Origin of the sequence: Apilactobacillus zhangqiuensis (genome assembly GCF_019656215.1) — a bacterium.
Lineage (GTDB): Bacteria > Bacillota > Bacilli > Lactobacillales > Lactobacillaceae > Apilactobacillus > Apilactobacillus zhangqiuensis.
Map to the genome: position 1 here is coordinate 1 of NZ_BPLK01000004.1, position 115,343 is coordinate 115,343.

Annotated in this window: 52 protein-coding genes (1 of these 52 running past the window's edge); 17 read left to right on the top strand and 35 right to left on the bottom strand. The window is 39.9% G+C overall.

Translation table 11 applies throughout. The annotated features are described in order from the left end of the window. Positions 1 to 388 precede the first annotated feature (388 nt). From tyrS to K5Q07_RS04535, 3 genes are all read right to left on the bottom strand, one after another. On the bottom strand, positions 389 to 1,645 hold the full coding sequence (tyrS, locus tag K5Q07_RS04525) for a tyrosine--tRNA ligase (protein WP_220729907.1): 1,257 nt from the start codon (positions 1,643 to 1,645) through the stop codon (positions 389 to 391). A 300-nt stretch (positions 1,646 to 1,945) separates the two neighbouring features. Beyond that, positions 1,946 to 2,707 carry a DUF4811 domain-containing protein gene (locus K5Q07_RS04530; RefSeq protein WP_220729910.1) on the bottom strand — a complete coding sequence of 254 codons (762 nt, stop codon included), beginning with the start codon at positions 2,705 to 2,707 and terminating at the stop codon, positions 1,946 to 1,948. Beyond that, a complete protein-coding gene (locus K5Q07_RS04535; protein ID WP_220729912.1) occupies positions 2,707 to 4,152 on the bottom strand; it encodes an MDR family MFS transporter in 1,446 nt (481 codons plus the stop codon). The genes K5Q07_RS04530 and K5Q07_RS04535 overlap by 1 nt, the downstream gene beginning before the upstream one ends. Positions 4,153 to 4,326: 174 nt before the next feature. On the opposite strand from K5Q07_RS04535, the gene K5Q07_RS04540 reads away from it, so the two are divergent. The 4 genes from K5Q07_RS04540 to K5Q07_RS04555 all read left to right on the top strand — a co-directional run bounded on the left by K5Q07_RS04540 (position 4,327) and on the right by K5Q07_RS04555 (position 7,456). Then, complete coding sequence (locus K5Q07_RS04540) at positions 4,327 to 4,791, top strand: MerR family transcriptional regulator (RefSeq protein ID WP_220729914.1); 465 nt, start codon at positions 4,327 to 4,329, stop codon at positions 4,789 to 4,791. Between the two features lie 211 nt (positions 4,792 to 5,002). Then, on the top strand, positions 5,003 to 6,220 hold the full coding sequence (locus K5Q07_RS04545; RefSeq protein ID WP_220729916.1) for a glycosyltransferase: 1,218 nt from the start codon (positions 5,003 to 5,005) through the stop codon (positions 6,218 to 6,220). A 2-nt stretch (positions 6,221 to 6,222) separates the two neighbouring features. Beyond that, a complete protein-coding gene (locus tag K5Q07_RS04550) occupies positions 6,223 to 6,534 on the top strand; it encodes a hypothetical protein (protein WP_220729917.1) in 312 nt (103 codons plus the stop codon). Next, a complete protein-coding gene (locus tag K5Q07_RS04555) occupies positions 6,524 to 7,456 on the top strand; it encodes a polysaccharide deacetylase family protein (protein WP_251067636.1) in 933 nt (310 codons plus the stop codon). The genes K5Q07_RS04550 and K5Q07_RS04555 overlap by 11 nt, the downstream gene beginning before the upstream one ends. Before the next feature lie 97 nt (positions 7,457 to 7,553). Here the strand turns inward: K5Q07_RS04555 and K5Q07_RS04560 are convergent, their stop codons facing one another. Together K5Q07_RS04560 and K5Q07_RS04565 are read right to left on the bottom strand one after the other, a co-directional pair. Next, entirely contained in the window at positions 7,554 to 8,246 is a 693-nt protein-coding gene (locus K5Q07_RS04560; RefSeq protein ID WP_034532690.1) for a 2,3-diphosphoglycerate-dependent phosphoglycerate mutase, read from the bottom strand. 70 nt (positions 8,247 to 8,316) lie between these two features. Next, entirely contained in the window at positions 8,317 to 9,363 is a 1,047-nt protein-coding gene (locus tag K5Q07_RS04565; RefSeq protein WP_220729918.1) for an AI-2E family transporter, read from the bottom strand. Positions 9,364 to 9,511: 148 nt separating this feature from the next. Between K5Q07_RS04565 and K5Q07_RS04570 the strand changes: the two genes are divergently transcribed. The 3 genes from K5Q07_RS04570 to K5Q07_RS06835 all read left to right on the top strand — a co-directional run bounded on the left by K5Q07_RS04570 (position 9,512) and on the right by K5Q07_RS06835 (position 11,723). After that, on the top strand, positions 9,512 to 10,690 hold the full coding sequence (locus K5Q07_RS04570) for a class I SAM-dependent methyltransferase (protein ID WP_220729919.1): 1,179 nt from the start codon (positions 9,512 to 9,514) through the stop codon (positions 10,688 to 10,690). Positions 10,691 to 11,037: 347 nt separating this feature from the next. Continuing rightward, complete coding sequence (locus tag K5Q07_RS06830) at positions 11,038 to 11,220, top strand: PTS sugar transporter subunit IIC (protein ID WP_251067637.1); 183 nt, start codon at positions 11,038 to 11,040, stop codon at positions 11,218 to 11,220. A gap of 83 nt (positions 11,221 to 11,303) precedes the next feature. After that, positions 11,304 to 11,723: a PTS sugar transporter subunit IIC gene (locus K5Q07_RS06835; RefSeq protein WP_251067643.1), complete on the top strand. Its 420-nt coding sequence runs from the start codon at positions 11,304 to 11,306 to the stop codon at positions 11,721 to 11,723. Positions 11,724 to 11,773: 50 nt separating this feature from the next. Here K5Q07_RS06835 and K5Q07_RS04580 read toward each other — a convergent pair whose 3' ends face one another. The 15 genes from K5Q07_RS04580 to K5Q07_RS04650 all read right to left on the bottom strand — a co-directional run bounded on the left by K5Q07_RS04580 (position 11,774) and on the right by K5Q07_RS04650 (position 25,916). Further along, complete coding sequence (locus K5Q07_RS04580) at positions 11,774 to 12,106, bottom strand: AzlD domain-containing protein (RefSeq protein ID WP_054606200.1); 333 nt, start codon at positions 12,104 to 12,106, stop codon at positions 11,774 to 11,776. Between the two features lie 27 nt (positions 12,107 to 12,133). After that, positions 12,134 to 12,874: an AzlC family ABC transporter permease gene (locus K5Q07_RS04585; RefSeq protein ID WP_220730058.1), complete on the bottom strand. Its 741-nt coding sequence runs from the start codon at positions 12,872 to 12,874 to the stop codon at positions 12,134 to 12,136. Between the two features lie 288 nt (positions 12,875 to 13,162). Next, a complete protein-coding gene (locus tag K5Q07_RS04590) occupies positions 13,163 to 14,533 on the bottom strand; it encodes a D-alanyl-D-alanine carboxypeptidase family protein (protein ID WP_220729920.1) in 1,371 nt (456 codons plus the stop codon). Then, positions 14,523 to 15,731 carry a sensor histidine kinase gene (locus K5Q07_RS04595; protein ID WP_220729921.1) on the bottom strand — a complete coding sequence of 403 codons (1,209 nt, stop codon included), beginning with the start codon at positions 15,729 to 15,731 and terminating at the stop codon, positions 14,523 to 14,525. Before K5Q07_RS04595 ends, K5Q07_RS04590 begins: the two co-directional genes overlap by 11 nt. After that, positions 15,721 to 16,410, bottom strand: a complete 690-nt coding sequence (locus K5Q07_RS04600) for a response regulator transcription factor (protein WP_034532684.1) — start codon at positions 16,408 to 16,410, stop codon at positions 15,721 to 15,723. The genes K5Q07_RS04595 and K5Q07_RS04600 overlap by 11 nt, the downstream gene beginning before the upstream one ends. A gap of 119 nt (positions 16,411 to 16,529) precedes the next feature. Then, positions 16,530 to 17,666: an IMP dehydrogenase gene (guaB, locus tag K5Q07_RS04605; RefSeq protein ID WP_220729922.1), complete on the bottom strand. Its 1,137-nt coding sequence runs from the start codon at positions 17,664 to 17,666 to the stop codon at positions 16,530 to 16,532. Positions 17,667 to 17,757: 91 nt separating this feature from the next. Further along, positions 17,758 to 18,486 carry a DUF1129 family protein gene (locus K5Q07_RS04610; RefSeq protein WP_220729923.1) on the bottom strand — a complete coding sequence of 243 codons (729 nt, stop codon included), beginning with the start codon at positions 18,484 to 18,486 and terminating at the stop codon, positions 17,758 to 17,760. A gap of 18 nt (positions 18,487 to 18,504) precedes the next feature. After that, on the bottom strand, positions 18,505 to 19,605 hold the full coding sequence (gene ychF / locus K5Q07_RS04615) for a redox-regulated ATPase YchF (RefSeq protein WP_220729924.1): 1,101 nt from the start codon (positions 19,603 to 19,605) through the stop codon (positions 18,505 to 18,507). A gap of 27 nt (positions 19,606 to 19,632) precedes the next feature. Next, a complete protein-coding gene (locus K5Q07_RS04620) occupies positions 19,633 to 19,821 on the bottom strand; it encodes a DUF951 domain-containing protein (RefSeq protein WP_034532678.1) in 189 nt (62 codons plus the stop codon). A gap of 14 nt (positions 19,822 to 19,835) precedes the next feature. Next, positions 19,836 to 20,717 (bottom strand): ParB/RepB/Spo0J family partition protein, encoded by an 882-nt coding sequence (locus K5Q07_RS04625; protein ID WP_054606192.1) that lies wholly within the window; start codon positions 20,715 to 20,717, stop codon positions 19,836 to 19,838. Beyond that, on the bottom strand, positions 20,707 to 21,474 hold the full coding sequence (locus tag K5Q07_RS04630; protein ID WP_220729925.1) for a ParA family protein: 768 nt from the start codon (positions 21,472 to 21,474) through the stop codon (positions 20,707 to 20,709). Before K5Q07_RS04630 ends, K5Q07_RS04625 begins: the two co-directional genes overlap by 11 nt. A gap of 19 nt (positions 21,475 to 21,493) precedes the next feature. Beyond that, the gene (gene rsmG, locus K5Q07_RS04635; protein WP_220729926.1) at positions 21,494 to 22,231 is read right to left on the bottom strand and encodes a 16S rRNA (guanine(527)-N(7))-methyltransferase RsmG; all 738 of its coding nucleotides are present in this window, start codon (positions 22,229 to 22,231) and stop codon (positions 21,494 to 21,496) included. Positions 22,232 to 22,406: 175 nt separating this feature from the next. Continuing rightward, a complete protein-coding gene (locus K5Q07_RS04640; RefSeq protein WP_220729927.1) occupies positions 22,407 to 23,726 on the bottom strand; it encodes an NCS2 family permease in 1,320 nt (439 codons plus the stop codon). Positions 23,727 to 23,765: 39 nt separating this feature from the next. Continuing rightward, entirely contained in the window at positions 23,766 to 25,013 is a 1,248-nt protein-coding gene (locus K5Q07_RS04645) for a NupC/NupG family nucleoside CNT transporter (RefSeq protein ID WP_220729928.1), read from the bottom strand. An 87-nt stretch (positions 25,014 to 25,100) separates the two neighbouring features. Continuing rightward, positions 25,101 to 25,916: an alkaline phosphatase family protein gene (locus K5Q07_RS04650; RefSeq protein ID WP_220729929.1), complete on the bottom strand. Its 816-nt coding sequence runs from the start codon at positions 25,914 to 25,916 to the stop codon at positions 25,101 to 25,103. Between the two features lie 221 nt (positions 25,917 to 26,137). On the opposite strand from K5Q07_RS04650, the gene K5Q07_RS04655 reads away from it, so the two are divergent. Both K5Q07_RS04655 and K5Q07_RS04660 read left to right on the top strand, forming a co-directional pair. Beyond that, positions 26,138 to 26,737: an SGNH/GDSL hydrolase family protein gene (locus K5Q07_RS04655; RefSeq protein WP_220729930.1), complete on the top strand. Its 600-nt coding sequence runs from the start codon at positions 26,138 to 26,140 to the stop codon at positions 26,735 to 26,737. A gap of 86 nt (positions 26,738 to 26,823) precedes the next feature. Next, the gene (locus K5Q07_RS04660; protein ID WP_220729931.1) at positions 26,824 to 27,546 is read left to right on the top strand and encodes a hypothetical protein; all 723 of its coding nucleotides are present in this window, start codon (positions 26,824 to 26,826) and stop codon (positions 27,544 to 27,546) included. A 3-nt stretch (positions 27,547 to 27,549) separates the two neighbouring features. Here the strand turns inward: K5Q07_RS04660 and K5Q07_RS04665 are convergent, their stop codons facing one another. The 4 genes from K5Q07_RS04665 to K5Q07_RS04680 all read right to left on the bottom strand — a co-directional run bounded on the left by K5Q07_RS04665 (position 27,550) and on the right by K5Q07_RS04680 (position 33,537). Then, positions 27,550 to 29,352, bottom strand: coding sequence for a putative glycosyltransferase family protein (locus tag K5Q07_RS04665; RefSeq protein WP_220729932.1), 1,803 nt, complete (start codon positions 29,350 to 29,352; stop codon positions 27,550 to 27,552). Positions 29,353 to 29,416: 64 nt separating this feature from the next. Next, entirely contained in the window at positions 29,417 to 31,186 is a 1,770-nt protein-coding gene (locus tag K5Q07_RS04670) for a putative glycosyltransferase family protein (RefSeq protein ID WP_220729933.1), read from the bottom strand. Positions 31,187 to 31,198: 12 nt separating this feature from the next. Then, positions 31,199 to 32,065, bottom strand: coding sequence for a DNA/RNA non-specific endonuclease (locus K5Q07_RS04675; protein WP_251067638.1), 867 nt, complete (start codon positions 32,063 to 32,065; stop codon positions 31,199 to 31,201). A gap of 113 nt (positions 32,066 to 32,178) precedes the next feature. Next, positions 32,179 to 33,537, bottom strand: a complete 1,359-nt coding sequence (locus tag K5Q07_RS04680) for a hypothetical protein (RefSeq protein WP_220729934.1) — start codon at positions 33,535 to 33,537, stop codon at positions 32,179 to 32,181. Between the two features lie 173 nt (positions 33,538 to 33,710). Here K5Q07_RS04680 and K5Q07_RS04685 point away from each other — a divergent pair, with 173 nt between their 5' ends. The 3 genes from K5Q07_RS04685 to K5Q07_RS04695 all read left to right on the top strand — a co-directional run bounded on the left by K5Q07_RS04685 (position 33,711) and on the right by K5Q07_RS04695 (position 35,400). Beyond that, complete coding sequence (locus K5Q07_RS04685) at positions 33,711 to 33,968, top strand: hypothetical protein (protein WP_220729935.1); 258 nt, start codon at positions 33,711 to 33,713, stop codon at positions 33,966 to 33,968. 73 nt (positions 33,969 to 34,041) lie between these two features. Then, the gene (locus K5Q07_RS04690; RefSeq protein WP_220729936.1) at positions 34,042 to 34,347 is read left to right on the top strand and encodes a hypothetical protein; all 306 of its coding nucleotides are present in this window, start codon (positions 34,042 to 34,044) and stop codon (positions 34,345 to 34,347) included. 159 nt (positions 34,348 to 34,506) lie between these two features. Further along, a complete protein-coding gene (locus tag K5Q07_RS04695) occupies positions 34,507 to 35,400 on the top strand; it encodes a LysR family transcriptional regulator (protein ID WP_220729937.1) in 894 nt (297 codons plus the stop codon). A gap of 35 nt (positions 35,401 to 35,435) precedes the next feature. Here the strand turns inward: K5Q07_RS04695 and K5Q07_RS04700 are convergent, their stop codons facing one another. From K5Q07_RS04700 to K5Q07_RS04710, 3 genes are all read right to left on the bottom strand, one after another. Then, positions 35,436 to 35,684: a DUF2922 domain-containing protein gene (locus K5Q07_RS04700; protein WP_220729938.1), complete on the bottom strand. Its 249-nt coding sequence runs from the start codon at positions 35,682 to 35,684 to the stop codon at positions 35,436 to 35,438. Positions 35,685 to 35,705: 21 nt separating this feature from the next. Beyond that, the gene (locus tag K5Q07_RS04705; protein ID WP_220729939.1) at positions 35,706 to 35,906 is read right to left on the bottom strand and encodes a DUF1659 domain-containing protein; all 201 of its coding nucleotides are present in this window, start codon (positions 35,904 to 35,906) and stop codon (positions 35,706 to 35,708) included. Between the two features lie 82 nt (positions 35,907 to 35,988). After that, entirely contained in the window at positions 35,989 to 36,456 is a 468-nt protein-coding gene (locus tag K5Q07_RS04710; RefSeq protein ID WP_220729940.1) for a sigma-70 family RNA polymerase sigma factor, read from the bottom strand. A gap of 199 nt (positions 36,457 to 36,655) precedes the next feature. On the opposite strand from K5Q07_RS04710, the gene K5Q07_RS04715 reads away from it, so the two are divergent. After that, complete coding sequence (locus K5Q07_RS04715) at positions 36,656 to 37,090, top strand: GNAT family N-acetyltransferase (RefSeq protein WP_220729941.1); 435 nt, start codon at positions 36,656 to 36,658, stop codon at positions 37,088 to 37,090. Between the two features lie 38 nt (positions 37,091 to 37,128). On the opposite strand, the gene K5Q07_RS04720 is transcribed toward K5Q07_RS04715, so the two are convergent. Continuing rightward, positions 37,129 to 37,692, bottom strand: a complete 564-nt coding sequence (locus K5Q07_RS04720; protein ID WP_220729942.1) for a hypothetical protein — start codon at positions 37,690 to 37,692, stop codon at positions 37,129 to 37,131. Between the two features lie 56 nt (positions 37,693 to 37,748). Beyond that, positions 37,749 to 39,521, bottom strand: coding sequence for a hypothetical protein (locus K5Q07_RS04725; protein ID WP_220729943.1), 1,773 nt, complete (start codon positions 39,519 to 39,521; stop codon positions 37,749 to 37,751). A gap of 153 nt (positions 39,522 to 39,674) precedes the next feature. Between K5Q07_RS04725 and rlmD the strand changes: the two genes are divergently transcribed. Next, entirely contained in the window at positions 39,675 to 41,078 is a 1,404-nt protein-coding gene (gene rlmD / locus K5Q07_RS04730; RefSeq protein WP_373310038.1) for a 23S rRNA (uracil(1939)-C(5))-methyltransferase RlmD, read from the top strand. 22 nt (positions 41,079 to 41,100) lie between these two features. Continuing rightward, positions 41,101 to 41,538 (top strand): hypothetical protein, encoded by a 438-nt coding sequence (locus tag K5Q07_RS04735; protein WP_220729945.1) that lies wholly within the window; start codon positions 41,101 to 41,103, stop codon positions 41,536 to 41,538. Positions 41,539 to 41,595: 57 nt separating this feature from the next. On the opposite strand, the gene K5Q07_RS04740 is transcribed toward K5Q07_RS04735, so the two are convergent. Beyond that, positions 41,596 to 41,826, bottom strand: a complete 231-nt coding sequence (locus K5Q07_RS04740) for a hypothetical protein (RefSeq protein ID WP_054606172.1) — start codon at positions 41,824 to 41,826, stop codon at positions 41,596 to 41,598. Positions 41,827 to 41,981: 155 nt separating this feature from the next. Here K5Q07_RS04740 and K5Q07_RS04745 point away from each other — a divergent pair, with 155 nt between their 5' ends. Next, a complete protein-coding gene (locus K5Q07_RS04745; RefSeq protein WP_220729946.1) occupies positions 41,982 to 43,616 on the top strand; it encodes a glycosyltransferase in 1,635 nt (544 codons plus the stop codon). A 2-nt stretch (positions 43,617 to 43,618) separates the two neighbouring features. Continuing rightward, positions 43,619 to 45,133 carry a glycosyltransferase gene (locus tag K5Q07_RS04750; protein ID WP_220729947.1) on the top strand — a complete coding sequence of 505 codons (1,515 nt, stop codon included), beginning with the start codon at positions 43,619 to 43,621 and terminating at the stop codon, positions 45,131 to 45,133. Positions 45,134 to 45,175: 42 nt separating this feature from the next. Here the strand turns inward: K5Q07_RS04750 and K5Q07_RS04755 are convergent, their stop codons facing one another. The 5 genes from K5Q07_RS04755 to K5Q07_RS04775 form a co-directional block, all read right to left on the bottom strand. Beyond that, positions 45,176 to 54,001: a DUF5776 domain-containing protein gene (locus K5Q07_RS04755; RefSeq protein ID WP_220729948.1), complete on the bottom strand. Its 8,826-nt coding sequence runs from the start codon at positions 53,999 to 54,001 to the stop codon at positions 45,176 to 45,178. Between the two features lie 261 nt (positions 54,002 to 54,262). Next, positions 54,263 to 71,212 (bottom strand): DUF5776 domain-containing protein, encoded by a 16,950-nt coding sequence (locus K5Q07_RS04760; protein ID WP_220729949.1) that lies wholly within the window; start codon positions 71,210 to 71,212, stop codon positions 54,263 to 54,265. Positions 71,213 to 71,538: 326 nt separating this feature from the next. Then, complete coding sequence (locus tag K5Q07_RS04765; protein WP_220729950.1) at positions 71,539 to 96,588, bottom strand: DUF5776 domain-containing protein; 25,050 nt, start codon at positions 96,586 to 96,588, stop codon at positions 71,539 to 71,541. A gap of 208 nt (positions 96,589 to 96,796) precedes the next feature. Continuing rightward, positions 96,797 to 110,602, bottom strand: a complete 13,806-nt coding sequence (locus K5Q07_RS04770) for a DUF5776 domain-containing protein (protein WP_220729951.1) — start codon at positions 110,600 to 110,602, stop codon at positions 96,797 to 96,799. 213 nt (positions 110,603 to 110,815) lie between these two features. Next, positions 110,816 to 115,343, bottom strand: partial view of a DUF5776 domain-containing protein gene (locus K5Q07_RS04775; RefSeq protein WP_220729952.1) — the end only. It continues 18,056 nt past the right edge of the window; only the last 4,528 of its 22,584 coding nucleotides appear in the window; its start codon lies off the right edge, out of view — the gene reads right to left on this strand; it ends in the stop codon at positions 110,816 to 110,818.

Consider the following 115,343-nt stretch of genomic DNA (forward strand, 5'->3'; position numbering starts at 1 on the left):
TTTAATTCTTACAACCAAGTTGTAAGTTCCTTACACATCATCGATTATCAATCTTGTTCAGTTTTCAAAGATCTACCTTTTTATTAACTTGTTGCCTCAATTGACAACTTATTAATAATATCATTTTATCAAAGCCGTGTCAACAACTTTTTTTTAATGACCTTTGCGTCATATCAACAACGCAACTCATTTATAATATCAAATCAATGACATTGTGTCAACATGTTTTGAAAATTTAATTGTTGCTGATTTGTAATCATTTTTTTGATTACCTCTCTCAACAACAAATAATATTATGCCAGGTAAACCTTATAAAGTCAACACTTCTATGCAAATAAAATAAAAAAAGTAGATTGAATTGCTCAACCTACTTTTAAATGATCATTTTTTATTTAATTCTAGCTAAGAAGTACTTCTTCTTACCCCTTCTAACAACGACAAACTTACCGTCAAATGAAGTACTTGGGTCGATTTCAAAGTTAACATCGTCAACCTTTTCTCCATTAATACGGATAGCACCGTTACTTACATCTTCTCTAGCTTGTCTTCTTGATGGTTCGATTGCAGTGTCGTCTGCTAACCATTCAACAATATTCTTCTTGTCTGAGCTAACTTCAACTGAAGGCATGTTCTTAAATCCTGTTTCTACTTCATCAGTAGTTAGGTCTTGCACGTTTCCAGAGAATAATGCTTCAGTAATGTTTTGAGCTTCTACAACAGCATCCTTACCATGAACGAATTCAGTTACTTCCTCAGCTAAACGACGTTGAGCAACTCTCTTCCATGGTTCGTTCTTAACTTGTTCTTCAAGTTCTTCGATTTCTTCCTTATTAAGGAAAGTAAAATACTTCAAGTATTTGATTACATCCCTATCATCTGTATTAATCCAGAATTGGTAGAATTCGTAAGGTGTAGTCTTTTCAGGATCTAACCATACAGCTCCACCTTCTGTCTTACCAAACTTAGTTCCATCTGCCTTAAGCATCAATGGAATAGTTAAACCAAATGCCTTAGCATCTGCTCCTTGAGTCTTATGGATTAGTTCGATACCACCAGTGATGTTACCCCATTGATCAGCACCACCAATTTGTAGTTCAACACCATTGTTCTTGTATAGGTGTTCGAAATCCATTGCTTGTAGGATTTGGTAAGTAAATTCAGTGTATGAGATCCCTGTTTCTAGTCGGCTTGAAACGATTTCCTTATTTAACATGGTGTTAACGTTGAAACGTTTACCATAAATACGAAGGAAGTCTAATAATGAAAGTTTTGATGTCCAGTCGTAGTTGTTAACAATTTGGAACTTACCATCTTCACCAAACAAACTCTTCATTTGCTTAGTTAGACATTCTTCGTTGTGCTTAACTTGTTCCATACTTTGTAGCTTTCTTTCGGCCTTCTTACCTGATGGGTCACCGATTGAACCAGTAGCTCCACCAATTAGAATAACTGGCTTGTATCCAGCTAATTGAAATCTCTTCAAAATCATAAATGGAATTAAGTGACCAACGTGCATACTGTCACCGGTTGGATCAATTCCTGCGTATAGACCAATCTTCTTTTCGTTAACTTCTTTCTTTAGACCTTCAGCATCAGTTTGTTGATTAATGGCACCACGCCATTGTAAATCATCGATAATGTCCATGTTTCTTCCTCCTAATAAAAAAGTCCCTGACAAATAAATTGTCAGGGACGAAATGTTTTTGTTAATCCGCGTTACCACCCAAGTTATCGTATAAAATACAATCTCTTTCAATCATTTATAACGAAATGACTCGTCCAACAATGGAAAGCTCTGTAGGTGTAATTCTTCAACGCGTTTGCCTAGTTCGCATTCCCACTAGGTTTCTGAATACACAAATCGCATTAAATACTGGTAACTACTTCTTAGCTTTATATTTAATAGATACTATCATAATAATCAGCAAAGAAATAAAAGTCAACACTATTTAACTTGGCTTAGTTTTTGCTTGATTTCAGGCATCATCTTTTGAATAGCTTCAGACTGAGCTTTTTGAGTAAATTCAGCAGTTGCCTTCTTAACTAGTGCTTTTTGTTGTGAACTTGTCATCTTAGGATTCTTCATCATTGCTGCATTAACTTGTGTTTGAACGTATCGTTGAGCAGCCATCTTCATTTGAGATTGTTGTTCGTTGTTTGGCTTTAATGATGATTGCATCTTCTTCAATTCGTTTACCTGGTTTTTATTTAAAACCATCCAACTCTTTGGCACATAGAAGTAATTAACTGTCTTTACTCTAGTTGGTTTTTGAGCAAGTCTAAACCATAAGCGGTTAGCACTGGAGTTGTATTCATACTTAACAGTCTTGGTAACTAACTGAGCTTTACTACTATTAATAGTAACAATCTTGTTTTCTACTTTATCAGTACTAGTTTGTGTTGTCTTTTTTGCATTTTCATCAGTACGGTAAACCACAACCTTGTCCTTGCCAGACGTTCCTGGAGCTTGCGCAATAATGAAAGGTAAATCATTTCCGCTAGCGGGAGCTAACTTAGAAGTTTTTTCATGACTTACCTTGTGCATGCCATAGTGATCATGGAAGTTAATAGTAATGAAGAAAGTTGAAAGAATAAATAGTACCGCGAACACGATTGAAGTAACTGCGTGTAATACCTTGTTGCTAGTTAATAGGTTAAAACAAATAAAGAATAGAAATGCAGAAATGCATAGTACGAATAAAATCATTATTTATTTACCCCCTTTTTATTGTCATGTAGCCAGAAGCTAGCGATAAATCCAACTACGATAAAGAATGCAGCTACCCAGAATGCGGCATGGTAACCACTTAATGTAGCAGACACTGCTTTTTCTCCGTAAGCAACCTTATCTTGTGAAAGCAGTGACTTAGCTGGCATGCTACTCTTAGTTACGTTAGTTAAAATTGAAACCAATACGGCTGTGGCAATGGCAGCACCAACTTGTCTAACGGTATTGTTAACTGCAGTACCATGATTAATCTTGTCATCAGGTAATGCGTTCATACCATAAGTAGTTGAAGGCATCATTACAAGTGCCATACCGAATGTTCTTACAGCGTATAGGATAATAATGTAGGCAATTCCAGTGTCTTCAGTAATGTATGCGAATGGCAAAGTACCGAAGAATAATAGAATTAACCCAGTTGTAATTAGTTTCTTAGCACCGTGCTTATCAAAAATTCGACCAGCAAATGGAGAAACAACCCCCATCATTAAAGCACCAAGTAATAGACTTAGTCCTGAATGGAAGGCGTTCATACCACGAACAATTTGTAGGTATAGTGGCAATACCATTTCAAAACCAACTAAAGCCATCATTGTAATAGAAGATAGGATAGTTGCGATTGAGAACTTAGCTGACTTGAATACCTTAACGTCTAGGAATGGTTTTTCCATCACTAATTGACGCCATACAAATAATACGATGAAGATTGCACCGATAATTAATGTAGAGATAACTGTTGTGCTACCCCATCCATCAGTACCAACTTCTGAGAATCCGTATAGTGCACTACCAAAACCAATAGTTGAAAGAACTAATGATAAGACGTCAATTCCTTCCTTTTTAGTAGGTAGAATTGGGCGCATGTAGTATAGACCTAATAAGATCACGATTGCGACGATTGGAATAATGATTCCGAATAAATCACGCCAAGTGTAGTTAATTAAAATCCAACCTGATAGAGTTGGTCCAATCGCTGGAGCTAATCCAATAACGATACCAGATAGTCCCATGGCAGCCCCACGTTTTTCAGGTGGGAAAATTCTTAACATGATAGTTTGTAGCAATGGCATTGTAACACCAACACCTAGCGCTTGAATTAAACGAGCTGCTAACAAAGTACCAAAGTTAGGAGCGAAGAAAGCGAGTACGGTACCTGCTTCAAAAATAGTCATTGCTCCTAAGTATAACCATTTAGTATTAACACGGTTTGATAACCATGCACTAACTGGGATTGCAATCCCGTTAACCATCATAAATCCGGAAGTTAACCATTGAACAGTTGAAGTGCTAATATTAAAATCCTTCATTAATGTAGGAAATGCGGTTGCTAAAATTGTTTGATTTAAAATAGTACAGAAAGTACCAACCAATAAAATCACAACAAGCATGATCTTGTTGTATGATTTACCGTTTGCATCTACATTCATAATCTAACCCCTTTTCGTTAATATTTTTGTTTTCTCTATAAATTTCGACAATAACCAATATACAACTCACATTTCCCTTTGTCAACAAATTTGACAATGATATTAAAAAATATATAATTATTATTGATTATGTAACATCACTTAAAAAATTTAAGAAGAAAAGGATGTGACACATTGGAAGAAAAATACAGTAAGGAAGACATTCATGACTACTCCACTCGTATTCATAAGTTAATGCAAGATCTCGACTTATCAATCGGAATTGGTGGATTGTCTAGAACTTGTAACGTGCCACAAAGCAAGATTAGGTATTGGGAACAAAAAGGATATATTCATTGCCAAAAAGTTGATAAAAATCAGAATCATCGTTATCCTTATTCATCAATTATTAAGGTGGAACTAATTAAGTCGTTTTTGAACTCAGGATACACTCTTGCTAAGGCAGCAGAAAAAGCAGAAGTCTTCGATAAAACTGGAAGCTTACTTCATAGAATTGCGAAACAGCGATTTAACTGCATTGACGTGATTGATGAACGTCCCGCTATCGACATGGGGCCACTAAAAGACAATCCTGAAAAACATATCTACTTTGTCGACTACGACGGGGATTTAGAAGCGCAAATTATTAAGAAAAAATAAAAATGAATTCCAAGTATGGAATTCATTTTTAATTTGTAATAATATTGAAACAATTGGGGCGCATAGCTTTGATATATTAGGGATTTTAATTTATAATTAAAGTATGATAAATATATGGTTTTTACAGTCATACATATGAACAAAACGCTAAAATATCTTATTATATTCTAATATCTTATTTAGTGGTCCTTAAAGGAGGAATTCATTTATAATGTGGTTTTTAGATATAATTAACGATTTCATTATCGGATATCCAATTGTTGTGTCAGCAATTTGGATTGTCGGGGCTTTGTATTGTAACATCTACCACCGCTCTGAAAGATTCGCCAATGTGGATGGATCTGAGCTTGTTTCAATTCTAGTTCCCGCTCATAACGAAAGTGAAACGTTAAATGAAGCGATTTCTGCAATTTCCAACATTGATTACAAGAACTTCGAAGTAATCTTGATTGATGACAAAAGTGATGACGATACATTAGATATTATGTACAAGTTACAAAAGCAATATGCTAGTCAATTCAAAATAAAGATTGTTCCAATCGATGTTAACCAAGGTAAGGCTAACGCCATGAACCAAGGTTTCAAAGTCGCTGAAGGTCAATACGTTGTAGGTATTGATTCAGATTCCCTACTAGCTAAGAAGTCAGTAACTGAATTAGTTAAGACACTTAAGACTAATCCAAAACTTGGTGCCGTTGCTGGTAAGCCAGTCGTTAGAAATAGAACTACCGTATTGGGTCGTTTACAACTTCTTGAATACATCGGTGTTATCGATATCATCAAGAAGGCACAATCATACCTATACGGACGTATCAATACTGTTTCTGGTGTTATCGTTGGTTTCAGACGTGAAGCACTAGAAGATGTTGGCGGATGGCACACAGATGTTATTACCGAAGATATTGATATTACCTGGAGAATGTACCGTAAGGGCTGGAGCGTTAGCTACCAACCTACTGCTATTTGTTGGATTTTAGTTCCAGAAAATACCAGAAACTTAATTAAACAACGTCGTCGTTGGGCTCGTGGTGGTATGGAAGTTATCGCTAAAAACAAGGATCTTCTACTACACGGTTCAATCACTCAAAAAGCTTTAATGTATGAAACAATTATCAGTAGTACATGGGCTGTCCTAACTGCATTGAGTACTATCTCTTATTTCTTCAACCTAATATTAATCCATGAAGTTCAATTGGATGGTGACGTCTTATTAGTACTTATTATTGTCAGTATCCTTCAGTTCTTCATAGGTTTTTATGGTTCACATGATACTGCCCTACTAAGCTTTGTGGATTTACTACTAATTCCTGCTTACATCGTTTACTACTGGATGGTTAACTTAATTTCATGTATCTTGGCTTTAGTTTCATTCTTCCTAGATCCTGAAAATGTAGGTACCTGGAGTAGTCCAGACCGGGGGGTAAAATAATTATGAAGAAAGAATTGAGAAAAGATTACGAAACTTTTGTAATTAGAAAGAAAATTAGTCCATTAAGAACTTTTATTCACTTTGTGTTATTTGCTGCTTTATGGATTTATGTTGCCTTTGTTTTAATTGTAAACTTTGCTTTTCTATTTGGTTTCTACAGTGATGATTTCGTTAGTTTCTACCTATTGTTAAACCTAAACTACGATCTATACATCAAACTATTAATTGCAATTGCTGGATTAATTGTTATCACTGCAATATACTCAACATTTAGATTAGTTTACTTACGGAGGTTAAACAAAGATGTCAAATAAGAAACAAAAAATGACCAGAAAACAACGTAAGATTATTGTTATTATTTTAGCAATCGTCCTATTCGTCCTTATGTCATTTACTATTCATAAATCTGTTGAATACGATAAAGGTAGTAGTGAATACTACGGATTAACTAAGCAAGAACAAAAAGCTAAAAATGGTATCTTGGTATTTTGTTACCACCGTATCTTAAAGAACAACTTCGGTGTTAACGTTTCAAGAACCCTATCAACCAACTCACAACTTCATGATTTTGATGTTCCTGCTAACAAATTCAAAGATCAAATGGAATTCCTACACAAGCACAACATCAAAGTTATCTCTGGTGCTGAAATGGTCAAGATGACTAATTCAAACAAACCAATCAAGGGTAAATATGCTGTATTAACCTTCGATGATATCGATAGAACTACTATTGATAACGCAATTCCAATCATGAAGAAATACAACTACCCATTCACTACTTTCATTATCACTGGTAACACCGGTAGATATCGTGAAGGTACTCAACTAGCAACATGGTCACAAATCCACGAAGCTAGAAAAGAAGCTGGTAACTTAATGACAATTGGTGTTCACACCAACAACATGCATTACCTTACTTCAAACTTAATTCCAGTGTTTAACCTACCTAAGAACTACAACCGCTTTACAAAAGACTTCGTTAAGTCACGACAAGTGCTAAAAGCACACACTGGTATTTACGCTGATTCATTTGCCTACCCTTACGGCGGTGGAACTCCTAGAATTTCACAATTCTTGGCAAGACAACCTCACTTAGGATGGGTTGGTACACTTGATTCTGGTACTGTTTACAACAACGGTAACGGAAATCACACTGATCCAATCTACACACCTAGAATGATTATCAATACAAACAGTTGGCCAAGTATTCGAGACTGGTTCTTAAAGAAAAGTTAATAACTAAAATAAAAGTCATACGATTTCATCGTATGGCTTTTTTAGTACCTTTTTTAGACAAATAAAAAAGCCCTCTAACGAGGACTTCTTTTGATTATTACTTGTCTAATTTAGTCTTGTTTTGAACTTCTAGTTTATCGTTGAATTCGTAAACTACAGGTTCACCAGTCTTCATTTCAAGATCCATGATGTCATCATCAGAGATTCTTTCAATGTACTTGCTTAATGCACGTAGTGAGTTACCGTGTGCAGCGATAATAACGTTCTTGCCGTCTAATAACTTAGGAGCAATTTCGTCAGCCCATAGAGGCATAACACGTTCTAGAGTAACCTTTAGGTTTTCACCACCAGGGATTAAGTTAGGATCTAGGTCCTTGTAACGACGGTCATTTACAGCTGAACCTTCGTCATCTGCACTCAATAGTGGAGGTAGAGTGTCGTATGAACGACGCCAAATGTGAACTTGTTCGTCTCCGTACTTTTCAGCAGTTTCTTTCTTGTTTAGACCTTGTAGACGACCGTAATGACGTTCGTTTAGTCTCCAAGTCTTAGTTTCAGGTACCCATAGTTGGTCTGATTCTTCTAAGGCGTAGTGTAAAGTCTTGATAGCACGAGTTAGAACTGAAGTATATGCGTAATCAAATTCTAGTCCTGCCTTCTTAACTAATTTACCAGCTTCTTTAGCTTCTTCTACACCCTTGTCGCTTAAATCAACATCTTCCCAACCAGTAAATTGGTTTGAAAGGTTCCATTGACTTTGTCCGTGACGGATTAATACAAGTTTTGACATAGGTCGAAAACCCCTTTCTATTTCTTAAATCAACAATACAATTCTACACCAAAATGAAAAAATTTACATCCTATTTAACAATTCTCTTTATATTTATTGCCTTTTTATTTTCACCCTTCACTCCTAAAATTTCTAGGAAGAATGCTAGGATTGGAACAGAGACGATTAGACCCCATGTACCAAATATTTCTTCACCAATTAGTAAGGCGCAGAATGTATAGAAAATTGGTAATTCTGTTCTGGAAGACATTAATTTTGGATTCAAAATATAAGCTTCTAGGAAGTGGACTACAGCAATCATAATCATTAAATAAATAATGTACTTAAATCCTCCTACAGAATACCCCACAATTGATAAAGGTACCAATGAAATGATTACACCTGCAACAGGCACTAGACTTAGGAAGAAAATCATAATTGATAGGATTACCAATTGTGGAATTCCCATAAATGCCATGATTAAGGTAGTAAAGATGGTATTAAATAAAGCAATTAAGAATTGAGCTTCTAATACGACACCAAATGTCTTGGTAAATGTCTTAGCAAAGTAGTAGACATCTTGGAAGAACCATGAAAATTCGGCATTTAAGAAGCGTTTGCTAAACTCACCCATTGATTTTTCTTCTAATGTAAAGAAGAAACTCAAGATTAATGATAAGAAGAATGTAACCCCCATTTGACCAATACTTGATACGTATTGAAGAATAATTGTAAAGCTCCCCTTCACTTCACTTAAGAAGTTAGAACGGTGGATGAACTGAACAATCATGTCTCTAATTTGGGTAGTTCCATGAAGGTTATTTGGATCTTCGTAGAAATCAATAATGTGCTTTGATGCTGTAACTGCTTGATCGTAAATTACTGGTGAGTAAATTGCGACTGCACTTACGACTCCAGCTATAAATAGTAGATAAGTCAAGATGACTAAAATGGGAGCTGGAATCTTGATATATCTTCTGACGAAGCCAACCCATTTGGTGACTAGCAATGAGAAGATAAATGTTAGTAGTAACATACTCATCATTGAGCGCATTAGATATAAAACAAAGATTATAAAAATTAATACACACCAACGTCTTAATTTAACGTTGGCTAAAAATTTATCCCACAGTTTCATAATTCACCCCGCTATTTAGTTATGTTCTAATTATAACATTTTAAACAATAAAAAATAATCAAATTAGTCGGTGTCTTTACTTACATAAAGTACCTTCTTAAGAGTATAATGGGTTCGTGGTTTTATTAACAAAGAAAGGACTGTTCTCATGTTTGAAAAAACTTTTTTTAAAACATTTTTTAAACACGGATTTAATGAACCAATCCAAGTAAATTATTGGGACGGCAAATCTGAAAAATATGGTGAAGGTGAAACTAAGGCCACCATCACTATGAAAGAACCAATTCCAATCAAGGATATTAGAAAGAATGCTTCTATCGCATTGGGAGAAGCTTACATGGACGGAAAAATCGATGTTGACGGAAGCATTGAAGACTTAATAGTTTCAGCTTACCAAAAATCAACTAGTTTTATTCGTGACCATAAATACATTAATTTCCTACCTAAGCAAAATCATAATGAGTCCACAAGTAAAAAGGACATTCAAAGTCACTACGACATTGGTAATGACTTCTACAAGATTTGGTTAGATAAGACAATGACCTATTCATGTGCTTACTTTGAAAATCCTGACGATGACTTGTACGATGCTCAAATGCAAAAAGTACACCACATTATCAAGAAATTAAATCCTAAGCCAGGTCGTACCCTACTAGATATCGGTTGTGGTTGGGGTACATTAATGCTAACTGCTGCTAAAGAATACGGACTAAACGTGGTCGGTGTTACTTTAAGTCAAGAACAATGCGATTACGTAAACGCACAAATTGAAAAATTTGGTTTACAAGATCAAGCTGAAGTTCGCTTACAAGATTACCGTCAACTAGGTGATGAACATTTCGATTACATCACCTCAGTTGGTATGTTTGAACACGTTGGTAAAGAAAACTTAAACGAATACTTCTCATGCGTCAACAAATACCTAAAGGATCACGGTGTTGCTTTGATTCACGGAATCACAAGACAACAAGGTGGTGCCTACAATGGTTGGATTAACAAGTACATCTTCCCTGGTGGATATGTTCCAGGTATGACTGAAAACCTAGATCACATCATCAACAATGGTCTTCAAATTTATGATCTAGAATCATTAAGAAGACACTACCAATACACATTGGAACACTGGGACAAGAACTTTAACGATCATATTGATGAAGTTAAAGAAGTTATGGGCGATGACGAACGCTTCTTAAGAATGTGGGACTTATACCTAAAGACATGTGCCGGTTCATTCAAGGCTGGTAACATTGATGTTATGCAATACTTAATCTCAAAGGGTCCTTCCGGACAAGAACTACCAATTACTAGAGATTACATGTACAAATAAATATAAAAACCATCAAAAAAGCATCGGTGAAAAAATTCACCGATGCTTTTTTCTTTTATTTATCTTGACATTTATTTCAAACTTATGGTTTAACTTAAAATTTTTAAAATAAAACACTTTTTAAGTAAGGGGGTTGATTCAATATGATAAATGCAACAAAAGATGATTCACCTCAGATGAATGTTGCGAATCTAGCACACGTTAAAGTAAAATCTGGGTTTAAGGATAATGTATACTTAGTGTTCAATGGGGTTCTAATGCGATTTTAGTCACACTAGGTGTTGGTTTATTATTAGGTGCTATTGCTAACTGCTCTAGCCTAAATTTGATTAATTTGCCAATACTTAATGGCCCCAGCCATCGGTGCTGCCGTAGCATCACAATTAAAGACTAATACTTTGGTATTATTTAGTTCAATGATTGCTGCTACGGTTGGTGCCAACAACGTCTTCTTCACAAAAAAAACATCAACGCGGTCACAGCGACAAGTCATTTGCTATCCCAGCCTACCAGGTCATCAGTATTTATAATTGGACAACCAATTAGTGCTTAAGGTGGTGCCATTATCGCTACATTTATTGGCAAGTACATATCGGGGAAAACACCATTGGATATGTTCTTAGTACCATTTGCAGCTACATTTGTGGGAGATGTTGCCACATTAGGCTTCGCAACAGTAACTACCCCTGCTCTTGTATGGTTATCAGGCGTAATTGCTAAGACATTAGTTATCAACCCATTTATTGGTGGATTAGTAATCTCAGTCGTATGGGCAATTTTCCTTATGCCCCCTGCATCATCAGCCGCTTTAGCAATTGCTGTTATGCTTGATCCATTATCTTCAGGAGCTGCAGGATTAGGAACTAATTCACTAATTGCTCCCCTCACCTTCGCTAGCCAAAGTCTATCCCAACTAACAATTTATGTTGTTCTAGGCATTGTGATGCCTTCAATTATCTCTGTAACGATCATGAAGATATTAAAGGCGTGTCACAAGGTAAAAGACGATGATATGAAGATGCATATCGTATAAAACAAATTAAAAAAGCACTGGTCATACGACCAGTGCTTTTTTCTCTAAATTTAAATAAATACTGCTAATACTAATACAGCAGCTAATCCCAAAATTACAGATATTGCCATTGATCTTGTCCAATAAGCAATAATAAACACGATTAAGGCAGCTACTAGTTCGGGTGCTTTTCCTGATACAGATAAGGTATATGTTGATGTAATACATAAGTCCTTAACAACCAATGATGTAAATAAAGCAATAGGTATGTAACCCATCCATTCGTTAAACCACTTAGGAATCTTTCTTGTTCTAAAGAAAGCTAGTGGAACGAATCTAGGGATAAAAGCAACCACAAAACATAATATAATCAACCAAAAATGTTGAGTTGAATTCCATTCCATAGAATATCTCCTAATCCGTTTTTTAAGTTATTCAGTCTCTTCTTCTTCATCAAACTTATCTTCAGGGGTACCCGCAGGGTTCTTAAATAAGCGAAGCAAGCAATTCTTCTTGTACTTTTCGTAATGGCTTCTAATCCAAGATTCAATGAAGAATCCAACGAATGAAGCTAACAGAGTTGAAACGACTAATCCTAAAGTGGATTTCATCAATAACATGAATGCAATTGCCAATACAATTGTTAATAGAATAATTAACACCTTTAGTAGTGACTTCATTTGCATAACGATCATATAAATAAATAATGCAGTTAGAGCAAAATGAACAACTGTTAGGTTAATTGAAAGTGATGAACCAACTAAACTACCAATAATAGTACTAATTGTCCATACAACCAAAGCATAGTGTTCAATTTGTAGAGCATCTTGAGCAGTAAACTTCTTATCAGTTGATAGTTTCAAATAATTTACAGCGTATGTTTCATCATTTAATGAAACTGCAAATAACACAGTAAACCAAAATGACTTACCTTGTAAATATTTAGAAATACTGGATCCTAATAATGCATATCTTAACTCTAGGAAAAACATCATAATCACAATTGATAATAATGGTGAATTAATGGTCAACATGGAGGCAATCAAGAATTGCGCACCACCAGAGAAAACCATTAATGATACTAAAGCTGTCAATAAAGTATTAAATCCAGCTGCATGAAGTAAAATACCACATGCAATTCCAATGGGAACGTAGCTAATATTCAAGGGCATTGCCGTCTTCAAGTTGGTTAGCCAAAGCGGTTCATTTGGATTTGGTACTTGCTTTGTCAAATAATATTCCCCCGTTTAAAAACAATAGGTCTTAATTTTCAACGATTTATAAACAGTCAGATAAAAATCAAACTTTACTTACTATTATAACGCAAAATAGTTTATTTTATCTAACTTATTTACATAATTTTAATAAAACATCATCATTTTATTAGTATAAACACAGTGAATATACTGTTTATCCAATATTTGTAATAAAAAAAGAGTTATCATTTTAATAACTCTTTTTTAGAATAAATTGGCAATCCATCTCCAGGCTCTAACCAAAATATTAGGTTTGTCACCATCATGATTTGCAATTAAATTAATTCTGTTAGATACACCTTTCATGTACTTAACGTTTGCAACCTTGGCTGTGGCAATCTTATCACCTTTATCGAATCCAGCATCGACACTTGATCCGTCAGCGTATTCGCCTGATGATTGGATGTCTTTAATATTTAATTTTTGTTTCCTAGTTAACCAAACACCTTGCGTATTTGAAACGGCTAAGTCGACAGAGTCTTTCTTACCGTTTTCAACATCAATCTTTCCTTTGTTTCTACCATCAGTGGCATCAGAAATGGTTTGACCTTTTGATAGTTTAACGTAGTGGTATTTAGCATACACGTACTTCATAAGTTTTCTGGTTTGAATGAATCTAGCCGGATCGTATTGACCGCCATTAGGCACTCCCATCACAACGGTAATAATACGGTGACCATTCTTGACCGCTGTTCCAGTAAAGCAGGCCTTCGCAGTATCGGATGTACCTGTCTTTAGACCGTCAACCTTAATGTCTGGTAGTTCTTGGCTACGTCCCTTAATCATCCAGTTCCAATTTAGCATTGTTTGACCATCAAACTTAGTGGTATTAGCTGAAGTGGTCTTTAAAATATCAGGATAATATTTCAAAATCTTCATCGCTAATAAAGCCATGTCTCGTGCGGATAGCTTATTTTCAGCATTAGCTGAAACAGCTTTAAAACCAAGTGATCCAACTTCACCGTTGGTTAAACCACAAGCGGTATAAATCTTGGCATCGGTAATTCCAATTTTCTTAGCCTCTTTACGCATTAATAAAGCAAACTTTTGTGTGCTACCCGCAACACCGTATCCTAATGCCATGGTAGCAGCATTTTCAGAATAGATAGCAGTTTGGTATAGCTGTCTGATTGTATACGAATGACCCAGTCGTAATTTTACGTTGGCGTAATTATGATTAACACTCAACTTATGTAGCGCTTTGTTAATCTTTACTTTGTCATCCCAATGAAGCTTACCTTCTTTGATGTACTTCAAGGTAACATATAAGGTTAATAGTTTACTCATTGAAGCTGTTGGTAGTGATTCATTAATATTCTTTGCGTATAACACCTGGCCAGTTTGATAATCAATCGCAATCGCCGACTTGGCAGTTAGTGTTAATGGTTGGCTTGTACTTATTAACTTGTCGACTTGTTGTTCCAATTCCTTACTGCGCTGTTTTGCTACAGCCTTAGAAGTGTTGGAATTAGTTGTAGTCGTGGTAGTTTGAGCAGTTGCTGTTAAAGGCATTGTAACGAATATAACTAATGCAATTAAAGCAATACTAAGCTTGGAAACAAGCTTACTTTGCATTCTCAATAACCTCCTGTTGCCCTTCTTCACTTTTAGTTGGTGTTAACTTATCACCATGTTTGATTGGTAGATGGAGTGTAAACGTTGTTAATTCATCATTAGATGCAACGGAACAGTAACCACCGTGGATGTTAACAACTTCGTATACGATTGCTAGTCCAAGACCGGTTCCTCCAGTTGATTTATTACGCGATGTTTCAACACGGTAGAAACGATCAAAAACGTGTTTAATGGATTCTTCAGGAATTTTTTCACCATCATTAGAAACCTTGATTTCTAATTCCTTTTCATTAACACGGAAACCCTCCACATAAATGTTGTGGCCATCGTGACCATACTTCAATGCGTTATTGATTAGATTATTAACCGCTCGAGCTAAATCGGATGGGCTACCATCAATCACTAACTTATCGAAGTTGGTCTTGGTATGCATTTGCATACCCTTTTCGGCCATTTCTAAATCAAATCCAGCAGAAATTTGGTCAATCATTGCCTTCATTTCAATTTTTCTAGTATTTAACTTACTGTAATCTTTATCAGTAATTTTTGTGTATTCAAATAAATCATCGGCCAAAGTCTTCATTTGTCTAGCTTTTGAGTAGGCAATATGAACATACTTAGCCAAATCTTCTTCACTTGTGTATTGCTTATTTTCAATCAATCCTAAATAACCAATAATTGAAGTCAACGGTGTTCTAATATCGTGTGAGACATTAGAAATCAATTCATCTTTTGATTTTTCAGTCTTTAATTCTTCAGACATTGAATGAATAACATTATTAACTAATACATTAATACTTTCAACGATTCGTTGATCATCACCGATTAGCTTATATGGAATTGTGTAATCGAAATTACCATCAGCAATATAATGCAAATCGTTAATGATATGTTGCTCTTGAATACGTTTATAATGCATGAACAAACGAATATACAACACAAACATATCCAATGCGGCAATCATAACTACAAATCCATTGCTCCAACTCCAAAGTTGCATATGATTTCCTGCAATTAGAGAATTTCCAAAACGAATCAGCTGATTACGCCAATCCGGATGAGTTGTGTAATACACTTCTGTCGCAAAGAAAACCAAGAAATTAACTAACAATATAAATAAACTAGTTAGAATAGCATCAGTCACTAATCCAATTCGTTCTTTATGTGTTAACTTGATTGATTTACTATTATTCTTCATTGATTCTGTATCCTACTCCCCAAACGGTTTCGATAATCTTCTTACCGTCTGTAGCTTCTTCCAACTTATCACGTAAATGACTAACGTGGACCATAACAGTCTTAGCAGAAATAATACTTTCTTGGCGCCATACTCGTTCAAAGATTTCGTTGGCAGAGTAAACACGACCAGGATGACTTGCTAATAGATATAAAATGCCAAATTCAATTGCTGTTAATTGGATGGACTTGCCATCACTAGTCTTAACTTCGTGAGATTCACGATTGATGGTTAAGGTGGCAACGTTTAGTACTTCTGGTTCTCCTACGACAACCTTGTCAGTATATCTTCTTAGAATTGAGTGCATTCGAGCCATTACTTCAAGTGGATTAAATGGTTTTGTTATGTAGTCATCAGCACCACCAACAAGTCCTTCAATCTTATCAATATCTTCTGTCTTGGCAGATAGAATCATGATTGGTAAACTAATTTCTCTTCTTACACGTTTCAATACTTCGAAACCAGACATTTTTGGCATCATAATGTCTAGAATCATAAGTCCAATATCACTATTTTTTCTTAATTCTGTTAAAGCGGCTTCCCCATCATTTACAATGACAGTTTCGTATCCTTCGTTTCGTATGTAAATCTTTAATAATTCAGCAATTTCTTGATCATCGTCTACTACTAAAACTTTCATTGAGACGCCTTCTTTCTTTTCGTTTATATAATTTTATATTAACACAATATAAGGATTTGTTATATAAATGTAAATAAAAAAGACGCTAAAAATTAGCATCTTTTAATATTATTAACATTTTATTTATAATTTGGCGCATCCTTGGTGATTTGAACATCATGAGGATGTGATTCAATTAGCCCTGCACTAGTGATTTGAATGAATTGAGCATCGTCATTCATTGCTTGAATATCCTTTGATCCAGTGTAACCCATGGCTGCTCTTAAACCACCAACCATTTGGAATACTACATCCTTAGCTGAACCTTTGTATTCAACACGAGCTTCGATACCTTCTGGAACTAGTTTGTTTGCTTCATTAACTTCACCTTGGAAGTAACGGTCAGCTGAACCATGTTGCATGGCTCCAACACTTCCCATTCCACGGTATGCTTTGTACTTAATTCCATTTTCTTCGAAGATTTCACCAGGTGCTTCGTCAGTACCAGATAACATACTACCTAGCATTACAGCGTTACCACCGGCTGCAATTGCCTTAGCAGCATCACCTGAGTATTTGATACCACCATCAGCGATGATTGGCTTGCCCCATTTTCTAGCAACTTCCGCTGCGTCGTAAACGGCAGTTAATTGAGGAACACCAACACCAGCGATAATTCTAGTGGTACAAATTGAACCAGGGCCAATTCCAACCTTTACTACGTCAACACCGGCTTCGAATAAATCGTTAGTTGCTTCACCTGTAGCAACGTTACCAGCGATGATAGTCTTGTCAGCGTACTTAGCTTTGATTTCTTTTACTTTTCTGATAACTCCGGCAGAGTGACCGTGAGCAGTATCAATAATGATAGCGTCAGCACCAGCGGCAAACAAAGATTCCACACGCTTGAATGTATCTGATGTAACGCCAACAGCAGCGGCACATAATAAGTGGTTATTAGCATCAACTGCTGCGTTAGGGGTTTTGTCGGTCTTTTCTACTGCTTTGACCTTCTTAACTTCTTCGGCTTGATCATCGATAATCATGTTCTTGTGAATTACACCTAATCCACCAACTTCAGCCATGGCAATCGCCATATCTGAGGTTGTAACTGTATCCATACTTGCACTTAAAAATGGTACATTTAGCTTAACATCATCTGATAAACGAACTGAAGTATCCACATCATTAGGTAAGACATGACTTTCTGCTGGAATAAGCAATACGTCATCAAATGTTAATCCCTTTTTGGCAAACTTTGTGTTCCAATTATCCATAATCATAAAACCCCTATCTATTTATTTTTTAATGTCTAATATACAAAAAATGCCAGAGAAAATCAAATTTAATTTTCACTGACATTTATTTTTATCTTCTATTTGGTGTTCTAGGTGTCATCACATTAACTGTAATTTCGTAGTTCTTGTGAATCCAGAACGCTGCAAATGCTGAGATTGCAGCTAAAATAAAGTTAACAATTGGTGATACCGCCATGTTAATTCCCGCTTGTGGAATTTGAACAATTACCATGAACGCACCAATCCACACGATTACTGATAGGATCAATAAACCAAAACGCACTAATCCACTGTACTTGTGTTTAACGTTTCCATCCAATAATCTTGTCATAATTGGCATAAAGATACCAAATACTAGAGAAATCAATACTAGAGATAAAATCCCTACTGATTGCTTATCCTTAGCGTTGCTTTGAATCATCAAAGTGATTCCGTATAGCAAGTTGAAGATTACGAAGAAGAACAATGCGTTGAAGATGGCATTAGGCGCAAAGCTATCCATCATTGAAATCTTTTTCTTTGGTGGGTTCATGATGAAGTTGATACGTTCTTCAACAGTACCGTACAAATTACGCGCAGTTGCACCGTGTTTTTGTTCAACTAGTAATTCATCCTTCATTTGGTTAACGATTTCAACCTTACGTTCATCTGATAACTTGGTCTTCTTTAACTCTTTGTTAAATCTGAACATGTAATCTGAATTACGTTTAGTCAAACCAATCCCATCAAATTGTTGACGAGTCTTTTTTTCAGCTTCATGTCTATTTTGTTGTACATGAGCATTTCTCTTTTCAGTCATTGATGTCGTCCTTTCCGATTAAACGTTGAATCTAAAGTTTACAATGTCACCATCTTGCATAACATAATCTTTACCTTCAACACGTAGCTTACCAGCTTCCTTAACGGCTTGTTCGCTACCTAGCTTATCTAGGTCGTCAAATGCCATTACTTCAGCTCTGATGAAACCACGTTCGAAGTCTGAGTGAATAATTCCGGCAGCTTGAGGAGCCTTAGTACCCTTTAGGTAAGTCCAAGCCTTGGTTTCCTTACCACCAGCGGTGAAGAATGTTTCTAGACCTAATAGGTTGTAAGAAGCACGAATTAACTTGTTTAGACCTGGTTCACTAACACCTTCGGCTTCTAGGAAAGTAGCCTTGTCTTCGTCATCTAATTCAGCAATTTCTTCTTCTGTTTCAGCAGCAATACCGATTGCTTGAGCGTTTTCCTTAGCAGCGTATTCCTTAACTTGTTGGAAGTACTTTGAGCCTTCAGGATCAGCCATGTCATCTTCTGAGATGTTAGCTACGTATAGCACTGGTTTTGAAGTTAATAGGAATAATCCCTTAACAATCTTTTGTTCATCTTCATCAAAGTCAATTGAACGCACTGGTTTACCGGCTTCTAGAACTGGCTTAATCTTTTCTAGGACAGCTAATTCGGCAAGTGCATCTTCATCCTTACCCTTAGCAGCCTTTTGAACACGACCTAAACGCTTAGTAACTGCATCTAAATCAGAGATACCTAATTCTAAGTTGATTGTTTCAATATCAGCGATTGGATCAACATTACCAGTAACGTGGGTAATGTTGTCATCGTCAAAAGAACGAACAACGTGCACAATGGCGTCCACTTGTCTGATGTTTTCTAGGAACTTGTTACCTAAACCTTCACCCTTACTTGCACCCTTAACGATACCGGCAATATCGGTAAATTCGAATGTAGTAGGCACAATCTTCTTAGCTGGAATTAGTTCTTGAATTCGATCAAGTCTGTCATCTGGTACTTCCACCATCCCTACGTTTGGGTCGATAGTGGCAAATGGGTAGTTAGCCATTTCCGCACCAGCTTTAGTAATCGCATTAAATAGTGTAGATTTACCGACGTTTGGTAAACCAACAATTCCTGCTGTTAATGACATATTAATAATTCACTCTTTTCTTTAGATTTAGTCTTCTTGTGTACTTTGAATTACTTTTTTCATTTTCTTTTCAAATTCACGACGTGGAAGCATAACCACATGGCCGCACTTTTGACATTCAATCTTAATGTCTGCACCCATTCGAATAATCTTCCAACTATTCTCTCCACATGGGTGGGCTTTCTTCATCATGACAACATCATTTAATGAATACATATTGAGAACTCCTTTTAGTCTAAATTAATATCTAAAATTTGCAAAATGCGGTTTAAATCATCATCTGATGCGTAACTGATTTCAATCTTACCGGTTCCCTTCTTAGAACGGTTATTTGAGATTGAAACGGATGTTTGGAATTTGTCTTGTAGTTCATTCTCAGAAGCACGTAAGAATGGTGACTTCTTGGTTGAACGACGTGGCTTCTTTTTCTTCTTAGGTGATGAACTTAGGTTTTCAATTTCCTTTTCAAGTTGACGAACAGTCATTGTTTGTTCGTAAGCCTTCTTGGCTAGCTTAATTAGTTCATCCTTTTTCTTAACTGATAGCAAAGTTCTTGCTTGGCCCATTGAAAGTTGATTCTTGGTCAACATGTCCTTTACTTCGGTTGGTAAACCTAATAGACGTAAGTAGTTAGCGATGTATGGACGTGATTTACCTAAACGTTTTGATACTTCAGCTTGAGTAATGTCTAGCTTGGTCATCAAAGTGTTGTAAGCTTCAGCTTCTTCGATTGGATTTAAGTCCTCTCTTTGAAGGTTTTCCATCACGGCGATTTCCATCATTTGTTCATCAGAAGCATCACGAACAATTGCTGGAATCTTTTCTTTACCTGCCATGCGTGAAGCTCTGAAACGTCTTTCACCAGCAAGAATTTCGTATTCGTCCTTGCTGCCGCTGGTCTTTCTTACAATGATTGGTTGAAATACCCCAGACTTTTCGATTGAACGGGTTAAATCTTTAAGTGCATTTGTATCGAAATGCGTTCTTGGTTGGAAAGGATTTGGAGATAACTTGGTTAGCTCTAATTCCAATACGTCTTCTGAGTTGGCGTCGATATCATTATCAGCAAACAATGCTTGAATGCCTCGACCTAGTCCTTTGTTATTCACCATGAGCAGCTAACACTTCCTTTGCAAATTGCATGTATAATTCTGAACCCTTTGAATTTGGATCATAATCAATGATTGGTAATCCGTAACTTGGGGCTTCTGATAAACGCACATTTCTAGTAATGATAGTATCGTAAACCTTATCACCGAAGTACTTACGAACTTCATCGTTAACTTGTTGAGCTAACTTGGTACGTGAGTCATACATTGTTAGTAGAACTCCTTCGACGTCTAAGTCAGGATTAAAGTGTTTCTTTACTAATTGAACAGTATTTAGCAATTGACTTAAACCTTCTAGTGCATAGTATTCGGTTTGCACTGGAATTAGGATTGAATCACTGGCAGTAAATGCATTAATGGTGATTAATCCTAATGAAGGTGGACAGTCAACTAGTACGTAATCATATTGATCTGAGACAGATTTTAGGGCATTTAATAAACGTGTTTCTCTCGCCATTTGGGGAGTTAATTCAATGTCGGCCCCTGATAGTTGAATTGTTGCTGGTACAATGTCTAATCCTTCATGTTTTGAAGGAATAATGGCTTCTGAGATTGGTTCTTCATTAACCAAGATATCGTAAATATCCTTTTGGATGTCGGATTTTTGAATACCTACTCCTGAAGTTGCATTTCCTTGGGCATCAGCATCAATTAGTAATACCTTTTTGCCCATTGTTGCAAGGTCTGCACCAAGGTTTACAGAAGTGGTAGTCTTACCAACTCCACCCTTTTGATTAGCTAATGATATAACGTGTCCCATTAAAAACCCCTCCTCTAGTCTACTTATTACTTGAACCAATTGGTTTCTTGTTCGGTGTACCCGCTTTTCTTGGGTATTGTTTTGGTGTGTTCTTCACTTTTTCTAACACAACCATATTACGTGGATCATTTGAGACTGGAAGATTAAACTCATCATCTGAAATCATCTTACCACCTAGAGTAGTAATCGCGTTTTTTCCATCTGATAGTTCATCCTTGGCCTTTGATGCTTTTAGTGCAATCATCTTGCCTCCCACTTTAACTAGTGGCAAACAGAATTCAGCAAGCACGCTCATTCGAGCAACTGCCCGTGCAGTTGCGATATCAAATGATTCACGGTATTTAGATTTTTTACCACCAAATTCTTCTGCACGAGCATGATGTAATTCAACATTAGTTAAACCTAACTTGTTAACTAGTTCGTCCAAGAAGTTGATTCGTTTGTTCAATGAATCAATGATGGTGACCTTTAAGTTAGGAAAAACAATTTTTAACGGAATTGATGGAAAACCAGCACCGGCTCCCACATCACATAGGGTTAATTCTTCGGTTCTCAATTCATCTGCAAAGAATGCAGGAGTAATTGAATCAAAGAAATGTTTTAAATATACTTCATCTCTATCAACAATGGTTGTTAGATTAACATGTTCGTTAGTGGTAACTAACAAATCATAGTAATCGGCAAATTGTTGCATTTGGTGGTCAGTCAATTCGATATTGCGTTTTGCTAATTGACTCTTGAATTCTTCTGGATTCATGCAAATCCTCCTATTGTGAAACATGATTGTTTCACATCTATCTATACTTTAACTGATATTAATCTTTTTTACAATCATGAAACATATACTTCTCCATTATAACCAAAATTAGGCTAATTCGTCACTAGATTATCAAAAAAATACATATAAAAAGACGATCGTTTGATCGCCTCTTTTATAGCATTGCTGTCATTATCAAATTGATTAAAAACAACGCACTTAAAATATAGTTAATTATACTGATGGTTTTGATTTGGCCGTTAAAGATTTTCACGATTGGATAGGCAACAAACCCGAATGCTAATCCGATTGAAATGCTTCCAGTCAATGGAATCAAGACCACGATTAGAAAGGCTGGGAACCATTCGGCAAAGTCATCCATGTTAATCGTCTTTAAGTTAGATAACATTAATGCACCCGTAATGATAATTACTGGAGCAATCGCCGCTTGTGGTACCAAGTCCAAGAAACTGATGAAAAAGGTTGAAATTAAAAACATAATTCCAGCGGTAATCGACATGATTCCGGTTCTCGCCCCTAGTTGAAAACCAGCTACACTTTCCGCGGCTGAAACCGTTGGACTAGTTCCTAAAATGCTAGAAATAATTCCGGTAATCGAAACACTTCTAAATGTCTTTTTGAACTTTGCCATGTCCGGTAAAATTCCGGCGTTTAATCCCATCGATTCAAACACCAAAATCATTGTCATTGAAAATGACGCCATGATAAATGGTGTCGTCCACACGTTTGAGAAACTAAAATCAAAGAGTGATTTATGGTACTGCAAGATATCAATCAAGTGAGTGGTCTTAACCCCACTATCGTGAATGTGGAAAACAATGCCGACAATCGTGGTAATTACGATTCCAATAAAGAAGTTTCCCTTCACGTTCTTAAGGTATAGGACAATCGTTAAAACCAAACCAAAAATGGCCAATAAAAGCGATGGATTTCTAAACGATCCAATCGTTAATAATGAATTCTTCCCTTGTTGAATCAATCCGGCTTTTTGCAGACCAATCTCAACTAAAAATAAACCAATGCCGGCGGTAATCGCTGATTTCAATGAATTAGGAATACCACCCTGTAAGATATCAGTAAAACGGCTAAATGCGATTAAAGCAAACGCAATTGTCGAGACCAAAGAAACGGTCAACGCTTCTTTGTATGATAGTCCCATGTTTAACACCATCGTATAGGTGAAGAATGCATTAACACCCATCCCCGGCGTAATCACGACCGGTGAGTTCGCATAGAATCCCATAATGAAACATCCGATTACAGAACTAATAATTGTCGCAAAGACGGTCTGGTGAACATCCATCCCCGCATCCGCCAATATCATGGGGTTAACCACTAAAATATAAGAGATTGCGAAGAATCCGGTGATACCACCTAAGACCTCTGTCTTAAAAATTTCTTTATCCCTTAAAACGTCTAAAAGAGACAGCGAGGCTGTCTCTTTTTTCGACGTTTTGTTCAACTTATTACTCATTAAACAAAATCCTTAATCTATATATATTATGTTTCTATTTTACCATACAAATAGACCAACGATTCCTGCAGATAGTAGAGAAACTAAGATCCCTGATATAACCATGTACCCTACACTCTTTGAAATAGCGTTGTTCACTTCACGATTAACAATACCCTTGAATGCACCAATAATCATTCCCACTGTAGAAAGGTTAGCAAATGAAGTTAGGAAGACAGTTAATTGTGCTTGATAATGTGGTGCATATGAGTGAATGTGTGATGATACTCTACCCATAACAACGAATTCGTTAGTTACAAGCTTAGTACCCATGTTTTGTGCAAATTCAAATGCGGTGTGCACGTCTGAACCCATTAGCCAAGCAAATGGGAACATGATGATTCCTAGGATGTGTTCTAGAGATAAATTATGGTTAATTGAACCTAAAATTTTATCAATTAATGCAGCTAAAGCAACGAATGCGATAACGTTTGCAGTAATGATTAAGATTAATTTACCGGCACCCAGGATTGAATCACCCAAGAATGAGAAGAATGGTTCTTTTTTAGCTTCTTCTTCGTTTTCAGGATGTTCACCAACGGCCACTTCAGCAGTTTGTGAAGAGCTACCTAACTTAGCGATAGTGTCTTCTTCTGGAGTAACTGAAGTTGGCATTAAAATACTAGTTACAATAACAGCATTTAAGATGTTCAATGGAACGGCAGTCATTACGTATTGACCTGGAACCATTTGAGTGTATGCGCCTAAAATTGAGGCAGTCACACATGACATTGACATCATGGCAATGACAACATTTCTTGCGGCTGAAATTTGTTTTAATTGTAGAGTTGAAACAGCAAGTGCTTCAGTGTTACCTAAAAACATCATTTCAACTGCGAAGAATGATTCAAACTTAGGTTGGCCAGTTATGTATGCCAAACCTTTACCTACCCACTTGATGATCCAAGGTAGGACTCCAATGTAAGTTAAGATATCAAACACTGGAACGATTAATAAAATTGGTAGAAGTGCTGAAGTTACAAAGTCCATTTGTTTCATGTGAACCCAACTTGGTAGTGCAAATTCAATTCCTTGATATGCTACTTCAACTAAAGCCTTGAAACCGTTAGCAGCACCTTCAACAGCAGCACGCCCCCATGAAAATTGTGTTAAACAGTAAGCGATTACTAGGTTTAACACTAAAACAGTAATTACTGAACGCCATTTAATTTGTTTCTTGTTCTTTGAAAAAACAAATGCAATCCCTAGGAAAACAAAAATTCCCAAAATATTAACTAAATGATACATAAAAATTCTAATCCTTTCTCTGCGACAAAAAATATAGTGACAAATAGCTTATTTTAGTTGCGCAACACCCCTTTCAGTGTAAATTAATTACTTAACTTCGTTGATAAAGTTCGGTTTAGTATTTTCCCCATCATCTAAATCAAAGAACGCCACGATTGCGTTTGCAACCGCACCTAGTGAACGCTTAATACCTAATGACTTTCCTTCATTCTTATTTGGATTGAAGACAATTAGTGGTAAGTATTCACGCGTAATTCGATTGTCCATGGTTGGATCAATTGCATATGAGGATGTGATTAGTAGTAAATCGTTATCCCTTAGTCGTTCTAAGACCTTACCAATTGTTTCGTCCAACACATTTAGTTGTTCAGCGTACCCAACACTATCATCCATTCTGGCGAAGTGTCTTAGTTCCGGTAACTGACAGTAAATTAACCCGCTCTTTTGGGTCCTCATTTTTGATGACAATTCAATAAAAGCCTTGCTATCATCGGGGACTTGGACCATTGAAATATCGTCTTGTTTTTCCCAATAATAAGCAAAGCTTGAAATAATTGAAACACTATGTTGTTTTTCTGCCAACAAGTCCATTACTGAAGCGGTACGGACACCGGCAGTGTAGTCAAACATCTCACGAAATGAGGCACTACCCCTGTTGCTGTCAACAGTGGTAACCATCTTCCCAAAGAAGCCACGAGGTGCATCAACTTGTGGAATTGATTTAATCTCGTTGTCCCAGCGAATATTGCCAAGACCTAGGTTAATTAAATTAGAAACACTTAGCCCTTTATCAGCAATGTGGCCTAATGTGTCGGCACCAATAGAATCAAAGCGATTGGCATCGGGAGCTTCGCCTAAACCAAGTGAAGCAATATCCAAAACAATCATTCTTTTGTGTGTCATTGTGTGCCCTCCTAATTTTATTTATTAACAAATGAGTATATCATAAATGGCTTTTGTGTCAATAAAAAAAGACGCGAATAACCGCGTCTTTTTTGGCTTATGCGCCCCTGCCAAGGACCTCCATTATACCAAAAAGATTTATAAGTATATAAAATTAAATTTTTACTAATTTTTTGATATTATTATAGGTGTTATATACATATTAATCGGAGTTGATTAAATTGGATCTTACAAATAAAACAGTCGTCACCTTAGGAGATTCAGTCACTAGGGGCTTTGATGGTACTGTCAATCTACGCTACAACTACCCACGATATTTAGCCAAATACTACAATTGCCGTGTCTGCAATAACGGTATCAATGGTGCCACGATTTATGAAACACTTGAAAAGGAAGTCGAAAAGATTAAAGACAACCAATACGATGCAATCATATTAATGATTGGTACTAACGACTATGGTCACCTAGACGTTCCATTGGTTCGTGTCATATCGAAACTAACCAGATTAGTGCGCCAAATTATCAGTCAACATCACGAAGCCAAAATCTATGCGGTTCTACCATTGACTCGTTTTGACGACGATCAAAACGCTGCCAGCGTGATGAGATACTCTGACTACACGTTTAACCAACTACTAGATGGCCTAGCGGAAGTCTACTCGGCATTTCAAATCCCATTTATCGATTGGCGTGAATACCACTCTGAATTTATCACTAACTTCAATTACAAGGACATGTACCAAGATCAACATGTTCACCCTAACGCATATACTTATCGCAAACTTGCCTTTTACATCGGTGATTTCATCAAAAATAATTAAGATTTTCTTAAATTGGCCAAAATAATTCGCCTTAAGAATCCTCTCGTGCTAGCTTAAAAACGCAAAACACACGAGAGGATTTTTTTATGAATGAAACAAATTTGAAAAACGAAGCGATTGAAAGCAAAGATGGCACCACGTTTGTCGACATTAATAAGCTTCCAATCAGTCTAGTCAACCACCGGTTTAACTTCAAACAGATTAATTGGCACGACTTATTAATGTTGGTAGACATCGCCGATAGAAGTAAACGGTATGCAACCATGGTAATCGAAAATGGTTTTAACTTTTATCTATTAAAGTCATCGACCACCGCTTTAATTAATAAGAAGCTACAAATGGAATGCATGTTGCATAAACACTTTAATCGAAGTATCTGCGAAGAGTTGCACATCAAAAATAAGTTTCCCATCCTAACGACCGAAACATCCCTCATCCCACTGCCCGCTTCTCATCGTAGTCGGACCTACTCATGGTTCAACGCTAACCTACTGAGCTATTGTATCCCCTATTCCAACGACAAATTTTCGTATCTGTACATGCACGACAAGGAAACTCATCTCAAGGTCAATGCAAGTGGTTATTACCTGCAAAACAAATTTAAGGACCTGATGATGATTCATAACTTTATCATCTATTACACTCAAAGAAGCATTAACTGTATCAACTTTGTCAAACAAAGTCGTTTTAATAACCCTAATCTATCCAGTGCCAACTCGGTTATATTCGATGATCAAATATATCATGACATCTATTTAAAGACCGCCAAGTACATGTACGAGGATTATTTAGAAAATAAAAAAGAGTAACCTTTATTGGTTACTCTTTTTGTTTTTAAATCTTCTTACAATTACATAGCCAAAGACACCAACCCAGCTAAGTGTGGTAACTAGGAAAATCATATCCATTCCTAATCCGGTACGGTAGGATACCGTTAGCACATTCTTGCCTGGTTTAGCCTTAACGGTCACGGCACCAACTTGACTGATACGCGCTGGCTTAATTCTCTTACCGTTTAGGACTAGCTTAGTTGCCGCATACTTAACGACAGTTACACGATAGCGAGTCGTCTTAGCATGATGGTTATGCCAAATGACAGTTAGTGAGCCATCCTTGTTAACCTTCTTGATGTAACCACCCTTAATCTTATAGTTGTGTTTGATTAACTGACGGTGATTATTTAGGTATGGATGAACGCTGGCATAATTATCTTCGTTCACCGCCTGAGTGCTTGGTAGATAATCAGGCGTTGTCTTTAGGATATCATTAATCAAATACGACTTATTAGGACTTTCTAGATCCTGAATATAAGTACGATTGTTCCTCTTATTATAACTAAATGCATGGTTAACCGGAACCACTGTGTCGCTGTTTTGCTTCATCGCAACAGTTTGTGATACGCCCAGGTTAACTGCTTGGAAGTTTGATTCCATATTCAAAGCAAAGACAAAAAATAGGATTGCAAACGTGAATAATCGACTTGGATAGTGCAATGGCTTGAGCGTCAAAGCATACTTATCGTTTGTCAAAATCATTCCTAGTAATAAGAAGAATAGGATAAACGGAATCACTGCGAAACGTTTTGGAAATTGGACTAATGTGGTTAATTTAGGAAATTCCACTTGTAAACGAGTCCATGGAACGATATTGGTTGATAGGACTAAGAATCCAAAACCAACACAACCCAATGTTTTCACAACGTAGTTTAGCTTCTTCCATCTAGTAATCACATAGTAGATAACATATAGGAAAATCAATAATTCCATTGGTTTAACAACACTTTGAATGGATTCACCATGAAGTGAAACCGTAAATAGTTGCATGCTGGTTTCTGGGAACGTTGGAATCAAGAAATTATTCTTAAAGATTGAAATCATGACCCCCCAGACGTTGAAGGTCAACGCTAGCGTTATCGCAATCGCAATCAAGCCATCCTTAATCATCTTCCATTTTTCCTTGGTCAATACCAAAGAAACGATAATGATTGGAACAGACGCTCCAAAGGCAATCAAGCTTGAAACCACGTGGGTTTGAATTAAGACTGCCATTCCGACTGCAACACCTAATACCGGAATTCTTAATCTTTGTAGCATTAAGGTAATCCCAATGAAGAATACCGGCATGACAGCGGCACCCACCCCGGTAAATTGTTGAGTGATTACCCAGGTAAATGTAGATGAACCAATCATGTAAAGTGATCCCATTAATACGGAATATCCGCGGCTGACGCCATTGACCTTACATAACCAATACATTGAAAAAGCTGCAATCAACATCACTAGTAACGAGATGATGATTTCAAAGACAATCCAGTTGTAACTTAGTAATAAAATAAATCCTGCGATATAAGCAACTACAGGTCCATACAAAGCGTTAACAATTCTTCCCGTTTGCAAGAAACCATAGTTCATTTGGAAGTAATTATAACTTCCATTTCTGATTTGCTCAGCAGTGTCATAAAAACGATTAAAGTGAAAAATCGTATCGTAACTCAAGATTAACGTATTGTTTAAAATCAAACCGCTAAGCGCGATTAACCCCAATAATCCAAATACGAGCAGTGGGAAAAAGCGACTTTCATATACTTTTTTAGCCGCATTTCTCAGTTGTTCCAAAACTATCCCTCCAGTAATCGGAAACAATTAGTTTCCTTACAAAACGCCAAAAGGCCCTTAAGGCCTACTTGTTACGTCTAATTTTTGTTAATGCAAAAATACCAAACAAAATCCAACTAATCCATGTGATTACCATCATCAAGCGAATAGTAAATGACGTTACATACTTGATGTTGATACGGTTGTTACCCTTCTTAGCTGAGACGATAACTGCGCCAAGTTTAGTTGTCTTTACATTCTTAACGGCTCCATTAACCGTTACTTGTGTTTGGGCATACTTAACCAATGGAACTTGAATTTCTTGTGCTTTCTTGAGTTTGAACCTAACAGTTAATGATCCATCTTTTCTCACAACATGTTTGAAATGAAGTTTCTTGTTATGGTTCTTTTCAATATATTCCTTGTAATACAATTCGTATGGATTTAACTTATCGTATTCACTATGGCTCTTAATTTGTTTGTATGAAGGCACATAATCAGGAGTCGCCTTAATAATATCTTCTAACAAGTTAGATAGTTTGTGGCTTTGTGTATCCTTTTGAATAGTTCTATGGTGTTTTTTCATGTAGTAATAAATTGAATTGTCATTCTTGTTATTCTTATGACGCTTGGTGTTCAAGCTGACATAGTTAACACTACGTTGGTGAATGGCATAAAAGTCCAATCCGGCACTACCAACGATTAACAACAAGACAGTTACTACAACAGCATAGTTACTCTTATGAGTGTTGTTTCTAATTTCATAGGTTAAAATTTGTCCGAAAGTGACCAACAAACATACAAACGCAATTACCAAGAAACGTTTTGGAAATTGGAGTGTGTATGATAATTGTGGAATAAAGTATTGGAAAACTCCCCATGGGAAGTGACTCCAAGAAATTACTAGGAAGAAGAATCCAGTTAGTGCGGTTGTCTTAGTTAAGATATCAACTTGTTTGAATCTTCTAATAACAAAGTATAATACAAAAATGAATAAAATAAACTCGGTCGGTTTCATAATGTTCACTAATGATTGAACATTGAAGTTGTATCCATAGGTACGAACTTCTGGAACTGGGTAGACCGGAAGTAAATGATTGGTAGCAGAAATGTAGATTAAGTTGTACCAAACATTAATGGTTAATACCATTGTAATTAAGGCTGCGTAGATAGTATGTAGTAGCATACGAACGCGTTGCTTTTTATCGACTGCCTTAATCATCCCAACAACAAAGAAAGGAATAATTCCGATGGCAGTAATCATGGCACTCATCAAATGGGTTTGAACCAACAAACTCATGACAAACGCGAATCCGATAAATGAGACATCATTTTTTCTTACCATTTGGGTAGCATAAATCATGACGAATGGCACAATCATTGCCCCTACCCCGGTAAATTGTTGAGCGGTAACCCATTGCATTACCAATGATGAATACATGTAGATGAATCCCATGAAGATAGCTGGATACTTGTCGACGTTGTTAACACGACATAATTTGTACATTCCAAGTGCGGAAACAATCAACACGATTAAATCGGTTAGAATTTCAAATTTAAACCAGGTCCCTGCTAGTAGTAAAAGAAAGCCACCAACATAGGCTGCCACTGGGCCATACAATGTACTCAACATTCTTCCTGTGCCTAAGAAACCATAGTTAGTTTGGAAATAACTAATCTTGTGGGTCTTTAATTGCATTGCGGCATCGTAGAAACGGTTAAAATGAAATAGCGAATCTGATCCCAAGAATGTTTGTTTCTTAATTAGTGGAATCGCAACGACTATTAACGCTAGAACTAAAAAGATAATAAATGGCGTTAACCATTTTACAAATTGCTTTACTTTTTCCATCATTAATTCTCCTCATTATTCAGCTACACTGGTTCCATCAGCGTAGTTAAGCTTGAATCCTTCTTGAATATTCTTAATGTAAATATTAAATGAAATGGCATTGCTACCAACTGATTTAGCTCGCATAATCACACCCGATGCTAACAAGTTACTCTTCTTAAACACCGGTTTAACTTGATATCTTACATAATGGTGGTGATTACTGCGGAGGTAGTATGCAACCTTGTTTTCAAACGTACTCATTGCAGGATCATTTAATGAACGCGTTCCTGTCATCAGGTTACGAAGATTATTATTTTGACCCGTAAACTGATAGCCGATTAAATGGCTACGGTTATACAACCATGTGCCATCGTCTTTTTTATTATGCCAACCCGTTGGATCAACATATAAAGGTTCTCTTTTAACCTTTGGCATCAATGAATAGTTTAACATTGCATTCGCAGTGGTTGAACGATTGAGCTTATCCAAGCTACCATACCTTGCCCATGCGCCATGCTTTAATGACATTTGAGACTTACTAAAGGCTGGATTGTTTCCATTTAGAATCACAATTTGATTCTTGCTAATCTTAGTCTTACCACTATGATTAACTGCTTGCTTATGTATCTTTCTGGCTTTTTTGGCGGTTACTTTAGTAACGACGGTTCTACGGCTACTTTCGTCCTTGGCCAAAGTAAGACCACGTGACTGCGCCTGGCTTAAGGTCACGCGATAAACTTGGCGTGCCCGCTTTAACCCCCAATCGTTTCGATTGTAGTAATATCTCTTACCAGTTCTTGTAACATATACGTAGGTTTGTGCATTGACTACTTGTCCAGAATTTGAAAAACACATTAAAAGTACAGTTATCAATGACAAGAAAACTAAGAACTTTTTCAAATTTTATCACTCCGTTTTAATCTTATACATTAATAATAATACATATTTATATAATATTCACTGAAAATTAAAGAAAAGTAAAAAAGCCTCCCCCATTGGAAAGACTTTTTGATTTATTTGTAGTAAAGAGTAACTGTTGGGTTACTTGGATCAATAGCAGTTGTGTCAACTCCAACGAATTGTAGTGAACCTGCACCGCTAGTTGATAGTTTTGACTGGTCAATGCTTAATAAGTTACGGTTAGTTAAAATTTTCTTAACAGCATCGGCACTAACGCTTTGACCGTTTAGAACTAATTTTTGGTTCAATAAATCTTGACCAGCTTCATTTAGTGTAGTTACTAAATCAGATGAAGGAGTCAAAAGTGAGCCAGTATCTTTTTGCTTAATAGCAATTGTTAAACGAGTTGCTGGAACAGCATTTAAGTTGATAATTGCAGTTCCCCCGTTTACGATTGGTCCGTCAGTATTGATGGCATTTGCATCTGTAGTAATTTGGTAGTTGCTTGGAATAAACTTAGCGATTGAATCAGGAGTTACAGCGGGAGTACCGTTTACTGATAAATCTGATAAGTTAACAATCTTAGTACTTACAAAGTTGCCATTGTACTTGAATACTAGGTTGTAAGTACTTGGTTTTGGTGTAGTTGAGTTAGTTTGGTTTTGCTTGTTGTCAGAAGGAGTCTTCGCAGGTGTCTTCTTCTTTGTGTCCTTCTTAGTGGACTTCTTAGCGTTGATAGCAGTAGTGCTACCGTGATAGATCCAACCGTTAACACTCTTCTTCTTAGTATCTTGAACGTAGTAGTATAACCAACCACGAGTATTGTATACGGCTGATTCAACAACGAAATCATCGTTGATGTATGAAGCCTTCTTATGACTTACGACACGGGCGTTATAACGACTGAACTTAGGGTAAGTCCATAGTTTGTCTAAGATCTTAACGTTAACGTTATTTGGCTTAGCACCGTATCTTAGGGTTCTGGTAGCTGAAATACCAGTATTCTTAGTAATGTTATCCAAGCTGTATTGGAAATCGTTCTTACCTACGTAGATCCAACCTCTATACTTGCCACCTAAGGTAACGACGTGAGCATAGTATAGACCAGTGTTGGTCTTAGCCATTCCATAAACATGGAATACGTTTTCAGGTAACTTAGATTTTGCTAAGCGACGCATTGTGGCCTTGTTGGCAACGACCTTAGCATTACCTAATTTACCAGGTTTGTTCATAATGCTAACTACCCCGTTAGATTTAGCATATGCAGCGTTTTCTGCAAAATGAACTTTGTAGTATTTGACAGTTACTTTTGTTTGTTTTTTAGTGTGCTTCCCTGTTTTTGCCTTTTTAACAACACGTTTAGTGGTAACGTGTTTCTTGGCATTAGCTGTGGTTGAGTTAACCGCAGCTAATGAACCTAATGCAAAAAGAGTTAGTCCAGCATAGACTGTCTTCTTTAAAAATGATTGCATTTTGATTCCTCCAATAATTTTATAATCTAGATTATAACACATTTTAATTTTTTAACTATTCTATTACAAAAATGCTGTGTTGTATTAATTTTTTTTAAAGATGGTGCCATATTTTAGACATTTAATATAAAAAATATTACAGTAGTGTAAACAGATTAGTGGAGGTATTGCCGATGACAGATACGTTTAGTTCGAATAATCCAAGTATGCATCTATTGGCACAACTTAGATTACGTAACTATTTTGCCGGTTATTTAAAACAGATCATCGCCAAGAGATTCGGTGATGATACAAAGTATCCTCAATTCGAACAACTATTAAGTGAACAGAATAACTTTGAAGTTGTTAACTACCTACTAGTCTTAACTGATAAATACCGCAATCGAGAAAATTTATTAAATGTATTGATTGATATCATGCAAAGAGACTGATTTCGTCTCCTTCGCTATTTAAGCTACGAACTCTTCTACTATTTTAGATAGATATTTGAAGGGAGGGATTTCTTTGCGTAAGTTATATAGAGGACTTAAATTGGATGCCAAGTTCGAGCAAGCCAATCAACATCTCCGTCGTAAGCTACGTCAACAAATCCAAAATAAGCTTATCAAGTATGTCGGAGATAAACATTATTACCCCTGCAATAAGGAACTCGATAAAATCTATTGTGCCAATGACATGCATTACATGCTAACAATCATTACTAGTTCACGGCCTCGACCGTTAGAATACATTATTAAATGCGTGAATAACATGGATGCTCGTAGATATCATCGTTGGTCACAAGAAGCGTTTGGTTTTTGGTATCCATAAAACAAAAAGACGCTATCGTTTCGATAGCGTCTTTTATAATATCCGAATTTATTTCGATAGTTCACATAATTTTTTTCAAATGGTTGTTACATATTTTGACAAAAACATATATAATCTAAAACAATAAGTTTTTTATTGTAGACGAGAGGATTGATGTACATGATTTCTTTTTCATACCAAGCTTTTGTTACCGTAGTTAGCGAAGAGAGCTTTCACCACGCAGCTCAAAAGCTAGAAGTAACACCTTCTGCAATTTCTCATTCAATTGATAAACTAGAAAAACAACTTGGTTTCTCACTACTTATTCGTGATAGATCCGGAGTTAAGTTAACCGAAGATGGTAAGGATGTTTTACCAATTATTCAAGACATCTTAAATAATGAAGAACGTCTTCAACAAGAAGCCAACAAGATTAAAGGTTTAACTTCGGGGACAGTTAGACTAGGTGCTTTTAGTAGTGTCTGCATCAATTGGTTGCCAACAATCATACATAACTTTCACAGTCAATTTCCAAACGTCAAAGTTGAGCTGATTCAAAGTGATTTCAACGACATCACCTTACAAGCCCGCCAAGGTAAAATCGACCTTGGTTTCACTTGTCAGCCAATCAATGAAAGATTAGTAAAGGCCCTATTGGTCAAAGACAAGATTTACTGCATCACCCCTAAAGACTTCGTTCCGGCTAACGGAAAGAGCATTACCAAAAAAGACGTTGAAAACCAATACTTCATTCTTCAAAAGTCTGATTATGATGGTGATACTAAGGCAGTGCTTGATCAATACAACGTTGCCCCTAACTCAATTCAATTCAGTATCGATGACCAATCAATTATCGCAATGGTTGAATCAGGGCTTGGTATGGGGATTTTACCAAAACTAGCATTCCAAAGAATTAACGGTGACGTTTCATTATACCCATTCGACGATGACTTCTATCGTTCAATCTTTATGGTAATGAACTCAGTTCAAATGAAAACACCAGCCGCTCAAAAGATGGTCTCATGTATTCGTGAATTCATCGAATCAAACTATCCTGATGGATACCTAAAATAAAAAGCCGTGTTGCAATTGCAACACGACTTTTTTTATTACTTAGCAGATTTCTTGTCGGTCTTAACTCGGTTATCAAATAAAACTTGGTTATTGGTATCAACAATCTTGGCTGCCACTGGTTCCTTGTATAGACTACCATTTTCGTCTTTAAAAAGATCCAATGCAGCTAGTCGTTGCATTGCTGGCATAATCTTGTCAGCACTCAAGTCCCCTTCTACATAGTTAAAACCTAAGTTCTTGTTTTTACCATTTTCGCTTCTGAATGTTAATTCTAGTTTTTTCATTAATTTAGCCTCCAATTAAAATTAGCCCACGTATTTGCTTTCTTCTACTAATTCAGTTTCTGAAACAGAGTTACCTGTTAATTCGGCAATAATTGCAGTTAGCTGAGCCATTTGTTCAGGTGATACTTCTTGAATTGCATTGGCCAAGTTACGTTTTCTAGCAACTTGGTCGCTTCCTGTTGTAATAACTGTGATTTTTGACTTACTCCATTGTTTTTGCATTATGCTTTACCTCTTTTCAAATCTTCATAAGTGATTAGCGCTAACCCTTACACTATTAATAACGTGTCAGCTGACAAAAGTGTTACCCCAATTTGTAAAATTCTTCCTGGACACCTTTCTTCCATTGATAGACCGTCTTTCGACTCACGTGATATTTTCTAGCAATGTCTGTCACCGTCATCGATTCGTTATAGGCACAACACAAAAACTTTCTTTGGTTGGTGGTACAGTGTAGCCACAACTGATTTAACAAATCGATTCCATCAATTTCGTCGTGTGGAGAAAAGCTATCATCGACTTCTGATTCAACACTAATTACGTGGTTATTGTTGCGTTGTTGTTTTCTTAAAATATCTAACAGATGCCAATAGACCGCCTGAAATAGATAGCCACATACCCGATCATCATCTAGTTCATCGTTGTATTGACCATACTTGGTGGCTAGGTGGATAAAGCCCTCCTGCTTTAAATCCTCAAATTGTGGGTTATCCATCCTGATGTTGAGACGTTTCAATACACCATATACAATCCCGACATGATTTTGCTTCATTAAAAACTCAAATCCTGCATCTAAATTATTCATCTTAATCAATCCTTTAACGTATTGATCAAGGGCCCTTGAACGTATAAAAAAATAACAATGATGCACAAAAATAACACCGTGGCTTTTTTCACTTAAAACTGCAAAATCTTACACTTTCAATATAAAAAATAGTAGAATGAAAATAATCAATCTAGGAGGTTGTGTCATGGAATGGAAAGTAAAAACATTTGATGAAATCACACGCGATGAACTATGGGCCATCTACTACGCCCGTGTTCAAACCTTTGTGGTCGAACAAAAACGTCCCTACCAAGAAGTCGATGATGTCGACAAAAAAGCACTACATATCTGGGCTGAAGAAGATGGGCAACTACTAGCCTATGCAAGAGTCTTCCACGGAGAAGACCACACTTCATTCGGTAGAGTCCTTACTACCCCTGCCGCTCGTGGCAAAGGATTGGGCAAACAATTAATTGAACGCGTATTAAAGGAAATCGACGAACACTTCAATCATCCACGAGTAGAAATCGATTCACAGGATGACAAGGAAGGCTTTTATGCCAAGTTTGGCTTTAAATCAGTCGGCGATGTCTACGAGTTCCACCAAACTCCACACATTAAAATGATTTTGAACAAATAAAAAAATGCATGCAGATAATTTTTATCTACATGCATTTTTTAGTGCATAAATTCCTTAATTTTGTTCATATCAATTACGCTAGATTCTTCTAAATTCTTCAAGTTAAACTCGACGGGATTCAAGTGGACCCTTGGATCGTTAACGATAAACTCAAATCCTAATTGGAAATCCTTTTTGGAGATATCGTTGTGTGATACATCATCATGTTCGTGTTTGGCAATCGAGAAAGCTTCTGCGATAATGCGATTTAACTGTTCGTCATCGCTACTGCGTTTTATCGAAATCGTCACGATATAGTCGTTGGAAATCGGACGCCATCTGGTCAATCCTTCTCTAAACAAATCCAAGTTCACACTATGGGCAAGTTCCTCACCATGTAACGTCATGTAAATCCGATTGAGTTTAATAAACCCACTCGTGTTTAGTTTTTCATCCAAGAAGTAGATGAAGACCCCTTGACCATTGACGGACGAACGATCAACTCTGATTTTCATTGGGGGCTGACGGCGATTCAAGTACAACGCAATATAGGCGGTGATAAAAGTTCCAATCGCACTGGCTAATTCGAAAATATCATTCCAACTTAATGGTTCTAAATGCATTCAAACATCCCCTTCATTAATAAAAAGCAGCCACATAATGTGGTTGCTTTTTAGTTTTAATTAATTGGTGTGGTTGATTTCAATACTTCGGATCTCCAAAGTACTACTAAATAACCATAGCCACTGCTATCAAATGATAGACTTTCAAATTCACGGTTAGTACCGAATGTTGTGTAATGAACATCTTGTGGTTGAATGTTATCGTTTTTAACTTGATCGACTGGAATTGAAACAATCATATCGTTTGATAATAGATATAAACGGTTGTTATTGCGGTTAAATGTGACACCTTGGTTGAAACTACCTGGCCACTTGATTAGTCCCTTCACTGGAGAGAATTGAATACCATGGTCATCCATTGTTCCGTGGAATAATGTGTAGGTACCCTTCATCTTCTTAGGACCACCACGAACACCAAAGTACGCATTACCATCGTTATCAAATGTCAATGTATGAATAGCGTAGAAATGACCCTTGTTGTTTAGCTTGAAACGGTAAACGTGAACCGGATTCATATGTTCAGCATCCATTTCGGTAACTTGATTATAGAAGTCATCACCAACAACTCCAAGCTTATCGTCTTGAGCTAAGTAGACATGGTTATTACTTGGGTTATATGACAATGTTTGACCATGACCAATGTTAGTAACTGGACTAATTGTAAGTAATTTGGACAAATCAAAGTACTTACGGAATAAATCGTTACGTTGGCCAACACGATTAATCTCACGATTATTATGATCAATCTTTGCCCTCCAAGCATTGATTTGCTTGTTGTTCTTAGTAATCACCTTGTTTTGGACTTTTTTAACTTTGTTATAAGCCTTAAATGCCTTAGGTGATAGCTTACTCATGTTCTTCTTTTTGGCATTTAGTTTCTTATATGTCTTGTTTAACTTACTAATTTGCTTTTTTACTGCTCGAGATTTGGCGTGTCTCTTATTTAATTTCTTAAAAGCTTTACGGTTTGCTTTAATTGACTTAGCTAGTTGGTTTCTAGTCTTCTTAGTAGCTTTGTTGAAAGCCTTTTGACTCTTCTTAACTTTAGCATTAGCAGAGTTATTTGCCTTTTTCATCTTGTTAATTTTTGCTTGGATGAGATTGTTATCTCTTCTATAGATATCAGTATTAACAATGAAATCGGATAACTTCTTGCTGTGGTCACTACCGTAAGCAGAGTTTCTGTTAAAGAAGTTAAAGACCTTCGCTAGGATGTTTTGTTGAGTACTATCATCAATCCCCAACTTATCTAAAGCATCTAGTCTAATCTTTACAATTGCACCCTTGTTGGTATTAGTTCCAGCAGATTCAACAAAGTAAATGCTGTCGTTTGCGATGATTCCACCTTGATAATTTCCGTGTTCTTCAGGACTTACGTGAAATCCTTCTGGTAAGAACCATTTTGTCTTAAAGGTTAATGATCCTGTATTGATGGAATCGATTGATGTGTAATTGCTTGGCATCGCCATGTTACGAACACGTGTATAGTTACCCCACGTTGGTGTAATCTTTGGCAAACTAGAATCAATTACATGGTAGTTAGTGCTGCTGTTATCGACATAGGCGTTATCTGTGGTGGTAGTTGGAACGCCATTGGTGTCGATGGAATCACTGATGGTCTTGTTATCGTTAAACTTATCACCAGTTTTTTGTGTCCCCTCGTTTGGCTTTGCTGTGTCGCCATCGATTGATTCAGGATCCTTGTCATCAATGATGTTTGAGCTATTGTTGGCATCTGCGGATACCTTAATTCCAAAGTCAATTGAAGGTAACGAAATTAACATTGCAATGATTGTTAAAAGTAAGAATAAATTTCTTATCTTCTTCATGTCAAAAATCGCCCCTCTTAAAAATTAATCACTGCTTCTATTTAAACCCTTTGGCATCAGTTTTGCAATAAAATAATACACTGATAATTTAAAAACATTTTGAACATGATATAATGTAAATTAATATTGTATAAAATGAAAAGGACGTTTTTAATGGCATACCAAAATCGCAATTATCGTTCTAACTACAACGACGTCGAAGTTGAAGTTGGACAACAATTTAAAATGACCATCAAAAGAATGGGCATTAACGGTGAAGGAATTGGTTTTTATGAACACAAATTAGTGTTTGTTGCCGGTGCTTTTACCGATGAAAAAGTAGTCGCTGAAGTAACTAAGGTTTACCCTAATTACATCAAAGCAAAAGCTGTCAAGATTAACCGTGTTTCGCCTGATCGTGTTGAACCTCGCGATAGTTATGCTGGTAATGTTGGTGGATTCGAACTTGAATCCCTTTCATACCCTGCACAACTTCGTTTCAAGCGTGATTTAATCAAACAAGCGTTAGAAAAGTTTCAACCACAAGGTTACAAGAACTTCAAAATTCGTTCTACCATGGGAATGGAAGATCCTTACGAATACCGTAACAAGGCTCAATTCCCAGTTAGAATGAAGGATGGTAAGGTCATTGCCGGACTATTTAAGGAAGGTACTCATGAATTAGTCGATCTTCCCGAATGTTCAGTTCAATACCCTGCTACCATGAAGGTAATGAGAAAGATTGTTGAATTCATCCAAGAACTAGAAATTCCTGTTTTCGATGAATCAAACAATTCTGGAATCATCAAGACTGTGATTGTTCGTGCTGCATTGAACACCGACGATGTTCAAGTTGTGTTCGTTACCAACACTCCTAAGTTCGTCAAAAAAGGATTCATGCTAAAGAAAATCATGATGGAACTACCAGAAGTTACTTCCGTTATGCAAAACATTAATCCTGGTGACTCCCCTCTTATCTGGGGTGACAAGACTGTCCACCTTGCCGGTAAGGATACCATCATTGAAAAAATTAAGGGACTAAGTTTCGAACTATCCGCTCGTGCTTTCCTACAATTGAATTCAATCATGCTACCTCGTCTATACGAAGTTGCTATCTCAGCACTTGAACTAACTGGAAACGAAAAAATCGTGGATGCATACTCCGGTGTTGGTACCATTGGTTTACCATTGGCCAAACATGCCGAAGAAATTCGTGGAATGGATATCATCCCTGAAGCCGTTGAAGATGCTAATCACAATGCCATCATCAACAAAATCAGAAACGCTTACTACGAAGTAGGTAAAGCCGAAGACCTTCTGCCTGAATGGTTAGAAGAAGGTTTCAAACCGGATGCCATCATCGTTGACCCACCACGTACTGGACTAGACGATAAATTAATTGACGCTATTTTGAAGAGTGCACCAGAAAAATTCGTATATGTATCGTGTAATCCTTCAACCATGGCAGCCGATTTAGTCCAACTAACTCGTAAGTACAAGGTTGACTTCATTCAGCCAATCGACATGATGCCACAAACTCCACGTTGTGAAGCGGTCGTTAAATTTACTAAAAAATAATCGATAGAAAGTAGGTATTCACATGAATAACTTCCCTAAACCACCAGATTTTAAGCAAAATTTCGTCTTCATGATTAAGCGTGATGATCGCATCAAGTTTGGTCGTTTTGGATTCTCCATTCTATCATTCTTGCTACACTGGATTCCTTCAATCTTACGTTCTGATTATTACAACACTGCATGTATCATCGGTGTTGATGCATGTATCTACATGGCTACTCACATGTTCTTACAATTGGTATTGAACGTTGATCCAAGTAACGCCATGAACATCATGTACTTAATCGGTTCAGTTATTTGGGGACTATTCTACAACACCATGTACATCAAACGCTTGGTCAACAAGGGATTTAGACCAATTGACGTTGATTCAAAAAACGTTTTAAAAGAACATCGCATTGACTGTGAACTAACAGACATGACTCCAGATGAAATCAATCATCAAGGACCAATGCTATAAAAGAAAAGACTCAAGATAAATTCTTGAGTCTTTTTTATTTGCGATTTTTTATTAGTATTATTTGCTAATCTTTAAATCTAAATCGTCACCAATGTGTTCGGTGTAATTAAAGCCAGCTTCTTTGAAGTATTTCTTTAATTCATCATTCACATTCTTTAGTGGACGGCGATCTTCCTTTTGTTGGAATGCCTTAATATCGTATGCGGAATTATCTGAGTCCACATTGACGAAATTGTATTCCACATCCACTGTGTTTAGAATTTGTTGAATTAATTGTCTTTCTGTCATAATTATCCTCCCAATAATACTTCACTATTTATTGTAAGACTAATTTAGACATTTGTTAAAAAATCATGTAAAAATCTTTCTTAAGATTTTCTTTACTCAAATTTATCTCTCACTGCGTTATAATAATTGTAACTACATAAAAAGGAGTATCCGATATGAATTTTTTCTTAAATTCTAGCTTTAACGAAAAAAACTCCGGGATTGAACATGCCCAGTTAAAACGTGCAAAACTATTCGAAAAATTCGGCGAAGACTATCGTTTGGTCTTTCGTGAATGGAATCCATTGCTACACTTCTACCTAAATAACAATGGGATTTCTGATAAATACATTCTAAACATTTTCGATTACTTCCAAAAAGCTACCGATGTTCAAAAAAAGACAATCCGTCCAAAAGATATCAACTTTGGGGTTACTAATCTTAGATACGAAGAAGAAAAAGATAACAATCGTGTAATTGTATACAGCAAGAATCAAATCGTTGCTCGTATCAACCTATTTGGTAAGGATATTACCAACGATCAAATCGTTAAATCAGTTGAACTATTCGATGGATTTGCCAACCTATATCGTGTGGATTTCTACGACTACCGCGGTTTTGTCTCAATGGCTCAATGGTATACTCCTGACAATAAGATTGCGACTGAAACTTGGTACACTCCTGAAGGTCGTCCTGCAGTCGAAGACTACTTCAGATTAAATGCTCAAGGTAAAATGGAAAAATCTGGTTTCAAAACCATCGATGAAAGCGGCACTGTCCGCACCCACAACAATATCGTCGGTTTACTTCAAGAATTTCTTGAAAAGATTAACGTCGAATTCATGGACAAGGACCATCCAAACATCTACGTGATGGATCGTTCTGACTACTTCGAAGAAATTTTGGAAAAATTGAGTTCTCCTACCTACACCGTCTTGCATCTACATAACTCACATGCCGGTGATGCTCAACAACCAGATACTTCAATCATGAACAACAACTACGAATACTCATTGACCGACGCCAATAGATATGACGCCATTGTTTCTGCTACCGAAAAACAAACCAAAGACGTTAAACGTCGGTTCAATCCAGATGTGGATATGTTCACCATCCCCGTTGGTGTGATTAAAAACGAAGAACTAAAGGGTCAACACATTCCAATGAAGGATCGTAAACAACACAGTATTGTCGTAACCGCCAGAGTGGCTCCAGAAAAGCAAATTAACAAGATTATTGATGCCATGGGAATGGCCAAAAAAGAAGTTCCAGACATCAACATGGATGTTTACGGATACGTCGACCACTCAAATAATGATATTGCGATGAAGCGCATCAACGCCTCACTAGACGAATATGACCTAAAAGATGCCGTTCATTTACACAACTACACCAATGACGTTACCGGCGTACAAAGAAACGCCCAACTATACGCACTCGCTTCTGTCATGGAAGGTTTCAACCTTGCTCTAATGGAAGCTCAAGCTCAAGGTGATGTTGGTGTAACCTTTGATACCAACTACGGTCCAAACGAATTAATCGTCGATAACGAAAATGGTTACGTCGTGGATTATGACGACACCAAGGCCCTATCGGATAGAATGGTCAAACTATTTACGGACGATGAACTACTACAAAAGATGTCAAATCAAGCTTATAAATTATCAAACCGTTTCTCAGAAGACAGTGTTTGGGCAGATTGGAAACAACTAATCGACTCTGCTAAGCATACTTGGCAAGACAAACTAAAAACTTATCACTTCGACATCAAAGACGGTCTAAGCGATATGGAACACACCGAGGAGGCCTAATCATGAGCAAGAAATTTTTATTCGTGAATGAAAACATTTTTACATTCAATTCGGGAACTGAATTTTCAGCCATGAACCGAATCAAACTGTTTAAAAAATATAACGTTGATGCCAAGATTGTTACCAGAAACTACAACCCTTCATTGCATCAAGAAATTAAAAAATACGGTATCGACGATGACGATATCATCAACATGTATGACTACTTCCAAGGCGAAATGGGACCTAAAAAGCACCACGAATTCTTGCGTTACTCTAACCTAGTCGACAAACATGAATACAAGATTAATGGTGTCGACAACAACAAGTCCTACATCGAAAAATTAGGTCAACGTGTCGCAAAAGTTTCCATCTTTCCACTTACTGTTGGTGAAATTGGTAACGTTGATTACTACGATAACTTCGGCAATGTCTCAAGTAGAGATGTCTTCGACTATCGTGGTTTTAAATCCAAGGAAATCTACATGCATCCGGATGGCAACATTGGTCATGAACTAGTCTTAAATAAGGCTGGCGATCCGGTCATGGAAATCACCCACATGAACGTTGGTAACCAATTATTACCTACCATGTTTAAGCTATTAAACTACAATGGTAAAACATTACGTTTCAATACCGAGGATGAACTATACTCATTCTTCTTAAGCGAAATTTCCGACAAGGGCACCGTCATTATTAACGACCGTCCATCATTAACCGGTGTTGTTGGTGACGTCAAATCCACCAAGCATAAATACCAAATCATGCATAACGAACACACCGAAGATGCAACTGAAGCCGGCAATCCTAAGGCGAAGTTATTCGATAACCTAGTTCCTCTATTTAAGGACTACCAAAAGAGCTACGAAGGTGTTATCACCCCAACCGAAGCTCAAAAGAAGGACTTGCAAAAGCGTTATCCAAAGATGAAGTTCTACTCTATTTATGACGCCGCTATCTTTGATTTACACAAACCAACAACCGATGTGACAACTCACGAAATCACATACATGGGTCGTGTCTTTAGAGATAAGAATGTCTCTGAATTGATTTCAATCATCCCTGCCATTAAGCAAACCATCCCTGATGTCCACTTAACCATGATGGGCTACTTTGAATCGGGTCAATTCAAAAATGAATTAGACGAAATCATCAAGCAATTGAATGTTTCTGATAACGTCTCAATGATCGACTACAAAGTCGGCAAGGAAAAAGAAAACGTCCTAGAAAATACCCGTGTCCTAGTCCAATCATCCAAAGGTGAAGGACTAAGTATGGCACTAATCGAAGGTCTAGCTTACGGAATTCCTGAAGTTGCCTACGACGTTAACTACGGTCCAAACGAAATCATCGATGATGATAAGAATGGCTACCTAGTTAAGTCCGGTGATATCGGCAAACTAGCTACTCAAGTAATCGACCTTTTAGGAAACGATGAAAAACACAAACGCCAAAGTGAACAAGCAATTGCTAAGGCTGATAAATTCAGTGCCGATAATGTAATGAAACAATGGAAACAATTCTTTGAAACCATTTAAAACAAATAAAAAGCCCCTATCAATTCGATAGGAGCTTTTTTATTATTCTTTATTAATCCAGGTCTTGTTAGCAGTAATGTATTTACCATGACCGATATATAGTCTAGTGATTCCCTTGTATTGAACAACCTTTTGTACCTTCACCTTGTGACCTGCCTTGATTTTACCCACAGCATGTTTCTTGGCAAAAATTGGGCTGTTGTATATCACGATTCCCTGACTTCTGATTACACGGTAATAAGTATTATTATTTTGCTTTTTAATTGCATAATAACCCTCTGTGTAATCGGAACTATCAACGAAGTTTCCATGAATCTTCAATTGTAAGTGACCATCTACATATCTGTATCCCGAAACTTTGTGAACTGAAGTATGTTTTCTATCAGTGTTTATATTGTAAACATATTTAGGAACGTTATCGAAATCATTTCTAAGTGCCACGTAATTCTTGTTAGAAGTAACGTATTCACCATTGCCTAGATATAGTCTGGTAATCCCGTTGTATTCCACTACTCTTTCAACCTTAAACTGAGACCCATATGCCATGAATCGTTTACGTTCCGATTTGCCGAGTTCGACATTACCGTAAACCCAAACACCCTTATGGGCAGAAACGATGTATTCGTTTGTAGGTTCATTAATGGAGTGATACTTACTGTTGTTGACATTAATATTATTAATCTGAGCTTCATATTGTACCTTTAATGAATCCGCTTGGCTATTTAGCTTGGATTGTTCATTATTCAAGGCTGCAATTGATGTTGCCTCTTGTTGGGCCTTAATAATGTTCATTGCGTTTTCATATTCGGCAGTAATTGAATCAGCAATGACCTTGGCACGTTCGTCAGAAACTCTGGAAGCCGCACTTTGTGCACTGCTCATTGCCTTTTCATTAGCAATCGCTTGCGAACTCAATTGAGCATCCCTCTGCGCATTCAATGAAGCCACAGCACTCGAGTATTCAGAACTCTTTACTGCCATCATGCTATCAAATTTGGAGTTTGCTTGGGCGATTGCTGATTGTTTATCACTTTCAACCTGTGAATTTAACGATGCCATCTGACTGGCAAACACTGAGTTAGCTGAATGTGAGTCAGCATAGTATTGACTTTCCAACGAATCTCTTTGAGAACTCATGTCATTATCGGCAATACTCTTTGCGACACTGGCAGCACTTTGCATATCAGCTTGCGCCTTGCTTTGTTGAGCAGCAATTAAGCTATCGTATCTATCCTTAATTGATTGTTCAACATCAGCATTTGATTTGGCTAAACTATCCAACTTAGCTTGAGCAGAACTGTTCATTGCATTTCTAACATCTTCGATGGCTTGACTAGCTGCTCTTGACTGTGCAGAAGTTTGATCATTAAACGATTGAACTTGTTTTGCATAGGAATCTGCATATGAGTCGGAAATGGATTTAGCCACACTGGCAGCATGACTGGATGCTGAATTAATGGTTGAATTCATGACCGATTGAGCAATCGATGATGCTGCCTCGCTATCAGCCTTGGCCTTGGAGTTAGCACTTGATAGTGCTGCTGAATTGGCAAGTGAGATGGCAGTTGATTGTGAACTAGCAAAACTTTCCGCAGCAGATTTAGCGGCTGATACAGCTGAATCACGGATGGAGTTGGCATTATTTGAGGCGTAAACACTATCGTTGTAAGCTTTTTGTTGCGCATCACTTAATGCCTTGGAGTTGGCAGCATTCAATGAAGCAATGTTGGAATTAGCAACACTTTCTGCCAATGATTTAGCCGCTGAAATAGCGTCTTGGGCACTATTAGAAGCTGCAATGCTATCAGCAATTGACTTAGCCTCTACATCACTTTGTGCTTTGGCATTGGCAGCATTGATTGAATCAATGGCTTCTTTTGCTTGTGATGATGCCATGCTCTTGGCTTTAGAAACGGCATCTGAGATATCACTTTGTGCCTTTTGTTGCGAAGAAATACTGTCAGCCGTTGATTGTTGTCTTGCCTTACTCAACTCATCTTCGTACTTGGCTTGTAGTGAAGAAATTTGTTGAGCAGCAATGCTTCTTTGAGCCTCTTGCGCAGCCGTAATGGCTGATTGAGCACTTTGCATAGCTGATACACTATCCTGTTGCGCCTTTTGTTGCGCAGCTGAAATAACAGCTTGATTAGAACTGTTCAACGATGAAATCAAAGAGTTCGCCGAGTCTTGGGCGGATTGTCTAGCTGAATCTAGAGCTGAATTCTTAACTGATTCGGCACGACTTGATGCAGCCGTACTGTCATCTAACGCCTTTTGTTGGGCTAAACTCAATGCCTTAGAATTGGCAGCAGATTGACTATCCAACGCGGCGGTAATCGATTGTTGAGCAGATACACTTGCCGCACTTAGTCGAAGGTCGTAGAGGCTTTGGGCCATCATACTATCTTGAGTCGCCTTTTGTTGAGCTTGAGCTAGTGCTTTGGCATTTGAATCAGCAACGGCAATTGATTGTTGTTCGGCAATGCTTCTAGCGACTGATTGAGCTGATGAAACAGCACTATTTCGTGCTTCATCAGCCGCCACACTAGCAGCGGTCAAACTGGCTTGATATTGGGAAGCTTGATCACTTAGTACCTTCGCATACGAATCTTGAATGGCTTTAATTTGAGCATCGGTGACCATCTTAGCAGCAGATTGAGCTGATAAAATGGCCTCACTCATCAAGGAATCCGCGTAGTTAGAAGCGGCGGTACTATCTGCTTGAGCCTTGGACTTAGCATCAGATAATGATTGAGCATTTGCCGATGACTGATCAGCAAACACGGAATTAGCGGAGTCCTGAACTGATTTTTGGGCTGATGCAATCGCTGAATCCATGATTGATTTAGCGATTGATGATGCTTGAAGACTGTCTGAGTTTGCCTTGGAAATAGCTGCAGATAAAGCTGCTGAATTGGCAGTTGAGGTTGCAGTTGATTGAACAGCTGCTAATGATTGAGCTGACGCAATTGCATCGTCGACAGCTTTTTGCATTGCTGCTTGCGCTGATGACGCTGCATTTTGACTATCTGCACTTGCCTTGCTATATGCAGATTCTAATGCTTTGGCGTTAGCACTTGCCACTGTTTGAGCCTGTTGTGCCGCTAAGCTATTGGCTGTCTCGACAGCATTTTTAACGGCATCTGCTTGAGCATCCTCGTAGGAGTTCGCCAATTGACTTTGTCTTTGAGCATAAGACGAATTCAATGAATTAATCGAATTTGAGTTCGCCGTCGATAAACTATTTGCATAGCTTTGAAGTGCACTAATGCTGTTAGCAGCATTCTGCGAATCTTGTTGGTACTTAGCATTTAAAATATTAACTTCCTTGGCATAGGAATCTGAAATACTAGTTGCCCTTTCGTTGGCTTCAACAATGGCTAAACTATTCTTTAAAGTCGCTGCAAAACTATCGGCCATCAAGCTACTAATCTTATTTGAGTAACTGTGCATTTGTGATGTTGCACTATCAATCTTGGATTGGGCAGTTGCGGAACTAGCCGATGATTCCTTTTGCAAACTACTGATATAAGTGCTGTATGAATCAGCAAGTGATTGTCTTTCTGTCGCAACGGAACTTCTGGCACTCTCAGCAGCAACACTTTGTTCATAGGAGTTCTTTGATTCTTGAGCAGCAAGAGAAGATGCTTTGGAAGCCGCTTCAGAAATGGCTGCGGATGATTGAAGTTCAGCTTCATGGGCCGCACTTTCAGCCGATGAAATTGTGACATTAAAACTAGCTTGCATGCTGCTAAGTTGATTTTGATAATCGATAACTTCATTTGAAGCTAAATCTCTATCCGCTTCTAGACTATCAATTACGGCTTCATAGGAAGCAACAACTGATCCATAAGAACTGGCTGCAACGGAACTATCGTATAGAGCTTGACTGGAAGCTGCAGAACTAGCTGCTGATAGACTATTAATTGCGGCTGAATTGATGCTATTTTGAGCACTCGCACTTGATTCAAGATCCACAATTGATTGGTTGGCACTACTGATTTGATTACGCAAATCATTAATAATCTTGTCGTAATCAATATTTAAACTATTAATTTGTGATTGATATGATTCATTTAGAATTCGTTGAGCTGATGAAACAGCACTATTCTTATCGTTTTCAGCAGCAATCGATGCCGCTGTAGAATCCGCTCTTGATTGGTTGGTTAAACTATCAATGGTTTTAGAATTCTCGATTGATGTAGCAATCGATTGTGCGCTGGCAGCCTCTTGAGCTTGACTCTTGGCCTTAGTGATTGCGTCACTCACAGCTGAATTCATTAAATCGGTAGCTGCCTTGGAATCACTTTCGGCCTTTTGACTCAATGAGTTAATCGCCTTGGCATTTTCGGCAGCAATCGACTTAAGTTGTTCTGCTGCTTGCTGTGAAGCAATTGCTTGCGCGGATTTAACTGCTTCATTAATTGCTGATTGTGCACTATCGGCAGCGCTTGATAAATCATGTTCGTTCTTTTTATTCAAGTCATCAATTGAAACGGAGTTAGCACTGCTTTGGGCCGAGAATTCAGTTAAAGCTTGGCTAGAAGCAACACTGGATGCCTTTGAAACGGCATCACTAATCGCTGTATTAGCACTACTTTGTGCTTGGTTTAATTCTTGGCTCCTTTGCGCATTAATTGCTGCAATGGCCTGACTGTTTTGATCAGACAATACAGCAATCCTTGAATCAGCATCCGATTTAGCGGACGCAATTGCTGAAGCGACTGCGGAATCCAATTCCGTTTGCGCCTTTTGAGCGACCGCTTTGGAATCAGCAATTGATTGGTTTGTTAAATCTTCGATAGCTTGAGCGTTGGCTGAAGACAATTTGGCAGCCTCAACACTTGCTGAATCTTGGGCAGACTTAACAGCACTATTCATCGCACTACTTGCTTGTTGTGAAGCATTGACCAAGTCATTTTCAGCCTTACTTTGCAGATCCTTGATTGTAGCAGAGTTTGATCTAGCAACGGCAATCGAATCTGCATCTGCCTTAGCTTGAGCATTACTTTGAGCCTTTTGTACAGCCGCTTCAATTGCAGATTGAGCACTGTTAGAAGCATTGATTGAATCTTGTTGACTCTTTTCCTGCAAACTACTGATTGCACTAGCGTTATCATTTGCGATTGATTGCGCAACAAAACTAGCAGAATCTTGTGCTGATTTCACTGCACTATTAATTACAACAGTGGCAGATGTCATTGCTGTTTGCATATTACTATCAAATTGAGTTTGCAAATCCAAAATCTTAGCAGCATTGGCTTTTGAAGTTGCTTTGGACTCTTCTGCTGCCCTACTTTCCGCTAATGATTTGGCATTATCCGCCGCTTGTGAAATGGCCACACTGGCACTATTGGATGCGTTAATAGAATCTTGTTGACTCTTTTCCTGCAAGCTATTAATTGCACTTTGGTTTTGGGTGGCAACTGATTGTGCTACCGAGTCCGCTGAATCTTGGGCAGACTTAACCGCGCTGCTCATAGCTGATTGAGCATCATTTAAAGCTTGAAGCGAATCAGATTCATATTTAGCCCTTAATTCATCAACTGCCTTAGAATTACTAATTGATGTCGCAGTTGACTGAGCGTTGGCAGAATCAATCGCTGACTGCACAGCACTGTTAATTGCTGCTGTCGCTCTATCGGATGCTGCCTTTGAATCAGCTTCACTCTTTTGTTGAAGTGAACTAATGGCCGAATTGTTATCATCTGTGATTGATTGAACCAAGCTATCAGCATTTTGTTTAGCCGCAACGCTCGCTGCCGATAACGCATTAGCGAGATTATCCGCGGCTTGTTGTGATGCCGCTTTAGAATCTGCAATACTTTGGTTTAATAAACTTTGAACCGCTGAGGAATTATCCGCACTTTGTTTTGCAAACGTGTCATTAGCAGAACTAGTGATACTTGTCATTGCTTTATCTAAAGCAGTTTGGGCAGCCTTAGAAGCAGCAGTAAATGCCTCGAGATATTGGGCTTGTTGTGCTGAACTGCTTTGAGCAAATTCGGCTTGCAATGACGCAATCGTACTGTTGAAAACACCTTGAGCAGACGCACTCATCGAATCAGATGCTGACTTCGCAGCACTGTTAACAGCCGTGTTCGCTGAATCACTCAGCGATTGAATAGCAGCTTGATAGCTGTTGTTCAAACTATTGGTCAAACTTTGGTTGTCACTAGTTAACTTCGCCATTTCATCGACAGCAGAATTTTGTACGCTGGCAACTGCACTGGATCTTAATGAATCTGCCAGACTTTGAGCGGCTTGTGAATTAGCAAGTGATTGTTGGCTCAAACTATTTAACATTGTTTGAATTTGGGCGTTAACCTGAGCAACCGTTTCACGGTTAACTTCTTGCATTGAATCCGTCGCTGCTTGAATAGCATTATTCTTATCAATAATTGCTTGGCTAGAAGCAGCGGTCAGACTATCAGCATATTGACTTTGTAGCTTTGCCAATTGTTGTGTGTTTTTTAAAACCAATGAATCTTGAACTGACTGAGCAGATGATTGCAATGACAACAATGTCGCATTCACTGCATTTGCCTTATCGATAGCAGCTGAACTATTTGCCGAAGCAAGCAAAGATTGAGCATTTGATGATGCAATACTGTTAGCGATGGAATTAGCCTGACTAGATGCCAAACTAATTGCATCTGCGATTGATTGGTTCAATGCTGCTTTCGAACTTTGAATGTATGCAGCTGCCGAAGAATTATTAGCAGAAGCGATTGAATCTGCACTTTGTGGTTTAGGTGCAACGTACATCAAGAATCCATAATGATCCTTGATAAGTCCACTGGTGACATAGTAATTGGAATCCAGTTTATTGGTATCTAGTAACGATGCGTGGAGGTCTTGTACTGATGCTTCATTGAAGTCCGGTACAATGTTTGGATCGTAACCATAACTAACGGTACCCGTTCCAAAGGCTTGGCCGGTTGAATCAATAAAATCAACCTTGGTGGTTCCAGTGATGTAGTTTCCATTTACTAGAACTTGGTATTGTCCATTGTTGTTAATCACATTACCATTAGCCAAGTGAAAATTACTGTAATCAAGATTACCTAAGTCGACCAATCTTGGATTGTTATTGTTATCAAAGACAATTGTTCCAGTTCCATGAGCATTCCCATTTCTATCAACAAAAGTTGCGTTGAGCGTCTTGCCAATATTATTTGGTAAAACTTCCATGGTGAAATTATCATCGTTTTGGTCCTTAATCAATTGACCATTAGGACTGATGTGATAATTACTATTGCCCAAGTTACCGTAATCCACCAATTGAGCAACGTTGTTGCCATTCACGTTCACTTGACCAGTGTATGGATTCCCGTTGGCATCCACGACAGTGACACCCTGATTGGTGAAAGTTACGGTCGATGTTCTCGCATTCTTCAAAACGCCAATCGTGTAGACACCATTAGCGTTGGCTTGAGCAGAAGTTTTAGTGGAAACGTGATAACCACTAGAATTCAAGCTAGTAGTATCACCTAACGTGGTTGTTCCATCCGCATTTAAATAAACATATCCAGAAAGTGGATTGTTGTTACTATCGGTTAAAATTTGATTATTTGGTGTCACAAATTTTAGTGTTGCTGTTTGTTGGTTAACAATTAGTGCGTATTGGCCACTATTATTGGCATCTACTGAAATGCTTGGTGTAGCAGAATTTGGTACATAGTAGTACTTAGTTGGCAAACTGCCCAATGTATACGTATTGGTAACACTACCATCGTTATTGATATTAACTGTACCCGTTCCAACCAATTGACCGTTGGTGTTGTAGAAGTTCAATGGTTTGGGTTTGGCAGCCGGTGTTAACGTTACGACATAGTTATAGTTAGAATCCATTGATAGCTTTGATCCAACGTTTGCAACATAGTTAGTACCATTTAAGTTGTAATAACTAGTCACCTGCTGCAATGCGTTGTTGGAACTATTTAATACTGCCATTCCGATAGCTCGATTACCATCGGTTCCGGTAATTGGATTCCTGTTGGCATCATAAAAAACTACCGGTGTCAAAAAGGTCGGATTTGTCCCCTTAATTTCAACGGTAACAATTGGCGTTCCCAGGTAGTTTTGTCTAAGTGCTGCGTTGGAGGTTAATACGTACGTGGTTCCTGGACTGGTAATATTGTAAGGATTATTTAATTGGTTAACACCATTTGCACTCGGTGTTGACGAATTTAAGATTTGGTAATTATTTGCATTGGTATTGTTCGCCATAAATCCTTGAAATGCTCCACCACCAAGTTGTTGCAAATTATTGGCGTCATTGAAATAAACCGTTTGTGGTGTTGTTCCGAAGTTATCGCGATAACTTAATCCTTGTGTTAAATTAGAACGATAATTAGCTGCATTACTATCAATATTACTTTGTGCAGATGAAGCCATTTGATCGATGATTGATTGCGCTTCTGACAAACCAACTCCATTCAACGAATTGTTGGAATTACTGCTTTGAACGTTGCTGGAACTTGTATCTAAACGATTTTCATTGCTACTTTGCGAATTGTCAGCACTAGTATCTGAAATGGATTTAACAGTTGCACTTGATTGCACGTTAGCCGAACTAGACTCACTGGTTGATAATGCATCAATTGAGTTAACGGTGGCGCTAGTGCTACTTCCGCTTACCCCTGTACTTATCTGGTGACTAGCATAAGTACTATGATGAACAACGGCTGCTTGTTCCCTATCAGTATCGTCTGCTAAAGCGTTAACCTGATTGGTCATTAAAGTAAAACTGGCCGCACCAAAAAGAGCAAAGGATGAAATCGATACTACGACCCAATGTTTCTTTACTTTTTTCAAAATTTTCTTATCGTTGAACTTTCTGATTTTGTTCTTGTTGTATTTCAATGAAGGACACCTCCTCTTTTAAAATTCGATAATAATTAAATTAAATTATTTTTATACAACGAATATAATATATTATTAAAGCAACGATTGCCGTAGCAAACAATCGGTTTTAGAAAAACTTAAAGAAATACAACAACAATTAATAAATCGATTAAAAACTTTATTATAATTAATGTTTATACATACCTTACACCACGCCTTTTTTATAAAAAAGAATAAAAAATACCCGTTAGGAAAAATCCTAACGGGTATTTTTAAATTCTATTTAATTCTGTTAACCCAGGTCTTATTTGCGGTGATGTATTCACCATGTCCAATATAGAATCTGGTAATTCCATAGAATTTAGCTACGCTTCTTACTCGGATCATTGTGTTCTTTCTGAAGTGCTTAATTGCATTACGCTTAGTGAACTTCTTAGCAGTGTGTACTAAGATGCCCTTATTTCTGATGACACGAATTTGCTTAGTACGACGAACGTAGTATGCATGAATTGTGCCCTTGGCATTAATGTAGCCTCGCTTGATACGATACTTAGTACCGTTCTTAGTCTTGACGATTCTTAATACCTTGTAAGCGTTGGCCTTATTTCTAGGTCTCTTCTTGAAGTACTTAACAGCATTCTTACGAGTGAAGTGAGTATTTACATAAACTCCACGTTTGTTAGTCCAGTAAACGTAAAGTGGTGCTCTCTTCTTCTTAGCAAGCGCAACATAAGTCTTGTTGGAAGTGACATATTGACCATTACCAATGTATAAACGAGTAATGCTGTAGAACTTAACAACCTTCTTAACGTGGATCAATGCTCCACGACGAAGTCTGATTACACGTCTACGCTTACCATAATGGAACTTCTTGTCAGTGTGAATCAATACTCCAGTCTTTCTGATAACACGGAATAATGGATGGTTGGTACGGTAGTAAGCATCCCTAATGTTCTTATTGAAGTAGATGTAACCACCGTTAACCTTTAGACGTGGATACTTATTATGATCTAAGACAACGCCTCTAACCTTGAAGACATGTGCTAATCTTCTTGGCTTCTTAGCATAACCCTTCACACGGTTCTTAACGGTGAAGTGAGCTGAACTGTGTAGGTATAGTCCCTTCACACTGTATACATATGAAGGTGCCTTTCTGTTCAATTCAGCTTTGTATGCTTGCATGTATCTGTTTACATAATCGGCATCCTTGTTCTTCATGTTTTCAACTGGTAATAGCTTAGCAGCACGGCTTCTACCTGCAGATTCAGGGGATTGACCTGCATGAGACTTAACCGCTACTACATGCATGGTAGTTATACCATCGCTATTAACAACCGCTTTGATGATTGTATTTTCATTAGCAGTGTAGTTGTAACCATGACCATTATTAACAACAGACTTGTGTTGAACAATCAAGTTGCCATTATTATCAACTCTAGCAATCACTCTACCAGCCGCATAGGTGTTATCGCTAGCATCTAAGTGAGCATTATCAATTGTGATAGTCCCATCAGCGTTGATTGGGAATGATTCAACATGGTAGCTTCCATCTTGATTCTTGGTAACAGTTGACCCAGCAGGTACCAAGTACTTACCGTCGCTAGAACGAGTTGGCTTATTGACGATAATTTCTCCGTTTCCATCACCCTTAACAGGTAACTTACCAATGGATTGAGTATCCTTACCATCGTGATTGAAATGAACATGGTCGATTTCATCATTAATTGGTGACAATACTGGATCACTTGGCACTGGTTGACCGTTTGGAATTGTTGTTCCAGCGTAACCAGGAATATTGGATTCAATTGTTTCGCTACCATTTCTATTGATATGAATAGTTACAGCATCATCTGTTGGTTTAGCATTTTCACCAGGTTGAGCAGGTTTTTGCTCATCTTGTTGAATTGGCGTTGCTGAAACATGGTAAGAAACGTTGTTATTCTTATCGGTTTCCATTGTAATTGGATCACCGGCATCTGCTTGGTAAGCACGATGTGGAATAGTTGGATCAGTTACAACGGATGTCTTGGCAACTGTTAGGTCACCGGTATTTGGATCAACCTTAGCTGTTACAGGTCCAATTACTGACTTGGTCTTATCATTCTTATCATCGAAGAATGCATTATCAATATTTAGAGTCCCATCGGCGTTAGCTGGAATCTTATTACCATTTACTTGGTAAGCACCGGCATCCTTGTTCTTAGTTACTGATGACCCGGCTGGAACCATGTAATAGTTACCGTCGTTGCCCTTAACCAACTTGGTCTTGGTTGTGACGATGTTACCATCGTCATCAATCTTGGCAGGCAAGTCAGTTTGAGCTTGTGGATGACCGCTTTCATCGACAACATTCGCATTATCAATATTAACATTGCCGTTTTCATCGATTGGTAGTGAATCACCGTGGTAAGTACCATCATCATTCTTGGTAATGACGGTTCCGGCAGGAATTACATACTTACCGTCATTTGACTTAGTAGTCTTGGTTACGACGACGTTGCCATCATCATCACCCTTGACTGGTAAGTCGGCCTTAGCACCAGTATTCTTGCCATCATTATCAAAGTGAACATCAGAAGCTGTTCCTTGAGTTGGAGTTAATACTGGTTTAGTGATGCCTTGACTAGCTGGTACGTTAGTTTGACCAGTAAAACCAGGAACGTTTGAGATAACATCCTTAGTACCATCACTATTGTAGTGAATAGTTGCGGCACCTGGTTGAACCTTCCCGTTCTTACCTGGTTGTGCTGGAACCTTTTCGTCTTGGACAATAGGAGTTGCATCAACGTGGTATTCAACTCCACCCTTACCATCTGACTTGATGGTAATTGGGTCACCGGCAGTGGCCTTGTAAACACGACCTGGGTCACTTGGATCGGCAACGACAGTGTCTTTGCTTACGGTTAGCTTACCAGTGTTGTCATCGACATTTGCCACAATGCTGTTAATGACGCCCTTACCTGGTTCTAGTTTGTCATCATAGTGAGCATTATCAATTGTGACTTGACCATCCTTAATTGGAAGTGGACTTCCGTTTACTTGGTATTGGCCTGTGGTTTCGTTCTTAGTTACAGATGAACCTGCTGGAATGATGTAGTCATGACCATCATCACCCTTAGCAATTTCATCCTTGGCAGTTGTGATGTTACCTTGATCATCAACCTTGGCAACTAAGTCCTTGTGGGCCTTAGTGTCACCCTTATTATCGTTAACGTTGGCGTTATTGATAGTTACGGTGCCGTCTTGGTTGATTGGTAGTGAATCACCGTGATACTTGCCGTCGTCACCCTTGGTAATGTTGGTTCCCTTTGGAATCATGTACTTACCGTCAGTTGACTTGGTATTTTGAGTCACAATGATATTACCCTTATCATCACCCTTGACTGGAACGTCACCAGTAGAACCGGTAGTTTTCTTGTCGGTATCAAATGATACATCGTGAGCAACATCATTTACAGGAGTCAATTTAGCATGACTGGTATCAGCATCATTAGGTAGACCCTTTTGACCAGTGTAACCTGGAACGTTTGAAATGATGTCCTTGGTACCATCATTGTTGTAGTGAACCTTGGCACCATTTGGTTCAGTCTTACCATTATCACCTAATTGAGCATCGATTGTTTTATCTTGGTCAATTGGAGTGGCTTCCATGTGGTATTCAACTCCACCCTTACCGTCTGGTTTGATGGTAATTGAATCACCGGCATTAACTTGGTAAGCCTTGGTTGGGTCATTTGGATCAGTGACAACGGCGGTCTTGTCGACTGTCATTGTACCTTTATCTGGATCGACCTTAGCGGTTACGGGGCCAATTACTGACTTAGTCTTATCGTCTTTGTCATCGTAGTGAGCATTGGCGATATTGACGATACCATCACTTGGCGAAGGCAACTTGTTACCAACAGCTTCATATGAGTTGTCACCTGGGTTCATGTTAACGTTTGAACCACTTGGAATAATGTAGTAATTACCATCTTTACCCTTAGCAATGACGTTATCACTTGTGGTGATATTACCATTATCATCGGTGGTTACTGGTAGTTTTTGACCGTGGTCTACTTGAATGCTACCAGCTTGGTCGTATACTGAGGCGTTATCAATTTCACCCTTTGATGGGTAAATTGGTACTTGGTACAAACTTTTAGCTGGGTCTGTTGGATCAGCAACGACTTGAATTTGTCTTCCGGTTGCATACTTGTAGCCATCAGGAATTGCTGAAACAGCCTTGTATGCGTCAGCACTACCTGCATAGATAGGAGTATTGTCCTTATCGTTTGCGTAGATAAAGTACTTAGTGGTATCGGCAGAAACTGGCTTATTGGTGTAAATATCAATAAATTGAACGTTTTGTCTTGCTGAATATGGAGAGTTATCAGCAATTACAACCTTGGCATTTGAATCAATGTTGCCGTTGTTATCCATCCAATCAACAACTTGTGTTGATGGTTGATATACGTGGTAACCATTGTTTTCATATCCACCACTTGGCAAGTTAGCGTCTAAGACATGACCTGTAGTCTTATCGATAACAACCTTACCATTACCCTTAGGAGCACCGTCGTTATTATCAATCAATGTTGCATTATTGATTACTGCGGTATCATCCTTGGCGGTCAATGAGTATGAACCATTGTCATTGTTAATTTCTGTACCAGCATTAGCTTGATATGCTTGCTTGCCTTTAACAATGTGAACTCCTTGATCATCAGCTAAAGTCATCGTTCCCTTGTTCAAGTCGATGTTGGCATGAACATCACGAACGCCGATAACGTTGCCTTTTGCGTCCTTAACAGCAACGTTTGGCAATGTTACCTGACGAGTGTTGGCATCATATGGATATGATGGAACTGTCCAGTTACCATTGCTATCCTTGGTGACTTCACTACCAGGTAGAATGATTCTACCGTTTGGAGTAGTTACAGGTTGAGTTACCTTAATTGAGCCATCGCTTTGACCTTGAATTGGAAGTTTATCAATGGTTGAACTAGTATCCTTACCATCGTTGTCCAAGACATGAACGTGGTCGATGGTACCAGCAGTTGGTTTCAATACTGGGTTAGTTGGTAGTGGTTCACCGTTTGGAATAGTGTCACCGCTAAATCCAGGAACATTGGAAATGACTGTCTTGCTACCGTCTTTGTTGACGTGAATAGTAGCAGCGCCATCTTGAACTGAACCGTTTTGACCAACTTGAGCGTTAACCTTCTTATCTTGTTCAATAATCGTAGCTGGAATATGGTATTCAGGTTCACCGTTGGCATCCTTAGTAATGGTAATTGGATCACCAGGATTTACTTGGTATGCCTTTGTTGGATCGGTTGGATCAGTTACAACGGTAGTCTTGTTAACGGTCATAGTTCCATTTGATGGATCAACGTTGGCTGAAACATCGCTGATAACAGACTTGGAAGGATCGGTCTTGTCATCTAAATGAGCTTTATCAATGTTAACTGTTCCGTCTGGGTTAGTGGTTAACTTGCTACCTTGAGCAGTGTAACTACCATCACCCGAACTGTTTGGAACAACCGATGTGTTCTTGGTAATGACGTAGTAGTTACCATCCTTGCCCTTGGCGATAACATCCTTAGTGGTGTTAATTGAACCATCATCGTTAGTTACAACAGGTAATGATTGACTGTGGTCAACCTTAACGTCACCCTTTTGATCCAAGACACTAGCATTGGTGATTTCACCTTGTACTGGAACAACTGGAACAATGTAGGTACGCTTGTCTTTATCACTGTCATCATCATTATTAGTTTGTTGAACGATAATTTGCTTACCCTTGGCGTAGCTGTATCCACTTGGAATACCAGTTACGGCTTGAGCAGCATTTGAACCACCAGCAAAAATTGGTAGTAAGTCATCATCGTTAACCTTAATTGATGGGTTGTTAGTGTTGTCTGTAAAGACTTGGTTATTGTAAATGTTCATGAACTTAACGTGGTTGTTTTCGTGGTATGGTGCGTTGTCGGTAACACGGACAATTGCATTGTCGTTAACGTTACCAGTTTCGTCACTCCATTGAACAGTTTGACCAGTTGGATCATAAACGTGGAATCCTGCATTTTGGTTACCACCAGTTGATGGTAAGTCGGCAATCAAGATGTTACCGGTAGTCTTATCGACTCTAACCATGCCTCTACCGACGTTGGTATTGTTGTTAACGTCAATCAATGTGGCGTTATGAATAACGGCAGTATCGTTGTAGGTATTTACATACAAATGATTGTTGTCTGAAACGATTGGATTTCCAGCATCAGCTTGATATGCATCGGTGCTTGTAGTTGCGTGAACACCTTGTGGGTTGGCAACAGAAAGTGTTCCGTTTGCTAAATCAACATTGGCAACAACATCTTGGTGGTCGATTACGTTACCCTTATCATCCTTGATTGGAAGTTGTGATAAGGTTACTTGTCTGTTACCTGCATCGTATGGGTATGATTGAGCGTGCCAGTTGCCATCCTTATCCTTAGTTACCTTGGTATTAGCAAGAATAATCTTACCGTCTGGAGTGGTGATTGACTTGGTGGTCTTAATTGAACCATCATCTTGGCCAATAACTGGTAGGTTATCAGCAGTTTCACCGATGTCATTTCCGTTAATGTCATCCATGTGAACACCATTAATGTTTTGGGCACTTGGTGTTAAGACAACTGGGTTTTGTACTGGTTGTCCTTCAGGAATATCGTAGCCTTTAAAACCAGGAACGTTTGAAACAACGGTCTTGCTACCATCATCGTTAACATGAATCTTGGCAGCACCATCAGTCATAGTACCATTTTGACCAGTCTTTGCTGGAATAGATTGATCTTGAGCAACCTTTTCAGCGTTGACATGGTAAGTAACGTTACCATCTTGATCGACTGACTTAGTAATTGGTGTATTACTGTGGGCAATATATACATTCCCCTTGTCATCCTTGGTAACACTGCCTTTAGCAACAGTCATGTTCCCATTATCGTCAACCTTAGCAATTAACTTGCCGGTTTGTGATGTCTTGTCTGAAGCATCATAACTACCATTTGGAATGTTGATAGTTCCATCTGGGTTGACTGGGAATGAATCGCCGTGGTAGTTACCATTGGTTCCCTTGGTTACGGTTGAACCAGCAGGAATCATGTACTTGCCATCACTTGACTTAGTGTTCTTAGTAACCACAATGTCACCATTTTGGTTACCCTTAACAGGAACGTCACCAATTGAACCGGTGTCCTTACCGTCATCGTTAAAGTGAACACCCTTAATGACATCGTTAGTTGGTGTTAAGACGACGTTTCCAGTATCTTGATCAACTGGGACATTGGTTTGTCCAGCAAATCCTGGGATGTTAGAAGCGATTGTCTTAGTACCATTATCTGGGTTGATTGTGACTGTGGCAGCATTATCGATGCGTTGACCGTTGGTACCGGCCTTTGCAGGGATGTTTTGAGTTGCTGGTACAGCATGAGCGGCAACGTGATATTGAACATCACCATTTTCATACTTAGGATTTACTTCTTCGCCTTCATCGACTTGGTAGATTGTGCCATCTGGCGCCTTGGTTACTGAAGCCTTAGCAATGGTGATCTTGCCAGTACCGGGATCAATATTGGCGGTAATCTTACCTGGGTATGAAGTGTTTTCATCCTTGTCGTATTGTCCAGTGGTAATGTCGAAGGTCCCATCTGGGTTTGCGGGGATGGTGTATCCATCAGCATGGTACGTGCCATCGGCTTCTTGACGAACGTTTGAACCCTTTGGAATAAAGTAGTAGTTAGGATCATCGTTCATCCCTTTAGCCACGTGGTCCTTAGAAGTAGTGATTGTACCATCTTCGTTAGTATTAACTGGCAACTTGGTAATTGCCTTTTCTTGATTATCCTTACCATCAATAATGGCTGTTGGTAGTTCAGCCTTGGTAGGAACAACCGGAATTACATATTCAAAACTACCGTCATTATTCTTGTTAACAATGATGTTCTTTCCGGCATCGTATACATAGTTATCAGGTAATTCATTAATTGCCTTAGCAGCATCCTTTGTACCGTAGTTAATTGGCATTCCATCTGAATGAGTAACCTTTAATTGGTATGTCTTGGAACCATCGGTAAAGACTTCACCAGTGTATGAATTCTTGAACTTCACATCAGAAATGAAATCATATGGATAGTTTTCAACAACCTTAACGGAAGCATTGGTATTGACGTTACCCTTACCATCGCCCCAATCAACAGTTTGAGTATCAGGATTGCTGATGTGGTATCCTTCGTGGTTACCACCTAGTGTAGCAACGTTTGATAAGTCTGAACTTGGTAGAATCTTACCAGTTGATTTATCAACATTGATTGATGCAGTACCATCAACCTTATTACCCTTTTCGTCGATCAATGTAGCGTTGGTAATTCTGGCGGTATCGTCTTCACTCTTAACTTGGTAACCATTACCGGTCTTAATGACTGAAGTACCATTGTTAGCTTGATATGCATAACCATCTTGAGTAATGGTGTGAACTCCACCATCAGATGGTTGGTTCAATGTTAATGAACCATCGTCGTTTAACTTAGCGTAGATTGGTTGACTATTTAGTCTCTTACCATTTTCATCGGTAATTGTGGCTTCGTTAATCATAACGTTACCATTCTTATCGATTGGAAGAGTTTGAACGTGGTAACTTCCATCAGTGTTGATTGTGACTGGTGAGTTTGCCATTGCAACGTTTGTTCCATCGTCAGTCTTGGTATTCTCAACAACAGTAACTGAACCATCATCGTGTCCTTGAACGCTCATGTTGGTAATTACCTTACCAGTATCCTTACTATTAACGTCATCAGCGTGAGTAGTTGGTAGTGTGGTAATACCAGGTGTTAATACTGGAAGGCTGGTGTCGGTATCAGATGAAACATTGTCGTTACCAGTGAATCCTGGAACGTTAGACTTGATTGTCTTAGTGCCATCTGGATTGGTATGGATGATTGCTCCACCTTGAATTGTTCCACCGTTCTTACCAGCCTTAGCAGGAACGACTTGATCTTGTTGTTGAACTTGACTAGCAATGTGATAAGTAGTGGAGCCATCTGGGTTAACTACCGGAGTAATCTTGCTGCCCTTCTTGGCAACGTAGACATTACCCTTACCGTCTTCAACGGCAGTATCACTATTAACAGTTAGTGAACCGTCATCGTTTAGATGAGCCACAACTGGTTTAACAACACTGGTACCGTTAGTACCATCGTAAGAAGCATTGTTAATTGTGACAGTACCGTCTGGGTTTCTTGATAATGATTCGGCATGGTAAATACCATCGGCATTCTTGGTGACCTTAGCACCTGCTGGAATGACGTACTTGCCGTCCTTTGAAGAAGTATTTGAAGTGACAGTCACACTACCATCGTCATGACCTTGGACTTGTAGTTGATCAGTAGTTGATCCAGTGTCTTGGCCATTTTGGTCATTGTGAACGCCGTCAATTGTTTCCTTAATTGGAGTTAGTTTAAATTGACTGGTGCTGGTGTTAGCAGGAATTACTTCGCTCTTTTGATCGTTATCCAAACCGAATCCAGCAACGTTAGATGTAACTGTCTTTACACCTGTCTTAGGGTCATAAGTAACGGTTGCACCATTGTTAATTACTGGACCGTTAGCTCCGGCGATTGCTGGAACATCTTTTCTAATCTTGTGTCCAACAGTTTGAACGTGGTATTTAGTAACACCATTATTAACTGTCTTTTCAACGATTGTGTTGGCCTTAGCAGTGTAGGCATCGTTATTGTTACCAACTAATGTGGTATCGTTAACAACATTAATCTTGCCATCTGGACCAACGATTCCTTTAATGGTTCCGGTCAATCCGGTGTCTTTATCCTTATGCATAAAGTGAACATTTTTTATTGTGACGGTTTGATCAGTTGAATTGTATGGTAGTCCATCAACACTTGGTTGGTTTTGTCCATTGCTAGAAACAACTGAACCTGCGGGGATGATGTATGAACCATCGGAACTAGTTGTATTCTTAGTAACGACTTGGCTGCCATCAGCATTCGTATTAACAGGAAGATTGCTGATAGTTGAATTGGTCTTTTGACCGTCTGTTGTAACGGCAACGTTACCCATGCCAATCAATTGACCAGTGGTGTTGTAACCACCACCAATAGTGTTTGGTGTATTTGGTTGAATGGTTTGACCTGGGTTGATTTGGTAGGTATTACCATCACTTCCGGTAACAACACCGTTGTTTGGTACCTTAGTGATTGTGGTATTACCGTTTGCATCACCACTGACAGTTACATTGACAGACTTGTTAATGACATTGCCATTACCGTCAGTCACTGAAATGTTAGTTTGAGAAGTTGTTGGTGTAACAATGTATTTGTCTTGACCGTTGTACTTCTTAGCTGTTGATGATGTGAAACCAGGATTGTCAGGTGTTACGAAAGGTTTACCGTTACCGGTATTGGCGTTGTAAGTACCCTTACCGACACTTGAACCATTGGCGGTTACTACATCAACTGTTTGTTGGTCAACTGGCGTACCATCTGGAAGCAATGATAGGTAGTAGTAATCTGAATCGTTACTATTTGAAGCAACGTGAACCAAGACATCCTTGTTTGCTGTTAGCACGTTATTGATTGTGTACTTGTTACCATCGCTATCAGTAATCTTAGCAACTGGTTTAGTAGTGTCTGTATTATCAGCAACAACACCATCTGATTGTTGATCAGATAATGCTGTAATGTCGATGTATACAGGTTTCTTATCTTGTTTTCTTGAGTCATTGTGACCAGTGATTAGAACGTTTACAACCTTATTAGTGTCTTGACCGGTCAAAGCATTGTAAATGTGAACATTGACTGCTTGAGGGGTGTTATTAGTTGTAACGTTAAATGAAGTATCCTTGTCATTTTGTTGAGGATTGTATCCTGGCAAATCAGGAGTTACCACCATATGACCATCCTTGTCATAGCTAATGGTTCCCGAGAATGGAAGAATTGTGCCATCTTCACGTTGGATTGGCACCTTATCACCGGTATTGTAATTAAATGCTTTCTTAGCAACGTTAATGATTGGGGTGTAATTACCTTGACTATCCTTATTCAAGTCAATTGCACTACCGGCAGTAACAGTGTAGCTAATGTGCTTGCCGCTTGCGTCTTGCATACCGACAAATCCGCCGTTAACAACACTGGTAATGCGAGAAGTACCATCTTCGTTACCTTGAACCATGACGGTCGCAGTTCCGACCTTTTGACCAGAATCTTGATCGATAATGTCCACGTTGGTTTGAACCGGTGAGGTCGCAGGTTCTAAGATAGCATCACCGTTGCCATCGAATTGTGCGTTAGGAGATGGTGCGAACCCAGGCATGTTAGCAGTTGCTTGTTTTCCACCTGAAGCATTTGCTGAGATGGTAGCACCACCCTTGATTGAGTTACCTGAATCAGTTATCGCATTTACTTGTTCAGTACCAACGTAACTTGGGGTAACGTAAACATTGAAATTACCTGGATCACTCATATCAGGAGCAATTGCAGTTCCGGTTGTCACAGTGTATCCATTGTGTCCATTTGTCAATGTCGCGTTGCTTGGTGAATCAATTGATGTAATGTATGAATTACCATCTGAATTACCTTGAACGTGAACGGTCATAGTACCAATTTTATCACCTGTATTAGCATCTAAAACATTAATAGTTGTTTGAACCGGACTCTTTGAAGGAGTCAAGATAGCACTACCAGTGGCATCTATTTTGGCTGGTGTACTGCCATCAAAACCAGGCATGTTAGATACTGATGTCTTAACGCCATCTTTGGTCTTAATCGTAGCTCCTGCAGTAATATCGTTACCCTTATCAGTAACCGCTTCTACAGAGTAATCAGCTACAGGTGCTGGTTTAGCAACAATTGATGCAGTGACTTTTCCAGCATTGTATTGAGGAGTTAAAACATCACCCTTATTGACCGCGTATTTATTACCGACACTGTCTCTGAATTCAGATTGAGTGTTCACTCCAACAACATATGAATGACCATCGTTATTACCTTGAACATCAACTTGAACGACACCAACGTGACTACCATCAACACTACTAATTACGGGAACGGTAATACGAACTGGAGAAGCTGATGGTGTAACAACAGCACTATTTCCCTTCATTTGACCTGGGTTACTTCCATCAAAACCAGGCATACCAGGTTTAATCGTCAATGTGCCATCACTATTAATAACGGTTGCACCACCATCGACGGCGACGCCATCTTGGGTAATGGCTGGAGTCTTAGTAATAACATCATTATCAACTTGACCTTCAGCATAAACGATGACATTTCCAGAATTATCAGTGTAAGCCTTAACGTTGTCACCAACACTTACCTTGTACTTCTTGCCATCGTCAGTCTTATAGATACCTCTACCCTTGATATCGGTAATCTTTGAAGTACCATCATTTTGACCTTGAGCAGATGCTTCAATAAAGACTGGTTTATTGTTAACCATTAATTGAGTAGTGGTACCTGGTTGATATACTGGAATCTTGACACTAACCGGGTTAGCAGATGGCTTAACGACATCTTTTTGATTAGCACCTGTTCCTGTGGTTTGAGTATTGGCAGATGAATCGAAACCTGGTAGGTAGGTAACTGTATGAAGACTACCATCAGCATCTTGGCGTCTGTATCCACCTTGATCAACAGTGCTACCTGAAGGAGTAACAACGTTTACGAACTTCTTATCACTATTACCAGTTAGTTGAACGTGGTAAGTTGGATTACCCTTTGCATCGGTAACAATCCCAATCTTGGTCTTGTTATCAATGGTGTATTGCAAACCATCGTTCTTACCAGATGAAACGTTAACTGTCTGTACAGCATTAACAGTACCATCACTATTACCCTTGACTTGAACTGATGCGGTTAAGCCGGTTGGGTTACCATTAGCATCATCGATGTAAACAGTAGCGGTACCTACAGCTGGTTGAACGGTGTACATTCCATAACCATCTGCGTTTAGACCATTATTATTGGCTGAAACGGCAAAACCAGGAAGTTGTGGTGTAATTGAAATTACGTTTCCAGTTGACTTATCAACCTTAGCAATCCCCTTAAATGGAATCTTAGTTCCTGAAGGAGTATCGATTGGTAGTAATGCTCCATCTTGGACGAATTGAACATCTGGAACAAAGATATCATAAGTTGATTTATCGTATTGCTTCATTGGAGTTTGTGATAAATCAAGAGTGTAACCCTTGTTATTGTTGGATACATCACTGGCTAACTTGGTAAATGCGGTCTTTGCTTGGTAGTTGGAAGTATCGTATGAACCGTTATTTAAAATGGCATCGACTGGCATCTTAGCAATACCAACTAATCTAGTCTTGTCACCGTTAGAAGCGATAACTCTGACTGTTGCAAAACTTGTTTCCTTATTGTTTGCATCTGCACCACTGTATGATGAATCATCGAATGGTGTGATGTTTTGATTATTAATTAGGTATTCACGATATTCTGGGCTTGGTAGTGGATCACTTGAAGTCTTATTAGTGTAGTATTGAGCTTCGTTGGTATCACGATCGCTTAAGTGGTTCAAAATACCACTAATGTTCTTCAAGAAACCTTGTGCAGTAGGCATTGCGGCAATTGAGTGCATATCGTTATCAGGACCGTAGTTACCCTTTAGCTTAAGTTCTTGTCCATTGTCTAGACGAGTCCAAACACTGTTGAAACCTTCAACGTTAGTTTGGTAACTGTTGTTACCAGGACGAAGTGAACTTGAAACACTGGCAATTGGTTGATATGCAGGTCCTTGCCAATCTGCCAAACCAGTTTGCATGAATGTATTCAAACGAATTCCGACAGTATCGATTGGCTTAGTACCTAAATCAATATCACCGTTGAATTGAATGCTACCATCACTTAGTGTAGTTGAATTGCTTGGATTCAAAGTGATGGTTTGGGCTAATGTTTCATTATTGTTATTAGCCTTGTACATATTGCGGTAGACATCACCGTTATTTGACTTAGCATCAAATGAACCTGTAACGTAGTGAACTTCTACTTGGTGTTCCTTAGCATCGTCACCAGGATTATTTAATGTTGCTTCAAACTTAGCGTGGTAGTGACCGTTGGCATCTTGATATGTTTGAATGTTGTGGTCAAATTCAATTGATGGAGAACCAGAAAAGTCGATAGATGTATCATTTCTGGCGTTTTGTCCTGAAATAACCTTTGGTGTATTACCATTAAATGCTTCGTTAATTCTCTTAACAATGTTTTGGTTATCAGACATCCCCGCAACAGTTTGTCCTAATGCCTTAGCGATATTAATGATGATGTTTGGTAGATCAGGATCATTAATATTCTTAAGCTTGTTAGCAAGTTCTCTCTTACTCATCCCTGCTAAATCAGCAAATGTGCTTCCACTTAGGTAAGCTTTTTGTGTGTTTAATGCATTTTGATTATTAGTATCATTCAAGTAGTAGGTTGAATTAATTGCTCTGTTAACATCATTCTTCCAGACGTTGGCAATCGCAGTATTAATTTCAGCTTGGGTTGGATTATCACCGTTTTTAGCCTTTTCTGGGTTATAAGCACCACTACGGTTAGGATCTGGGTTAACAATGTTACCGTTTAAGACTTGATCACTGTAGTCTTGCTTACTTGCGATAATGTCTTCATACAATTGAACAAAGTATTGTAAGTAGTTAAATGCTTGATCGAAGCTGACATTGTTAACAGTCACACCTGTATCTGGCACTTCACCCCAGGTGTATGGATAACTGAAACTAAAGCGTTTCTTACTACTATCAGAACCGGATGGCTTGTATCCGTTAGTGGTTCCGTTAATATCTTGGAAAATTTCACTACTGTTGAAACTGTCATCGTTTTCACCCAGTGCAGTACCATTACGACGATAGTGATAGATGTATGGGTTCAATAGGTAACCACTATTAGTCTTAATACTTGCGATGTTTCCTTGGTCCAAAATAGCACCGAAAACATCAATTGAAGAAAGACTTAACTTTGGACCGGCAGCTCCCATTGAAGAACCAGGAGTAACGTTTAGTGTTAAGTTAAACTTCTTTGGGTTAAATGCAACGATTGGTAGGAAGGCAACACGAATTGGGTGATCCTTTGAACCAGTATTCATGTTGACATTTAGTGTCCCGTTTTGAAGAACTACAATCTTACTGCTTGATTGGTTTCTACGACCACCGGTAGTCATGGTTGAATATGGACCATAAATAAAGGCGTTGTACAAACCGGCATTGGCAGTGGTTGGAATCTTAGCATCAACGTTGAATGCACCACCACTTAGGATTTGCATTCCGTGACCTAGCCAAACAACGGCATCTGCTCGCTTGTTGTTCCATCCACTGGCAACAGAGGATGTGTTATTTGGACCATTAACCAAGTTGGAGTTCAAAGCAGTTGGTGTAACACCATCTGGAACAACTAAGTTAACGGTACCTTTGATAACGATATTTCCGCTATCACCTGATCCGGTATCGGCCGGATTATTAACGTTTCCAACACGAATACCATTGGTATTATTACTCAAAGTAATGTTTACCTTGGCACCCTTGTGGACGTTAATGTTGTTGTTAGCAACAATTCCATAACTAGGCATCATAGTAGAATCGATGTAGTTAGTCTTTACAGTCTTTCCCCAACTCTTTTGGTAAACGTAGTTATCAATTTCAACCGGGTTCAAGTTAACGTTGGCGTTTTCTTGGAACACGATGTAGTTAGCCATCAATGAGTTAAAGGCATATTGACCGTTTTCACCGACGACAAACTTACCACCGGATGGGTTCAAGTTCTTGTATGTTTCTGCATATGTAATCACACCATTGTTTGTGGTTGCATCAGAGGCATAGACATTAGCACCTAATACATAGTTACCATTACCATTATTTGGATTGAATAGATTGTCAAAGGTATTGTTATATCTGACGTTATCGTATTCAACGAATCCATTTCCGTTTACAACGTATGGATTAGCTAAGCTAGTAACATTTTGAATCTTAACAACAGAAGTGCTGTCAGATTTGTTAAATGTGTATGTTCCACCTAGTGAGAATTTATTTTGACCATCAATTACTAGGTTCCCTAGGTTAGTAACAGTTCCACTGGAGTTAATGTTGTTAGTTAAAACAATCTTTTGGATACTGTTGGTTCCTGAAGCAACCATGGCACTATTAAATTGATTGTTGTTATTAGCGTAAACGATTCCATTATTGAAGTCGTTTACCATCTTGTTAAATGTTGTCTTGTATTGAGCAGCACTGGTATCAGTGTTGTTTTCTGGCACATTTTTATCATCTGGTTTGGCGTCATATCCAGATACGTTAAACTTATCTTTTGAATCAAATTGTTGGTTTAATGCGTTTCTAACACCCATGTATGCATTATCGTACATTGATTGTAGACCGGAATCGGCACTAGGACGATTGCTTCCTTGGGTGTAATCGTCTGATCCAGAAGTTGTCGCATCGTTGAATGCGGCATCGGCAGTCTTTCTAAAATCAACACCATACTTGTAAGCGATGTATAGCATTGATGAAGTATTAGCTGCAGCCTTCTTAATATCGTCGATTGATGAATTGGCCATGTTGTCTGAAACACTCTTGGATTGATCAGCATTGACCCCTTCGTAAGCAGCACTGTATAGTTCCTTGCTGTTGTTGTCAGTTATATCATCATTATCGGCCTTACGATTACTGTAAGCATCGTTGACACCTTGATTAATTGATTGGGTATATTGCTTGTTAGCATCATTTGAATCTTTAGTGTTACCTTGTAAATGTTTTTGGTAATTAGTGGCATCGTTAGCGGATTGGTTGTTAACAATGTCAGTAGTTTGATTTTGATTATTGGATTGATCGGTTGCACCTAAACGATTTGATAGCTTCTTGTCGCTGTTATCATTTTGGCTTTGGTTATCGTTATTGTTGGTTGATTGACCATTATCCTTGTTTGCATCATTTTGATTTTGTTGATCATTATTTGATGCAGTTTGCTTATTATCATCAGATTGTTGGTTTGATGACTGTCGATTGTTATTAGGTTGAACAACTTCAGTATTGTTCTTGGTAGTATCATCAGCATGAGCAGAAACTCCGTGTGACATTAATGCCAGTGAAGTTCCACCTAGAAAAGCAAATGAAGCTAATGAGACGACAACCCATTGTTTCTTTACTTTTCGTAGAATCTTTTTATCATTGGTTTTTTGAAATTCATTCTTATTGTATTGCAAAGAAAGCCCTCCCCTGTTATTTATTGACTCTCTAAATCCTTAATTTAGTGTTTTATACAAACAGAACATCTAAATTAACCAATTTTAAAAGTTGAAGCTCGTTAAATTGGAACAAAAAATTCAAATAAAAGCCTCAAACGACCCAATCACGTTTAAAAATTCCTCGTTTTATGCTTATTAAATCAACGTTCTCAAGCTTCACAACTTAATTCTACTACTAGCATAAGTTTTAGTTAATTCATCTCGTATAGACTTAAGAAAAATTTAAAATTTATGAACAATATGTACAAAAAAGACCTAGCAAAATTGCTAGGTCTTTTTTTCGACTATCTTACCTTCTTAACAAAGGTCTTGTTTGAAGTAAAGTATCTGTTGTGTCCTAGGTATAGTCTTGTCAATCCATAGTACTTAACAACCTTAACAACGTGAATCAATTGTCCTTGACGAACTCTTCTGATTACATTGTGCTTAGTGTATTTCTTACTTGTATGGATCAATGCTCCGGTAGGTTTAATTACACGGAATACCATTGGCTTGTTCTTGGTCTTCTTGTTACCACTGTTCTTAGTAGTCTTAGCAGTATTACCACGGTAATATGCATCTTGGACCATTTGACCAGCGGTTACTAGACGACCACCGGATACAACATATCTTGGTACACGGTTCTTGTAGTACTTGATACCGATAACCTTAAAGACATGTGCGTTGTATCTTCTTGAGTACTTGTACTTAACAACTCTTGAACTCTTGGAGAACTTAGTTCTTCTGTGAGTAAAGATGGTCTTAACGTTGTAAATATATCTTGGCATGTGAGCCTTGAATTGACGTTTGTACTCTGCGACGTATGCCTTAGCATATGCAGCTGAGTGATTCTTGGTAATACTCATTGGAATTGGACTACGCTTGATTGCGCGGGCACTTCCGTACTTCTTACCAATCTTAGTTTGACGGGCTGTTTCAATCTTGAATCCTTGGTTGTAAGTGTATGCGAATACTTGACCCTTAGCAGCTAATTGCTTAGCAGTTAACTTCTTGTGAGTACGAGCACTTGCTTGAGCTGCCTTAACACCTTGACGGTATCCGTTAAAGGCGTTGACGTACGTCTTACCACCTAATGCATTTAGTTGGGCATTAGTTAATTGAACCTTAGTCTTAGCCTTCTTCATTGCAGCAAGTGCAACCTTTGCAGCCTTGTAACCATTTACGTAGTAACCAGAATCAGGATTTTGCATTTCGATATTCTTAATTCCATCAGCGAAACCATCACCAGTTTGCTTGTATGCTTGTTCATACGAGTTCTTGTCGGTTCTACTGTTGAAGTTAGTCTTCTTACTGTTGTATAGGTAATCTTCTTGGGCTGGAATATCGTTTGCAGCCTTGTTGTAACCATTGTTGTATGCATTTACGAATGCTGGGTTAGTTTGACTTGGGTTCTTAGGATGTAGTCCCGCACCAGTCTTGTAACCTTCGTAAGCACCGGCAAATACTTGACGGTATGCATCTGGATCTAATCCATCAGGTACTGGAATGTCATTTACGTTATCAAACTTACCGTTTGCTTGAGCAAATGCTTGACCATCACGCAATGCGGCTTGAGCAGAATTGTAACCCAATACATAGTTTGGATCATCTGATTGTTGCTTATTACCACTGGTTGCGTCGATAATTCCGGCAACGACTGACTTAGCCTTTTGGTAACCAATCTTTTGTGCAGGGTTTGCATTGTCAGGTAGGTTATCATCGCCATCTACTAAGACCTTTTCGTATTGAGCCTTAGCATCGTTGTAACCCTTGGTGTGGTCTAGACTGTTTGCGTCAACACCACTTGCGGAGTTTGGCTTGTTGTCATTGAATTCGTTAGCACCATCGGTGAATGAATTCATGGCTTCGGTTAATGCCTTGTCGTATGCCTTTTGGTAAATTGGATTATCTTCGCTCTTAGCGTGTTGTCCTGCAGTTCCGTTCTTAACATCGTTAAATGCGGCTGCTGCACCACGGTAAGTGTCATCTAGATCATTTTGATCGATATGACTTTGAAGCATTGGATTTTGTTGTGCTAATTCGTAACCCTTCTTAGCATCGTTAAATCCAGTTGCAAATGAATTCTTTTCAGCTTGGGTAGTGAATGAAGCCATCTTGTGGTCGTAGTCTTGGCTGTCAGTCAAGTATGTCAAAGCACCATCTTGGGTGTTTGATTGACCAGAAGTTAATGCCTTGTCGTATGCGGCAACGTATGCAGGATTATTTGAGTCGTTTCTGTGTTGACCAACTGTATGGTTGGAAACGTCGTTAAAGGCGTTAGCAGCACCGGAGTAAACTTCATCGTAATCACTGCCACTCTTGTGTTGGTCGACTTGACTTGCGTCGACTTGAGCTGCGGCAAATGCGGCTTGAGCATCATTGTAACCCTTGGTGTAATCCTTAACCTTAGCGCCTGAACTTGCAAATTGCTTAGTGTCATCACTTAGTGTGTGTCCAAGACCAAATGCAGTGGCACCGCTATTTGCGTTAGCCTTACCTTCAGCCAATGCCTTGTTGTAAGCATTTTGGTAAACAAGATCTGAAATTGTTTGACCATGTTCACCTGGTTTGCCATCTGCGACATCGTTAAATGCGGCAGCAGCTCCAGCATATGCTAGACCAGCATTGGTTGTTTCATCAGCTTTGGCCTTATCATCAGGATTACCTTGCGCCTCACTGTATCCGTTTGTAGCGTCATTGAAACCAACTTGGTAAGCTTGCTTGTCAGCATTAGTGTTCAATTGGCGAGCTTGCTTTGGACCGTTGGCATCGATAGCACCATCATGAGCTTTTTCGAATGCTTGTTGTGATGCTCTGTTGTAAGCATCAACGAATGCCTTGTTGGAATCAACCTTAGCGTTTTGACCAGGTTGATGGTTGATAATATCACCAAATCCAAGTGCGGCACCACGGTAGACACGATCGTAGTTACTATCGTTAGTATGATCGTTTGCCTTACTGTGGTCGTTTTCAGCATCGGCGTAAGCCTTAGTTGCATCAGCGTATCCAGCATTGTAAGCATCAGTCAATGCTTTCTTGCCAGCGTATTGAGCAACATTGGTAGCTTGTGATGCACCCTTAACTGAATCATCAGCACCATTGTTTGCGGTGTTGAATGCTTCATTGAAGGCCTTGTTGTAAGCAGATCCTGCAACATCATTTACGACATTTTCCTTAGCTTGACCAGTTCTGTCGTTAACATCCTTAAATGCCTTAGCAGCATTGATGTAGACCTGATCAGCGTAAGAGTTAGTGTCGTGATGAGCGGCATCCAAGTAGTTAGTTTCAGCAGCAGTGAAACCACTTTGTGCTTGGTTGTATCCAATATTGAATGCATCCCTATCACTTGGCTTAGCTTCCTTAGCCAATGCAGCATCATGATCATCGTTGTTGAATGCCAATACACCGTTTAGAGCTGATTGCTTAGCTTGTGCTAATGCCTTGTTATAAGTCAATGTTGCTAGGTCGTTGCCACTCTTAGCAGGTGCTAATGGGTCGTTGATATCATCATTGAAACCAGCAACAGCGTTGGTGTAGACAACATCAAAGTTACTGTCAGTTGAATGAGTTGAACCTTGAGTTCTATCATTTTGAGCTAATTCGTAAGCACTTTGTGCATCACTTGCACCCTTGTCGTAAGCTTTCAACTTACCAGCAGCAGTTGGAGCATTACCAGCGGCATTTGGTGAGATGAAGTTAGTTGCACCATTCAATGCATCTTGAGTGGCTTCGACTTGAGCCTTAGCGTAAGCACTGGCGTAAACATCACTAGTGTTTTCCTTTTCACCAGCAGCCACACTATCAGTTGAAGCGTTAGCTCCAGGAGTGCCATTGATGACATCTGTGAATGCGTTCATTGCACCACGGTATTGTTCATCGTTAACACTGTCTGATGTGTGTTTACCATCGTTTTCACCTGAGTCTTGGACGCTCTTGTATACGTCACTAGCGTTGTTGTAACCAGTTACGTAAGCATCCTTATCAGAACCAGCACTGATTTGTTGAGCTTGAGTATCTCTATTCAAACCATTGTTGAAATCAAGTGTTGCTTGATGGATTTGTGCTTGGGCTTCCTTTACGGCACGAGTGTAGGCATTTTGATAAGTTGGTGTTTGGTTATCGTTTTGATGTTTACCAACTTCACCGTTGATTGTGTCGGTGAATCCGGCAGCAGCACCGTTGTATGATACATCGGAGTTACTGTCTGATGTGTGGTTAGCTTGATCATTTCTGTTTTGTTGAGCAAGCTTGTAACCATCGCCTGAATCTCTGTAACCACGGTCGTATACGTCAATCAAACCTTGATTACCGTTCAATGCAGCGATACCAGTTTGTTCATCGACATTGTTAGCGGCATCAGCGGCACCTTGGTTTTGGTATTGCAAACCAAGTGCGTATGCCTTGTCGTAAGCAGTTGTGTATACAGGATCTGAGCTGATTGAACGACTAGCCTTACCATTGTTTCCGGCAATATCGTTAAATGCAGCAGCAGCACCGCTGTATGACTTATCGACATTACTGTTTGAAGTATGGTTGAAGTTCTTGCTTGGATCTTGGATAGCTGAAACGTAACCAGTGTAAGCATCGTTGTAACCAGAGGTTACGGCGTTGATTACGGCTTGGTCAGTTGAACCATTCAAACCGTCAGTGATTTGCTTACCAGGAGTGTTACCTAGGATAGCACCTTGAGTTGCGTAAGCAGTAGCTTCGTTTGCAGCCTTAGTGTAAGCGTTTTGGTAAACAGGGTTGGTATCGTTAGCAAATTGACTGTTAAATTGGTCACTTGCAACATCATTGAATCCGGCAGCAGCACCCTTGTAAGCTTCATCGTAATCACTTGAAGTGTTGTGATTGATTGTGTTGTTAGGGTTGGTTCTTGCAGCAGCGTAAGCAGCGTTAGCGTTGGTTACACCGGTGTTGAACATCTTTTGAGCTGCTTGGTTGTTCTTGTAGACTGCAAGTGCTTGGTTGACTGCGTCATTTCCAAGTGGTGCAGTTTGAGCACCCTTACTTGCGATTGCCTTACCTTCGTTCAATGCACGAGCATAAGTTGATGCGTAAACTGGGTTGCCATTTGTGGCATTCTTACCAGCTTGGTTGTTAGCAACATCGTTAAATGCTGCGGCAGCACCATTGTATGCTTCATCGGTGTTGCTTTGACTTGTGTGATTACCTTGATCACTTGGGTTAGATTGTGCCTTAGCATAACTTACCTTAGCGTCATTGTATCCAGTTGAGTAAACGGTCTTAGCAGCCTGGTTATTACCAAATTGGGTACGACCAAGTGTTGGATTGACACTCTTACCGAAGTCAATTGCACCAGTTTGAGCAAAGTTAGTAGCTTCTGCAAATGCCTTGTTGTAAGCAGCGGTGTAAGCCTTGTTAGTATCTGAAGCCTTACCGGCATCAGATGACTTATGGCTTGCTACAGCCTTGTATGCGTCAGCTGTACCACGGAATGTTTCGTCAAAGTTACTTTGACTAGTATGAGTGGTATCTGCTGGGTTAGCAGTTGCGGCTGCATAAGCATTCTTAGCATCGTTAAATCCAGTTGTGAATGCACGTTTTGCTGAATCGTTTGGTAGGTTCTTCAAGCTATCAGTTAATGTTTGACCATTGGAGAATGCTTGAGCACCATCATTAGCATGAGCAACTGCTTCAGCCAATGCCATGTTGTAGGCGTTTTGATATACAGAACTACTGTCGGCGTTCTTACCAGCATTGATGGTGTTGTTTACAACATCATTGAATGCGGCTGCGGCACCACGATATGTGCTATCAAGGTTGCTGGTTGTACCATGTGCACTTGATTGAGTCATATCGTTTTGAGCAGCTGCATAACCCTTATCAGCATCGTTGAATCCAGTTGTGAATGCATTCTTAGCTGCGGTGTTGGCCATGTTCTTAACACCGTCGCTTAGAGCAACGTTAGTTAATCTAGCGTTGGCACCAGCAGTGGCGTTTTGTTGAGCTTCGGCCAATGCCTTGTCGTAGACAGCCTTGTAAACAACACTATCGTTATCACGGTGAGCACCTGGAGTATCGTTTGTCACATCGTTAAATGCGGCTGCGGCACCCTTGTAGGCATTGTCACTATTGGTATCGTTAGCGTGTTGACTAGCTTGACTTGGATCACTTTGAGCGGCTGCGTAAGCAGTTTGTGCATCAGAGTAACCCTTGTTGTACATCTTGGCATTTGAGTCACCAGCAGTTGATTGGTTCTTACCGTTAGCAAAGGCAATTGCACCCTTCTTGGATTGAGCAATTCCATGACTCAATGCACGATCGTACATTGCTTGGAATACATCTGACTTACCATCCTTAGCAGTAGTGTCACTTTCGTTTCCGTTAACAACATTGTTAAAGGCAGCGGCAGCACCACTGTAAGCTTGATCGTAAGCACTATCACTTGAATGAGTATCATTCATGTTAGCTTGTGCAGCAACGTAAGCACTTTGAGCAGCAACATAACCACTTACAATTGCATTACTGTAAGCAACTTGGTTATGAACGGTGTTGATTACATCGTTAAATCCAGTCAACTTACCGAATGCGACTGCCCCACGGTTTACGTAAGTTTTAGCATCATTTAGTGCCTTGTTGTATGCGGCAGTAAATACTGGATCAGTATTTCCGTTAGTACCTAGTGAAGTGTTTCCAACAGCAATTTCGTTAAATGCTAGTGAAGCACCATTGAATGTCTTGTCGGCGTTACCACCTGATACGTATGAACTTGGTTCAGTTTGGTTAGGATCACTAACGGCTGCGTTGTAAGCACCGGTTGCATCGCTAACACCCTTGTTGTAGATGTCGGTATCAGCATTGGTACTTTGAGTAGCAGAAGTGTTATTCAAGTAGTTCAATGCACCGGTTTGAGCAAGGTTAGTAGCGTAACGGTATACGTTTGAGTATCCAGAGTTGTAAACGTTAGTGTTGCTTGAAACCTTTTGAGGTTGGTTATTCAACACGTCGTTAATTGCATCAGTTACACCATTGTATGCTTGAGTGTAATTACCAGTGTCTGTACCGTGTGCTTGTTTGTAGTTGTTAAATGCATCTTGTTTTGACTTAGTTGCGTCGTTGTAACCTTGGCTAAATGCAAGTGATTGAATGTCCTTGTTAGTAGTGTTGGCGTTACCCATTAGAGCAGCGACAGCACCTAACTTAGCAGCGGCTGTACCTAATTGAGATGTAATTCCGTATACGGCATTGTATACCAATGATTGAGCTGCATTCGTTGGATTACTGTTGGTATTTACATTCTTGCTACCATCAGCAAAACCATTAACAGCTGCATCGTATGCGGCATTGTAAGCATCTTTACTGTATAGTGCCTTACTATCAGTACGAGTACCACTTTGGGCATCATTCATACCATTTGATTGGTCGGTTGCCAAGTTGTAACCAGCCATGTATGAAACGTTAGAACTATTTGGATCACCTAGACTCATCTTATCTGAGTAACCAGATTGAGCTTGGTTGAATCCGTAGTTTTCAGCGTTAGATACTTGATCAGTATTGTTTACACTAGCTGGTTGACTAGCACCAGCAGCAAATTCAGTAACACCATTAACTGCAGCATTCACAGCAGCTTGTTGAGCCTTCTTGTATGCAGCCCAGTAGACTGGTTTAGCTGAAGTGTCACTTGGGTAGTTGTTGTTACCTAAAGTACCATCAGCAAATCCGGCGTTAGCACCACTGTAAGCATCTGTTGCATCGTTAATTGCGGTGTATGCATTGGCATTTTGCTTGGTGTTGGCATCGTTGTATGCCTTATCGGCAACTTGTTGACCATATGCGTATGCATTTTGATCAGCTTGAGTCCAACTAGTTTGTGAGTTGTTTTGACCAGCGAACTTATCAATTGCACCAGCTTGGGCCTTGGCTCTAGCTGAGTCGTAAGCTGCATCGTACGCGTCTTGGTAAGCACGTGATTGACTTGAACGGGTATCGAATACTTGCTTAGTTTGACGAGCAATTCCAGCGAAGTATCCGTCACGAGCACCGTTGAAACCATCTTGGTCATTTGCACTTGCATTAGTGTTTGGATCAGTGGTTGTTGCAGTTGGGTTGGTCAATCCGTTAAATGTGGCGATACCATTTCTGGATTCCTTAGCGGCTGTATAACCTAGTTGATATGCCTTAGTTTGACTAGTGTCTACGCTCCCACTTGGGTTGCTTAGGTATGCTTGATATCCAGCTTGGGCGTCATTGTAACCCTTTTGTTGAGCAATGCCATCAGCTGTAATTGCTGGTACTTGAGCATCAGCTTGGATGTAAACATTGGCACCGTTGCTTGCTGAATTCAAACCACTAGCCTTAGCCAACTTGTAAGCATAATCGTATGCGTACTTTTGAGGAGCTAATGATGAATCCATTGTAGTATTACTGTTGTAACTACCGTCGTGGTATCCATCACGAGTTGCTGCATAAGCAGCTTTTTGAGTATCGGTACCGACGTAATCTGGACGACTTGGGTTGTTCGAAGCATCAGAGATACCTAGTTGAACATCCTTAGCCATACGAGTACCAGCCTTGTATGATGAATCCTTACCAGTAGTGTCAACTAATGCAGTTTGGTTGATTTGGTCATTGAAACCAGCCTTGATGTGATCGTATGCATTAGTGTAAGCAATTGATTCTGCATCGTTTTTACCTTGGTCTGCATTGTAAGTTGTATCCTTAACAGCTTGGAAGTCCTTGATTGCTTGAACAGTTTGAGCTCCAGCTTGGCTTCTAGCGTTGTTGTATGCAGCTTGGTAAGCAGCGGTTTGTGAAGTAACATTAGCAACATTTCCTAGTTTTCCATCAGAGAATCCGGCTTGAGCCCCGTTAAAGACTTCTGAAGCATCGGAGTTATTAATGAACTTGTTCTTGTTGTTAACGTCATCGTGAGCCCATGCATAAGCACTTTGGGCATTGCTTTGACCGGCATTGTATGCGGCTTGTTGTAGAGTGTTGTAACCACTTGGGTTATTCTTTCCAGCAAGTTGATCCAATGCACCTTGGTTGGCGATTGACTTAGCATCGTTGTATGCGTTGTTGTATGCATCCTTGTAAGATTGACTTTGTTGACTCAAGTCAGCTTGTGGGTTGTCATCTTGACCGTCAGTGTATCCGGCCTTAGTACCGTTGTAACCATCAGTGTAGGCATTGATGTAGTTTTGATCCTTGCCATCCTTAGATAGTTCATCAGCACTCTTGATTGAGTTACCGTTCTTAGCATCTTCAGCACCATCAGTAGCACCTGAAAGTGAGTTGAAACCAATTAGGTAAGCACTATCAGTTGAAGCGTTAGTTGACTTGTTGTCCTTAGCGTCTTGCTTACCAGTTTGAGCAGCAGCTGCACCATTGTTTTGAGCATCGTTTGCCAATGTTTGACTACCGAAGTCGGTAGTTCCCTTAGATACGAATTGAGAAGCACCGTCATTTCTTTCATCATTTGCCTTCTTCATAGCGTAGTTGTAAGCAGTGACATAGTCTAATGATGCCTTGCTCAAATCACGCTTGGTGTTGGCGTTTGCATCACTGTAAGCATCCTTAGTTGCTTGGTAAGCATCACTTGAATCCTTAGTGGTATCTTCGTTTTGCTTGTTGAATGCATCCCTGTATCCATTAACAACCTTTTGACCTGCAGCGTATGCTTGTTGACTCTTAGCGTCTTGGTATGTCAAACCACTCAATGGTTGACTCTTCAATGCTTGAGCGTAAGCAGCCTTGGCGTTGTTGTAACCATCAATATCGGCTTGAGTGTCACCAGTAGGTGCGGACTTACCTGCCATGAAGTCATTGTAACCTTGGTTGTAATGTTGCTTCATTAGAGTCATCGCAGCACTGTATGCGTCTTTGTAAACTTGGTTGTTGCTGTTTGGATCAGTTGATGGAAGGTTAACATCAGCATCTGGGTTGTTGTGCAATGCTTGCTTAGCAGCAGTAGCTGCTTCAAATGCAGTATTGTACATTGGACCAGTTTGTGATTGTTGGATTTCACCGTTGGCAACGTTTTGAGCTGCAGCTAGTGCAGTCAATGCTTGGTTGAATCCAATCTTCTTAGCACTGCTGTCGTTAGCACCTGGTTGAACGTTTAGGTTCAAAGTACCATCGGCATTCTTAGCAGCATTAAGAGCTTCTTGATAACCAGCCTTAGCTTCGTCAAATCCTTGTTGTAGCAATTGTTTTGCTTGATCTGAGTTAACTGAGGTTTCATCGGCTGAACTCTTACCATTTGAGTATTGTGAACCAAATTGACCAGCACCCTCTTGGTATTGAGTTTGTAATGATGAAACTGCCTTGTTGTATACATCTTGGTAAGAAATTGACTTACTTGCAGGTAATCCGGCTGGATTATCTGGGTTAGATGAAACAGCACTTGCGGCATCCTTGTAAGCTTGTTGTGCATCATTGTAAGCACTTGGTTGCTTGGAAGCACTTGCGATGTTTTGACCATTGATAGCATCTGCTAATCCATCTTGAGCAGCCTTAGCCATGTCACGACCCATTGTGTATGCGGCGGTAACATTGCCAGTTGGTTGCTTGTTGTTAGCAAAGTCATCATGTCCACGTTTTGCATCGTTGTATCCGATGTTTTGAGCAAGTGACTTGATACCTTCATCAGTTGATGGTTGGTTACCACTTTCGTAGTTCTTAGCACCTTCCATCGCTTGAGCGCCACCATTATTCCATGCTAATTGATATACATAGTTGTAAGCAGCGGCTTGAGCTGGATTAATTGGGTTACTGTGTTCTTTATCTCCACTAGCACCGTCTTTGTATCCGTTAACTGAAGCGTAGTATCCGTTAACAGCGGCATTGTATGCGGCAACTTGGGCTGGAGTCTTAGAACCATCCTTACCATAGTCGGTAATTGAACCGTTAGCATTAGCGTCAGCCACACCTTGTTTAACTTGGTCTGACATTGCTTTACCAGCTAAGTATGAAGCATCGTGGTTGTTAGGATCAATGGTTTGAGGATTTGCGTTGGCATCATTGAAACCTTTTTGCATTTGGTTGTAACCATTAGATTGAGCAACACTCAATGCATCTTGACCTGAACTTGCAGGGTTAATGTCACCACGTTGGAAAGCTGCTTGACCCTTTTGAACGGCATCTAGTGCTTCTTGTCTAGCCTTTTCGTATGCAGCCTTGTAAACATCTGATTTACCAGTTAGGTCAGCATCAGTACCACTTGTTCCGGCACTGAATCCAGCCTTGGCACCATTAAATGCTTCAGAACCATCTGAGCCATCTGGGTAAGTGTTGTTTGCACCAATATTAGCCTTGGTTGCGTTGTATGCGTCTGTCGCATTTTGCTTACCTGCATTGTATGCAGCCTTTTGTGGAGCACTCCAGTTGCTTTGACTATTGTCTTTGCCAGTCATTGCATCTTGAGCACCTTGGTTAGCGATTTCCTTGGCCTTTTCGTATGCCTTCTTGAATGCATCGATGTAGGCTGGTGACTTACCAGTCATGTCAGGAATACCTTTGCCGTTTGGTCCGGCTAAGTATCCTGCTTGAGCACCATCGTAAGCATCCTTTTGACCTTGGCTGGCGTTTGGATCTAATTGACCACCGTTTTCGTATGCGTCATAACCGTTCATACTGTTTGAGTATGAAGTGTAACCGGCCATGAATTCCTTGTTAGCCTTTTGATTGGCTGTAGGAGTTGCACCGTTAGCTGCGGCATCATGACCTGCCTTAGCATCGTCATAACCTTGCGCCTTAGATTGTTCAATTTGAGTAGTACCTGTTGGTCTGCTTTGACCTGATAGGTATTGTTGTGCCCCAATTGATCTTGAGTTTTGAGCTTCGTTAACAGCTTTGTCGTAAGCTTGGATGTAATCGAATGACTTACCAGCTGCCTTCAATTGAGCATCACTTTGAATAGTGCCACCTGCAGTCATTGCAGCGGTCACACCATCGGAAGCACCGTTGTAACCATCAACTTGGTGTTGGTTTTGACTTCCGGCACTACCTTGGTTGTTCATGGCATTAGTGTATCCGTTGTATACAAGTTGTCCTTGGTTGAAACCAGCTTGAACACCACTTGTAGCATTGGTTGCCATTGTTGAACCTTGCATTGCCGTAGCGTAACCTGTCTTAGCATCGTTGTAACCTTGTGTTACTTCACTAGGTACATTTGATGGAGTAGCTTGACCGCTTAGGTATTGTGAAATACCTGATTGGTAGTTAACCTTCATTTGATCCACAGTTGCCTTGTAAGCATTAGTGTATGGAGCAGTTGAAGAGTTGCTATCACTTGTAGCGACGATATCTGAAATGTCTGGGTTAGCATCAAATGCGGTCTTAGCAACGTTAGCTGCGGTTAACGCCTTTTGGTAAATTGCGTCATTGTTTCCTGTATCACCGGTAGTGTTTCCGTTAGCTACTTGGTTAGCAGCCTTCAATACAAGTTGTCCTTCAGCAAATCCAGCCTTTTGAACTGGGTTGTCTGATGAACTTGCACTACCGTTTAGGTTATTACCATTAATGGATTCGTTGTAACCACTTAGCATGTCATTGAATCCTTGGTTAACCAATGTTTGAGCTTGAGTTGAAGCAACACCACTTAGGTTAGCTGAGCTGTTTCCATTTGCGTATTGGTTAACGAATTGGTTTTGACCCGCAACGTATTGACCTTGTAGGTAAGTCTTAGCTGCATTGTATGAATCGTTATATGCAGTTGACTTGTTAGCAAATGTTTGAGCTGAAGTGTCTTGTGGGTTTGCAGTTACATAGTTGAATGCATCTGTGTATGCTGTTTGAGCATCCCCGTATGCAGTAGCGTCTAATGCGGTACCTTGACCACTGTTAGTTGCGTTTTGAGCATCAGCTAAACCACTAGCAGCTGACTTAGCAGCATTGTAACCAGTCATGTAAGCAGAAGTTGATGATTGAGCTGCCTTGTTGGCAACAAAGTCATCATGACCGCTCTTAGCTTGGTTGTAACCGGCTAGTGTAGCAACTGAATTGTAGTCACTACCACTTGCTGGTTTACCAGTGTTTTGAACAAATGCTTGCGCACCGTTTGAAGCACTAGTTAAAGCTGTTGATTGAGCTTGACCGTATGAGTCCAAGTAAACCTTGGTTTGAGCAGCATCGCTTGAACTTGGAGTTTGACCGGTAGTTGTACCGTTAATAACATCCTTGAATCCTGCGATAGTTGCGTTAAATGCGGCAACTTCAGCAGCTGATCCTGATGCAGTTGCATTAGGATTTGCGATTGCGGCATTGATTCCGTTGGCTCTATCGATTGCCATTTGAACACCGGCAGTGTATGCAACGTTGGTGTTAGTACTGTCGGTAGTACCACCAATTTGAGCTGCGTAACCTTCACTGGCATTGTTGTAACCATTATATAAAGCTTGGTTAGTTGCATCAGTTTGACTTTGCTTGCTGGTATCGTCAGCATTCTTAGCGAAGTCAGCCACACCGTTTGAAACATTGGCACTAGCTTCTGCTTGGGCCTTGTTGTAAGCGGCTGTGTAGACTGGGTCGTTTGATGCTGGTGTACCATTGCCACTGATTCCTGCTACGAAACCATCGTGAGCACCATTGAAGGTGTTGTATGAATCAGTTCCTGCAGTGTATGGGTTGATGTTGGAAGCAGATAAGTCTGACTTAGCTTGGTTGTAACCAGTAACTGCGTTGTTCTTACCTGTTTGATATGCATCTAATTGTTTTGCTTTGAATTGTGAAGTATCAGTTGTTGGATTGGTTGATAATGCATCGATTGCACCTTGAGTTGCCTTAGCTTTGGCATCTTGGTATGCAAGGTCGTATGCAACTTGTGAGGCTGGGAAGACTTCATTGTTAGTGTATTGAGCAGTTCCGTTCTTACCATCTCTGTATCCATCAATTGCTCCTTCGTAACCACGTTGTTGTTCCTTGTAAGGAGCGTTGTATGAAGCAGTATCCGAGGTTGCGTTTTGTGCATCGTTATAACCAATTACAGCATCAACATATGCGTAGAACCCTCTCATGAATGATGAGTTGTTCTTTTGATCATCTGTTAAACCGGTTGTGTCCTTGCTTTGATGACTCTTAGCATATGCAAAACCTTGGGAAGCATAGTTGTATCCTTCCATAATCTTGGAGTATTGACTGTTTGACTTGTCAGGAGTTTGTCCTCTTACGAAGTTAGTTGAACCTGTTAGAACAGCGTTCTTAACGTCATCGTAAGCCTTAGCATATGCCTTTCTGTATGCCAAACTAGCTTGTGCTAATTGTTCATCTGTTTGCTTTGAACCAGAAATTGCATCCTTGTATCCGGCAGTAGCACCATTGTTAGCGTCATTTTGAACTGAGTCGGCTGTTGCTGTGGTGTTGTTTTGCATTGCGGCGTTGTAACCAGACAATGCTCTTTGACCTACTGCTAGACCTTGTTGAGCACCGGAAGTTACGTATCCGTAAGGGTTAGTATCTGGATAGTTAGGACCGTTTAGAGCGTTATCGAAACCATTGTTGGCATCATTGAAACCAGCAGTGTATTCAGTTGAAGAGTTAGCTGGTAATGGTTGACCACTTAGAAGTTGTTGTACCCCGTTTGAGTATTCAGTTGAAAGACTGTAAACAGTAGCACTGTAAGCTTGTGAGTAAACTGGGTTATTAGCGTTAGCATCAGTTGATGGAGCCTTACTTGGGATATCTGGGTTCATATCAAATGCGGTCTTAGCAGCAACGGCTGCGGCAAATGCCTTTTGGTATGAAGAATCGTTGTTACCAGAATCTGGAGTAGTTTGACCACCAGTAACTTCGTTTACGGCATTTAGTGCTTGTTGTCCTTCAGCAAATCCAGCAGTGGCAGCACTTGTTGTTAATGATGGAGTGTTTGCCCCACTCATACCATCTTGGAATCCTTTAACGGCTTCATTGAAACCTTGGTTGATAGCACTGATTCCTTGGGTTGACTTAGCAGAACTAGTATCAGCTTTGGTTGTACCAGATGCATACTTGTTCAAGAATTGTTGTTTACCAGCATTGTATTGACCATTTAGATCTTGCTTAGCTTGGTTGTAAGCGTATTGGTAAGCAGGTGTGTTGTTAGTTTGAGTAATAGATGTGTCATCTGGGTTACTTGCAAGAGCTGAACTAGCGTCGTTGTAAGCAGCTTGAGCATCAGCATAAGATGATGTATCTGCAACTGTATTTTGTGAATTCTTGTTACCGGATTCAGCTTCTGATAAACCAATTTGAGCAGATTTGGCGGCGTCATTACCAGTTACGTAAGATGGATTATCAGTATTAACTTGACCGTTTAATCCATCAGCAAATCCAGCTTGAGCTTTCTTGTAACCGATTTGTTGTGCTTCAGCACTCAATGCATTATCTGCATTCATTGGTCTGTTACGAGTGTATGATCTAGCACCAAGACTTGATTGCATTCTACCTTGTCTGTATGCATCTCTATATGCATCTGTGTAAACTTTGGCTTGAGTTGAATCTGTTGGTTGACTATTGTCATTTACGGCGTTGGCACCATCTTTGTAACCATTAACAGTTGCGGCATATGCTGCTTTTTGAGTAGCATTTCTACCATTGTAAGAACTGCCTTGGTCTGGTGAATTGATGGCGTCATTTGCACCTTGATTTTTATCGTCAGACAACTTGATTCCGGCTTGGTAAGAAGGATTGCTGTTAGAACTTGTTGTTTCATTGTTTTCGTCATCGTAACCTTGTGATGCTGCTTGGTAACCGTGACTTTCAGCGTTACCTAAAGCATCGGTTGCACCTGACTTAGTGTTATTGCTATTTGCAGCAAAGTCTGTAACCCCTTGCTTAGCAGCAGCCATTGCGGCAGCTTTAGCTTTGTTGTAAGAAGCTTGGTATTCAGCTGGTTGTTTTGAAATGTCACGAGTTGCACCGACTGTTCCATCGGCGAAACCAGCCTTAGCACCATTGAAGGTATTAACCATGTTAGTACCATTGTTGCTTGGTTTGGTTGCGTTGATGTTAGCTTGTGCTTCGTTGTAACCGTTTTGGGCATTTTGAACACCAGTGTCGTAAGCCATTTGTTGTTCAGGGTTCCAAGTTGAGTAGGCAGCTGGCTTGTTACCACTAAATGCGTTTTGAGCACCTAAGTTAGCCTTAGCCACCGCATCGTTGTAAGCATCTTGTTGAGCTGCGGTGTATGAGTTGGATTGAGTATCTGCACCCTTGTTGTCAGAAGGCTTGCTTGAAAGGGTATTTCCGGCATTGGCACCTTCTAGGTAACCATCCTTAGTACCGTAGTAAGCGTTCTTGGCATCTCCAGTTAATCCTGAATCATCCTTGTTACCTGGAGCAACTGCGGCATTTGAACCACTAGCTGTGGCAACCCCTTGGTTGAATCCAGTTACGTAAGGTTTATCAGTATTAGTTGGTTGAACAGAACTTGAAGTTTGACCTGCTTGTTTACCATCTGAGAAACCACTAGCAGCGGTATTTACACCGGTTGCGTAGTTGTTATCTGATTGCTTAACTTTTTGATCAACAGTTCCCTTGGTGTAGTCATTTGCACCAGCTTGTTGACGACCAGAAGCATTACCTTGGTTGTAGGCGTTTTGGTAAATTGCGTTGTCAGCTTCGGTTGTTTGGTTAGCGTTCTTGTTTGTTGAATCACCCTTAGTGCTTGCAGCACCGTCTTTGTAACCATCAACGGCACCTTTGTAACCTGATTGGTATGCACTAGCATTAACGCTGTTTTGACGAGAAGCAGGTACTGAAGTATCGCTTGAAGTGTTTGGATCGTTCTTCACAGCATTGATACCATCGTTAGCACCGACTTCTTGTGAGTATGCCACTGCGTATAGAGGTGATGTGTTAGTTGTGTTTCTAGTGTTAGTTTGAGCATCGACTAAGGCTCCCATAGTGTCCTTGTAGCCAGGTTCGGCGTTAGCATTGATGTCTCGCTTGCCAGCTAGGAAGTCGTTCATAGCGTCTTGGTAACCCTTTTGAACGGACTTAGCCATATCGTATCCAGCTTTGGCATTTGGATTAGTTGGTTCACTTGTTGGGTTTGTGCTTAGTCCTTGCTTAAATCCGGCAGTGGCGTCGTTGTAAGCTTGTAGATATACAGCTTGGTTAGCAACTGTTGATTGACTGCTTGGATTTGCAACCAATCCAGACTTAAAGTCTGATAGACCTTCTTCACTAGCAATGATGGCATCATTGCCGGCCTTGTTGTAAGCCATTACGTATGCTGCAGTGTGGCTTGAATCAACGGCAATTGGAGCAAATGTACCATTTTGTTTTACTGAAGCGATTACGTCAGCAACACCCTTGTAAGTGTCTGAATTAGAGTCACTTGCACTTGGTGAGGCCTTACCTTCAGCTGCTTGGTAGTCGGCCTTAGCTTGTTGACCTACTGCGTATCCACGGTTATATTCCTTAGAAACGTTGGCGTTGTTAGCACCACTAATTCCATCGGAGTAACCTGCTTGGGCATCAGTATAACCAGTTTCGTAGTTATTGTCTTCTGCACCCATTGAGCTACCCTTCAAGAAGTCGGTTGCACCGATTTCTTTTCTACCAACAGCATTACCTTGGTTGTAACCTGCTTGGTAAGCTGGGTTGTTCTTTTCAGGAGAAGCGTCTTTGTTAGCAGTTGATACTTGAGTGCTTGCGTTACCGTCATGGTAACCATCTAGGACTGCGTTGTATCCAGTCTTGTATGAACTAGCACTTGAAACTTGGTTGTTGTTAACAGCATCGTTTGGTCCAAGCTTTTGAGCAGTTGATGCTGATTGAGCTAGCTTGGTCATTGCATCGTTGATACCTAATTGTTGAGAAGCAACGATTGAGTATACTGCTGAGTTGCTTTGCTTGTTAACTTGATTGTTATTAGCATCGATGATTGCTTGGATGGCATCCTTGTAACCAACTAATTCTGGGTGAGCATTAGGGTTCAAGTTACCAGATTGAGCGTCTAATAGAGCCTTTTGGTATCCAGCTGAGTAAGTTTGTGCAGCTTGGATTCCGGCAGTTTGACTAGCGTTGGCACCAGTTGCGTTTGGATCAGTTAATCCTGCTTGGAAACCAACTTGAGCATCATTGTATGCTTGATCGTAAATCTTTTGAGGTTCACTGTATGGAAGACTTGCGTGACCTTGTCCACCGATGAAGTCATTGGCACCTTGAGTAGCACTTGCTCTTGCTTGGCTTAATGCTGTGTTGTATGCATTAGCGTATTCAGCGTTAACGCTGTCGCTAATTTGCTTGTCAGCAATCGCGTTCTTAGCGGCATCGGTAGTTGCGTTGTTGTAGTCATCCAATGCTTGTTTTGCACCAGCGTATGTTTGACTACCATCTGAAGCTTGATCATTTACGGCCTTAACGTAGCTATCGTGCTTGTTAGCACCAGCATCGTATCCGGCGATGTATGACTTGGACTTACCAGCTTCCATTTGGGTTTGTTGGCTAGGTCCGTTAATCAAACCATCTTGGTAACCTGACTTGGCGATGTTGTATCCATCAATGTATTCGTTGTTATCTGATTGGATAGGTTTACCATTTACGAAATCAGTAGCACCAATGTTAGTTTGGTTAGTTTGTCTTGATAGCTTAAATGCATTTTCGCTTAGATCGTTATCTTGACCAGCTGGAATTGATTGTTGGTTGTATTGGTAGTAAGCACCTTGGTAGATTGCCTTGTATGCTTCAGCTTGACCATTATCGTATCCAGAAGGAATGGTTAGATTGTTAATATCAACCTTAGTACCATTATCGAAGTCGTCCTTAGCTTGCTTCAAAGCAGCTTGAGCGGCAACGTAACCCTTGTAGGCAGTTGTAGTAGTGTCAGCTGGTTGACTTGAAGCCATTGCACCAGTGTAGATGTTCTTACCATATACATAACCTGTACTTTGGGCGTTTTCACTTGGCTTAGCATTATTTGCCTTAAATGCAGTCAATAGACCTGACTTAGCCTTGTCCCAACCGTTTTGGAATGCGAATCCGTCTAGGTTAGTTGGGTTGTTTGGATCGGTTCTAGTAGTTCCGTTAACGAAACCAATTGCACCATTAGTGTATGCAGTAACGGCATCTTGAGCAGCAATGTAGTAAACCTTCTTGTATAGACTTGATTTACTGTCTGCAGGTGTCTTAGTTACCCCACCATTTCTAACATCGTTAAATGCGTCAAAGACAGCTTGAGTAACGTCGTCACTTGCTGTGGTTGCAGGACTTGATTGGTTGTTAGCGTTTTGGAAGGCTTGTGCTTGAGCTTTACCTTCTGCTAGACCGGCTTGGAATGCGGGACCAGTGGTGATGAAACCTTGGTTCTTGTAATTGGTCATATCTGAATCAGAAGTTGATCCAGTGATTCCAGCTTGGAATCCAAGTGCCTTGTTCAAGTAACCTTCACTGTATGCTGGTGTCTTATCATATTTGAATGCACCAGTGTATGGAGTTTGATTATCAAAGTCACTTTGACCATTGTTGTATTCAGTTTGTAGTGAGTTGAATAGGATGTTGTAGAAAGCATTGTAGACAATACTGTCCTTGTCCAAGTCACTTTGGTTTTGACCAGTACCTCTTAACATGTCGTTGTAAGCGTCGATTACGGCATTGCTTGCATCGTTGTTAGCGTAAGTGCTGGTTGGCAAACTAGTGTCGTTTTTAACATGAGTTGCTGTTGAAATGTTAGCAGCAGTGTTAATTGCTGCTTGGTAAGTAGCTTGACCTAGTTGGTAACCATTTTGGTATTGTGGTGAGTTGCTGCTACTTGAACCTGATAGTCCATCTTGGAAACCAGCAAGAATTGCGTTAATAACAGCGTAGTAAGCTAATGTCTTACCACCCTTATCTTGTGGTGTAGTAGCACCAGTTACTCGACCATATACCAAGTCATTGTAGGCTTGTGTACCTAGTTGTTGACCAACAGTCAATGCTTGGTTGTAAGCCAACTTGTAGATCTTGCTCTTGTTTGTAAGAGTAGTTGTTGTTTGTTGTGAATTTGGATTGTATGCACCATCACTGTACCCTTGTACGGTTGCATTAAATGCATCGTCAGAATCGGCGTTAGCAGAAATGTTAGCTGGTTCTGAACTTGCATCGGTGTTGGCTGCATTAACCCCTGCTTGGAAGTTTTGGTATTGAGTTGCACCAGCCTTGTATCCAGCTGAGTTAACGTTAGCACCATTTTGAGCAGTCTTTTGGTTGAAACCATCACTAGCATCGTTGTATCCAGCAACACCGAATCCGTTGATTGGACTAGCATTACTCTTTAGGTATGCATTGTATCCATCGGCATATTCCTTGCTACCACGAGCGTCGATGAATTGACGTAATGCTTGGTATAGTGGTGCAGTTGTGTCGTTGGTTGCGTTGTAGGTAGTTCCTTGAAGGTTTGCCAAAGAACCGTAGAATGCGTCTACGGCAGCTCCATATGCAACTGTTGGATTATTTTGTGATGTGATGTTCTTTCCTTGAGCATCAAGCACTAGGAATGCTTGCTTTGCACCAACGTTTTGGGCGTTGAATGCGTAGTAACCAATTGCGGTGGCACCGGCAGTGTCAGCTGTGTAGTTACCCGCATCTTCGATTCCTAGATCTTTATTAGTCTTACCTAGGTTACTCAAAGCGGTGTTCAATCCTGCACTAGCGGCGTTGAAACCGGCAGTGTAGTTGTTTTGGTAAGCAGCGGTTTGACCAGATGGAGTGCTTAGCTTTTGGTTGTTAGCAAAGGCGTTGGCACCATCGATGTAACCTTGGGCGTCCTTTTGAGCTTGAACGTCTGCTGCGTACTTTTGAAGACCAGCATTAAAACCAATTACGTAAGAGTGATCGGTACTTGTAGTAGTTGGGTTTTGAGTAACTTGTGATTGACTGTATGCATCATTGTAACCTTGAGTAGCAGCGGCAATACCATCTGCGTACTTAGAGTCACTAGTTTGCACACTTGTATTAACTGAGTTATTTACATAGTCGTTAGCACCGGCAGTACGACGACCTTCGTCCATACCGTATTGGTAACCAGAGTTGTAAACGGCTGGTTGAGTGGTGTCCTTGTTGGTTGATGTTGGGTTAGTTCCAGCGGAACCATCCTTGTATCCATCAACGGCAGCTTGGTAACCAATCTTGTAAGAACTAGCTTCACTACTTTGGTTAGCGGCACTATCACTTGCTGTATGACTTGCACTAGCGTTAGCTAGAACAGCAGCAAGACCGTCTTTTTGACCTTGGGCAAATGCAGATTGAGCTTGGTTGTATGCATTACGGTAAGTAGTTGCACGAATAGAGTTATCTGTTTGTGCGTAGGCTTGTGGTAATCCATTCTTGAAGTCACTAATTGCGTTTGCGGCAGCAATAGGTCCGATTGCGTTGATGTAACCAGCTAATTGAAGTTGGTTTAGACCTGTTTCTGGTTTACCTAATAGAGCTTGGTATGCACCAAACTTAGCTTGTTTGTAAACCATTTGGTCAATTGCACTACCGTCTGGGTTCTTTTGAGTAGTTCCACTCAATTGACTTGGATCACTAGCTTGAGCTTCCTTAATCTTTGTGACATCCTTACCAGATACTGAGGCAACGGCTGCTTTAACAGCGTTAAATCCAGCTTGTGCTGAGTAGTATCCAGCAATCCCTGCAGGTGGAATTGGAATATCAGATGATGGAGTTGCAGGTGGTAAGGTCTTTGACTTAGCACCATTTACCAATGATTTACCAATTAAGAAACCGTTTGTTTCTGGACGGTTTGAGTTAGCATCTGGATTATCTGCAGTTGAATCAGGCATAGTAATAGCGTTGTTAAAACCAATTACGGCTGATAGATATGCAGCTGCAGCGTTTGGATCGTTTTTGATACTGTTCCAACCAGAACCATTGAAACTACCGATAGTAAATGAACTACCAGCTTTTTCATCGTTCTTAAATGCATCGATGGCCTTCTTATCAGCAAGACCAATTTGAATACCAATGGCTGGGAAACCATCTAAGTTAAGATCATTACTTGAGTCAAATGAAGTCTTACCATTTTGACCAGTTAAAGTGTATAGGTAGTCAGTAGCACCCTTTAAGTAACTTTTGTTCTTGTATTGACCATAGTTCTTTTCGTTTCTAGCGGCAGTTAGACCGGCACGGTATGCTGCTTCTTGGTACCCCTTGATGAATGCATCTGGGTTAGCTGAGTTGTTGTAACTAGCTAATTGAGTGTAATCAGCATCTGGGTTATTAGGGTCGAATGCAGCATAACCGGCTACGGCACCATCGTATCCACTCAAGTAGTCAGCACTGGTTTGAACATTGAAGGTACGACCAGCCTTGGCGTTACCGTTACCATTGATGGAGTCATTGATACCATCAGTAGTACCTTGGTTAGTTTGACCAACATTACCTTGACTAGTTTGCATAGCCCCATTGCTGTCGTACTTAACCTTACCGTTACTGTCCTTATTGTAACCTTCGGTGGTATTTGTGTATGTTGTACCATCTGTAGCTTGCACAACGGAACTGATTCCATAAGTAAGTCTCATTCCAGTGAATAAGTTGTTTACCAATGTCTTTGGAATGTTGAATGTGATTGGTACAACTTGGCCATCTTGGTAGTTGGATGGTAGTACCTTAGTGTCTGAGTATTGATTTGGATCGGCAGGAGCATTGCCGTTTGTAATTGTTGAGTTTGTGGCTGGGTTGTTAATCAATCTGTTTGGTAATCTGACAATTGATGAACTTCCTCCAACGTATACACCTACGTAGATTGGACCATTTGATGGGTCGTACTTAGCAATCTTAGCGTAAGCAGTTACTGTGGCTGTTCCGTCTGAATTCATGGTCTTGTTGATAGGACCTACGAATGAAACTGATGGAACGTCACCAATTTCTAATCTATTAGGGTCGCTAATTGTCCCAGAAACGCTGTTTCCGGAGCTGTCGACACCTGTGTAGTTAGTTGAACCTGAAGGCAAGTTAAAGTAGTAGAACAACTTGTTATCAACGGATACGGTGTATGCACTGATAGAGTTGTTACTAAATGATCCGGTATTTGGATTCTTTGCCAAAACAACGTGGCTGGCACCAACGTTGTTAATGTTCAAGTTACCGTAGAATGGAGTCATTCTTTGACCGGTACTATCTGTAGCAACGATTAAGTTACCACGGTTACCAACGTTCATTGATCCACCAGAAGCAAAGTTGATAATACCGTTGTATGCAGCAGCTTGTCCTGGGTTGTTAGTTAATTTAATTTGAATTAAACCACCGTTTAGGACGTTAACGTTTGTATTGGCCTTAAAGTCAAATACTTGGTTGTAAACGCCAGGTTGCATTGAATCTGTAAGGAAGTTAATGGCACCACCATTAACGTTAATTGTGGTTGCACCCGCAGTTGCGATACCACCACCAGAGTAATTTCCACCACCGGCTTGTGAGTAACTTGGAATAATGTTCAAAACGGCATCCTTATTAACATTTAGTTGGCCACCACCAGAGAAGTAAATTCCCCAGTCACCACCGTCATAAGTACTTTGACCATTATTTTGACCACGTGGAATCAATGTCATCTTGGAACCTTGTCCTAAAGTAACATTACCATTGGCGTTAATGATAGTAGCACCAGTTGATCTAGCAACTGTACCAAAGTAGTTAGCATTTGGTTCTAGAATGAAGTTGTTAATTTCAAGGTTTTCCTGATTACCTCCACCTTCAACGACAACTCCGTTAGAACCTACCCATGGAGAGTAGTATGTTGGGTTGGAAGTATCTTGAGGCACCAACACGTTAACGTTACCGGCAAAATAGGTATCGTTGTTAGTGGCACTCAATAATTGAGAACCAATGTAGTTGATGTTCTTGTAGTGTAGGGTTTGATTACTGCTTGCAGGCGCAAATGGACCGTAGTAGTTGTATCCATAAAGTGCTTGAATGTTTTGAATATTGATTTGAGAAGCAGTATTAACTCTGTATGAAACACCGTGCATATCCAACATGTGGAATTGACCATCAACTGTGAATGGACCAGGATTACCGTTGTAAGTGTTGTTATTTTCACCAGCAAATGGTGCACCGGTAAAGTCCACATCGGCAGCTAACTTAACTGTCTTAATGTTACCTGGAGTGCCACCCCCAGTTGAGTAGTTAGCTTGACCGTTAGTCATTACAGCATCAAATTGGTTAGAGTTGGTAACATAAGCTATCCCTTGATTGATATTGTTTACAACATCATTAAAACCAGTAACATATGCTGAACCATATTGAGATGATGTGATTGCCTTTGGCAAGTTGTTCTTTAGGTAGTTGTTCTTGCTATCGTATTGTGCCTTGATGGCATCCTTAGCACCAATGTACGCGAGGTCGTATGGATTTTGCGAGTTGTGTAAGTCGGTATTTCCATTGTCATAAAAGTCATATGATGTTGTGGTTCCGTCACCTCTAACACCTGTCCACTTACCAGCTTCGGCATCAGCATAACCTTGTTGAGTCAATGCGTATGTGACCCCTTGATCAAAAGCAGATAATAGTCCCGATTTTTGGGCGTACTTGTTCCTATCGTTGGTGATTAAAACATCATTTGCAGATGGAACATTGATAGTAAAGCCATTAGTGAATTGCACACTATGGTTGTTAACACTATTCAACTTGGCTAAAAGTGCGTTTTGATACTTTTGAGCAGAAGAGTATCCAGCTTTAGTATCATCCGCACCACCCTGGTTAGGGTTACTTGGGGTGTTGTAGCTTAATGGCGTACCATCTGTTGGCGCGTTTGTATATGAAGTGTTATTACCCGATCCAGTATCTTGATTAGTAGTATTGTTAACACCACCACTGTCACCTTTAGCACCATCTGAGGTGTTACCAGTGTAACCCTGTGGTTTATTTGGTGTATTACCATAGTATGTTGTATCTTGCGTACCTGTACCTTGACCCTTAGTATCAGTGTTGTATGCATTCATTGCACTAAGAGCACCAGCATAACCAGCTTGGTAGTAGTCTTGGGCTTGACCACTATAGTTAACTGCGTTATTTCCCTTGTTGTTGTAAGCATCAGAAGCACCTTGACTAATTTGTTGACTGAATTGCGCTGAGTTATCAGTATTATCAGTGGTGCTTGATGAGCTATCTCCATCACGGTTAGTTAATTGATAATTGCTATCATCTTGTTGACTATTATTAGAGTAAGACTGATTTTGGGCAGACTGGTCCCCTGAATCATTAGAATTATTATTATCTGAACTACCGTCAGAATTAGAATTACTTTGATTATTATTGGCTGATTGAACCACTTGTTGTGAGTTGTCATCGGCCTTAGCAGAAACGCTGTTCATGCCGTAAGCAGATGCACCCAAAACAGATAAAGTCGCAATGGATACTACTACCCATTGTTTCTTTACTTTTTTCATGATCTTTTTATCATTAGATTTTATGAATTGATTTTTATTATATTGCATATATATCGCCCCTCTTGTCACGATTTTTATGTAACTATACAAGGTGTCTAATTACTCTAATCTTAATCTAACACTATTTTACTCTTTTGTTCATAAAAAGCCTCTAATAAACTCATTCTTAAATTTTTCTTAAACTTTATCTATACTTTTTATATGCGCATACAAAAAAGAGCCACTGGAATTAACCAGTGACTCTTTTTATTAGCAATTATTTGATAACTGCTTTAACAAATGTCTTGTTAGAAGTAATGTATTCATTCTTACCAACGTATAGACGAGTAATACCGTGGAATTTAACCACTTTACGTACATGGAAGACTTCTCCTCTGTACAATCTTCTTACTGAATTACGCTTACTGAATGTCTTACCTGTATGGATCAATACTCCAGTAGGCTTGATTACACGATACTTCTTGAAGTGCTTCTTGTAGTAAGCATTTTGTACCATTTGGCTTGCAGTTACAACAGCACCATTACTCAAACGGTATCTTGGGATACGGTTCTTGTAGTACTTCACACCGACTACTCTGAATACAGTTGAATTGTATCTTGCTGAGTAAGCATATTCTCTGATTCGAGTATGACGAGTGAATTTGACATGGTTATGCGTAAAGATAGTACCTACGTTGTAGATGTATCTTGGCATATGTCTCTTCATTTCTCTCTTGTATGTTGCAACATAAGTGCGAGCATAACTTTCAGAATGATGAGTGTAGATGTTCTTAGGAATTGCGAAGCGTTCTAATGCTCTTCTAGTTCCGAACTTCTTACCATGTGCTCTTTGAATCTTGACTTCATGTTTCAAACCTTCCTTGAAGGTGTAGCTGTATAGCTTGTCCTTGTTTAGAAGATCCTTAGCAGAAAGCTTCTTGTTCTTCTTAAGAGTTCTCTTAGCAGCAGCGACACCCTTTAGGTAACCGTTGTAACCATTGACGAATGAAGCGTCCTTGGTCTTTAGAAGATCACGGTTGTCCTTAGTATCACCCTTAGCAGCTAGTTTCATACCATCTAAACCATCTTGAGCAAGCTTGTAACTTGCCTTGTAGTAATCGTTGGTTGACTTAGCGCCTCTCTTGTATAAAGCATCATAGAAACCAGACTTAGCTTCGTCATATTGTTGCTTGTATGCCTTAGCAACGGCTGGATCTGTGATTGTTGGCATCTTTCTGTTGTTCAAGAAGTCGCTAGGAGCTGAAGTATCAGTTGGGATACTTGCTTTACCCTTAGCATATCCGATACCAAATGCGATGTTGTAATATGCATCAGTTGAACCAGAATCAGTTGTCTTACTGTTGTAACCGTTGTAGAAACCACTTAGGATTCCAGCATAAGCGTCACGGTAAGCAACTGGGTCTGAACCATCTGGAACAGGGATTTGAGTTAGGTCAGCTGGTAATTGCTTGTTAGCCTTACCATCGGCAACGGCTTTATCAACAGCAGCTTGAGCAGTAGCTAGTCCCTTTTGGTAATCAGAATCTGTGCTACCAGTGTTTGGATGACCTTCAGCAACATCTTGTAGTGCTAGTAGGTATTGGCTAGCTCTTTGACGTCCAGTAACTGAAGCTGGCGTGTTTGAAGTTGCGTCCTTGTCGTCGACACCATGTAGCTTGTCTAGGAATGCGTTGTTAGCATCCTTGTAACCTTGTGATTGAGCCTTTTGAGCTGCACCATTTTGACCATTAGTTGCGTCTGGTTCGTTTGCGTTTGCAGCATCCGCACCAGCCTTAGCAACCTTTAGGCCATCTAGGTAAGCATCCTTGAAGGCATCACGGTAAGCGATTGACTTGTCGCCTAGGTTCTTAGCAATGTATGAATCGATGTCTTCAGGCTTGATGCTTCCATCAGTAGCAGCCTTATTGTATCCATCAACAGTACCGTTGAATCCATCCTTTTCAGATTGAGGAGCAGTTGCTTCTGGTTGCTTAGTTGAATCAGCCATAGCTTCTCCAACACCCTTAGCAGCATCAGCAGCACCCTTCAAACCAGTTAGATATGATGGGTCCTTTGCGATTGACTTGTTAGCATCGCTAACCTTACCACCGTTATTAACGGCATCATCATGACCCTTTTCAGCACGTTGTGCAGCTTCCTTAGCAACTTGACCTAGAGCAGTGTTAGTACCTTCGACAGATGGAACATCGTTAATGTTCTTACCACCTAGGTAAGCATTAACACCATCAGTTGCGGCTTTAGTAACAGCAGCCTTAGCCTTTTCATAGTATGCCTTGTAAGCTTGAGCATTAGCTGGGTCCATACCTGCAGCGGTTGGATCTTCTTTAGCATTACCGTTATTCTTCAAGTAGTCATTGATAGCGTTTTGAGTTGCTTGGTAAGCAACTGAACCCTTATCAATACCATTGTGATCCTTTAGTTCTGGATCCTTGTTTTGAAGAGCATCGTTGTAAGCCTTGTTTGCGCCAGTTCTTGCCTTTTCGTAAACGGCTTTTGCAAGAGGATTTGAGTCATATGATGAACCGTTGTCATTGGCATCAGTAGCACCATTAGTGGATGCAGTTTGAGCATATGCTAATGCGTTCTTGTATGCTGTAGCGTATACAGGATTCTTAGCAGCTAGTTGACTGTCAGTTAATGGTTGTTGACCATTCAATACAGCGTTGTATGCATCTTGAGTTGCGTGGTATACATTACCAGCATCTGTCTTAGCATTGTCACCAGTGTATTGAGCATCCTTAGAAGGATCGTTTGCCTGAGCGTCAGCTAGAGCGTTCTTAGCATTTTCTAGACCCTTGTTAAATGCCTTGTCTGCAGCTGTAGTTGCGTTTGGCTTAGCCAATGTCGCAGCGTTTGCAGTTGAGTTATTAGGGTTATTGTTGAACAATGCTTTGGCACCATCAGAAGCATTTTCCTTACCTTCAGCTAATGCCTTTTGGTAAGCAGCTTCATATACTGGGTTGTTATCAGAAGTTGCGTGATCTCCTGGCTTAGCGTTGTCCTTACCGGCAACATCGTTAAATGCGGCGGCAGCACCCTTAGCAGCTTCATCACCATTTACAGAACCTGTATTTGGATGTGATGCTACAGCATCTGGGTTAGTTTGAGCATCTTGATAACCATCATGAGCATCTTTGTAACCTTCTTGGTTAGCAACTGCATCTACTGACTTGTTGTTAGGATCAGTAACGTGGTTACCTTCCTTACCATCTGAAGCAAATGCTTTGGCACCATCTTGAGCAGCTTGAACAGCAGCATTTTGAACAGTAGCGTAAGCACCAGCGTAGATTTGAGCGTATGGCTTAAATGCAGCAGGTACATCAGCAGGACCATTAACAAGGTTCTTGCCATCTTTACCATCTGCTAATGCGGCCTTAGCGGCAGCAGCAGCGGCTTTAGCAGCACCTTGTACGTCTGGATCAGTTGATGTTTCACCAGCAGTAGGTTGAGCATTGTCACCGTTGTTTAGAACGTTGTCACGAGCAGCGGCAGCAGCCTTAGCCATATCAACACCCTTTTGGTAACTTGCATCTGGGTTGCTTGAGAAGTCACCAGATGGGTTACTCATAGCAGCTTGGTAACCAGCAGCAGCTTGGTTGTAACCATTGCTACGAGCATCCTTAACAGCAGCACTGTCATTATCTTGTGGGTAACTCTTATCATAACCCTTAGCAAAGTCTTCAACACCAGCATGTGCAGCAGCCTTAGCATCTGCATTAGCCTTGTCGTAAGCAGCCTTGTAAGCAGGACTTACGTTAGTTGGTTCGTTAGTAGCACCAGTCTTACCGTCAGCATAACCTGCCTTAGCACCAACGTATGCTTGAGCAGCAGTGTCATCGTTAGGAACGAACTTACCATCCTTGGTAGTACCGTGTTGGTCATCCTTGGTTGGGTCGTTTAACTTAGCATCCGCAATACCTTTAGCAGCCTTAGTAGCAGCATCATTGTAAGCAGCTTGTTCCTTAGGTGTGGCACCCTTGTAAGCATCTGAGTTTGCAGCAGTTGCAGCAGTACCACCGTTTGCAGCAGTATCTTGAGCCGCTTTATCTGCAGCAGCCTTGTACTTGTCGTATGCGGCATCGAATGTCTTATCGTATTGATCAGAAGGAGTAACACCTTGTGGAGTTGTGTAGTGACCGTTTACCTTTTCAGGTTTACCAGTACCGTCAGTTGCAGCATTGTATGCTTGTTGAGCAGCTTGGTAACCAGCAGCGGAAATACCAGCTGGTTGTGCTTCGTTGTTACCGAATGCTTCAGCACCCTTACCGAATGCATCACCAGCAGCTTCAATTGCTTGAATAAATGCAGCTCGCTTCAATGGATCGTTTGAATATTGAGCTTGAGCAGCTTGGTTAGCAGCGTTCTTCAAGTCGTCACCAGTCTTACCAGCATATAGATCAGGGTGATCTGTGTATTCAGATTGACCAGCATTAGCAGCAGGTTTGATTGCATCGTAAGCAGCCTTTTGAGCGTCTGAAGATAAGCTTGCCTTACCAACATCTGGAGTACCATTTACGGCATCTTCAGCAGCCTTTTGGATTGCGGCAGCATCGTCAACACCTTGCTTGTATGCAGGGTTGTTAGCTTGCTTAGTAGCATCAGCATGGTTTGCTAATCCGTCATTCAAACCAGCAAGAGCATCGCTTTGAGCCTTGTCGTAAGCAGCCTTATCAGCTGGGCTAGCTGGTTGTTGAGCCTTGTTACCATTACCAAAGTCAGTTAGTCCCTTAGCAGCAGCATCCTTAGCAGCCTTGTAAGCTTGAGCATAAGCCATTTGATCAGCAGGACTGAATTTACTTTGATCAGTTGGTTTGTCACCATTGGTATGGTTAATTGCATCGCTGTATGCATTAGATGCAGCACTGTATGCGTCATCCATATCTGACTTGTTGTCAGCATTGTTGTAACCAGTTGCGTTTGCTAGGTCGTTATCCTTGTTAGGTTGACCGTTAGCAACGTTTTGACTACCTTGAACAGCAGCGACAGCGTTTTGAACGTTTTGTGCTTGTTGCTTAGCAATTGCATAAATTGGTGAGTTACTCTTAGGATCATTTTGGTCTGAAGCAGGTGTTTGTGAACCATCCTTCATACCAGCTAATGCATCCTTGTAAGCTTGAGCTTGAGCAGGATTACTAAATGTTTGTGTAGCCTTGGTTGGGTCAGTAATTCCAGCAGCAAAGTCCTTAGCGGCAGCTTGGTATGCAGCTTGTAGTGCAGCACCAGCTTTAATACCAGCTTGTTCGTTTGCGTTTGAAGGATCTGAATTACCTGGCTTACCGCTTAATGCTTCGGCCATACCCTTGTTAGTATCATGCTTAGCAGCATCGTATACAGCAGCTAATGCTGGATCACTTGGACGAGCAGCAGCTGAACTTGGGTTAGCAATAGAATCTTGACCAGCCTTGTTAGCATCTACAGCATCTTCTAATGCCTTTTGGTAAGCAGCCTTGAAGTCTGGACTTTGTTTGTCAAAGTCAGCTGGACGGTCTGCCTTTGTAGCATTTCCGTTCTTAGCCTTAACCGCAGCCACGGCAGCAGCGTAACCCTTGTAGGCGTCAGCAGCTGGTTGGCTATTTGCAATATCAGAAGGAACGTTATTTACATCTGGAGTAGTTTGTGACTTAGCTTCATTAACACCTTTGTAGTCATCTTGTCCTTGAGCGTAAGCCTTTCGGTAAGCTGGAGTCTTTTGGGCTAGTGCATCACCACTCTTTGGTTTTTTACCATCACTTAGACCTTGTTCATAACCGTTGTTTGCATCAGTAACACCTTGAGCGTAACTCTTCTTAGCTGGGTCTGTGCTGTTTAGATCGGAAGCAACATCAGCATTTGACTTCTTACCGTTCAATGCATCGTTTGCACCACGAGCAGCTTCACCGGCTGCCTTAGCATCGTTAAATGCTTGTTGGTCAGCTGGGTCTGAATTAGTTGGTGTAACACTTGAATCATTATCCTTACCAGCGTTGTAACCCTTGATAGCATCGTTGTAAGCATTCATGTATGATTGCTTGTCTGGTACATCAGCAGTAACATTGTTGGCATCAGTAATGTTTTGTGGATCATTACCATTAGCAGAAGCGTTGGCTGTCTTGATAGCATCCATTGCATCTTTCTTAGCTCTTGCTTGTGAGTAAGCAACAACATATACAGGTGATTGTTTATCTGAATCTGATGGGTTATGACCATTAGCAGCATCATTTAGAGCCTTCAAAGCTTCTTGGTATACTGGGTCATTTGCATTGGCTGGGTTTGAAGACTTAGTTGGGTCGGTAATGCCTTTAGCATAATCCTTAACTGCAGCTTCGTACTTAGCCTTGTCGTTAGCACCAGCTTGTTGACCAGCTTTTTCGTTACCGTTATTAGTATCTGAAACTGGTTTGCCAGTTAATCCTTCTGCGTAACCCTTGCTTGCATCATTTCTAGCAGCATCGTATACAGCAGCTTGAGCTGGGTCACTTGGACGAGCAGCAGCTGAACTTGGGTTAGCAACAGAATCTTGACCAGCCTTGTTAGCATCTACAGCGTCTTGTAGAGCCTTTTGGTAAGCAGCCTTGAAGTCTGGACTTTGTGAGTCAAAGTCGCTTGGACGGTCAGCCTTAGTAGCATCGCCCTTAGCAGCCTTAACTGCAGCCACGGCAGCAGCGTAACCCTTGTAGGCGTCAGCAGCTTGTTTGTTATTCTTGATGTTATCTGGCACGTTGTTAACATCTGGAGTGGCTTGCGACTTAGCAGCATCAACACCTGCCTTGTCAGCTTGTCCTTGAGCGTATGCCTTTTGGTAAGCAGGAGTTTGCTTAGCTAAATCGTCGCTACTCATTGGTGTTGCGTCGTTTAGACCCTTTGCGTAACCGTTGTTAGCATCAGTAACACCTTGAGCGTATGCCTTCTTAGCTGGATCAGCGCTGTTTAGGTCAGAAGCAACATCATCGTTTGACTTCTTACCATTCAATGCATCGTTGGCACCACGAATAGCATCACCAGCAGTCTTACCAGCATTAAATGCATTTTGATCAGCTGGGTCGTTGTTAGTAGGTGTGTCAGATGTGTTGTCCTTACCAGCGTTGTAACCCTTGATAGCGTCGTTGTAAGCATTCATGTATGATTGCTTATCCTTAGCTGGGGTTTGAGCTAGTCTTGGATCATTTAAATCATTAATTGGTTGTGGGTCAGTACCCTTAGCAGCATCCTTAGCGATTTCTGCTTGAGCATCCTTTGAACCTAATGCTTGTGAGTTAGCAACTGTGTATACAGGTGACTTGTCATTAGCATCAGTGTTTCCCTTAGAAGCATCAACTAGAGCAGCAAGAGCTGATCTGTAGACAGGATCTGACTTCAATGATGGGTCAGTTGAAGCATTTGCTGGGTCAGTAATACCCTTAGCAAAGTCAGCTAAAGCATCATCATATTTTTGCTTGTCAGCAGCACCCTTTTGGTTACCTTGAGTTTCGCTAGCGTTATTGCCGTCTAATACTGGTTTACCAGTTAATCCTTCAGCATAACCCTTTTGAGCGTCATTTGCAGCAGCCTTGTAAACATCGGCTAATGCAGCAGGAACTGGGGCTTGAGTGTTTGTACTATCTGGAGTTAATTGTGAAGCAATACCTTGTTTAGCAGCTTGCTTAGCATCTTCTAACGCAGCGTTGTAAGCGTTGTTGTATGATGCAGGCTTGGTTGAATCATTGCTTTCAGGTAATGAATCTAAGTCCTTACCCTTGGCAGCCTTAACAGCGGCAATCGCTGCAGCAGCACCCTTAGCAGCATCTGAATTGTCAGAGTTACCGTTTTCAGCACTTTGGAAACCAGCCTTATCGTTAGCACCAGCAGCAGCACCAGTGTTGTATGCGTCTGTTGGGTTACCTGGAGCAGCGTTACCCTTCAATGCATCAACATAACCTTGCTTAGCATCGTTGTAACCCTTAGTAAAGTTAGGATCGCTTTGGTTGTTAGCCTTACCATCTGTAAATGCCTTAGCACCTTGAACCTTTAGTCCATCAGACTTTGCAGCGTTAAATGCAGCGGTACCAACAGCATCTTGACTGATACCAGCAGAAGTAGCAGTGGCAGTTGGGTCAGTGTTTTGGTATGCCTTAACAGCAGCAGCATATGCCTTGTCGTATACGTCCTTGTTGTTGGCGTTACCATCACTAGGAGTCAATTGGCTTCCAGTCTTTCCGGCCTTAACGTCAGCCTTAGCTTGAGCAATGGCAGCTTGAGTGTCATCGTAAGCTTTTTGTTCTGTTGGTAAGTCATCGTTACCAGTAGCAGTGTCAGGTTTCTTATCTGCAGCAGCACCATCAGTTAATGCTTTTGCGTAATTGTAACCTTCAACAGCTGCGGCTGGAGAAGTTGGAGCACCTTGACCCTTCATTGCAGCTTCGTAACCAGCTTTAGCGGAGTTGAAACCGTCTAATTGTTTACCAGTTAAACCTTGAGCAGCATTTTGATCTTCTGGGTTCTTAGCATTCTTAAGAGCGGCGATTCCTTGACCGTAAGCGAAACCATCTTTAGTTGCTTGATCAGCGTTAGCTGGAGCTTGGTCAGTTGGTTTAGCCTTTTCACCTTGCGCTTTTCCTTCATTAAAGTTGTTGTAGGCGTTAGTGTAGTCAGAATTCTTGTTAGTTGATGAAGCTTGTTTACCATTTTCAGCATCACTTACACCCTTGGTAATGTTGTAACCTTCTTTGTAAGCAGGTGTTTGGTTTACATCAGGTGTGTCAGCACTACCTGCTTGACTAGCAGCAGTCGCACCGGCAGCGGCGTCGTCCTTAACAGCTTGGTATGCTTTACCAGCAGCACTGTTTGGATCAGTTGGTTTGTTAGCAGTTGAACCATTCTTGTAATCAGCAAGTGCGTTGTTTACTACAGGTGTAGCAGCAGCAAGTGCCTTCTTGTATGCATCTTGGTAAGCTAATGGCATCTTAGTTAGGTCAGCATCTGAAATAGATGCTTTTTTACCGGCAGCAGTGTCATAAGCATCCTTAGTGGCATTGTAACCATCTTGTTCAGCTTGTGATGGAGCTGGAGTAGTTGGTAGTGATTGACCGTTGGTTGCTAGAGTAGCACCAGTTTGTGAGTCAGTCTTAGCTTGTTGACCAGCCTTGTATGCAGATGTTTGGTTTTCAGGAGCATTGTTGTTTGCTCCGTTAAAACCATCATTAGCTTGGTCGTATGCATTCTTGTATTCAGGATCACTGTTGTTAGGATTCTTTGTAGCACCGTTTAGAGCGTCGGCTGAACCCTTGGCAATGTTGTAACCCATCTTGTATGCAGGGGTTTGGTTTACATCAGGTGTGTCAGCACTACCTGCTTGACTAGCAGCAGTCGCACCAGCAGCAGCATCACTTTGAACCTTCTTGTAAGCCGCAGCATCTACACCATTACCTTGAGGCTTGTTAGCTGTTGTACCATTCTTGTAGTCAGCTTCTGCTTGAGCAACAGTGTTGTTTGCAGCAGCTTGAGCAGCTTTGTATGCGTCTTGGTATGGTAATGATTTTTGTGCTAATTGATCGTCTGTTAGCGGAGTTTGTTGACCACTTGCAGCAGCGTAAGCATCTTTAGTTGCTTGTAGACCATCTTTCTTAGCTTGTGAATCTTTATCAGTAGGTTGTGCGTTTGAATCACTCATTGCTGCTTGTTTACCAGTTTGTTCATCATTCTTGGCAGCTTGTCCGGCCTTGTATGCAGCAGAATTCTTTTCAGTATCTGAAGCTGGTTTGTTATTGAAACCATCTTTTGCATCATTGTAACCAGCAAGTGCTTGTGGATCTGATGGAGCAGATTGACCACTCAATGCAGCTTGTTTACCACCATCATATTTTGCTTGAATAGCATCATATTGTTGTTGGTATAGAGCTTGAGCTAATGGTGACATAGTGTTTAGAGGAGAATCAGATGGTGATTCCTTCTTACCACTTCTAACATCATTAACAATTTGGTTGTAAGCAGCTTGTCCAGCTTGGTAAGCTGATGGATCCAAGTTGTTTGGATTATTAGTGATACCTTTGGCAGCTTCAACGATAGCCTTTTGAGCATCTTTGTATTGTTGTTGAGCTTTATCGTAAACTTGTTGACCAGTTGGGTCAGTGTCAGCAGGTCTGTTAGTAGTATTACCAGCAACTGCATCATTAAGAGCTTGTTGTGCTGTGTTGTAACTAGCAGCATAGTTCTTCTTGTAAGCAGAATCTTGACTACCGTTTGCAACTGTAGCAGCTGCAGATGGACTTGCGTTTGCAATGTCGTTTGCGGCTTGTGAGTTAGCTAGGTAATCTTTGTATGCTTGTTGTAAACCTTGCATGAAGGCACTTGGATTAGATGCTTGCTTATATGCTGGTAACTGTTGAATCTTAGCTAAAAGATCAGGTGTTAGCGTAGTAGGAGCCTTGGTTGGGTCTGTAATTCCTAATTGTTGTAGCAATTGAGGAGTTGCAGCCTTGTAACCATTTACTACACTATCGTAAGCACCAGTATAGTCATTGTTCTTTTGGTATCTCAATGGATCTTTTGAGTTGGTACCATTTGTGGCATCAGCAATCGCATTATTTAGACCATCCGTCAAATCTTGACCTTTACCACTGTTAACTTGAACAGTTGCAGCTGGGTCTTGAGATAATGCACCGTTTGAGCCTGCTGAATAACCAACGATTGATGAACTGTAATCACTACCACCAGTAGTACTTGGCTTAGCAGTCATGTAGATACCATTAACACCATATCTCATGAAAATACCAACAGTGTTGATTCCACTAGCTTGAGAGGCCGGAATTGTGAAATTAATTGGAATTTGATCAACATTTGATGGTGATGTTGCTGAGTATACGTTGTTATCAACAATGTTTCCATTGTCATCCTTAGCAGGATTTGAATATTGAACATTCTTACCACTTGAATCAGTAGTTAAAAATGTGTTCATTCCTGAATCATTGTAGTTAGTAGTTGAATTCTTATCGATACCATATTGTAGGTAAACATTTTGCTTAGCATAGTCAGAGCCATCATAACCAGCTACCTTAGCAATACCGTTAACAGTAATTGAACCATCGCTGTTAGTCTTAGCACTGATTGGGTTAGCGAAGTATACAGATGGAATACTACTAATATCTAAGATTTGTCCACCAGCGTATGGTGTGTTATTTGTTGTCTTCAAGTATTGGTCAGTTGAAGTGTATTGACTTGCTGGGTTCATTTGGTAGTTGTAGTAAATCTTACCATTAACCTTACCAGTGTAGGCGTTAATAGTTCCGTTATTAACAAATGGGTTGGTGTTGGTTCCATCACTGTTTCTAGCTGAACCAGCATCTAGGATAACGTGACTATCACCAGAGTTATTGACAGTTAAATTACCGTAAACCAATGGGACACCAGCACCAGTACCATCAGAGATGGCTGAGATTAAGTTACCACGGTTAGCGACTTGAACAGTACCACCAGCTAGGTAAATTAATCCCCCACCTGATGTTGGTGTACTAGTACCATTCAAATTAGCAATCTTAGCTTGAATAGTACCACCATTTGTAACTAATACATTGGAACCAGTATTAACATACATTAAAGAATTAAATGTACCATTAATCTTACTTGGTTGGTTAGCTTCGATGTTAATACGACCACCATCAACACGAACTCCACCATTACTACCTACGAAAATACCACCAGCGGCACCATAGTCTGGATAAGTATTTGATCTATCTGGAATGATGTTCAAATTAGAGTTCTTATTAACAGTCAAACTACCATTTTGAATATCGACACCCATTGGACCTGAGTCGGCACCGTCATCACCACCAGTACCTTCACCTCTAGGAATTAATGTCATACTTGAATCTTCACCTAAAGTAAGGTTACCACCGCCGGAAATGTATACAACATTTGACCCAGCTTGAGAACCAACTGATCCAAAGTAGTGAGCACCCTTATCTAACACCATGTTGGCAATAGCTAGATTATTTTGGTTTCCTGATCCTTCGGCAGCTTGTCCCTTCATGAAAGGTGAATCGTAAACATCATCACGTTGGAAGACGTTCACATTACCATCAACAAAAACGTAATTACCCTTGGCTGACAAAATTTGTGAACCAATGTAATTAACATTCTTGTAGTAAATTGACCCACCATTAGATAGTGAGAATGGACCGTAATAGTTAGTTCCATAAAGAGTCTGGAAGTTTTGAACGTATAATTTAGTATTACTTGTTGTACCGGTACTAAACTTGTATTGTTGACCAGACATATCAGCGATATGGTTTTGACCATCAACCACATAAGTATTACCTTCAACAGCATTGACACCAACGTTATTTTCTTGTGAAGTTGAAACAGAATGTAAGTCAATATCATTAATCAATTTAATGGTAAAACCTTTATTTAGTAAGGAAGAATTGTTCATAATTCCATCAAATTGCTTACCATTAGATACGAACACAACATTTTGTGCAGCTTGATTTACAACATCATTGTAAGCAGCAATGTAGTTCTTGTCTTGTTTACTTGAGGCATCAATAGCAGAAATTGATTGAACAGAATTACCACCGTTGAATTGAGCAGCCATAGCTGCCTTCGCCCCTAAGTATCCTTGATCATATGGGTTGGTTGAATTTGTAGAAACATTTGGGTTATTTGCTAGATAGAAATCTTGGGTTTGACCCTTAGCATTTCCATCACCAATAACTCCTGTCCATTTACCTTTTTCGGCATCTACCATCCCTTGCTTAGCAAGAGCAGCAGTAGTTGCGTACTTGTAAACGTCAGATAACGCACCGTAGAATGCAGCATTATTGGTTTGAACATCTGATTGTGAAGCTACTTTAATATTAGCAGTACCAGATGACGCATTTTGACCATTAATCTTAACTGATGTGTTTTTGGCGTTATTAAACTTAAGGCCTAAGTCATTTTCATAGCTAATCACTGAGTTGTATGCATCATTTGGGTTATCAGCTCCACCCTTAGTTGCTTGGTAACTGTCATTGTTTGAACCGGTGTAAGCAGCGGCTGCTGAAGCGTTGTATGTAGCGCTTGAACCTTGACCCCAATTTGATTTGTTAATGTTTGGTTTAACTGCAGCTGTTGAACCATTACCAGAAGTATAGTTCGTGTTAGCTGTGTTGTTGTAGTAGTTGTAATCTTGAGTACCAGTACCATTACCTTGAGTAGCATTTGAGTATGCATTAATGGCAGCTTGGGCACCAGCATAAGCGGCACTATAGTATGCACTTTGATCAGTTGAATATGAAGCCATGTTGTTACCATTACTCATAACAACATCATTAATAGCAGCTGAAATTGCAGCTGAGTATTTAGCTTCGTATGATGATCCAGCTTGGTAGTTAGCATCTGAAGTGTTAGCATCACTAGCTGTACTACTATTCAAGGCAGCATAAAAACCGCTACTTGCTTGGCTGTATGCACTGTTGTATGTAGATTGGTTTACAGATCCTACGTTTGAAGCAGCTGAACTACCCTTTGCATAATCACTAATACCCGCACTTACTGCACTTGATGATGCAGCAACGCTGTTATCATGTGATTTTTGTGATGCAGCTACACTAGCAGCAATTGATGCAGCTGAGTATGCAGTATCGTAAGCATCTTGGTGATTTGCATAAGAAGCCTTTGACTTATTAGCGGTAAAATCACTTGATCCTGCATTAGATGCAGCGATACTTGCTGAAACAGAAGCGGTACTGTAAGCAGAATTATAATCATCTTGGTAGGATGATAGTGATGCTTTGGTTACTCCAGCAGTTCCATCAGAACTACCTTGATCTTGAGCAGCATCTTTTTGCTTTTGAGCTGCTGCACTTTGTGCGTCAGTTTCTTGTTGTGATTGAGATCCACCAGAATTTGAGGCACCATCACTGGAACCTTGTTTTTCTGTTGTACCCTTTTGTTGTTGGGTGGTTCCGTCAGAAGCGTGAGCAACTACTGCAGAAGTAGATGTCATGCCATAAGCGGATGCACCTAAAAGAGCTAAGGTAGCAATGGATACTACAACCCATTGTTTCTTAACTTTTTTCATGACTTTTTTGTCATTTACTTTATTAAATTCATTTTTATTGTATTGCAATATATCATCCCCTAATAAGCAATCAAAAATATTTTGTACCTTTCGTCTTAATTATGATACCACTCTTAATATAATTTAAAAATGGTTTTAATTATAGAAGTTAATCCTTAATATTTTCTTTATACTTTCTTAATATTTGTAATAAAAAAGTAGCAAAAAAGCCACCCATCATGATGATGAGTGGCTTTTTTCGCCGATTATTTAATTTCATCTTTAGTAGTTATCCTTTTGGACAAACGCTGTATTTGCTGTTATATATTCGTTTTTACCAACATAAAGTCTAGTAATTCCGTAATATTTAACTACTTTTTGAACTTTAAATACATTTCCGCTTTGGAGTTTTACAGTCCAGTTCTGATCTGTAAATTTCAAATCGGTGTGAATTCTAACACCATTCTTAGCTATCACTCTGAACTTCTCATAATTCTTACGATAGTAACGACTAGTTTTAACATCAGTCTTAGAAGTGGTATCAGTATTCTTACGGCGGAATGTTACCTTAGCATTGCTGCCACGGTAGAATTCCTTCAAGTAAGCGTCGACATAAGCATCGCTATGATCTGACAAGCTCTTTGGAAGTGATGTGTGTGATGCCTTGTACTTCTTAGCATCTTGAGTTGCCTTACGTTGTTCGTAAGTCTTTTCATCAATCACAAATGACTTGTTACTTGTTACGTAACGACCATCTCCAATGTAGAATCTGGTGATTCCATGGAACTTAACAACCTTTTCAACTCTGATGATATCGCCACGACGTAGTGTTGATACCCAGTTGCGATCAGTAAAGTTCTTGCTTGTATGAATCAAAGCATTCTTTTGAAGTCTAAAGGTAGTGTAGTTCTTTCTGTAATAACGACTTTCCTTCTTTGGAGTGATTGTTACAGAGTAACCTGGGTTGTTAATAGTTTGTGGCTTCTTAACAACTGGAGTTACTACCTTCTTGGTAGTGTTTGAAACAACCTTCTTATGATTTTGCTTAATTGTTGTTGGTTTTGCCTTAGTCTTATGACTCTTAATTACTGTTGGCTTCTTGGTCTTTTCAGTCTTCTTGACTACCTTCTTCTTAGCTGGTTTTGTCTTGACTACTGGAGTGACCTTCTTAACAACCTTCTTCTTGGTTGTCTTCTTAGCCTTCTTAGTAACCTTCTTATCTGCCTTGGCTAGTTTGGTTGCAACTACGTAATCCTTGTTACCAGTGATAAATTCACCGTGACCAATGTAGAATCTTGTAGTTCCGTAGTACTTAACAATCTTAGTAGCCTTGAATAGGTCACCCTTCTTCAAGGTGATTACCCAGTTGTGCTTAGTAAACTTAGTGCTGCTGTATACGCGAGCACCGTGTTTGTTAATAACTCTGTACAACTTGTAATTCTTCTTGTAGTACTTCTTAGAAACCTTAGAGAAGTCGCTTTCTTGTGCGGCTTTCTTCTTAGCCAAGAAGTAATCGTAAGCACGTTGGTAAGTTGCTTGGTAAGCCAATGACTTACCGCTAACATCTTGCTTAACTCCCTTGTTGGCATCGGCACTGGCGGCAATTGTTGCTTGATATGCATCATCAGTAGCAACGTTGCCAGTTGGAGTTTGCTTACCATTACTTTGAGCATCTTGGTAACCCTTGTAAGCAGAATCAGCATAAGTGAAACCAACTTGGTAATATGGATTATCTGACTTGGATTGTGCATTAGCCTTGTTACCGTCGTTGTAACCAGATTGTGATTGTTCGTAACCCATCTTGATAGCAGCGGCATCTTCAGGTGTTGCTGAGTATTTAGTAACTGCAGCAGCTTCGCTTAATCCTTCAGTGTATGCCTTTGCACCATTGTTTGCTGCTTGTGTAGCAATTTGTGCTTCACGTTGGTAAGCGGCAATGAATACTGGATCAGTACTATCACTTAGATGGTTGTTTGGACGGTTTGAATTAATATCAATCAATGCCAATACAGAACCACGGTAAGTGTTATCCACATTAGTGTTGTTGGTATGGTTAGCTAATTGATCAGTACCTAATTGTACTAATTCAATACCAACCTTGGCATCATTGTAACCCTTGGTGAAGACATCCTTAACAGATTGGTTACCACCAAATTGACCTAATGAATCGTTCAATGAACCATTTTGTAGGTAAGTGACACTGGCAGTCTTAGCAACTTGACTTGCGTAAGCCAATGCCTTGGCGTAAGCAGCTCTGTATGGAGCACCCTGTTCAGCATTTGCATATTGACCTGGATTTCCATTCTTAATGTCGTTAAGTGCAGCAGCGGCTCCACGGTAGACACTGTCTTCATTAGAGTTAGTAGTATGGTTGACACCATCGTTAGCATTTTGCAATGCAAGACTGTAACCATTTTGGGCATCGCTGTAACCCTTAGAGTATGCAGCACGTTGAGATTGGTTATCTCCGAATGTTGCCAATTGATTATTCAAGTTGACATCATTACCAAATCCAGTCGCACCGTTAGTAGTTTCAGGTTGGGCAGCTTGTAGGGCCTTTTGATATGCGTCGATGTAGACGATATCATCTGAAGCCTTAGCTTGCGCTCCATCTGTTCCACTCTTAACGTCATTGATTGCATTCACAACAGCCTTAAATACTAGGTCATTGTTACTGTTTGCAGTGTATGGACTGTTTTGATCAGGGCTTTGTTGAGCTTGGGCGTATGCCTTTTGAGCATCTTGGTAACCCTTAGTAATTGCATCCCTATCAGCTTGGTTGTCACCAACATGGTCCAATAGGTCACTCAATTGACTATCACTTAGGTAACCTGTGATACCAGTTCTTAGAGTTTCAATTGCTTCAGCTAAAGCCTTATCGTAAGCACTTTGTGCTACGACATCAGTGTCGGATGGACGACTGCTACCAAGTTGACCTAACTTAACATCGTTAAATGCAAGTGATGAACCATGGAATGTTTGATCAGCATTAGTATCAGTTTGTCTGCTTTCTGTGTCAGGCTTGCTCTTGGCTTCACCGTATGCGGTTTGAGCATCAGTGTAACCACGACTGATTTCATTCTTAAGAGTGGTGTTGTCACCTTGTGTAGCAAGCAAGTCAGCTTGTGATTGACCTTGGTTAAAGCCAACCGCACCACTTTGGGCAAGTTGGTTAGCCAATGCTTTCGCACGGTTAAATGCTGAGATGTATGCTGGGTTAGTTTGTGATGCATCTGGAGTAGCATCCCTATCTTTGGCGACAGCGTTGAATGCGTCTGCAGCTCCGACGTATGCCACGTCTTCGTTGCTTGATGTCTTATGATCGGAAGTCTTAGTTGCATCCTTTTGAGCGGCATTGAAACCGTTGTTGGCATCGGTGTAACCAGTAGTGAAGACATCCTTCAATGCTTGGTTATTACCAAATTGACTTAGTGAGCTGTTAAGGTCGGCACTGTTACCGAACGCGGTAGCACCAGCGTTAGCTTGTACTTGAGCTTCTTGTAATGCCTTAGCGTAAGCTGCTCTAAATGGTGCTGATTGTTCTGCGTTGGCATTTTGACCAGCATGACCATTCTTAACATCTTGCAATGCTGCAGCTGCACCACGGTAGACTTCATCACCATTGGATGATGTGTTGTGGTCTGCACCGTCATTAGCATTTTGAAGTGCTTGAGCGTATGCAGTTTGGGCATCACTGTAACCTCTAGTGTAAGCATCCTTTTGAACTTGGTTGTTACCAAACTTAGCAAGTTCATCTGCAAGGTTAACACCTTGACCGAATCCAGTTGCACCATTGGTTGCTTGAGGTTGTGCTTCGTTCAATGCACGTTGATATGCATCTACATATACCTTGTCGGTTGAAGCATTAGCTTGAGCACCAACTTTGTTAGACTTAACGTCGGCAATTGCGTTTGTAACGGCTGCAAAGACTAGGTTGCTGTTAGTGTTAGCAGCATATGGGTTGTTTTCACTTGGGTTTTGTTGAGCTTCTGCGTAAGCAGTTTGAGCATCATTGTAACCCTTAGTGATTGCATCCTTGTCCGCTTGGTTAGTACCAGCACCGTTAACAGTGTTATCAAGAGTAGCACCCTTGATGAACGCGTCACTACCGTTCTTAGCAACACCTTGAGCGTAACTCAATGCCTTGTCGTAAGCACTTTGAGAGACTGCATCACTGTCAGCTGGACGACTGTTTCCATCGGTACCGTTCTTAACATCGTTGAATGCTAATGAAGCACCATGGAATGTCTTGTCAGCATTACTATCAGTTTGATGAGTAGTTGTATCAGGTTGTGCTTCAGCTTGACTGTATGCCAATTGTGCATCTGTGTATCCACGACTGACCGCATTTTGTAATGCCTTGTTGTCGCCTTGTGCATTTAGCAAGTCTTGTTGAGCAGTTCCCTTGTTGAAACCAACTGCAGCATCTTTAGCAATTTGTAGTGCTTGATCCTTCGCACGGCTGAATGATGCAAGGTATGCTGCATTAGTTTGTGATGCGTCTGGAGTTGGGTTGTCACCACGAGATACCGCGTTAAATGCGTCGGCAGCTCCACGGTAAACCTCATCCTTATCACCATTAGTGCTATGAGTTGAACTCATATTAGCATCCTTTTGGGCATCGCTGTATCCAGCAGTCGCATCGTTGTAACCCTTAGTAAAGGCATCGCTTAATGCTTGGTTGTTACCAAATTGACCAAGTGCGCTGTTAAGGTCGGTCTTGTTACCAAATGCAGTGGCACCGGCATTGGATTGAGCTTGGGCTTGAGCCAATGCTTTAGCGTATGCCGCTTGATATGGTGCTGATTGT

What these genes read in the sequence shown, in the direction of transcription:
- K5Q07_RS04640 (WP_220729927.1), bottom strand. Translation starts at nt 23,726, where the DNA reads ATGAGTAATAAGTTGAACAAAACGTCGAAAAAAGAGACAGCCTCGCTG.
- K5Q07_RS04645 (WP_220729928.1), bottom strand. Translation starts at nt 25,013, where the DNA reads ATGTATCATTTAGTTAATATTTTGGGAATTTTTGTTTTCCTAGGGATT.
- K5Q07_RS04590 (WP_220729920.1), bottom strand. Translation starts at nt 14,533, where the DNA reads ATGCAAAGTAAGCTTGTTTCCAAGCTTAGTATTGCTTTAATTGCATTA.
- K5Q07_RS04750 (WP_220729947.1), top strand. Translation starts at nt 43,619, where the DNA reads ATGAGCAAGAAATTTTTATTCGTGAATGAAAACATTTTTACATTCAAT.
- K5Q07_RS04565 (WP_220729918.1), bottom strand. Translation starts at nt 9,363, where the DNA reads ATGAAACTGTGGGATAAATTTTTAGCCAACGTTAAATTAAGACGTTGG.
- K5Q07_RS04560 (WP_034532690.1), bottom strand. Translation starts at nt 8,246, where the DNA reads ATGTCAAAACTTGTATTAATCCGTCACGGACAAAGTCAATGGAACCTT.
- K5Q07_RS04660 (WP_220729931.1), top strand. Translation starts at nt 26,824, where the DNA reads ATGAATGAAACAAATTTGAAAAACGAAGCGATTGAAAGCAAAGATGGC.
- rsmG (WP_220729926.1), bottom strand. Translation starts at nt 22,231, where the DNA reads ATGAATCCAGAAGAATTCAAGAGTCAATTAGCAAAACGCAATATCGAA.
- K5Q07_RS04545 (WP_220729916.1), top strand. Translation starts at nt 5,003, where the DNA reads ATGTGGTTTTTAGATATAATTAACGATTTCATTATCGGATATCCAATT.
- K5Q07_RS04570 (WP_220729919.1), top strand. Translation starts at nt 9,512, where the DNA reads ATGTTTGAAAAAACTTTTTTTAAAACATTTTTTAAACACGGATTTAAT.
- K5Q07_RS04740 (WP_054606172.1), bottom strand. Translation starts at nt 41,826, where the DNA reads ATGACAGAAAGACAATTAATTCAACAAATTCTAAACACAGTGGATGTG.
- K5Q07_RS04625 (WP_054606192.1), bottom strand. Translation starts at nt 20,717, where the DNA reads ATGGTGAATAACAAAGGACTAGGTCGAGGCATTCAAGCATTGTTTGCT.
- K5Q07_RS04670 (WP_220729933.1), bottom strand. Translation starts at nt 31,186, where the DNA reads ATGATGGAAAAAGTAAAGCAATTTGTAAAATGGTTAACGCCATTTATT.
- K5Q07_RS04765 (WP_220729950.1), bottom strand. Translation starts at nt 96,588, where the DNA reads ATGCAATATAATAAAAATCAATTCATAAAATCTAATGATAAAAAGATC.
- K5Q07_RS04535 (WP_220729912.1), bottom strand. Translation starts at nt 4,152, where the DNA reads ATGAATGTAGATGCAAACGGTAAATCATACAACAAGATCATGCTTGTT.
- K5Q07_RS04610 (WP_220729923.1), bottom strand. Translation starts at nt 18,486, where the DNA reads ATGACTGAAAAGAGAAATGCTCATGTACAACAAAATAGACATGAAGCT.
- K5Q07_RS04550 (WP_220729917.1), top strand. Translation starts at nt 6,223, where the DNA reads ATGAAGAAAGAATTGAGAAAAGATTACGAAACTTTTGTAATTAGAAAG.
- K5Q07_RS06830 (WP_251067637.1), top strand. Translation starts at nt 11,038, where the DNA reads ATGGCCCCAGCCATCGGTGCTGCCGTAGCATCACAATTAAAGACTAAT.
- K5Q07_RS04725 (WP_220729943.1), bottom strand. Translation starts at nt 39,521, where the DNA reads ATGAAGAAGATAAGAAATTTATTCTTACTTTTAACAATCATTGCAATG.
- K5Q07_RS04700 (WP_220729938.1), bottom strand. Translation starts at nt 35,684, where the DNA reads ATGAAAAAACTAGAATTAACATTCAGAAGCGAAAATGGTAAAAACAAG.
- K5Q07_RS04695 (WP_220729937.1), top strand. Translation starts at nt 34,507, where the DNA reads ATGATTTCTTTTTCATACCAAGCTTTTGTTACCGTAGTTAGCGAAGAG.
- K5Q07_RS04595 (WP_220729921.1), bottom strand. Translation starts at nt 15,731, where the DNA reads ATGAAGAATAATAGTAAATCAATCAAGTTAACACATAAAGAACGAATT.
- K5Q07_RS04720 (WP_220729942.1), bottom strand. Translation starts at nt 37,692, where the DNA reads ATGCATTTAGAACCATTAAGTTGGAATGATATTTTCGAATTAGCCAGT.
- rlmD (WP_373310038.1), top strand. Translation starts at nt 39,675, where the DNA reads ATGGCATACCAAAATCGCAATTATCGTTCTAACTACAACGACGTCGAA.
- K5Q07_RS04630 (WP_220729925.1), bottom strand. Translation starts at nt 21,474, where the DNA reads ATGGGACACGTTATATCATTAGCTAATCAAAAGGGTGGAGTTGGTAAG.
- guaB (WP_220729922.1), bottom strand. Translation starts at nt 17,666, where the DNA reads ATGGATAATTGGAACACAAAGTTTGCCAAAAAGGGATTAACATTTGAT.
- K5Q07_RS04555 (WP_251067636.1), top strand. Translation starts at nt 6,524, where the DNA reads ATGTCAAATAAGAAACAAAAAATGACCAGAAAACAACGTAAGATTATT.
- K5Q07_RS04585 (WP_220730058.1), bottom strand. Translation starts at nt 12,874, where the DNA reads ATGCCCTTGAATATTAGCTACGTTCCCATTGGAATTGCATGTGGTATT.
- K5Q07_RS04745 (WP_220729946.1), top strand. Translation starts at nt 41,982, where the DNA reads ATGAATTTTTTCTTAAATTCTAGCTTTAACGAAAAAAACTCCGGGATT.
- K5Q07_RS04705 (WP_220729939.1), bottom strand. Translation starts at nt 35,906, where the DNA reads ATGCAAAAACAATGGAGTAAGTCAAAAATCACAGTTATTACAACAGGA.
- K5Q07_RS06835 (WP_251067643.1), top strand. Translation starts at nt 11,304, where the DNA reads ATGTTCTTAGTACCATTTGCAGCTACATTTGTGGGAGATGTTGCCACA.
- K5Q07_RS04735 (WP_220729945.1), top strand. Translation starts at nt 41,101, where the DNA reads ATGAATAACTTCCCTAAACCACCAGATTTTAAGCAAAATTTCGTCTTC.
- K5Q07_RS04650 (WP_220729929.1), bottom strand. Translation starts at nt 25,916, where the DNA reads ATGACACACAAAAGAATGATTGTTTTGGATATTGCTTCACTTGGTTTA.
- K5Q07_RS04580 (WP_054606200.1), bottom strand. Translation starts at nt 12,106, where the DNA reads ATGGAATGGAATTCAACTCAACATTTTTGGTTGATTATATTATGTTTT.
- tyrS (WP_220729907.1), bottom strand. Translation starts at nt 1,645, where the DNA reads ATGGACATTATCGATGATTTACAATGGCGTGGTGCCATTAATCAACAA.
- K5Q07_RS04600 (WP_034532684.1), bottom strand. Translation starts at nt 16,410, where the DNA reads ATGAAAGTTTTAGTAGTAGACGATGATCAAGAAATTGCTGAATTATTA.
- K5Q07_RS04685 (WP_220729935.1), top strand. Translation starts at nt 33,711, where the DNA reads ATGACAGATACGTTTAGTTCGAATAATCCAAGTATGCATCTATTGGCA.
- K5Q07_RS04710 (WP_220729940.1), bottom strand. Translation starts at nt 36,456, where the DNA reads ATGAAGCAAAATCATGTCGGGATTGTATATGGTGTATTGAAACGTCTC.
- K5Q07_RS04680 (WP_220729934.1), bottom strand. Translation starts at nt 33,537, where the DNA reads ATGCAATCATTTTTAAAGAAGACAGTCTATGCTGGACTAACTCTTTTT.
- K5Q07_RS04620 (WP_034532678.1), bottom strand. Translation starts at nt 19,821, where the DNA reads ATGTATTCATTAAATGATGTTGTCATGATGAAGAAAGCCCACCCATGT.
- ychF (WP_220729924.1), bottom strand. Translation starts at nt 19,605, where the DNA reads ATGTCATTAACAGCAGGAATTGTTGGTTTACCAAACGTCGGTAAATCT.
- K5Q07_RS04715 (WP_220729941.1), top strand. Translation starts at nt 36,656, where the DNA reads ATGGAATGGAAAGTAAAAACATTTGATGAAATCACACGCGATGAACTA.
- K5Q07_RS04530 (WP_220729910.1), bottom strand. Translation starts at nt 2,707, where the DNA reads ATGATTTTATTCGTACTATGCATTTCTGCATTTCTATTCTTTATTTGT.